This window comes from Rhodanobacter sp. OK091, assembly GCF_900142825.1.
Taxonomy (GTDB): Bacteria; Pseudomonadota; Gammaproteobacteria; order Xanthomonadales; family Rhodanobacteraceae; genus Rhodanobacter.
Genome location: NZ_FRCH01000002.1, coordinates 340754 through 453962, shown reverse-complemented (window position 1 = coordinate 453962; position 113209 = coordinate 340754). Strand labels below are relative to the sequence as shown.

Here is a 113209-nt window from a genome sequence, read left to right as displayed (position 1 = left end):
TGGACGAGGCCGCCGCCTCGATGCGCAGCACCCGCGACCGCCTGCAACCCTTGCTGCAGGCGCTCACACAGGCCCAGAGTGACCTGAACAGCGCCATGCGCGAACACATCCGGCGCGATTCGGATACATGATGGCACCCCACCCCACGCCGCCCCGGATCGTACTGGGCTCGACCTCGCGCTACCGCGGCGAACTGTTGCGCCGGCTGATCGCGGATTTCGAGCAGTCGGCCCCTGGCACCGATGAGACCCCGTTGCCGGATGAAGTACCAGCGGAACGCGCCCTGCGGCTGGCCGTCACCAAGGCCGAAGCGGTGGCCGGCCGTTCGCGCGACGCGCTGGTGATCGGTTCCGACCAGGTCGCCGAACTCGACGGCATGATTCTCGACAAGCCCGGCACCGCCGAACGCGCCCGCGCCCAGCTCGCCGCCAGCTCAGGCCGCGAAGTGCACTTTCATACCGCGCTGTGCCTGCTCGATACCCGCGACGGGCGGCGGCATACCCATGTCGATCACACCCGCGTACTTTTTCGCGAACTGGGCCTGGCGGAGATCAACCGTTATATCGAACGCGAACAGCCGCTCGACTGTGCCGGCAGTTTCAAGTGCGAGGGCCTGGGCATCAGCTTGTTCGAGTCGATCGACAACCGTGATCCCAGCGCGCTGATCGGGTTGCCGCTGATCGCGCTGGCGCGGCTGCTGCGTGAAACAGGCATCGATCTGCCGTAGGGTTCGACGCACCGAACCATCGCTACACTGCTGCAGTCGTGTCCGCGTAGCACGCATGTCCCCCGTCCCCCGATCCAGCCCACTGCAGAAGAACCATGTCCGCCATCACCCAACCACATGAAGAACCTCTGCAGCAGCGTCTGGAAGCCGCGATGGCCCAGGTCAATCGCGTGCTGCTGGGCAAGCCGCGCCAGGTAAAACTCGCGTTCACCTGCCTGATCGCCGGCGGGCATCTGCTGCTGGAGGACGTTCCAGGGGTGGGCAAGACCACACTGGCGCACGCGCTGGCGGCCACTTTCGCACTGGAGTTCCAGCGCGTGCAGTTCACCAGCGACCTGCTGCCGTCGGACATCATCGGCGTCAGCGTGTACGAGCGCGAGACCGGCCAGTTCCGCTTCCATCCCGGGCCGATCTTCACCGGCCTGCTGCTGGCCGACGAGATCAACCGCGCCAGTCCGAAAACACAAAGCGCGCTGCTGGAAGCAATGGCCGAGGATCAGGTCACCATCGATGGCCAGACGCACGCGCTGGCGCAACCGTTCTTCGTCGTCGCCACGCAGAATCCGCTGGACCTCAACGGCACCTTCCCGCTACCCGATTCGCAGCTCGACCGCTTCATGCTGCGGCTGTCGCTGGACTACCCGGATGCCACCGCCGAACGCGCCCTGCTTACCGGCACCGATCGCCGCGACCTGTTGGCGCAACTGAATCCTCAACTCGATGGCAGTGCATTGATCGCGTTGCACCGGCGGGCACAGGCGCTCACCGCCAGCGCGGCCCTGCTCGATTATCTGCAGGCCTTGCTCGCCGCCAGCCGCCGCCATCCCGACATCCGCGTGGGCTTGTCGCCGCGTGCCGGCCTGGCCCTGCTGGGCGCGGCGCGCGCCTGGGCGCTGCTGTCCGGCCGCAACCATGTGTTGCCGGAAGACATCCAGGCGCTGTTCGTGCCGTTGGCTGCGCACCGCCTGCTGCCGGCGCGCGGCGCCAACGGCGATACGCTGGCGCGACAGCTGCTAGCCGAGGTAGCGGTGGATTGATGCGAGACCCCTTGCAGCGCTTCCAGCGATGGGCCGAACAACGGCTGCCGGCACTTACCCGGTTTCGCCGCCCCGAGAGCCTGCCGATCGAATTGCATCGGCGGCGCATCTACATCGTGCCCAGCGGTTTCGGCATCGGCTTCTCGATATTGCTGCTCGTGATGCTGGTCGGCGCGCTGAACTACGCCAACAACGCCGCGTTGCTGCTCACCTGCCTGCTTGGCGCAGCCAGCGCGGCCAGCATGCTGGTGGCATTTCGCAGTCTGGACGGTTTGCGCCTGAGCCACATCCGCGCCGGTCATGCCATCGCCGGCCAAGCCATCGAACTCACCCTGGCCTTCGACTCCAGCCGCCAGCGCAATGCCATCCGCCTCGACCTGAGCGGCGACACCGTCGCCTTCGCAATCGACGCCAACACCACCGCCCAGGTAAAGCTCACCTTGCCCACCGTGCAACGCGGCTGGCAACCGCTGCCGCGGTTGCGCCTGTGGAGTACCTGGCCGCTGGGCCTGTTTCGGGTGTGGAGCTGGCTGTATCCCGATCAATCGGTACTGGTGTGGCCGCGACCGGAAGTGGCCGGACCCTCGCCGCACGCGCCTGCCGATGATGCGCGCCACATGCGCCTGCATCGCGGCGACGAGCTGGCTGCACTGCGCGACTATCGGGCGGGCGATCCGCAACGGCACATCGCCTGGAAGGCCAGTGCCCGTCACGACCATCTGCTGGTGAAGGATTTCGAGCAGCCGCAGAGCCGTCCGCAATGGCAGTTGGATTGGCGCCAACTGAGTGCGCTGGACAACGAGGCACGCATTGCCCGCCTCGCGCGCTGGTTGAACGAAGCGCAAGCCCAACGTTGCAGTTACAGCCTGTGGTTGCCCGGCAACGAAATCGCCAGCAACAGCGGCCCGCTGCATTACGCGCGCTGCATGAGCGCGCTGGCGCAGTTGCCATGACGTCGCCTACGCCGCGCAGGAAAGCGGTCGAGCCACCGATCGACTCGCGTGCATTCGATCTGCTCAGCCTCACCATGGCCCTGGTATTGGGGTTGCACGCGCCGCATCTGCCCTGGTGGCTCAGCATGGCGCTGGCGCTGACGCTTGGCGGCCGCTGGTGGCAGCGGCGTCAGCGAGCCGGTCGCGTACCGCGCTGGCTCAAGCTGCCGCTGCTGGCCTTGCTGACGCTGGCGGTGATCGTCGAATACGGCAACATCTTCGGCCGTGAGCCGGGTAGCGCGCTGGCCGTCGGTCTGCTGATCCTGAAACTGCTGGAAACCGAGACCGCCCGTGACGCCCGCGTCGGCACCAGCTTCGCCTGCTTCGGGTTGATGACGGCGCTGTTGTTCGATCAGGGGCTGGTCGCCACCGTCGTGGTCGCGCTCGGCCTGCTGCCGGCACTGGCCACTTTGCGCTCACTGGAACCGGGACAAGCCCCCACCAGCCTGGCGCGCGGCTTGTTGCCCGGGCTGGCCTTGTCGGCGGCGGCGTTGCCGTTGGCACTGGCTGCGTTCCTGCTGGTGCCGCGGCTTAGCTCGCCGTTGTGGGGCGCGCCTTCGCCGGGACCCGCGCGCACCGGTCTCAGCGACAACATGTCGCCCGGCAACTTCACCGACCTGCTCACCGACGACCATCCGGCCATGCGGGTCAGTTTCGAAGGCGCACCGCCACCGCCAGACCTGCGTTACTTCCGTGCCTATGTGATGTGGAATTTCGACGGCCGCAGCTGGCGTTATCTCGATGCCCGGTACACCGGGCCACGGGAGCCGGCAACGCTCGAAGCCGACCGCTCGATCCACTACCAGATCAGCCTGCAACCTACCCATCAGCGCGTGCTCCCCACCTTGGACGTGCCGCTGCAGGCACCGGCGCAGGCCAGCCTGCAGGCTGACCGTGAAGTGCTGGTCGACAAGCCGGTGAATGATGAAGTCAGCTATTCCGCACGCTCCGCATTGCGTTACCGGCTGCAATCCACCCTGGACGACCGTTCGCGCCGTCTCGGCCTGCGCCTGCCTGCGGGTTTCAATCCGCGCACGCAGGCGCTGGCCACGCAATGGCGGCAGCGCTACGGCAGCGACGATGCCGCGATCGTGCAAGCCGCGCTGACCTTGTTTCACGATGGCGGCTTCCGCTACACCTTGGCACCGGCACCGCTGGGGCGCGATTCGGTGGACGACTTCCTGTTCGACACCCGCGAGGGTTTCTGCGAGCACTATTCGTCGGCGTTCACCGTGCTGATGCGCGCTGCCGGGATCCCGGCGCGGGTGGTCACCGGCTATCAGGGCGGCTACTGGAACAAGCTCGGCGAGTACCTGCTGGTTCGTTACTCCGATGCGCATGCGTGGAGCGAAGTGTGGCTGGCCGGCCGTGGCTGGGTCCGGATCGATCCCACGGGAGCGGTACGGCCGGAGCGGGTCTCGCTGGGAGCCGCCGCCGCCGCGGGCGATCAATTGTCCTGGTATCGCAACGACTGGCTGCAAGGTCTGCGCAATCACTGGGACATCGTCAACCGCTGGTGGGACCAAGGCGTTATCGGTTTTGACGCCTTGCGTCAGCGTGGCCTGCTGACGCCGTTTGGCATCCGCGATACCGATACCGCGACGTTGGGCATATTGCTGGCGGTCAGCAGTGTGCTGTTCATTGCGATCGGGCTGGCGTGGGCTTTGTTGCGGCGACGGCCACGCGATCCTTTGCGTGACGCGCTGCGCGAGTTGGAACGAAAACTTGCACGCATGGGTGTCGTTCGCGGGCTCGCCGAAGGCCCACAGCACTATCTGAGTCGGGCCGCGCGTGCGCTGCCCGGCCAACGCGACGAGCTTGCGAGGTTGATGAGCTGTTACCTGGAATTGCGTTACGCCCATGACGAACCACCGCCTGAATCATTGCGCATGTTTCAACGCACCGTGCAGGATTTTCGGGTCGTCAACGTGGTCAAATAAGAGCAGACGCGACGGCGCATGCCGTAGCCCAAGACGGAGATATCCCATGTCCCTGTACCGCCCCCTCACCCTCGCTGCGGCCCTCGCCTTGCTGGCTGGTTGCGCGACGATCCCCAAACCGCTGGAAGGCACCTATACCGATGTCTCCACTACCAGCGCCCAGCAAGGCGGCGCCGGCGGCACCCGCGTACGCTGGGGTGGCGAGATCATCAAGACCGAGCCGGGTCCGCAACAGACCTGTTTCTATCTGCTGTCGCGTCCGCTGGACAGTCAGGCGCGTCCGCAAGCCGGCAACGCCGGCGAAAACCAGGGTCGCTTTGTTGCCTGCCGCGACGGCTTCTACGACCCGGAAGTCTTCGTCCGAGGACGCGAGCTGACCGTAACCGGCACGCTGCACGGCACCGTGTCGCAGAAGGTCGGCGAGTTCGACTACGCCTACCCGCGCGTGGAAGCCGACGTGGTCTACCTGTGGCCGAAACGTCCGATCGTCGTGGATTACCCGCCCGGCTTCTACGACCCGTTCTGGGGCCCTGGCTTCGGCCCGTACTGGGGCGGTCCATGGGGCCCCGGATATTGGGGAGGCCCGCGACGGGTAATCATCGTGCGGCCGCCACCACCGGCGCCGAAGTAATATCCGTACAAAAAAACGCCGGCATCACGCCGGCGTTTTTTTGTACGGGATGGCGTATTCAGCCCGGCGGCCAATGCATGCGCCGGCCGGCCAGCAGATGCACGTGCAGATGAAATACCGTCTGTCCGCCATTCTCGTTGCAGTTGATCACCGTGCGATAACCCTGCTCGGCAAAACCTTCCTGCTTCGCGTAATCCGCGGTGGCCAGCAGCAGATGGCCAAGTAATTCCGCGTCACCCGCGGTCGCTTCGTTGAGTGTTGCCAGCGATCGCTTAGGTACGAACAGCACATGCACCGGTGCCTGCGGATTCAGATCGCGAAACGCCAGTACCTCGTCGTTCTCGTAGACGATGTCTGCCGGAATCTCGCGGCGGATGACCTTGCTGAAAATGGTATCGCTCATCGCCTGTTTCCTCTGCTGTTTCAATCAAGCAACCGGTCAATCAAGCAACTGGCGGCTGCCGAACGCATGCGCCAGAGTGCTGCGGTCGACGTACTCCAGTTCGCCACCAAGCGGCACACCATGCGCCAAGCGGGTCGGCCGCACGCCGCCGGCACGGGCCAGCTGGGCCAGATAATGCGCGGTCGCTTCGCCTTCCACCGTGGGATTGGTGGCGATGATCATTTCCTCGATCTCGCCTTCGCCCAGACGCTGGGTCAGCTGTGCCAGCCCCAGTTCTTCCGGCCCCAGCCCATCCAGCGGCGACAGCCGCCCCATCAGCACGAAATACTGGCCACGATAGCCGGTGGCTTGCTCGATCGCCGCCAGATCGGTCGGCGATTCGACTACGCACAACACCTGGCGATCGCGGCTGCTGCTGGCACACAACGAGCACAACGGCTCTTCGCTGAAATTGCGGCACTGGCTGCAATGGCCGATGCGCTGCATCGCCTGTTCCAGTGCGGCAGCCAGTTTCAGGCCACGCTCCCGCTCACGCTCCAGCAAATGGAAGGCCATTCGCTGCGCACTCTTGCCGCCCACGCCGGGCAGGCAGCGCAGGGCTTCGATCAGTTCGGCGAGAAGGGGGGAGCCGGATGACATGGATGATCCGAATAGGGAGTGAAGAGGAGTGAGGAGTGAGAGAAAAGCGGGGAGCGATAAGCTGATGCCCTCTCTCACTCTTCTTCACTCACTCCTGCTTTCAGAACGGCATCTTGAAACCGGCCGGAAGATTCAGCCCGGCGGTAACGCCGCCGAGCTTGTTCTTGCTGAGCTCGGCCACCTTGTTCACTGCATCGTTGACCGCGGCGGCGACCAGATCCTCGGCCATTTCCGGATCGTCGGCGAATGTCTGCCGGTCGATCTGCACGCGGCGCACTTCATGCGCGCCGGTCATCACCACACTGACCAGGCCACCGCCAGCACTGCCGGTGACTTCCAGCTTGGCGATTTCTTCCTGCGCACGCTTCATGTCTTCCTGCATGCGCTGAGCCTGCTGCATCAGCTGACCAATCTGTCCTCTCATCACACTGCTCCGGATTCGTTGTCAAAGGGTTTGACGGATTGCGGCACGACGCGGGCGCCGAACTCGCGCTTCATCGATTGAACCACCGGATCGTCGGCTATCGATTGCTCGGCTGCAGCCTGTGCCGAGTCACGCACCTGCGCCGCACGCGCCGCCGGGGTTTCCGCCGCCGCGTCACTCTGACTGTGATTGACGAAGCGCAGGCGAATGCGCTCGCCTAGCGCCTGCCCGATCCGTTCTTCCATCTGGCTGACCATCGGCTCCACCGCCAGGCTCATGTGAGCCGGCTGCAACGCGAGCACCAGGGTTTGTCCGTCGCGCTCGCGCAATACCGCGTTCTGCGCCAGCAGGCCGAACGGGCCGCGCAGACCGGCACGCTCGATCAAGCTTTCCCAGTTCGGCAGACCACTGGCATCCCGCGCCACCGGTGCTGCGGCGATCGCGGGACTTGATGCCGGTTCCGCACGCACTGGCGGCGCCGGATCGTGTCGGCGTTCTGTCGCAACAGCCGGGCGTGCCGTTGCGGCAGCGGCCTGTCGCGGTGAGGGTGGTGCCGGCACAGGGCTGCCCGCAGCCGGACGGTCCGCACGAGCGCTTGGTGCGCCATCGCCGGGCCGGAATGCCAGCATCCGCAGCAACGCCATCTCGAAGCCGGTGCGCGCATCCGGGGCCAGTGCCAGGTCGCGGCGGCCGGACGTGGCGATCTGGTAATACAGCTGCACGTCCTCCGGCGTCATCCGTTCGGCCAGGGTAGCCAGCGCGTTGTCGTCGTCACCGTCTTCGTCCGGCCGATAACCGGGAATCAGCTGGATCAGTTGCAATCGATGCAGCACGCTGGCGATATCGTCCAGCACGCCGCCGAAGTCCGGCGAGTACGAGGCGATCTGCGTGCATTCGGTCAGCAGGCGTTCGCCATCGCCGGAAGCCAGCGCATCGAGCACACCCAGCACCTGTCCGCGCGCCACGCTGCCAAGCATGGTGCGCACATCGTCTGCATGCAGCGCACCGCCACCGTAGGCAATCGCCTGGTCGAGCAGCGACAGGCCGTCACGCAGGGAGCCGTCCGCCGCACGGGCCAGCTCGCCGATCGCGCTGTCTTCGTAGGCAATGTTCTCGGCACCGAGAATGTGCCGCATCTGGCCGGATATCTGTTCCGGCAGCAACCGCTTCAGGTTGAACTTCAGGCAGCGCGACAGCACCGTCACGGGCAGCTTCTGCGGGTCGGTGGTGGCCAGCAGGAACTTTACGTGCGGCGGCGGCTCTTCCAGCGTCTTCAGCAACGCATTGAATGCGTTCTTCGACAGCATGTGCACCTCATCGACCAGGTACACCTTGAAGCGGCCGCGCGACGGTGCGTATTGCGCGTTCTCGATCACTTCGCGCACGTCGTCCACGCCGGTGTTGCTGGCCGCATCGATTTCCAGCAAGTCGACAAAGCGGCCTTCATCCACCGCCGTGCACACCGCGCACTCGCCGCAAGGGTCAGCCGATTGCCCACGCTCGCAATTCAGCGACTTGGCGAAGATGCGCGCGATCGTGGTCTTGCCGACGCCGCGGGTGCCGGTGAACAAGTAGGCATGATGCATGCGCCCGGTATCGAGCGCATTGGTGAGCGCGCGCACGACATGCTCCTGCCCGACCAGCTCGGCGAACTTGCGTGGGCGCCACTTGCGGGCGAGTACCTGATAGGACATGACTGACTACCTTGGGGCGAAGGTCGATTGTGCCAAGTCGCGGCAGGCAAGTCAGTAAAGCACGCCCCGAAAAGGCGGCGGCCCCGCCAGCCACACCCCGGCACCCGAATCATTCGCTACCGTTGCTTCCTTCCGGACCTGGCGGAGTTTGCGAACTATCGTCGCGGGGGGACCGACGGGGCCACCATAGACGTCGAGCGATGCTGACCGCAGTCGCTTGCTGATTTTTCACCGCGCCAGCCGAGACTGTCGCGTTGTTCAGAAATTGGCGGAGAGAGCGGGATTCGAACCCGCGATACGTTTTACCGTATACACACTTTCCAGGCGTGCTCCTTCAACCACTCGGACACCTCTCCACTTGTACCTGCAACTATGCGAACGACTTGAACGTGGGGGATTGTTCAGCTCATCCTGAGCTTCACCCCTCACTGCCGTTCGGGGCCAGCCTGCGGCTGTCCAAATTCGTTCCAGACGAATTTGTCGAACCCGCGATACGTTTTACCGTATACACACTTTCCAGGCGTGCTCCTTCAACCACTCGGACACCTCTCCGCATGGGTGAAACCGCCTTTGCCGGACAAGTGACACCCGGCAAAGAAGCGGAAGGATAACTGCAGGCCCCGATACAGGCAAGCAAATGGATACGCGGTTCAGCCTGCGTCAGCCCGTGGCTTGGCAGGAACGGGTAACGCGATGCGCTCGTTTGCGCTGGCGATGCGGTAGCCGCGCGCGGCCAGCGCGGCGCCGTCAGCCGCGCTGCCATAGTGGTACAGCAGCAATCGCGAACGCAGCGCGTCGGGATATTCACGCTCGATGTCGTCGATGCCGGTATGCGACGGGTTGCCGACCAGGCTGCAATCGTGCGCGATCACTTCGCTGCCGCCGGCGTAACGGGCAAGTGTCTCGGGGATCGGGCGGGTGTCGCCGGTGTAGACAAAGCTGGCGTCCAGCGCGAGGCCGTAGGACGTGCCCGGCACATGATGCCGCGTGGCGAACACGTCGAACCACAGGCCGTCGAGCCAGAAACCGCGCGTGCATGGCAACAACCGGAATGCTTCCCAGAAATTCACGCCGCCTTCGGCCAGCGCGCCAGGATAGTCGGCCGCCCTCGCCTGCAGCCACGGCAGCAAACCGGCATGCACGAACACTTTGGTGCTGCCGCGCAGGCGCTGGTCGAACCACAGCCTGATGAACAGCTGCTCCAGCCCGGCCACGTGGTCCATGTGCGTATGCGTGATGAACAGCGCGCGCGGCAATGTGCCGTACGCGGCCACGTAACGATCCAGCGTGTCCGGCCCGCAATCGATCAACAGCAGGGGTTCGTCGCCACGCTCGATTACCACGGCGGAAGAACCGAGCTCCACCGCATGCGCGGCGCCTACGCCGAGAAAGTGCAGATGCCAGTTCATGCGTCCAAGGTCCGCTGGTAACGATAAAGCAGGGGCTGCCAGATGGTTTCCTCGAATGCCGTCTCGCCCCGGCTGGCAGCGCCGAGCTTGCACAATGAGCGGCGCAAGCGCCGCAGATTGGCCTGCTGCCACCCGGTTGCCGGCGTGCGCACGCGACCGCGATCGAAGTCGATCAGATACAACTCGTCCGACGCCACCAGCACGTTGTGCGCATTCAGGTCCGCATGCCAGACACCGGCACGATGAAAGCGCGCGACCAATGCACCGACCTCCTCCGCCAGCTCGCCGTCCAGGCGCTCTGCAGCGAGACATTCAGCCAACGTCTGCGCGTCGGCAATACGCCGTGTGATCAGGTCGGCGCTATAGACCATGCCGCGTCGGCAATAGCGTGCAGCCACCACCGCAGGCCCCGGCAGGCCAAGCCGGGTGATCTCGGCCAGCAGACGGAATTCCTTGAAGGGACGGGTCCGATCCGCACCGGTCCACAAGTAGCGGTCGCCCATCAAGGCCGCGACCAGGCCGCCGCGACGATAGTGCCGCAACACGCATTCGCCCACCGGCGCCGCAACGATAGCCACGCCGCCGCGACCACCGGCCTGAGTACGCAGCGCGCCCTGCGCGCGCCAGTAATCCGGCGCAAACCAGCCGTGCCCGACTTGTGGCGACACCGCCGCGTCGAACAGAATCGCGCCTTCGGCATCCTTGTAGGTTCGTTCCTGCATCATCATGCCCGGTGACTGTCCTCGATTCTAACCCAGACCCCATGACCCCGAACCCGATGACTGCCGCCACCTCGATCTGCCTGCTGCGCACCTCCGCCATCGGCGACGTCACCCACGTGGTGCCGCTGGTGCGTACGCTGCAGCAGGCGTGGCCGCACGTCGCGCTGACGTGGATCGTGGGCAAGCTGGAGCGCAAGCTGGTCGGCGACCTGCCCGGCGTGGAGTTCGTCACGTTCGACAAGACAGCGGGATGGGCCGGCATGCGCGCCGTGCATGCGGCGCTGCGCGGGCAACGCTTCGATGCGTTGTTGCAGATGCAGGTGGCCATGCGTTCCAACCTGCTGAGCCTGGGTATCAAGGCCGACCGACGGATCGGCTACGACCGCGCACGAGCAAAGGATCTGCACGGCCTGGTCATCAACGAGCGCATTCCGGCGCGCAGCGGCGAGCACGTGCTGGATGCGATCGGCAGCTTCTGCGAACCGCTGGGACTGAAGCAGACGCAGGTGCACTGGAACATTCCGATTCCCGAGGAAGCACGCATCTGGGCCACCCAGCAACTGCCTGGCGACGTGCCGACACTGCTCGTCAGCCCCACCTCCAGCCACGCGCTGCGCAACTGGCGGCCGGAGCGCTACGCGGCCGTGATGGATCACGTTGCCGCACGAGGCTGGCGGGTGGTGCTGATCGGCGGCCCTTCCGCGGGCGAGCGCACGATGGCCGATGCCGTGCTGGCGGCCGGCCGGCACAAACCGCTCGACCTTACCGGCAAGGACACATTGAAGAAATTGATGGCCTTGTTCGGTCGTGCGCAACTGCTGCTGACACCCGATTCGGGCCCGATGCACATGGCCAATACAGTCGGCACCAAGGTGCTGGGCCTGCACGCGGCCAGCAATCCGGATCGCTCCGGCCCCTACTCCGATCGGCGCTGGTGCGTGAACAAGTACGACGAGGCGGCACGCAAGTATCTGGGCAAGCCGGCCAGCGAAATTCCCTGGGGCAGCAAGATCGAGAAGCCCGGCGTGATGGACTTGATCGATGTCAACGAAGTGATCGAGCGCTACGAAGCCGCAGCGCGCGACATGAAACTGTTGTAGAGAATTACACCGCCCGGTAATCCTGATACGACTTTTCCTCGACCAGCTGCGAGCCGAGCTTGAGGTTGATTTCGCGCTTGAACGCCGCACGCTCGTCGTTGCGAAAATATACCGCGCGCGCCAGCTCGATGAACTCCTGGTCGAACGCCTGCGCACGTTCTTTCAGACGGATCTTGTCCTCGATATCCCACAGCAATTCGTTCACCGCCAGCAGACGCGCTCGCTCGTCGGCGATGTCGGTGTGCGACGCCGCATCGTTGGCCCAGGTCGCGTTGAGCAGGTCCAGCTCGTTGCGCACATTGGCCAGCTTGGCCTCGTCACCGATGCGTCGCGACTTGATCTCAAGGATAGTGATCTTGTCGATCAGCTCGCCGTAGGAAACCGGGGTCTGGATCAGGCTCATGAACTTGTTTCCTTCAGGAATGATGGTCAGGCAGCGGAGCGAAAGGCGCCCTGCTGCACCAGAGCGCAGATCGTGCGCACATCGCCGTCCATCGCGCGGTCGCGATGCATGAAGGCGATGTGCCGGCGCAGTACCGCATGGGCATCGCGCACGCTGGTACCGGCATGGAAATCGCCTGCACCGGCCAACGCCGCTGTCAGTTGCTGCACTTCGGCGACGAACTGCGCGTAATGCGGCTGATCCGCGCGCGGCGCATTGCTGATCTTGGCGGCCAGCGCCCGCCAGCCGCCGCGACTGGCCAGCCGGCGCGCGGCGTTCAACATCGTCTGGCGATAATCCAGCGCTTGTGCCGCGGTATACAGCTCCAGCGCCAGCACGTGACTGAGATCCTCGGTCATTTCCAGCACGTGGCGCGCCTCGTTCGCCCCCATCGATACGTGATCTTCCGCATTCGCGCTGGTCGGCACCGAATACACGCTGGCCGGATGCGCGCGCGTGGCCAGGTCGTTGACCAGGGCCGCGGCGGTGTACTGCACGATCATGAAGCCGGAGTCGGTGCCGTCCTCGTTGCCGGTGAGGAACGCCGGCAAACCGTCATTCGTCGCCGGATCGACCAGCTTGTTGAGACGACGCTCGGAGATCGAGGCCAGTACCGGGATCGCCGCCTTTACGTAGCTCATCGCCAGCGCCAGCGGCATGCCGTGGAAATGACCGGCCGAGATCACCTGCTCCTCGATGAACTGCGCGTCGTCGTTGTCCGGGAAGATCAGCGGATTGTCGGTGACCGCGTTCAGTTCGATGTCGAACACCCGGCACGCCTGCGCCCAGGCATCGCGCACCGCGCCATGTACCTGCGGCATGCAGCGCAGGCTGTAGGCGTCCTGCGGCTGATGTTTCTTGCCACCCTTGAATGGCAGGAAGCGACTGTAGAACGCCTCGCGGCCATGCCGCTGGTTGGCCGGCACCCAGTCCCAGCCGATGTCGAAGCTGAGCGCCTGATCGTCCGGCTCGCTCCACGCCTCGGCACTCCACGCCTTGAAGCGCGGCACCAGGTGGTAGGGGATGTCGATCAAGGTGGATTCGGCCAGCAACTCGCGCACGTGCGCCGCGGTTTCGACCTGGCCCGGGTGCGGACGCAGCGCATGCACATCCGGCCGCAGCGCGCCGCTGCGGCCGGCGAACGCGTCCAGCGTCATCGACGCCGCCAGGTCGGCGGTATCCAGCAACTGCTCCAATGTATCCAGCGCCAGTACGCCCGTCGCCAGCATCTGTGCGGTGCCGTTGTTGAGCGCCAGGCCTTCCTTGAACGACAGCCGGATCGGCGCGAGACCCGCGCGTTTCAGCGCTTCCGCACCCGACAGCCGTTCGCCCTGGTAGAACGCTTCGCCGCCGCCGAGCAGCACGATCGCCAGATGCGACAGCGGTGCGAGATCGCCGCTGGCTCCGACCGACCCTTTCTCCGGCACCACCGGAACCACGCCGACGTTGAGCATCGCGGTCAATGCTTCGAGCGTGCTCACGCGAATACCGGAATGACCGCGCATCAGCGTATTGATGCGGATCAGCAGCATCGCCCGCACCACGTCCTCGCCGAACGGCTTACCCACGCACACGGCGTGGGTGATGATCAGGTTGTGCTGCAATTCTTCCAGCAGCGTGCCTTCGGGATTGTGGGGATTTCCTCCCGGCAATTCGTCGCGCAGACGATGCGCGCCCAGCAGCTTGTCGGCATTGCTGCCGAAGCCGGTGGTGACGCCATAGGTGGGCTCGCCGCAGCTGACCTTCTCGGCCAAGAAGTCGGCGGCACGCTGCACGCGCTTGAGCCCTGCAGGGTCCAGTGAAACTTTGTTGCCGTTGCGTGCCACCGCCACCAGCTGGGCGCGGGTGAGGCTATTGCCGTCGAGAACGATGGTGCCGAATTTGCTCACTGCTGCCTCACTGAAGAATGTCGTCTAGTCCCTGATCGCCGAGCCGCAGGCTTTCAGCCCATCGCCGCGGCCTGCTCCAACTCCACCCGCAAGGTCTTGATCAGTTCGCTGCGCGCCACCTCGAACTGGTCCTCGCGGCGCAAGTCCTTCACCGTCACCACGCCCTTGGCGATCTCGTCCTCGCCCAGCACGATCACGAAGCGGATGCCCGCACGGTCGGCATATTTGAACTGCTTGCCGAGCTTGCTGCCTTCCAGTACCACCTCGGTGGCGATGCCGGCGCCGCGCAACTCGCCGGCCAGCGCGAGATAAGCCGGCAGCTGCGCCGCGTCCATCTGGGTGACCAGCACATCGACGGTACTGGTCGCGGTGCTGATCAGACCGGCGTCGCGCAGCTGCCAGTAGAGGCGCGTGAGCCCGATCGAGATGCCGACGCCAGGCAGCTGCGACCTGGTGTATTGGCTGGCCAGGTTTTCGTAGCGTCCGCCCGAGCAGATCGAGCCGATCTGCGGGTGATCGTTCAAGGTCGTTTCGTAGACCGTGCCGGTGTAGTAATCGAGACCGCGTGCGATCGACAGGTTCAGCGCGACATGCGTCTCCGGCACGCCGAATGCGTGGATCAGGTCCAGCACTTCCTTCAGTTCCGCACGTCCCTGCTCCATCGCCGCCGGGCCGGCGCCCAGCGCATCGAGCTTGGCGTGGGCATCCTGCAGCGACGTCGAGCGCACCTGCACGAAGGCGAGGATCTTCTGCGCCACTTCGGCGCTCAGGCCGAACGTCTCGCCGGTGAGCGTGTCACGCACATAATCGGCGCCGCGCTTGTCCAGCTTGTCCACTTCGCGCAGCACCAGCATCTGCTGCTCGCCGTCGACAATGCCCAGGCTCTCGAAATAACCGCGCATCAGCTTGCGGTTGTTGAGGTGGATGGTGAAGGCGCCGATGTTGAGTTCGCGGAACACGCTGTAGATCACCGCCGGAATCTCCGCGTCGTAACGTACCGACAGCCCGTCCTTGCCGATCACGTCGATGTCGCACTGGTAGAACTCGCGGAAACGGCCGCGCTGCGCTCGCTCGCCGCGATACACCCGCTGCATCTGGTAGCGGCGGAACGGAAAGCTCAGTTCGCGCTCATGCTCAGCAACGTAGCGCGCCAGCGGTACGGTGAGATCGAAGCGCAGCGCCAGCTCGGGCATGCCCTCGTCGATCTTGCCGGCATTCAGCGCGCCGGTGGACTGCACGAAATACACCTGCCGTTCGGTCTCGCCGCCGGTCTTGGTCAGCAGCACGTCGGAGTATTCGATCACCGGCGTCTCGATCGGCAGGAAGCCGAAACGCTCGTAGTTGCGACGGATCACGTCGAGCATGCGCTGGAACGCGATCTGGTCGAGCGGCAGCAGCTCGAGCACGCCTGGCATGGTGCGGGCCGGGGTAAGCGCCATGAAATCCTCTACTGACGATGGGGAACATTCCGTCCGACGGTTGACCGCGCGACGGCAGCCGTCAAGATTAGCAGAATGCCATGCACCCTCTGCAGTCGTGCCGGCAACGCAATCCATCGAACCTGTTGCCAAGCCCCCGCGCGACGATTAAGATACGCGGCTTCCCACGGGGTGTAGCTCAGCCTGGTAGAGCGCTACGTTCGGGACGTAGAAGTCGCAGGTTCGAATCCTGTCTCCCCGACCAAAAATTCGATGGAAAGCCGGCTTTACGCCGGCTTTTTTATGCCTGCAAAACCGACAATTGCTTTTGTAGTAGCGGATTCGACCGCGACAGAGGCGAAAAGCCTTGCCCGCCAGCGGGCTCCTACAGTGCCGCGCGGCTTTCCAGCGCCAGCGCCGCGAGCCGATCGAGTTCTTCCTCGACGAAACCCGCTTCCAGCCTGGCCGGGCGATTGAACGGACCGCGCAAGCTGACACCCATGTATTCACGCAGCAGCGCGAAGAAGGTGTCGACCGGTTGAAGTCCGTCGCGCTCACAGCAATCCAGATACCAGCGGGTACCGGCAGCGACGTGGGCGACCTCCTCGCGCAGGATCACTTCGAGGATCGCCACTGTCTCGGTGTCGCCCAGATGGCGCAGACGCTCGATCATGCCGGGGGTCACGTCCAGCCCGCGCGCTTCCAGCACGCGCGGCACCAGCGCCATGCGTGCGGTGTCGTGGTGTGCGGTTTTCTCGGCCATCGCCCACAGGCCATCGTGCGCATCGAAGTCGCCGTAGGCGTGGCCGAGCTCGGCCAGCCGCCTCTGCAGCATCGCGAAGTGGCGCGCCTCATCGTTGGCGCAGCTGGCCCAGTCGTGGTAATACGCCTGCGGTTTGCCGCGATAGCGATATACCGCGTCCCAGGCCAGATTGATCGCGTTGAATTCGATATGCGCCACGGCGTGCACCAGGGCGGCACGCCCTTCGGCGCTGCCGAGCCCGCGTTGCGGCACCTGACGTGCGTTGACCAGTTTTGGTCTGCCGGGGCGCCCGGGTGCAGCAATCGGGTCGGGCAGCGGCGATGCAGGGTCCGGATGCAATTCGCCAGCCTGAAATGCCTGCCAGGTCGCATGCGTCAGGCGCAGCTTCTCGGCAGGATCGATAGCGTCCAGGCAGCGCTTGGCGGCGGCGTGAAGATCAGTCATGGCGTTTCGGTAGGAGCCCACCAGTGGGCTCCTACAGGGGTGGGGTTACACGACCCGGCGGGCGGCCTTGGCGTCGTCCGAGCGCAGCATCTGGATCTGCTCCAGATAGCGCTGATCGAGGCCGGTGACGTATTCGCCCGAAAAGCACGACGTGTCGAACTGCTTCAGGTTTTCGTTGCCGTCCTGCACCGCCCAGATCAGGTCCTTCAGATCCTGATAGATCAGCCAGTCGGCACCGAGCATCGTCTCGACTTCCTGCTCGGTATGGCCGGCGGCGACCAGCTCCGAGGTGGAGGGCATGTCGATGCCATAGACATTCGGATAGCGCACCGGCGGCGCGGCGGAAGCGAAGTAGACGTTCTTCGCACCGGCGTCGCGGGCCATCTGGATGATCTGCTTCGAGGTCGTGCCGCGCACGATCGAGTCATCCACCAGCAGCACGTTCTTCTTGCGGAATTCCAGCTCCACCGGATTGAGCTTGCGGCGCACCGATTTCACCCGTTCGCCCTGCCCCGGCATGATGAAAGTACGGCCGATGTAGCGGTTCTTGACGAAGCCCTCGCGAAACGGCACGCCGAGCGCGCCGGCCAGCGCGCTGGCGGCGGTGCGCGCGGTATCGGGAATCGGGATCACGGCGTCGATGCCGTGATTGGGCCGTTCGCGCAGGATCTTCTCGGCCAGCTTCTCGCCCATGCGCAGGCGCGCCTTGTATACCGAGACGTCCTCGATCATGGAGTCGGGCCGCGCCAGGTAGACGTATTCGAAGATGCATGGCGTGTGCAGTACGCGCTCGGCGCAGTGGCGGCTGTGCAACTTGCCCTGGTCGGTGATGATCACCGCCTCGCCCGGCATGACGTCGCGCACGCGCTTGAAGCCGAGCACGTCGAAGGCGACCGACTCGGACGCCACCGCATACTCGCGACCTTCCGGAGTGATCCGCTCGCCCAGCACCAGCGGACGGATGCCGTGCGGATCGCGGAATGCGATCAGGCCGTAACCGAGCACCAGTGCCACGCAGGCATAACCGCCGCGGGCGCGTGCATGCACGCCGGCGACTGCCTTGAAGATATGGTCCGGGGTCAGCTCCATCCGGTCCTGGATCTGCAGCTCGTGCGCCAGCACGTTCAGCAGCACCTCGGAGTCGGAATCGGTGTTGATGTGGCGCCGGTCGTCCTCGAACATCTCGCGACGCAGCACGTCGGTGTTCACCAGGTTGCCGTTGTGCGCGAATGCGATGCCGTACGGCGAGTTCACATAGAACGGCTGCGCTTCGGCGGAGCCTTCCGAGCCGGCCGTCGGATAACGGCAATGGCCGATGCCGATGCGCCCGCGCAGGCCGCTCATCGCGGTCTGGTTGAACACGTCGCGGACCAGACCGTTGCCCTTGTGCAGGCGCAGCCGCGAGCCATCCACCGTGGCGATGCCGGCCGCATCCTGGCCGCGATGCTGCAGCACCGTCAATCCGTCATAAAGCGCCGATGCCACTTCGGTGGTACCGACGATGCCGATGATTCCGCACATGGTGTGTTGCCTGCTTCAGGATGTTGCGTTTAGAAAGTCGTGCTCAGAAACTTTTCGGTCGCCCGGCTGCACTGGTGGCAGCCGCCGGCGCCACCTTGTGTTCCGAGGTCGTTGCCGGAGCGGGCCCCGCGCCCGATATGGGGGCAGGCAGCGATCTCGGCAAGCTGGGCAGATGATCGAGCACCGCCGATGGATTCAGGTGGTCGCGCACGCTGGGTGGCACCCGCTGCTCGAGCCAGGCCGCCACGTGCTGGAACTGCGGCAGCAGCGTCGACTGCTGCCACCACGGGTCTCGCGTGAACGCGGTAAAGCCAACCAGGAATACCAGCAGCGTCACCAGCAGCACGCCACGGGCAAAACCGAAAATCATACCGAGCAGGCGATCGGTGCCGGACAAGCCGGTGCTCTGGATCAGCTTGCCGATCACGAAACGCAGCAGCGCGCCGAGTATCAGCACCGTCACGAAGCAGATGCCGTAGCCGACGATGATTCGTGCCGACGGCAACTCGATGATGTGCTCGAAATGCGCCGCGACCACCGGCCCGAAGGTCCAGGCCACCCAGAACGCGACGATCCAGATCGCCAGCGCCAGCACTTCGGAAATGAGTCCCCGCCACAGCCCGATCAGGACCGAGATGGTGAGCACACCGATGATGATGTAGTCGGTCCAGTTCATCCGCTCACCTGTCCGGTTCGTATGCTGGCGCGTGCATGATGCTCAAGGCACCGAAACAACGTTGCCTTCGATGCCCAGCTTGGCCTTGATCTGGTCGTGCACGCGAAGTGCATCGGCACGCTGCGTCTGCGGACCCGCGCGCACACGCCATAGCTGCTTGCCTGCGGACTGCACCGTATCGACGAAGCCATCGAAACCGTTCGCGCGCAACTTGTCGCGCAGCGCATTCGCATCGGCCTGGCTGCTCATCGCGGCCAGTTGCACCGCCCAACCGCCGGCCCTGGCCGTCGCATGGGCTGCGGGTGCGGGTGCGGCTGAAGTGGCGTCGTCGCCGCTGGCATCCTGCTGCAACCGCGCCGGCACACCGGGAATCGACTGGGTGATTTTCAGGCGCGCCGCTTCGGCGGCAGCGCGCGTCTCGAACGGCCCCGCGATGACCAGAGTGCGCGGCTGGCCGCCCTGGGTGATCGAATGGCCCGCCACCGGATAGCCCAGCGCGCGCACGCGGCTCTCCAGACTCGCGGCGCCGGCCGCATTGGCGTAAGCGCTGAGGTTGACCGCGTAACTGCCATGTCCGACGGCGGGAGCGGCCGCCGCTGGCGTGGTCGCCGCAGTCTTGGGCACGACAGCCGCCGGCTGCGATTTGGTCGCGGGTGCGCTGGCGGCTGGCGTGGTGCGCATCGGGATCACCGCCTGGCCCGGCGACGTGCCCGAACCGGTGGTCACCGTCGTCGTCGCCGGCTTCTTGCCGGCCTCGGGGTCGGTCTCCACGTCGCGTGGACGATTCGAGCCGATGTTCACTGTGGCCAGCTGATCGCTCGATACGGGCGTGGCCGCGGCGGTCGGTGCCTTTGGCGCGGCGGCGGCGGCGGAGGCAGCGACAGCGGGCGTGCCGACGGGCGCATCCGGGTTCAGGCTCATCGTCTTGGTCTGCAGGTCGCGATCCGGCGCCGGCGGTATCGCCAGACTCACTGCCTGGTCCCCACCGGGAGCTGGCGGCGTGCTGGAGAAGAACATCGGCACGAACAGGATCAGCAAGGCAATCAGGACGGCAGCACCCAGCAGGCGTGTATTCAAGACTTCACTCCAAGGCGGCAAACGCGGCACGCAACGACGCGATTATACCTGTCTGCGCCGGATGCCCGGTCAGATGGCTCACGTGTTGCGTTCAGCGACGATCGCGCCAGCGACGAAAAACGAGCCGAACGCCAGAATGCGCTCCCCCGGCTGAGCTGTCGCACGGGCAGCGGCCAGCGCGGTCGCCACGTCGGCATGCGCATCGAAGACCGCCTGCGGCAAGGTCTGTTGCAGGATCCCGGCCAGCGCCTTCGCCGCCAGACCGCGGGGGGTCGCCTGGTCCAGCCCGGCCAGATGCCAGTGGTCGACGCGCGCACCGAGTGCGCCGATCACCCCGGCCACGTCCTTGTCGGCCAGCGCTCCGTACACCGCATGCACGCGTACGGCGGGCTGGCTATCCAGCCATTCAGCCAGCGCGCGGGCGGCCTGCGGGTTGTGGCCCACGTCCACGATCAACGCCGGATCACCGCCCAGCGACTGCAATCGCGCCGCCACACGCACCTCATGCAAGCCCGTGCTGACCGCGGCGAAGACATCCTTCGACGCGAAGGACAGGTCATCCGCCCACAATGCATGCAGCGCCGCGATCGCCGCCGCCGCATTGGCGAACTGCACCGGGGCCGCCAGTGCAGGATCGGGCAGCTCCATCGCCGTACCGTCGCGGTGTTGCCAGCGCCAGCCGTCGGCATGGCGTTCAACGTGAAAATCGACTCCCGCGCGCTCGACCCGTGCACCGCGTGCAGCCAGCGCGTCGAGCAGCCCTGCCGGCGGATCGAGTTCGCCCACGATCGCCGGTCGCCCGGCCCGGGCGATGCCTGCCTTTTCGCGGCCGATGCTGTCGCGGTCCAGCCCCAGCCAGTCCATGTGATCCATGTCCACCGTGGTGATGATCGCCACATCGGCGTCGATGATGTTGACGGCGTCCAGCCGCCCACCGAGCCCCACCTCCAGCACCGCCACGTCCAGTCCGGCACGCGCGAACAGGTCCAGCGCCGCCAGCGTGCCAAACTCGAAATAGGTCAACGGGACGGCATCGTCCGAAGGCGCGCCGCGCGCCGCCTCGATCCGCTCGAACGAGGCAATCAGCGCAGCGTCATCGGCATTCGCGCCATCGATCCGTATGCGCTCGTTGTAATCGACCAGGTGCGGCGAGGTGAACGCGCCGACACGCAAGCCGGCAGCGGTCAGCATCGCTTCGAGCAAGGCCACGGTGGAGCCCTTGCCGTTGGTGCCGCCCACCGTGATCACCCCACGCGCGGGAGCAGGCGCCCCCATCCGTTGCCACACTTCACGCACCCGGTCGAGGCCCAGCTCGATGCTGCGCACGTTGACGCGTTCCTGATACGTCAGCCATTCGGCGAGATTGCGGGTCATGCGATGACTTTGTGCGGGCGGATCGAACGGCATCCGCACGACAGCGCGGACAGGCAGGCGCAAAGTCTAAAGCATTGCTTCAGGCGAACAGATGGTGCAGCACGATTTGTTTGGCCCCGGCCTCACCCGCCTGTATCTGCCCCTACAGCGGCGCCTTGCGCAGCCGCAGCGCGTTGCTCACCACCGAAACCGAACTGAGGCTCATCGCCAGTGCCGCAATCATCGGCGACAGCGTGATGCCGAACCACGGATACAGCACGCCGGCCGCCAGCGGTACGCCGACCGCGTTGTAGATGAAGGCGAAGAACAGGTTTTGCCGGATATTGCGCACCGTCGCCCGCGACAGCGCATGCGCCCGCATGATCGCGTCCAGCTCGCCCCGCACCAGGGTCACCTGCGCGCTCTCCATCGCCACGTCGGTGCCATTGCCCATCGCAATGCCGATATCGGCTGCCGCCAGCGCGGGGGCGTCGTTGATGCCGTCGCCGGCCATGGCTACGCGGCGACCATCGGCGCGCAAAGCGTTCACCACAGCGGCCTTGTCCGCCGGAGACACATCCGCATGCACCTCGTCGATATCCAGCTCGCGTGCCACCGCCTGAGCGGTGGTCGGGTTGTCGCCCGTCAGCATCACGATGCGCAGGCCGGCTGCGTGCAGCGCCTTGAGCGCTGCCGGTGTACCCGGCTTGATCCGGTCGGCCACCGCCAGCAAGGCAGCCAGGGTGCCATCGACGGTCAGGAACATCACTGTGGCACCCTGCCCGCGCAGTTGTTCGGCGCGTACGCTGGCGGCATCTGCCATCGCGATGTGCAACTCCGCCATCAGCTTTGCATTACCCACCGCCACGGCGCTGCCATCGACGTTTGCGCTGACTCCACGACCGGTCAGCGACCGGAAATCCGTCGCGGTCAGCGTCGTCACGCCCTCCGCTTCCGCCGCCATGACAATCGCCCGCGCCAGCGGGTGTTCGCTAGCCCGCTCAAGCGCCGCAGCCATCGCCAGCAGGCGCTCGCGCGATCGACCATCCAAGCTGACCAGTTCGATCAATGCCGGCTTGCCCATGGTCAGCGTGCCGGTCTTGTCCACCACCAGTGTGTCGATCTCGCGCATGGCTTCGATCGCGCTGGCGTCCTTGAACAGCACACCGTTCTGCGCGCCACGTCCACTGGCCACCATGATCGAGATCGGCGTGGCCAGGCCCAGCGCACACGGACAGGCGATGATCAGCACCGACACCGCCGCGATCAGCGCGTGCGTCATCCGCGGCGCCGGCCCCAGCAATGCCCAGGCCGCGAATGCCAGCAATGCGATCACCACCACCGCCGGCACGAACCACGCAGCCACCCGATCGGCCACACGCTGCAGCGGTGCCTTGCTGCGCTGCGCCTGCGCCACCAGCGCGACGATCTGCGCCAGCATCGTCGCGCCGCCGACTTTCCGTGCGCGCATGATCAGCGCGCCGTCCTGGTTCACCGTGCCGCCGGTGAGCGCATCGCCTTTCGCCTTGGCCACCGGCATCGGCTCGCCGGTCAGCATCGACTCGTCGACATGGCTCTCGCCGTCCAGCACCACGCCATCGACCGGCACCTTCTCGCCGGGACGCACGCGCAGCACGTCGCCGACATGCACTTCGTCCAGCGGCACATCGGCTTCGCTGCCGTCCGCAGCTATCCGCCATGCGGTCTTCGGCGCCAGGCCGAGCAGCGCCTTCAGTGCCGCGCCGGTGCGCCGGCGCGCACGCAGCTCCAGAAAATCGCCCAGCGTGACCAGGGTGACGATCACCGCCGCCGACTCGAAATACACCGCGACCCGGCCATGCATGTCGAGGAAGCCGGGCGGGAATATCCCAGGCAACAGGAACGCCACCGCGCTATACAGCCACGCCACGCCGGTACCCAGCGCGATCAGCGTGTACATGTTCGGACGCCATGGCGTGAGCGAGCGCCAGCCGCGTGCGAAGAACGGTGCACCGCCCCACAGCACCACGATGCTGGCCAGCACCGCCTCGACCCAGCCCGCCGCTCCATCCCATGGCGCGGGCAGATGCCAGCCGAGCAGATGCGGCCCCATCGCCAGCACGAATACCGGCACGGTCAGCGCCAGCAGGGTCCAGAAACGCCTGGTCATCGAAGACAACTCGCCGCCATCGTCCTCGTCCAGCGTCGGCATCATCGGTTCCAGCGCCATGCCGCAGATCGGGCAATGACCAGGGCCGATCTGCTGGATCTCTGGATGCATCGGGCAGGTGTAGACGGTACCGGGCGGCACCGGCGGTGGCGCCGCGCGCTCTTCCAGATAAGCGGACGGAGCGGCCACGAACTTCTCCCGGCAACGCGCGGAGCAGAAGTAATACCTGCGGCCATCGTGCTCGGCGTGATGCTTCGCGGTCAGCGGATCCACCGTCATGCCGCACACCGGATCGACCGCGATGCCGGCCACCGGTTTGCCGCTGGCAGCGCAGCAGGAACCGTGCCCGTTCATGGCTTCACCTCGGCATCGTTCAAGGCGCGCAGGATCGGACATTCCTCCGGCTTGCCATGCCCCGGACACGACGCCACCAGCTGCGCCAGTCCGTCACGCACGCGCTGCAGTTCGGCGATGCGCTGCTCGATCGCCGCCAGCCGCTGCTGCGCGCGCTGCTTCACCGCCTTCACCCCGCGCTGGCGATCCGCCGACAGCGTCAGCAGCTCGCGGATCTCCTCCAGCGTGAAGCCCAGCTCCTTGGCCCGCCGGATGAAGCGCAACTGCGCCACCGTGCTGTCGCCATAACTGCGATAGCCCGAGGCACGCCGCTGCGGCTCGGGCAGCAGGCCCTCGCGCTCGTAATAACGGATCGTGTCGATCGCCACGCCGACGCGCTTGGCGACGGCACCGATGGTCAGGGGGGAGGTTTGCATGTTCATGCCGCCTACTCTAGACCATTGATCTAGGTCCAGAGTCAAGAGCCTGCGACATGAGGCCTCTTCATGGGAGCGTTCAGCCTTGCGGGCCCGTAGAGGTGGGGTTGCCTATGCCTTTTAGGGTGCCGGAACGGCCATGCCCATCCCGCTCACTGGGCGTATAGTCCGTCCCAGCAGCACGCAGGGGGGGGCGGGCTTTATTGGGACACTACGACAGTCTCGATGCATCAACCCGCAGTTGATCTGTTTCCTTAAACGACGTTTTGCACAGATTGCATCACTGCTTTCGCTTTTGGCCGGAAGGCCGTTCGCAAGCCTGTGACGCGTGAGTTGGCGGGTCCCGCTCGTGGCCTCAAGGAGATAGCCATGTTCGATCTAGCCGGGCAGCAGCTGAACGATCTATTGGAAGCCATGCCGGATGCGATTGTCATGGCTGACTCCGGCGGCCGGATTTTGTTCGCCAACTCGCAGGCCGAGCGTGTTTTCCGCTACGCGCGCGACGAGCTTGTCGGGCAATCCGTGGATATCCTGCTGCCCGAGCGGTACCGAAGAGCACATGCCGGTCACCGCAGCGGATTTTTTGCGCAGCCGCGCACCCGCGCGATGGGAGCAGACCTGGAACTGTACGGCCGCCGCAAGGACGGCGAAGAATTTCCGGTGGAAATCAGCCTCAGCCCCATCGTGATGGACGGGAGCACGATGGTCATGAGCGCCGTGCGCGACATCACCGTGCGCAAGCGCGCCGAGGAAAAATTCAGGGACCTGCTCGAGTCGGCGCCCGATGCCATGGTGATCGTCAATCGCCATGGTCTGATCGAACTGGCGAACTCGCAGGCAGTGTCCCTGTTCGGCTGGAAGCGCGAAGAGCTGCTTGGCCGGCCGATCGAGATCCTGGTGCCGATACGTTACCGCAACCGGCATCCCGACCACCGCGCGGGTTTCTTCGCGCAGCCGCGGGCCCGCAACATGGGAACCGGACTGGAACTCTTCGGCCTGCGCAAGGACGGCACCGAATTCCCTGTCGAGATCAGCCTGAGTCCGCTGCAGACCGAGAGCGGGCTGCTGATATCCAGCGCGATTCGCGACGTCACCGAACGCAAGCAGGTCGAAGCCTCGCTGCAGGAGGCGAACCGGCTGAAAAGCCAGTTCCTGGCCAACATGTCGCACGAGCTGCGTACGCCGCTGAACGGCATCATCGGCTTTTCGCAACTGCTGGCGGACGGCAAGGCCGGTCCGCTCGGAGACAAGCAGAAGGAGTTTCTGGGCGACATCCTCAACTGCGGCCAGCATTTGCTGCAATTGGTCAACAACCTGCTCGACCTTGCCAAGATCGAGGCGGGCCGCATGGAGTTGCAGGAGGAGGATTTCCCGCTGCCGCAGGCCATCGGCGAAGTCTGCGCGGTGCTCTCGCCACAGGCCGACGAGAAGCGGATTGCGGTGACCACGACCATCGCGCCGACGCTCGACCATGTCAGCCTCGACCGTCACAAGTTCAAGCAAATCCTGCTGAACCTGCTTTCCAACGCGGTCAAGTTCACCAACTCCGGAGGGCGCGTGGATATCGGCGCTGCACACCTTCCTGGCGGGGAATTGCAACTCCAGGTAACGGACACCGGCATCGGTATGGCGACCGAAGATCTGAGCCGCCTGTTCGTCGAATTTCAGCGGATCGAGCGCGGTGCTGCGAGCCGCCTCCAGGGTACCGGGCTAGGTCTTGCATTGACCCGGAAGTTGATCGAGATCCAGCACGGCACCATCACCGTGCAAAGCGAGCTCGGACGTGGCACCACAGTCACGGTGTTGCTGCCGGCTCAGGCGCAATTGGCATGAAGCAGCGCATCCTCATCATCGACGACAACCCCACCAACCTGAAACTGGCGTTGTGCGTACTCGAACTTGAGGGCTATCGGGTGGATCAGGCGGTCGACGCCGAGCAGGCGCTGGTCTTCCTTCGCGATACTGTCCCCGACCTCATCTTTATGGACATCTCGTTGCCCGGCATGGACGGCTTGACCCTCACGCGAAAACTCAAGGCCGAGGATCGCTTCAAGCATGTACCCATCGTCGCCCTCACCGCCTACGCGATGAAAGGTGACAAGGAGAACGCGCTGGATGCCGGCTGCGATGGTTACATCGCCAAGCCGATCGACACCCGCGCGTTTCCCGCGCAGGCTGCCGTCTACCTGCAGCGAGCCGGCTCCGGATGAAAATCCTGATCGTCGACGACGGGCCGACCAACCTCAAGCTGCTGCGTCTCCAACTGGAGGAGGCGGGGCACGAGGTGCTTGAGGCCGTCAACGGCATCGAAGCGCTCAAAATACTCGAGCGCGAGACGGTCGACGGCGTGGTGTCCGACATCCTCATGCCGCGCATGGATGGCTACCTGCTCAGCCTGGAGGTGAGGAAAGACAAGCGCTTCAGCCACCTCCCGCTGGTGCTCTACACCAGCACCTACAACTCGACCACCGATCGCGAACTGGCACGAAATGCAGGTGCCGATGCCTACATCTCGAAGCCAGCCCCTACTGACGTCATCATTGCCGCGCTGCAAGCGGCCATCAATATGCCGCGCAGTGCTGCCACTTCGTCGGCACCAGGCGAGATCGAGTCACCGATCCTTCGACAGTACAGCGAGACGCTGGTGCGCAAACTCGAGGACAAGAGCACCGAGCTCGAGCGCGCATGCCAGGGTCTGGCGCAGACGGAGGCGCGCCTGTCCGGCCTGATCGAGTCGGCGCTCGACGCGATCATCGCCTTCGACGAGCAACAGAAGATCATGCTTTTCAACGCGGCCGCCGAGACCATGTTCGGATGCGAGCGTGCGACGACCCTGCACAGTCCACTCGGTGAATTCTTCCCCCCACCGCTCTGTGACGCGCTGATCGGCGAGCCCGACCCAGGGCAGAGCGGGCCGCGCCTGCTGCATGCCCGGCGGCGGGACGGCAGCGAATTCACCATCGAAGCAACCGTCTCCAGCCAGGACAGCTCGCAAGGCCGGCTCTACACGATGTTCATCCGCGACATCACCGAACGCGACCGCATCGAGCGCGCCTTGCATGAGAGCGAGGAACGCTTCCGCAGCATCATCGAGGCAAGCCAGGACTGGATCTGGGAAGTCGACCGCGAAGGCCGACTGATCTACACCAACAACGCCGTGCAACATATGCTCGGCTATTCCGCCGACGAATTGCTGGGCCACAACGTGGCGATGCTGATCCACCCCGAGGACCGCGCCAGCGTCGTCGAACGCATCCCGTCCTTTCTCGAATACCCGCGGCCATGGCGGCGGCAGCCGCTGCGCTGGCGGCACCGCGATGGCGGGGTGCACATTCTGGAGAGCACGGCGAACCCGGTACTGGACGTCGATGGCCGTGCCATCGGTTACCGCGGCGCCAACCATGACGATACCGAACGCCTCGCCCAGGAAGCCAGGATCAACCGGCTCGTCCACATCCATGCGGTACTGAGCGCCATCGGCAACATCGTGGTGCGGGCGTCGGACCGCAGCGGACTGCTGCACAACGCCTGTCGTGTCGCCGTCGACCAGGGCGGATTCAAGGCGGCATGTATCGGCGAGGGCACCGCTGCCGGCACGCTGCGCGTAGCTGGGAGCTATGGCGACACGGCCATTCTGCAATCGGTCGCGCCGGACGATCCCATGCCCGTCAACGCACCTGGCCGCTATCATCAGCACCCCGGCATTCGGGCATTCCGGGAAAAGCACAAGATCGTCATTGGCGATTTCGCCATGGCGGATGTTCCCGCCGAGCTTCGCGAGGAAATGAAACAGGCCGGCGTCATGTCGGAGGTGGCCTTGCCCTTGGGGGGCGCCGAACCCTGGGGCGTCCTGACACTGTTCTCGGAATCCGTGCGCGACTACGACGAGGAGGAAATCGGCCTGCTCGAGCGGCTGGCGGAAGAAATCGATCACGCCGGTGATTTCATCGCCAAGAGCGAGCGACTGGAATATCTCGCCTACCACAACCCGGTGACCGGCCTGCCCAACCGGAGTGCGTTTCGCGAACAGGTGCAGTCCATGCTGGCCTGCGGCCCGGTGATCGTCTGCGTGCTGGATATCCGGCGCTTTGCCTACATCAACGACTCGCGCGGCCGCGCGTTCGGCGACCACTGCCTGGAACAGGTCGGCATACGCCTGCGCCGCATATTCGCCGCTACCGGTTTCGTGGCTCACCCCGAGGGCTGCACCTTCCTGCTCGCCTATCCCATCACCGACCGACTCAGCGCGGAGATAGAGCGTCTTCACGCGCAGCTGCGCAGGTTCGAGAACCAGGCTTTCACGATCTACGGCGAAGAGATCTACATCAACCCGCAGGGCGGCGTCGCCATCGCGCCGCAGCATGGCGACAACGGCGAAATACTCGAACGCAACGGGATGTCCGCGCTGGCAGAAGCCGAGCGGCGCGACGAACTGCTCTACGTGTTCAGCGAGAACCTGCAAGGCCGCGCCACCCGCCGGCTGAAACTTGAGCATGATCTGCGCCACGCTCTCGATCAAGGTGAGTTCGAACTGTTCTACCAGCCCAAGTTCCTTGCCGTCGACAACCGGCTGCTCGGCGCCGAGGCGCTGCTGCGCTGGCGCCGTCCAGGCGAAATGGTTCAGCCTGCCGAATTCATATCCGTGCTGGAAGAGACCGGGCTCATCGTGCCAGTGGGGCAATACGTGCTGCGTGATGCGCTGGCCCACGTCGTGGATTGGCGCGCCCGCTACCAACCCGGCCTGCGGATCGCGGTCAACGTGTCCGCGCGTGAACTGCGCTACAGCGGCTTTCTCGACCAGTACCGCGCGATTCTCGAGCCTCACCGCGCCGACCAGGGCATCGACATCGAGATCACCGAGAGCCTGCTGATGGACGATATCGAACACAACGTCCCGCTGCTCGAAAAGCTGCGCGAACTCGGCTGCCACATCTCCATCGACGACTTCGGCACCGGCTACTCGTCGCTCAATTACCTGACGCGCCTGCCTGCGGACGAGATCAAGATCGACCAGTCATTCGTCGCCACGCTGACGCAGAGTCCGGAGACCATGGGCATGATCACCAACATCATCAACCTGGCTCATTCGTTGTCGCTGCGCGTGGTCGCCGAGGGCGTCGAGACCGAAGAACAGGCCAAACTGCTGCGTCTGTTGCGCTGTGACATCCTGCAAGGCTATTTCCTCGGACGGCCGATGCCGGCCGACGTGTTCGAGGAAGTGTTGGCGAATTTGTCGGCGTGACCGGGATCGACAACATGGGGTCCAAGCCACGGTGGTCATCCCATCATTTACGCGACTGGCGGCTCTACCTACAGCAGCTTGCGGTACACGACGAACCCGGACTTCTCGGCAACCTTGTCATACAGCTGCATGGCCGTTGCATTCGTCTCGTGGGTCTGCCAATAGACACGTGGCGAACCCGCCTGCTCCGCGCGCTCGTAGACGGCATTGATCAGCGCGCGACCGACGCCTTTGCCCCGGGCCGCCTCGACCGCAAACAAATCCTGCATGTAGCAACTCGGGTGGAGCTGGATGGTGCTGCGATGGAACAGGAAGTGCGCCAGGCCAAGCAACTCGCCGGCACTCTCGGCAACAATTGCATGCACGGGTTCATAAGCGTCGAAGAAGCGTGACCAGGTCGTCTGCGTGATTTCGTCCGGCAGCGCAGTTGGCCCGCTTCGGCCGTAGAAGGCGTTGTAGCCATCCCACAGAACTTTCCAGGCTGGAAAGTCCTGGCGCCGCACTGTCCGTACCACCACTTGATGATTCAAAAGGACACCTCGGGTTCGCCCCGGGCGAGAAAACAGCCGGGGCGGGGTTGGATTATCTGCCGCAAGGACTCGACACTGACGCACGACATCATCAGGCCAGATCATCACCCCAGCGCATCTTCGGCCGCCACAAAACCGCCGGTCTGCCGCTTCCACAGCCGCGCATACAAACCCTCGTGCGCGATCAGTTCCGCGTGCGTGCCGGTTTCCACAATGTGGCCCTTGTCCAACACTACCAGCCGGTCCATCCGGGCGATCGTGGACAGGCGATGGGCGATGGCGATCACGGTCTTGCCCTGCATCAAGATATCGAGACTGTCCTGGATGGCGGCCTCGGCTTCGGAATCCAGCGCCGAGGTCGCTTCATCCAGAACCAGGATAGGCGCGTCCTTCAGCAGCACGCGGGCGATCGCGATGCGCTGGCGCTGGCCACCAGAAAGTTTTACGCCGCGCTCGCCGACCAGCGCGTCGTAGCCGGTGCGGCCTTCGCCGTCCACCAGTTGCGGAATGAATTCGTCGGCGCGCGCCTTGCGAACGGCGCCGAGAATCTGCGCTTCGCTGGCGTCGGGTTGGCCGTACAGCAGGTTGTCGCGGATCGAACGATGCAGCAGCGAGGTGTCCTGGGTCACCACGCCGATCTGCGAGCGCAGGCTTTCCTGGGTGACGTTCGCGATGTCCTGGCCGTCTATCGGTATGCGGCCGCCTTCGAGGTCGTACAGCCGCAGCAGCACATTAACCAGGGTCGACTTGCCCGCACCGGACGGGCCGACCACGCCGATCTTCTCGCCCGCGCGCACGGCCAGGTCGAGCCCGGCGATCACCCCACCCTGCTTGCCATAATGGAAATGGATGTGCTCGAAACGCACCGCGCCGTTGGTGACTTCCAGCGGCATTGAACCTTCGCGATCCTGCACCGCGCGCGGTTGCGAGATCGTGGTGATGCCGTCTTGCACGGTGCCGACGTCTTCGAAGATGCCGTTGACCACCCACATGATCCAGCCCGACATGTTGTTGATGCGGATCACCAGCCCGGTCGACAGCGCGATCGCGCCCACCGTCACCCTGCCCTCGCTCCACAGCCACAGCGCCAGCGCCGAGGTGCCCACGATCAGGAAGCCGTTGAGCGTGGTGATGCTGGCATCCATCGCGGTGGTGACGCGGGTCATCCGACGCAGCTTGTCGGTCTGCTCGGCCATGGCGTCGGCGACGTAGGCTTCCTCGCGATGGGTATGCGCAAACAGCTTCAGCGTCAGCACGTTGCTGTAGCCGTCGACAATACGGCCCATCAGTTTCGAGCGCGCCTCCGAAGCCTTCCAGGAGCGCTGTTTGACGCGCGGAATGAAAAAGCCGAGCAGGCCGACATACGCGAACACCCACACGACCAGCGGAGCAGCCAGCCAGAAATCCGCCTTGGCGAACAGCACGATCGCGCTGCCGGTATAGATGGTGACGTACCAGATCGCGTCGACGATCTGCACCGCCGAGGAGCGCAGCGAGGCGCCCGTCTGCATGATGCGGTTGGCGATGCGACCGGCGTAGTCGTTCTGGAAGAAGCCCAGGCTCTGGCGTATCACGTAGCGATGGTTCTGCCAGCGGATGCGGTTGGTCAGGCTGGGCACGATCGCCTGGTTCACCAGCAAATCGTGCAGGCTGCCCAGCACCGGTCGCGCGATCAACGCCACGAAGCCCATCCACAGCAGGCTGCGCCCGTGCTCGTGGAAGAACGTCGCACTCGGCGCGCCCTTGGCCATGTCGACGATGCTGCCGATGAAGCCGAACAGCGATACCTCCACGATCGCCACCGCAAAACCCACCACGATCGCCGCGGCGAACACCGGCCACACCTGGCGCAGGTAGAACGCGTAGAAGCGCCATACCGGCTTCGGCGGCATGCTGTCGACGGGATCCTTGAACGCGTCGATGAGGGATTCGAACCAGCGAAAGATCATGGGAATCGCAAGATGCAGAAGAACCGGTAACGTGCTTGCTGGCGAGCGGTTTCGCAAGGGCCGCACGCCATGGATGCCTGAAAGGCAGTGCGGCTCGCCATGCCCGACGGTATCACTGTTGCCGTGGTGCCCGCTGCTCGTGTCCGTTCTGGTGCAGCACCAGAGCAACGATACGGCCGCTGGCATCGCGTTCAAAATCCAGCCGCGCGTCGACTACGGTATAGAAGAAATGATCCGCCGCCGTGGCATAGACCGGATACGCGGCCTGCCCGGTCAACTGGGCGTAGAGCTGACCATGCTCAACCGTGATGGCGAACTCCACGCCAAGGGCCAAGGCGTAGCGGCCCACATAGCCGTGCAACACCGCCGGATCGAGCGGAACGCTGCGAGCGCCATCCAAGGCGGTCACGGTGTCCGTGCGCCGCGCGCGGCGATCGACGCCGCCTTGATGCAGGGTCAGCGCATCGATCTTGCCGGTGGCATCGCGTTCGAAATCGATGGTGATCGCCGCGACTTTGGCGAAAAAGGCATCGGGCGCGCTGGCGAAAATCGGAAACGCACCCTGCCCGACGGCCTGGGCGAACAGCTGGTCATCGCGACGCGACACGTTCAGCGCAAGGCCCGGCGCAATCATGTACTGGCCAACATAGGCATCGAGCTGTGCAGACGGCAGGGCGATCGCCTTATGCACCACCGGCAGCGGCGCGGACGGCAGCAAGGCCGCAAAGCCCAGCTCCTGCGGTGCGCCGGTGGCATTGGTCAGGATCACCGCGCCGCGCCGACCATCGCTGGTGAAGCCGATGAAGCTGCTGTAGCCGCCGGTTTCGCCGTTGTGCCAGACCACGTCGCCTTGCGGCGTGTGGTGGATCATCCAGGCCAGTCCGATGCGATCACGGTCGCCATCTTCCTTGCCGATGTCGCGCCGCGGCGTGTGGGTCAGCGCCATCGCGGCGTTCAACGATGTCTTCCGTTGGCCCATGCTGGCCAGCAGGTAAGGCAGCATGTCGGCACCGCTGCTGAGCAACGCACCAGCACCTCCCAGTGCACCAAGTTGCCAGTGCTTCGCCAGCTGTCCTCGTTCATCGTGACCCGGGGCGAGGCGCGCACGCAACGCAGGCGTCAGTTCGACACCGCTGGAGCGCATGCCCAACGGCGTCAGCACTTCGCGCTGCAGCAATTCGCCATACGTAAGGTGCGCATGTTGCGCCAAGGCATCGCCAAGCAGGCCGAAGCCGAGGTTGGAATATTCGTAGGCTGCACCGGGATCGCGCGGCAAGGCGTAGCCGGCGAGGAACGCCTTGAGCCGGTCGCGGCCGTAATCGGCGTAGGGATCGCCCAGGTCCGCCGGCCGCAGATTGCCCGGCAGGCGCGGCAGTCCGGAGTACTGCTCGGCCAGCAGACCCAGCGTGATCGGCTTGCCGTTGCGCGAAGGCATCCTGAACTCCGGCAGCAATGTGGCCACCGGCGTGTCCAGTGTGAATTCCGCCGCCAGCACCGATTGCGCCAGCAGCAGCGCGGTGAAGGTCTTGGTCACCGAACCGATCTCGAACACCGTGTCGCCGTCGGGCGCACGACCATCGGCCAGCTTGCCGAAACCGACGACCTGGCTGCGATCGCCATCCACCATGACGATGACCATCGCCGGGTAGACCCCGGCTTCGGTGTATTGCTGCGCCACTTTGGCGATGCGCGCGGGCAGCACCGCAGGATTGGCGGCGGCAACCGTGGACAAGACCATCGACAAGGCCGCGCCCAGCATCAGTCTCGTGGAGCTCTTCATCACGCCATCTCCATCTCGAAACACTACACGGTGGCTGCGATTCGCGCATGCGGATTCCAGCAGCCTGGGACATGAGTGTGTCCTGGATTGCCGCGTACTGGTTTTCACTGCTGACCATATAACCTCGCAGAGAGGCCATACGTCTGAGCGTCATCCTGGGCGGTTCAATACTGAACGCCAGCCTCGAAACTCCAGCGGCGTGATTGACCGCCCGCGGCCACGCTCCGATCATGGCCGGATGTCTACTCTGATCCGCTATCTCCTTATTCTGTTACTGGCGGTTTGCAGCGGCGGCGTTCTGGCGCAGGACACTCCGGAGGCCGCTGCACCGGCTGCGGCAGCACCAGCCCTCACGCCGGCGCAGACGCTGACCCAGCTGCGAGCCCAGCTCGACGACATCAAGGCCGCGGTGGATTCCAAGAAGACCGACGTGCCGCTGGGCGACTTGCGCAATCGTGCGCTGGACGTGCAGCAACAGGCCGAACAATTGGCATCCACATTGTCGCCGCAGTCGGCCGGGCTGCAGACGCGGCTCGACGTACTTGGCCCGCCGCCGGCCAAGGGCGCTCCGCCCGAGTCGCCGCAACTGAGTTCGCAGCGCAAAGAGCTGACCATGGCCAAGAATGATCTGGAAGGCCAGATCAAGCAGGCCAACTCGCTGGGCACCGAGGCCACTCAGCTGGCCGCTCACGTCGCCGAACTGCGGCGCGACCAGTTCCAGACCCAGCTCAGTTCGCGCACGGCGACACCGTTCAGCCGCACATTCTGGGCGGACCCGGCCAAAGCGTTTCCCGACGACATGCGGCGAGCGGAACAGCTGGGTAGCAATGCCTTGTTGATCGTGCAGCAGGCCTGGCAACCGCCCAATCGCGCGCCGTTCGTACTGTGCCTGATCACCTCTGTACTGCTGCTCAGCGTGGGGCGTTGGCTGATCGAGCGAGTGCTGGTGCGAGTGACGACCCAACATATGCCAACGGGCCGGCTGCGGCGCAGTGCGCTTGCCGTGGCGATGACGCTCGCCTACACGCTAGCGATCGGACTGGCTGCGCGCTCCGCCTACCTCGCGCTGAGCTGGAACGACCTGCTGGCTGATGATCTGGATGATCTGGCGAAGAAGCTGGTGCGGCTGGTGACTTTCGCCGCCTTCATGACCGGCCTCGGCCGCGCGATGCTCTCCAGCAAGCGTCCTTCCTGGCGCCTGTCCACCCTGTCCGACGATGCCGCGCATCGGCTGCGCGCATTCCCGGCGCTGCTCGGTGGCGCTGCCCTGTTGCGTGGCGTGGTCGAAAGCATCAACAACGCCATCGGCGCCAGCCTGGCGATCACTGTGACGACGCGCGCGCTGCTCGCCGTGTTGATCGCACTGCTGGTGGGCAGTGCGCTGATGCGGCTGGGCCAGTCGCGGCGCGCCACGCTGGCCGCGGGCGAACTGACGGCACAGCGGCCGGTCTGGGTGGGCCTGGTGGTCGCGGCGGCATTCGTCGGTGTCGGCATCGTGCTGCTGGGCGTGATCACGGGCTACATCGCCTTTGCGTTTTTTATCGCGGGGCAAATGTTGTGGGTGGGAGTGATCCTCACCGCGCTGTACTTGCTGATGTATCTGGTCGACGACATCTTCGACACCGTTTTCGACCCCAAGGGACGTAGCGGTACGCGCCTGCAAACCAGCTTCGGGCTCGCTTCCGGCGCGCTGGAACAGACCGGCACCTTATTGTCCGGCATAGCCCGGGCCATGCTGCTGATCCTGGCAGTGGCGATCGTGCTGGCGCCGTTTGGCGCAGGCCCGCAGGAGCTCGCCGGACGTGTGGGCACGCTGCTGTCGGGCGGCACGCTGGGCTCGCTCAATGTCGTGCCCGGCAATATCTTCGACGCCGTGCTGGTATTCGCGCTGGGCTTGCTCGTCTTGCGCGTGATCAAGCGCTGGCTGAGCGACCAGCTGCTGCCCAAGACCTCGCTCGACTCCGGCATGCAGAATTCGATGCTGACCCTGCTCGGCTATGTCGGCGGCGTGCTGGTGTTCGTGCTGGCGCTGCTCGCATTGAAGGTCGACCTGCAAGGTATCGCCTGGATGGCCAGCGCGCTTTCGGTCGGTATCGGCTTCGGCTTGCAGGCGATCGTGCAGAACTTCATCTCCGGCCTGATCCTGCTGGCCGAGAGGCCCGTGAAAGTGGGCGACTGGGTCGCCATCGGCGGCGTCGAGGGCGACATCCGCCGGATCAACGTGCGCGCCACTGAGATCCAGATGGCTGATCGCTCGACCATGATCGTGCCGAACTCGCAGTTCATCACCCAGAACGTGCGCAACGTGACCCTCGCCAACGCCCAGGGCCGCGTCAATATCAAGCTGTCGATGCCACTGGAGACCGATGCGGGCAAGGCGCGCGAGCTGATCCTGGAAGTGCTGCACGCACATCCGGACATCCTGAACATGCCGACGCCCAGCGTGCAGCTGGAAAATCTCGATGCCGGCTCGATGACTTTCAACTGCATCGCCTACGTCAACAGCCCGCGCGATGTCAGTGGCGTAAAGAGCGACCTGCTGTTCCAGATTCTCGAAAGCCTGCGCAATGCCAAGCTGCCGATGACGAGTCCGCAGAGTATGGTGCTGCGCCGGCTGCCGCCGATCGCCGAGAGCCACGACGATCGGGATTGATACGGCATCAGCAACATTCGTCGCCATGAACTTCGACCATGGAGCCAGCCTCATGTCCGCATCCAGCCAAACCGGCAGCACCATCATTCCCTGCCTACGCTACCGCGACGCGCATGCCGCGATCGCCTGGCTGTGCAAGGCATTCGGCTTCGAAAAGCATGCCGTGTATGAGAACGAACAAGGCGGCGTGGAGCATGCCCAGCTCACCTTCGGCAACGGCATGGTCATGGTCGGTGAAGTCCGCGACAACGAATTCGGTCGGCACATCGCCCAGCCTGACGAGATCGGTGGCCGCGAAACACAGTGCGCCTGCGTGATCGTCGCCAACTGCAAGTCGCACTACCAGCAGGCCAAGGCCGCCGGTGCAGTGATCGTCGACGACTATGCCGAAAAGGAATACGGCGGCGCCGGCTACAGTTGCCACGACCCGGAAGGCCATCTGTGGTACTTCGGCAGCTACGACCCGTGGCAGCCGAAACCGGGTTGATCCGCGCGTTGATCAGACAACAAGAGGCCGGCTTGCGCCGGCCTCTTGCATGACCAGATTGCATCAGCTGTTATGGCGTGCAGGCCTTGCCGTGCTCGGCATGGTTGCCCTTGGCCTTGGCATCGGCCTCACTCATGTACTCGCCGTGCTTGGTCTTGCCGTACCACTTGTCGCTCGGGCAGTGGTAGACCTTGCTCTTGTCGTTGACCCAGACCATGCCAGGGCCACCACCGGGCGCTGCCGCGGCGGCTGGCGCCGGCATGGCGTGGGACTTCATGGCGCTGTTCGAGGCTGGAGCAGCTGCGGCTGCGGCGGCCGGGGCAGCTGCTGGTGCGGCAGCGGCCGCGGCTGCCGGGGCGGCGGCGGCTGCGGCAGCCGGGGCGGCGGCATACCACTCTTTCACACCCTTGTGCCCCTTGCACGCCCCCTTCTTGGTGGCCTGGCTGGAGTAGCTACCGTCCTTGCACTGGCCGGTGGAACCGGCGGGTGCGGACGCCTGTTGTGCATAGACGGCCGGGACGGCCAGCAGACAAGCCAATGCAATGGCCATCAGATTTGACGATTTCATTCAGACTCCCTCCAACGTGAATTCGCGAAGACACTCCCAGGCACGCGCAACGACCGTGCCTGCAGCGCGACTATGCCGCAAAATCATGACCGCGATATATACGTGCGGCATGACATTCATCCGCCGGACGGCTGTTTCGAATGAACTTGCGAACCTCCCTGCTGGGCCACGCCCCACAGCCCCGCTGCCATGACACTGTTCGCACCACTACGGCGCCGTCGCGACCGGTTTCAACTTCGAATCCGGCCGTGCCACCGCATACATCTCCCAGCTGAATTGCTTGAGCAAACCCTGACGGTCCTTGCCCACGACATACAAATCGAAGTGGGTCCGATCAGGCAGGAAACGGAAGTCCGCTTTGGCGTGCAGGCCGTCGAGCACCGCCTTCAGCTTGTGCGCGGCGCCGTCCAGATAGAACGTGTCGGCGGTGCCGACGACCAGGTGAATCTTGCCGTCCAGGTCGGGTTTCAGCTGCGGCCATTCATGCTGCAGACGCCACGCGATGTCGTAATGGTCGCGCCAGTAATTGACTACCGCCGGGTCGACGGCACCGGTGGCACGGTCGAACATCGGCTCAGGCCGGCCATCCTCGCCACGCGGCGAGAACACCCATTCGAACGAGGCCAGCTGGCCGCCATACGGACCGAGCACGCGCTCCATCCTGGCAAACTGCTCGAACGTACCGAGCACCTTAGCGTGATCGCGCACCAGCGGATAAGCCGAGCCATCCGCCCGGCGATAGACGTTGGCGTTCGGCGCATACAGGTCGACGCCGGTGAAATCATGGAAGTCGCTGGGATCGGGCGAGGTCGACCAAGTGCCTCCGAAGATTTTCGGATAACGCGTCTGCAGCCACAGCGTGGCCCAGCCGCCCGAGGAATGGCCGTTGAGGAAACGGCCGTTGACCGTACCGTCCATGCGGTATTGGGATTCCAGGTGCGGAATCAGCTCGGTGGTGAGTGCCTGCCCCCACGGACCGTTGTTGACCGAGTCGGCGAACTCGTGCGTACCGGTCGGACTCGACTCGTCGAGAAACACCCAGATCATCGGCGGCATCTGCTGTTCCGCCATCGCGGCGTAAACCACCGTCGCGTTGGCGCTCAGTATCGTCGCATCGCCGCCGTAGCCGTGCGTGACATAGACCGTGGGATAACGCTGCGTGCTGTTCTCATAGCCAGGCGGCGTGAGCACCCAGCCGCGCATGGTGATCGGCCGGCCCCAGAACGCCCCAAGCCCGGGGCTGTTGAAGTCGATCGACTGCGCGTGTGCACGAGCCTCGTCAAGGTGGCGCATCGACAGCTCACTCATCGCTCCCTTGGGGAATTGCCACGGCTGGCGTGCAGGCACGGTGTCGACCAGCTCGAAGGTTGCCGGCGATGTCGTCGGCAGATGCACCGCCACCACCTTGCTCCGCAGGTCGCCGCCGCTGCGGCCGTGATAGTTGTAGTCGTGATTGACGTCGAGCACCGCCTGCAGCAGATAGTCGCCCGGCGGCAGCCGCGAAAAGGCGGACGGGAATACCATCTGGTCGGCATCGATGGCGACGGTCTGTCCCGGCGCCCAATCGTTGATCTCGCGTGCTGCCACGCTGGTTTCGGTGGCGCGGAACGGGTTGGCGTCCACCTCCTCCACCACGGCGCTCTTGCCGCCGGACGCAGCCTTGGCTGCCGCTTCGGCGGTCTTGGCGTCGATCGCGAACAGCAGCAGCCGGCCCGAGGTGGGTCGTGCCGCCGCCGTCGTACTCAGGCGCACATGAAAGAACTGATGGGTGATGCCGGGATCGGTGCGTGCCTGTGCCGCGCCGGCGAACAGTCCCAACGAGAGCAGAACAATGGCTGTGTGAAAGCGGTTGCGCATGATGACTCTCCCCTTGCCTCGGTCATGGCTGATATGGTGAGCCGCGCAGGAAATGCCCTGATGCGCGGCGGTGTATCAATCGTCCTGGGTGCCGCTCTTGTCGCCTTTCACCGGCGCAAGTCGCAAGTCCTGGAAGTCGAAACTGAAATCGGTCAGTGGCGAGATCGGCTCCATGCGCGCCTCGGTGATATGGCCGTCCATGTCCAGCGCGAACGTCACGAACGCATCGGCATTGAGCGAGCGGTCGTCCCAGCGCACGGTGAAGGTGTCGTTCTGCCACGGCGTCATGCTGCCGACCAGCTGCGCCGTCTTGGAGAAGCGCAGACGCAGCTTGCCGTTCTCGTGGCTGACGATGACGTCGCCGTACCACGGGTCGCGGTAGGTACCCGCGTATTTCGCCAGCGGCAATGAAGGTTTGCTGTTCTTGTTGCGTGCTGCCGCGTGCCTGGCATAGCTGTCGTCGGATTTCGCCTCGGCTTTCTTCACCGCCTTGTCGTAGATCGCGACCCAGTCTGTCTTCTGCGCCGGGTTGAGGTAGGCGTCCAGCGCGCGATAGGTCACCGCGTTGAACGCGGCGCCGGATTCGGCATTGGTCAGCACCACCACGCCCAGGTGCAGCTCCGGCACCAGGGTTACCCGCGAGACCATGCCCGGCCAGCCGCCGGTATGCCAGACCAGCCGCTGGTTGCGGTAGTCGGACAGGAACCAGCTCTCGCCGTAGCCGTAGAAGTGCGGCATCAGCGGAGCCAGTTCGGGAATCGGCGGTTTGCCGATCTTGATCGGCGTCAGCATGCTCCACATCTGGCTCTGGCTGTCCTCGGAGAACAGCCGCGCAGGCTTGCCGTCCACGCCGTTCACGGACAAGGCGCCACCGGCCAGCTGCACGTTCATCCACTTGGCGAGGTCATGCACGCTGGCGTAGATACCGCCGGCGCCTGGATCGTTGACCCAGGCCATCGGCGGCACCGGCTTGAGATCCTTGAAGTCCGACTTGGCGTGGCCCGTCGCCACGTCCATGCCAGGCTTGAGGTAGGTCATGTCGATCAGCGACTCGTCCATGCCGACCGGCTTGAAGATATGGTCGCGCACGTAGTCGGCGTAGCTCTGGCCGGAGGCCTGCTCGATAACCAGCGTGGCCACCGCGAACAAGATGTTGTCGTAGGCATAGCCGCTGCGGAAGCCGTTCTTGATCGGCACATTACGCAGCCGCTGCACGACCTCTTTCGTGGTGTAAGAGGTCGGTGGCCAGTACAGCAGGTCACCGGCGCCCAGCGAGAGGCCGCTGCGATGCGCCAGCAGGTCGCGGATGCGCATCTCATGCGTCACGTATGGATCGGACATGCGGAACCACGGCAGATGGTCGATCACCCGATCGTCCATTTTCAGTTTGCCCTGCTCGGCCAGCTGCTGCAGCGCCGCGGCGGTGAATGCCTTGGTGTTGGAGGCGATCGCGAACAGCGTGCGCGCATCGACCGGATCCGGTTTGCCGATCTCGCGCAAGCCGAAACCCTGCTCCATCACCACCTTGCCGTCCTTGACGATCGCCACCGCGATGCCCGGCACGTCGAAGGTCTTGCGCACGCTGTCGACGTAGGCGCCGAAATCCTGCAGCTGCGCCGGCAGCATCGGTTGCGCGGTGTCATGCGTCGACACTGGCGGCGGCGCGGCAGGTGTCTGCGCCAAGGCGGCGGAGGCGACCACGAACAAGGCGCAACAACCCGCCAGACGCGGAAAGAAGAATCGCTGGAACATCGCAGGCTCCCCAGTGGCAATTCCTCAACTATCGCGGCAAACCCGGCGCAAGACCAGCGCTGGAAGTCACGGGTTACCGCTCATCTGCATGGCTCGCCACAGCGAGCCGGGTCGGCAACGGCACCCGGCGCGGCTAACATGCATGGAACGACGCTCACCTGCACCGACTCATGGCTCATACACCTTCCGACCTGTTTGCCAGCACCGCAGGCGCCGACCAGGGCCCGGCCATCCGGGTCGGCATCGGCGGCTGGAACTACGCGCCATGGCGCAACAACTTCTATCCGGGCGGGCTGGTGCAGCGACGCGAGCTGGAATTCGCCAGCCGCCAGCTGCGCGCGATCGAGATCAACGGCACCTACTACGGCGCGCAGAAGGCAGCCACGTATGCAAAGTGGGCAGCGGAAACGCCGGAGGGTTTCGTGTTCTCGCTGAAAGCGCCGCGTTACATCACCGAAGGCAAGCGGCTGGCCGAGGTCGGCAAGGGCATCCAGGGTTTCGTGCAAGGCGGCCTTGCCGAAATGGACGACAGGCTTGGGCCTATCCTGTGGCAGCTGCCGCCGTCGCGGCCCTTCGATGCCGACGATCTCGCCGCCTTTCTCGAAGCGCTGCCGCGCACATTGAACGGCCAGCCGCTGCGCCACGTGCTGGAAGTGCGCCACCCCAGCTTCCTGAGCCCACGCTACGTGGAACTGGCGCGCGGGCATAGCGTGCCCACCGTGTTCACCGACTCACCCGACTATCCGTCGCTGGCCGACCTCACCGGCGACTTCACCTATGCGCGGTTGATGCGCAGCGCCGACGGGATCTCCACCGGCTATGCGCCGGATGAACTGGACCGCTGGGCCGCGCACGCGCGTAGCTGGGCATCGGGCAACGACATCGGCGGCCTGCCGCATGCCGCTGCGCTACAGCCTCAAGGTCAGCCGCGCGACGTGTTCGTCTTCTTCATCAGCGCCGCCAAACACCGCAACCCGGCGGCAGCGATGGCGCTGCAATCGCGGGTCGACAGCAACCACTGATCACCAGTCGCAGTTGTCATTCAACGGTTTATCGGCCGGCGCCGCAGCACTAAGCTCACTCCACCCGAACTCAGCGAGCCCACATGCGCCGACTCAATCCATTGATCCTGCTCGCTGCATTGGTGTTCGCCGTAGTGCTGTGGCAACAGCACACCACCGCGCCGACCAACACGACCGGCCCCACCACAGCGACCCAGGACGGAACGACCGCGTTGCCTGGATTCCTGCCGATGGAGGCACGCGCCACACTGGAGGCGATCGCCCGCGGCGGCCCGTTCGAACACAGCCAGGACGGTGTGGTGTTTGGCAACTACGAAGGCCTGCTGCCACAGCAGCCGCGCGGTTACTACCACGAGTACACGGTGGAAACGCCCGGTGCGCGAACCCGCGGCGCTCGACGCATCATCACCGGCGGTATGCCTCCGGTGGTCTGGTATTACACCGACGATCACTACCGCAGCTTTCGCCGCTTCGAGATGAACCGATGAGCGCGCACGGTTTCGACCTGGACCTGACCAAGCCGACGCAGAGTGGCGTGTATTTCGTCGGCGTCGATGATCTCGACCGCCTCGCCAGAGCCGCCGCCCGCGACGAACTGCGCGTATGCCGCATCGATCTGGCCGGCTGCCACGACAAGAACGAACTGCTGCGGCGACTCGCGGTGTCGTTGCAGTTGCCGCCCACGTTCGGGCACAACTGGGACGCGCTGGCCGACTGCCTGCGCGATCTCGGCTGGATGCCCGCTTGGGGCTACGTGCTGCTGTTCGAACACGTCGGCGAGTTGCGTCTGACCGCCGAAGCGGACTTCAATATCCTGCTCGGCATCCTCGACGACGCAGCCACCTTTGGCAACGATAACGACAGGCCGTGGTTTGCTTTTCTCGCGCTGCCCGACAGCGCATTCGACGACGGCCACGTGGCCGCCTGAAAAGCGTGTCACGCTTGGCTTCACTTTCTTTCACGGATTCCCATGCAAACCATCGATTTTGAACTGGAAGGCACTTACGTCGAACTCAACATGCTGTTGAAGCTGACCGGCCTGTGCGACAGCGGCGGCGCCGGCAAGGCCATCGTCGCCACCGGCGCGGTGAAAGTCGACGCCGTCACCGAGTTGCGCAAGACCTGCAAGATCCACGCGGGCCAGACGGTCACCATCGACGACGTGGAAATCCACGTGCTGGCGGATCCGGAAGCCTAGGCGCCGCCTAGGTCGGAAATTTGTCCGGCAGGTTGTCCAGCCGCTGATCGAGCTGCGGATGCGCTGGCAGCTCGAGGAGGAATTCCTGCTCGAGCACGCGACGTACCTCGGCGCCGTCACGCAGCACGTGCCGCTCGGGTTCGTGCCCCATGCGCCGTACGGTGAACTCGCGATTGCGCAAACTCAGTCGGCTATCCGATAGCGTGCGCGCGACATTCAGATGATTCACGAATTTCGAGTCCGGATGCGTCGACACATAGTGGTTGGCCACGACGTAATCGATCAGCGGCACCGGGCGCAGGTCGAAGCGATACAGCGACAGCCATTGTCCACGCACCAGCGATTGCATGCGCCAGTCGCCCTCCACCCGTACCAGCCGGAACGGTTCCAGTTGGGTCGCCTGTTCTATATCAGCCTGCAGCCACAACACTCCGACCAGGGTCTGTCCGCCGAAACCGACGTCGACCAGCCAGCTTTCGCCCGCCATCTCGACGCGCAGCAGCATGTGGCTCTGCGCCGTGATCGCGTCCTCGGGCTGTGTCCACAGCACGCGTGCGATCAGGCCCGACACGTCGAAACCGATCTCCCGCAACACGGCTTGCAGCAGCAGGTTCTGCTCGAAGCAGTAGCCGCCGCGCCCCTCGCGCACCAGCTTGCGCTCGAGTGCGGCCAGCTCCAGGCTTACCGGCAGGCCGAGCAGCGGATTGAGATTTTCGAACGGGATCGCCGCCACATGGGCGGTGACGATGGCCTGCAGAGTCGACATGTCGGGCACGAGCGCGCCCTCCCAGCCGATGCGCCGGAGATAGGCTTGCAGGTCGATGCTGTCGTGCATGGGCAGGTCTCGTCGAAATCAGGCGGATGATCTTAGCCGGCCGCGAACCCGGTTGCAGGTAACCGTTGCCGGCCCGACAGCGAAATATCGGATGGGAATGCCCGAATCGGTTGCGCTTGCATCCGCCACGATCGCTCCCACGTACGACACAAGCCCTATATCGCTTCACGCGTCCCCATCGCCAGCGAGGCCCGCCATGATCCGTCGCACCGTATTCCAAGCCCTTCCCCTCGCCGCTGCCCTGATGCTGGCTGGGTTGACCGCATGCAGACCGGCCGCTGCCGCGAGCGATGTCGTGAGGTTGCCTGCGCCAACCGTGGATGCCATGAAAGCCGCGCAAGGAGACGAGACTGCGGTCCTTGCCGGTGGCTGCTTCTGGGGTATCGAGGCCGTGTTCGAGCACGTCAAGGGCGTGCACAAGGTGGTCTCGGGCTATTCCGGCGGTAATGCGGACACGGCGAGCTATGAGCAGGTCAGCGATGGCGGCACCGGTCATGCCGAATCCGTGCGTATCCAGTTCGATCCGAAACAGGTCAGCTACGGCACTTTGCTGCAGGTGTTCTTCTCGGTCGCGCTCGACCCCACCGAACTCAATCGGCAAGGTCCGGACAGCGGCACGCAGTACCGCTCGGTGATCTTCTACGGCAACGACGATCAGAAGAAGATCGCCACCAGCTACATCGCGCAGCTGACCGGCGCGAAATCCTTCCCGGCACCGATCGTGACCCAGGTAGTGCCGCTGAGGGCGTTCTATCCGGCCGAGGCGTACCACCAGCATTACTTCAGCGAGCATCCGGACAACCCGTACATCGTCTACAACGACGCGCCGAAGGTGGCACACCTCAAACAGCTGTTTCCAGCCCTGTACCAGCCGGATCAGCAAGCCGTCGAGGTGCAGTTGCATTGAGTCGGGCCACTGCTTGACTTGCGTGCAGCGGCACGGCCCCCATCTCGGGACTTCCGCGCCGGTTGCGCGCTTGCCCTGACGATCTGCCCACGTGCCACCCCACGCCTCTCCACCCCACGGCTCGCCGCCACCCGCTGAATCGACCGAACTCACGCGTAGTTTCCTGGGCGTGTTCCGCTACAGCGGACGCGCGCTGGAGCTGGTGTGGAGCACCAGTCGCGCGCTGACGATCGCGCTGGCGCTGCTGACGCTCACCGCCGGCCTGCTGCCGGCCGGCGTGGCTTATGTCGGCGCACATATCGTCGATGCGGTGGTGAATGCCAGCCGGACCTGGACGGCCAGCGGCCATCCGTCGCTGCGACCGGTGTTCGAGTGGGTGGCTCTGGAAGGCCTGCTGGTGGCGGCGCTGGCCGGTACCCAGCGCGGGCTGTCGCTGTGCCAGTCGCTGCTGCGCGCGCAACTGGGGCAGCGCGTCAACGTAATGATCCTGGAGAAGGCGCTGACGCTGGAGCTGGCGCACTTCGAGGATTCCGAGTTTTACGACAAGCTCACCCGCGCCCGACGCGAAGCGTCGAGCCGGCCGCTGTCGCTGGTCACGCGCACGTTCGGGCTGGGCCAGAACGCGATCTCACTGATCAGCTACGGCACCTTGCTGTTCCATTTTTCGCCATGGGCGGTGGTCGTGCTGCTGCTGGCCGGGCTGCCATCGTTCCTTTCCGAGACCAAGTTCTCCGGCGATGCGTTCCGGCTGTTCCGCTGGCGTTCGCCGGAAACGCGCATGCAGCTGTATCTGGAAACCGTGCTGGCGCGCGAGGACCACGCCAAGGAAGTGAAGCTCTACGGCCTCGGCCCATTGCTGCTGGATCGCTATCGGGACATCTTCGACAAGCTCTACAGCGACGACCGCGACCTCACCGTCCGCCGCGAGAGCTGGGGCTTCGGGCTGGGTCTGCTCGGCACGATCACGCTGTACGGCGCCTATGCCTGGATCGCCGCGACCACAGTAGTTGGCCGCATCACGCTGGGCCAGATGACGATGTACCTGATGCTGTTCCGCCAGGGCCAGTCGGCAGTCTCGGCCATGCTGTCGGCAATCGGCGGCATGTACGAAGACAATCTCTATCTGTCGACCTTGTACGAATATCTGGAAACCCCGGTGCCGCCATCCAGCGGCATCGCGCAGCGCGGCGCGATGCCGGACGACGGCATCCGTTTCGAACAAGTCAGCTTCACCTACCCGGGCGCCGGCGAGCCGGCACTGCACGACATCAACCTGCATATCCGCCCCGGCGAATCGCTGGCCATGGTCGGCCAGAACGGTTCGGGCAAGACCACCTTGATCAAGCTGCTGACGCGGCTGTACTCGCCCGACAGCGGCCGCATCCTGCTCGACGGCACCGACTTGCGCGACTGGGACGAAAGCACCTTGCTGCAACGCATTGGCGTGATCTTCCAGGATTTCGCGCGCTACCAGATGCGTGTGGGCGAAAACGTCGGCGCCGGCGACGTCAGCCATTTCGAGGACGAAGCGCGCTGGCGCGAAGCCAGCGACAAGGGCATGGCCAGCGAGTTCATCGACGGCCTGCCGTCCGGCTTCAACACCCAGTTGGGCAAGTGGTTCCGCGAGGGGCGCGAACTGTCCGGCGGACAGTGGCAGAAGATCGCGCTCGCGCGCGCCTTCATGCGCTCGCGCGCAGATATCCTGGTACTGGACGAACCGACCGCCGCGATGGACGCCCAGGCCGAGGCGGACATCTTCGCGCACTTCCGCGAACTGGCCGGCAACCGCATCGCGATCCTCATCTCGCACCGCTTCTCCACTGTGCGCATGGCCGACCAGATCATCGTGATCCAGGACGGCCGCATCATCGAACACGGCAGCCACAGCCAGCTGATGGCGCTGGACGGCCACTATGCGCACCTGTTCTCGTTGCAGGCGCAGGGATACCGCTGATCGGCTTGACCCTGCCTGCCCGCGCGCCCCATGCTTCGCCGTCTTGAACCATCCGAAACACACGCATGAGCAGTCGCTACAACGCCGCCGATATTGAAGTCCTCTCCGGCCTGGATCCGGTCAAACGCCGCCCCGGCATGTACACCGACACCACCCGTCCGAACCATCTGGTACAGGAAGTGGTGGACAACTCGGTGGACGAGGCGCTGGCCGGTCACGCGAAAACCATCGAAGTGGTGCTGCACGACGACGGCTCGGTGGAAGTGAGCGATGACGGCCGCGGCATGCCGGTGGACATCCATCCGGAAGAAGGCGTCTCCGGCGTCGAGCTGATCATGACCCGGCTGCACGCGGGCGGAAAATTCAGCGGCAAGAACTACAACTTCTCCGGTGGCCTGCATGGCGTAGGCGTCTCGGTGGTCAATGCGTTGTCCGACCGCGTCGAGGTGACGATCCGCCGCGACGGATCCGAATATCAGATGGTATTCGCGCACGGCGACAAGATCAGTCCGCTGGAAGTGATCGGCAGCGTGCCGAAGAAGCGCAGCGGCACCACCTTGCGCTTCTGGCCGGAAGCCAAGTATTTCGATTCGCCGAAGATCTCGCTGCCGAAGCTCAAGCACCTGCTGCGCGCCAAGGCCGTGCTGTGCGCCGGCTTGAACGTGAAGCTCACCGACGAAGCCAGCGGCGAAATCTGCGAGTGGCATTACGAGGACGGCCTGCGCGACTACCTGCGCGGCGAACTCGACGGTACCGAAGCCTTGCCGAACGACTTGTTCGTGCACCACATGGCACGCGACGTGGAAGGTCTGGAAGTGGCGCTGGCCTGGTTGCCGGAGGGCGAACTGGTGCAGGAAAGCTACGTCAACCTGATTCCCACCGCGCAAGGCGGCACCCACGTCAACGGCTTGCGCACCGGCCTGACCACCGCGATCCGCGAGTTCTGCGAGATCCGCAACCTGCTGCCGCGCGGCGTCAAGCTGGCACCGGAAGATGTGTGGGAACGGCTGGCCTTCGTGCTGTCGGCCAAGCTGCAGGATCCGCAGTTCGCCGGCCAGACCAAGGAGCGGTTGTCCTCGCGCCAGACCGCCGGCATGGTCGAGAACGTCATCCACGATGCCTTCAGCCTGTGGCTCAACCAGAACGTGGACATGGGCGAGCGCATCGCCCAGCTGGCGATCGAACGGGCCAGCGCGCGCCTGAAGGCGGCCAAGCAGATCGTCCGCAAGAAGATCACCCAGGGCCCGCAACTGCCCGGCAAACTGGCCGATTGCACCGCCACCGACCTCACCCGCACCGAGCTGTTCCTGGTCGAGGGCGACTCTGCCGGCGGTAGCGCCAAGCAGGCGCGCGACAAGGAGTTCCAGGCGATCCTGCCGCTGCGCGGCAAGATCCTCAACACCTGGGAAGTCGAATCGACGTCGGTGCTGGCTTCGGAAGAAGTGCACAACCTCGCCGTCGCGATCGGTTGCGATCCCGGCAAGGACGATCTCTCCAGTCTGCGCTACGGCAAGGTCATCATCCTGGCCGACGCCGACTCCGACGGCCTGCACATCGCCACCTTGCTGGCGGCACTGTTCCTGCGGCATTTCCCGAAGCTGGTCAGCGAAGGCCATGTGTTCGTGGCGATGCCGCCGCTGTTCCGCGTCGACGTGGGCAAGCAGGTGTTCTACTGCCTCGACGAAAGCGAGAAGCAGGCGATGCTGCAGCGCATCGAGCGCGAGAAAATGAAAGGCGCGGTCAGCACCACCCGCTTCAAGGGCCTAGGCGAAATGAACCCGCCGCAGCTGCGCGAATCGACCATCCACCCGGATACGCGCCGGCTGGTGCAACTGACCATCGGCGACAATGACGGCACCGCCAGGCTGATGGACATGCTGCTGGCAAAGAAACGCGCCGGCGACCGCAAGGCATGGCTGGAAGAGAAAGGCGACCTGGCCACGCTGGAAGTCTGATCGCGCGCCGGCGGCTGTTTTTGTCGGGAACGCGGCGTTATGGTGTCCACTGGTTTTTCGAGAGCAACTCGCATGGCCTTGCTACCGCCGCTCGACCTCCAGCGCTGGATCGACGAACACCGCCATCTGCTGAAGCCGCCGGTCGGCAACAAATGCATCGTCGACGGCGACTTCATCATCATGATCGTCGGCGGCCCCAATGCACGCACCGACTACCACTACGACGAAGGCCCGGAGTTCTTCTACCAGCTCGAAGGCGAGATGGTGCTGAAGGTGCAGGACGACGGACAGGCACGCGACATCCCGATCCGGGCCGGCGAGATCTTCTACCTGCCGCCAGGGGTGCCGCATTCGCCGCAACGCATGCCGGCATCGATCGGGCTGGTCATCGAGCGCCGCCGCATGGCCGGCGAGAAGGATGGCTTGCTGTGGTTCTGCGAACGCTGCAACCACAAATTGTTCGAACAATATTTCGTGCTCGACAGCATCGAGCACGATTTCCCGCCGGTGTTCGATCGCTTCTACGGTTCGCGCGAGGCGCGTACATGCGACGCCTGCGGCCACCTCAATCCGGCGCCGGCGAAATACGGGTAGGAGCGCACCCCGTGCGCGATTGCTTTTTCCCGCATGCCATCAAGAGCATCGCGCACAGGGTGCGCTGCTATCCGTGCGAGAGCCACTTGCGCGCCATCCGACGCAGCGAGGGATCGAAGGCGGCGCCATCGGCAACTTCAGCCACCGAGCGCCATGCCAGTGCCTGGGATTCCTCGTTGATCGTGAAGCGGTCGTCCGCCCCGGCACGCACCACATAGCGCACGTCGTAGTGCCAATGCTCCGGCTCGTTGGCACGTGCCGGTATGCGATGCCGATCGATATCGAAAATGTCGCCTTCGACGCACAGATCGATCACGCCGGTTTCCTCCCGCGCCTCGCGCAACGCCACCCGCGCCAGATCGGTATCGCCATCGGCATGACCACCGGGCTGCAGCCAGCGGTCCAGCTTGCGGTGATGCATCAGCAGCACCCTTTCACCGTCTGCGCTGACCAGCCACGCCGAGCCGGTGAAATGCCCCGCCGAATGTGCGCGCTCGAACGCCGCCGGATGAGTATTCAGGAAATCGGTGAACACCGAAGCCACGTCGGCCTCTTCCGGAAGCTGGGTTACATAGGCCCGTAGACTGGCCAATACTCGCGAAACATCTGATTGCATGACTTGTGGCAGGGTGGCTTGGAAATGCCCATGATAGCTGCGTCGCAGCTTGTTCCCCTTCCCCCGCTCCGTTATGGTTGCGCGTCACCTCGACGCATGGCGTCGTACTCGCAGCAGTTTCAGGCGAGTGTGGCATTTGTTTTCAAGGGGAGTCACCAATGCTTTTCAAGCGCGTCAAGTCACTCGATCAGATTCTCGCCACCGCCGAAAAAAAGAGCCTCACGCGACAGCTCGGCCCCATCCAGCTCACCTTGCTCGGCATCGGAGCCATCATCGGCACCGGCATCTTCGTGCTGACCGCCGAAGCGGGCCAGAAAGCAGGCCCGGGCATGATGATTGCCTTCGTGATCGCCGCAGTGATCTGCGCGCTGGCCGCGCTGTCCTACGCCGAACTGGCCTCGATGGTGCCGGTCGCCGGCTCCGCCTATACCTATACCTACGGCGTGCTCGGCGAGGGCCTGGCCTGGGTTGTCGGTTGGGCGCTGGTACTGGAATACACGATCGCCGCCAGTACCGTCTGCGTCGGCTGGTCAGGCTATGTGAACGGCCTTCTTGCCCATGGCGGATTCGGGCTTCCTGAATTCCTGCGCACCGGCCCGATGGACGGCGGTACGTTCAACCTGCTCGCCTTCATGATCGGACTGGCGATCACCTTCCTGCTGGTGATCGGCACCTCGAAGTCGGCCAAGGTCAACGCTTTCCTGGTGCTGATCAAGGTCGCGGCACTGACCATATTCATTTTCGTGGCATTGCCCGCCGTGAAGGATCCGAACTTCAAGCCCTTCGTGCCCAATGGCTGGGGCAGTCCGATGGGTGGTATCGGCGTACTTGGCGCTGCTGCCTCGATCTTCTTCGCGTACGTCGGCTTCGATGCCGTGTCGACGGCAGCCGAGGAAACCAAAAATCCGAACCGCAACATCCCTATCGGCCTGATCGGGTCGCTGGGCGTTTGCACCATCTACTACCTGCTGGTGAGCTATGCCGCGGTTGGCTCAGTGGGCGCCCAGCCGATGCTCGGTGCGGACGGTCTTGCGCTGCAGCCGGGTACGCCCGCCATGGCCGCAGCCTGCCATGCCTCGCAGGCACTGGTCTGCAGCAAGGAAGCACTGGCTCACGTCATGCGCCTGCTCAATCACAACCAGTTGGGCAACCTGATCGGTTTCGCGGCGAGCATCGCCTTGCCTTCAGTCATCCTGACGATGACCTACGGTCAGACCCGAATCTTCTTCACCATGGCCCGCGACGGCCTGCTGCCGGCCTCGCTCGCGAAGATCCATCCGCGTTTCCACACGCCGCACGTGATCACGATCATCACCGGCACCTTCGTATCCCTGTTCGGCGCCATGTTTCCGGTGGGCGCGCTGGCCGACGTCACCAATTCAGGCACCCTTTTTGCCTTCATGATGGTGTCGCTCGGCGTGCTGATTCTTCGCGTGAAGCAGCCTGACCGTCCCCGCTCGTTCCGCACACCCTTCGCCTGGGTGATTTGCCCGCTCGCCATGCTTGGTTGCCTGCTGCTGTTCTTCAACCTCTCGCTCAAGACGATCGTCATCTTCTTCGCCTGGGCGGCCGTGGGCCTGGTGATCTACTACCTGTACGGCTACCGCAAGAGCCATCTGGCCAACGGCACCGAGCCAGACTGATCCAGCACTCATAGATAAACCGCAACATTGCCGGCACGGTGTCCACCGTGCCGGTGTCATATCCGGAATGCCCATGCTCAAGCAGTTGCTCGCCCGCAAGACCGATTTCTCGAACGTCGACGACGTGGACGGCCCGGGCCTGAAGCGAACGCTAGGCCCCTGGGGGCTTACGGCGCTGGGGATCGGTGCGGTGATCGGCGGCGGCATCTTTGTGATCACGGGCCAGGCGGCGGCCGAGCACGCGGGGCCGGCGATCATCCTTGCCTTCGTGATCGCGGCCATCTGCTGCAGTTTCACCGCCTTGTGCTATGCCGAATTCGCCACCTTGATCCCGATGTCGGGCAGTTCGTATTCCTACGCGTATGCGACGCTGGGCGAGCTGATGGCCTGGTTCATCGGCTGGAACATGGTGCTCGAATACGGCGTGTCCGCATCGGCGGTCGCGGTCAGCTGGACCGGCTATTTCGTCAGTCTGCTGGATCACGTCGGCATCCATCTGCCAACGGTGCTGACCAACGCACCGCTTGCCTATACCGACGGCCACCTGGTGACTACCGGCGCACTGTTCAACCTGCCCGCCGTCGGCATCGTGCTGGCGCTGACCTGGCTTTGCTACGTCGGCATCAGGGAGTCCAGCGGTGCGAATCTCGCCATGGTGATCCTCAAAGTCAGCCTGATCCTGATCGTGATCGTCGCCGGCTGGCACTACGTGAATCCGGATTACTGGCACCCGTTCATTCCGCCGAGCCAGGGGCCGGAGAAATACGGCTGGTCGGGCATCATGCGCGCGGCCACATTGGTGTTTTTTGCCTACATCGGGTTCGAAGCGACCTCGACCGCCGCACAGGAAGCCAAGAATCCCCAGCGCGACCTGCCGGTCGCCACGTTGGCCTCGTTGGCCATTTGCACCGTTCTGTACATCGGCATCGCCGCGGTCATCACGGGGCTGCTGCCTTTCGATCAGCTCGGTACGAGCGAGCCGGTCGTGACTGCCGTCAGGGCGCATCCCGAGCTCGGCTGGCTGCGCTGGGTAGTGGAAGTGGGCGCGCTGATCGGATTGTCGTCGGTAATCCTGGTCATGGTCATCGCACAACCGCGTATCTTCATGATCATGGGTCGCGACGGTCTGTTGCCCCCGGTATTTGCCAAAATTCATCCGCGCTATCACACGCCGCACATCAATACCGTCATCACCGGTGTGGGCATCGCGTTACTGGCGGCGGTGTTTCCGCTGGACGTACTCGGCGATCTCGTCTCGATGGGAACCTTGATCGCCTTCGTTGCCGTCTGCGCAGGCGTGTTGATCCTGCGCAAGACGCGGCCCGAGTTGCCGCGCACGTTCCGCGTACCCTGGGCACCGGTCACTTGCGTGCTCGGCGTACTCTGTTGCCTGGCGCTGTTGTATTGGGAGAACTGGTACCAGTGGCTGCTGCTCGGCGTCTGGACCGTGATCGGCATGACTATTTATTTTGGCTACGGACGTCGGCACAGCCGCCTGCGCCTGCTGGATGGATCAACCGCGACCCACTGAATTTCCGGCATATTCGTCGATACCCGTCGAATATCGGTAAATTTCCGCATTTACCGTCAAACAGCTCACATCTTCGGCAAATGGAACGCGGGTGACACTGCTCGCAATAAACTCGTTAAGTTGAACAGTAACTAATTGATATTACTTGACTTAACGAGTTTTTTGCGAGAGAAAATTGGCAGTCCATCATCCATTCGTCGATCTCGGGAGTATTATCCTCAGTCCGCGGGTTGATCACTTGGCAGTGGGCCCCGGATCGTGGCTCGGCGTGTCAGGTGGGTAAGCTCCTCAGCCTGATACGCCGGGCCGCACTTTTATCCGCCGTTCGCGCGGGCAACCCCTCCCTTTTGCAAGCACGCCGACACGCCGCCTCGGATACAGCGATTGCGCGCAACAAAAAGGCCGGCGATGCGCCGACCTTCTTGTTGCGCAAGCCGCGAATGTGGTTAGGCTTTCTTCGGCGTATGCGACACGCACCAGCCTTTCGCATTCACCGACTTGCCCGGGAACAGCTGGCATGGGCCTCGACCGGTCGGACCGCCGGTATAGAACTGGCAATTGACGCAATTGTCGCCGGCCTTGTGCTTCGCATCGGCCGTCTTGCTGGCATCTTCCACATAACCCAGAGCCTTGGCCGTCGGATCCGCTTCGGTCACCGGTGGCAGATCGGCCGCACGTGCAAAACGCGGCAGACCGCCAATGACGACAGCAGCCACTGTTGTGCCAGCAGCCACTTTGAGGAATCGGCGACGCGATTCGATATCTTGTTCGTTCGACATGGGCAAGCCTCCATCGGTATCTATCCAACGCACCTAGCGCCGGATTCGGGCCGATGGTACGCCTGTGAATGTACTTTTACCTGACTGGCGAGAATGGCTCTCATTCCAGCCAGGTACGCGTCCGCCGCATGATATAGTTGATGCTCATTTGGACGTCCAAACACCATGAGTCAAACTCTACCCGCCACGATTCCCGCCAGCCTGTTCGAGGCATGCGCTGACAGCATCGCGCACACGGCCCGTGAGCTGGCTGCCCTCGGCTGGACGCCGGCCACCAGCAGCAACTTCTCGATGCGGGTCGATGCAGAGCATGCGGCGATCACGGTCTCCGGCCGGCACAAGGGCCGCCTCGATCGCAACGACATCATGCTGGTCGACCTGGACGGGCATGCCGTCGGCACCGAGGCCAGACCCAGTGCCGAGACGGCGCTGCATACGCAGATCTATCGGCGCCGGCCGGAAGTGCGCGCCGTGCTTCACACCCATTCACGCACGCAAAGCGTAGCCTCGCGCTTGTTCGCCGGCGATGGCGTCATCCGCCTGCAGGGCTGGGAGTTGCAGAAGGCGATCACCGGATACCACACACACGAGAGCACACTGGAGATCCCGGTGTTTCCGAATACCCAGCACATGCCTGAACTGGTCGCCCAGGTCGATGCCTGGCTGGACGCGGGCAAGCCATTGCATGCGTATCTGATCGACGGCCATGGCATCTATACCTGGGGTCGCGACATGGCCGAGGCCCAGCGTCATCTGGAAGCGCTTGAGTTTCTGCTCGGTTGCGAGCTGGATCTGAAAAAACTGAGGGCATCATGAGCCGCCTGCGCATCTTCGACGAAACCCAGCCGCAATCGCCGCTGACGGAACATCACGAACACGCCGCGATTGCCCGTGAACTGGGTCAGGTTGGCGTACGCTTCGAGCAATGGGAAGCCAGCCAAGCTATCGTGCCCGGCGCCGGCCAGGACGAGGTGATCGCCGCTTACCGCAGCGACATCGACCGGCTGAAGAAAGAGAAAGGCTATCAGGCGGTCGACGTGATCAGCTTGACGCCCGATCATCCCGAGCGCGCCGCGCTGCGCCAGAAATTCCTCAGCGAACATACGCACAGCGAAGACGAAGTGCGCTTCTTTGTCGCCGGCTCCGGCCAGTTCACCCTGCACATCGCCGACAAGGTCTACGACATCTTGTGCGAACAAGGCGACCTGATCGGCGTGCCCGACGGTACCCGCCACTGGTTCGACATGAGCGAATCGCCCTATTTCGTGGCGATCCGGTTGTTCACCAACAAGGACGGCTGGGTCGCGCAATTCACCGGCGACGACATCGCCTTGCGCTTTCCCCGGATGCAGCCACGCCAGACCGCGACGCCATGATCGAAATCCGCGCCATCGTCACCGATATCGAGGGCACCACCAGCTCGATCAGCTTCGTCCGCGACGTGTTGTTTCCCTATGCCCGCAAGCGGCTGCCGGCTTTCATCGAAACCCATGGCGACCGGCCCGAAGTGCAGCACTGGCTGCATGAAACAGCCAAGGAGGCCGGCCTGGTCGAAGCCAGCCGCCAGGACATCGTCGAGTTGCTGCTGCAGTGGATCGATGAAGACCGCAAATCCACCGCGCTGAAAGCATTGCAGGGGATGATCTGGAAAGACGGCTACGCCGCCGGCGACTACCGCGCCCACCTGTACCCCGAAGTCGCTGCGCGGTTGCGCGACTGGCGCGCCGACGGACTGCGACTGTACGTCTACTCCTCGGGTTCGGTGCCGGCGCAGCAACTGTTCTTCCGCTACAGCGAGGCCGGCGATCTGACCCCGTTGTTTGCCGGCTACTTCGACACCGAAACCGGCCCCAAGCGCGAAACCGAATCCTACCGGCGTATCGCCGCGGCAATCGACGAGCAGCCGCGGCATATCCTTTTCCTGTCCGATATCGTGGAAGAGCTCGATGCGGCGCGGGCCGCCGGTTTCCATACTGGCTGGCTGATCCGGGAACCGTTGGCATGGCCGGTCGAGCCGCGTCACCGCGCCTTTCGCGATTTCGACGCGATCACCCTCTGAACGCAGGCGCGAATCCTCCATGCGCACCATCCTGACTGTCCTGCTCGCCTTTGCCGCCGGCATACTGACGATGCTGTTGTTGCCCGGCCGTGCCGGACTACCTTCGATCGCCAGCCAGCCCACGTCCTCCGCCCCTGCCCCGTCCGGCAGCAGCGTACCGAACGAAGCATCGACCGAAGCCCCTGCCAACAGCGGCGACGACTGGCCGAACGCCGGTCCGACCCCGGAGCAAGTGCTCTACGCACAGCCGCGGATGATCCGCGATGCACTGGCGCAGCTCACCCCTCGCGTCGCTGGCAAGCCGAACCTCTACCTGTTGGCGTTCGCCGGCGACAGCAGCGAGGACGTGTTCCGCAACGAAGCCGAGTACGCCGCGCAGCTGTTCGGTAAACGCTTCGGTGCCACTGCCCACAGCTTGGTGCTGGAAAACAATCCTGCCAGCCTCTCCAGCCACCCGCTGGCCAGCTGGAGCAATCTGGACGCCGCGCTCGAGGGCCTGGGCAAGGTGATGCAGCCGGATCAGGACATCTTGCTGCTCTACATCACCAGTCACGGCAGTGAGGATCACACCTTGCTGGTCGACATGGACCCGCTGCCGCTGGATCAGCTCGGCGCCGACGATCTCGCCGGTATCCTGGCCTTGCACAAATTCAAATGGAAAGTACTGGTGGTCAACGCCTGCTACTCCGGCGGCTTTGTGCCGCCGCTGCGCGGCCCCGGCACGCTGGTGCTCACCGCCGCCCGCGCCGACCGCAGCTCGTTCGGTTGCGGCAGCGATTCAGACATCACGTACTTCGGCAAGGCATGGCTGCTCGATGCACTGAACCGCACGCCGGATTTCATCGACGCGTTCAAGCAGGCCAGCGGCGAGATCAGCCAGTGGGAGCAGAAGGACAAGCTGACCTCGTCCGAACCGCAGATCGACATGGGCAGCGGCATCGCCGAGCAGCTCGCCTTGTGGCGCAAGGGGTTCACACCTGGGCCAAGAGTGGCATTCAAGCCGGCGGCACCGGCATCCGCCAGCAGTTCGGCGGTAACGCAGTGGTCGGGCCAAACGACGCGATAGCCGCGCCCGTGATGGCCCGTCGGCCATCCACCCAGCCCGTTGTGCGAAGCGATCCGGGCTCAACCAGGCTCGCTGTGTTTGATGTGGCGCTGGGCCAGCAATGTCGACACATCGCCCAACGACAAGCCACGCGCATGCAACACCACGGTGAGATGGAAGATCAGGTCCGCAGCCTCGCCCAGAAGTTGGGTATCGTTCTGCGTCACGGCAGCCAGCGCCGTCTCGACTCCCTCCTCGCCGACTTTCTGCGCCATCCGGCGCATCCCGCCGTCGAACAGCTTGGTGGTGTAGCTGCCCTCCGGGCGTTCGGCATGCCGCTGCGAGACCAGGGCATTGAGTACGGCGAGGAAACCGAGCGGCGGGTGCACGGATTCGCCGAAGCAGCTGGACGTGCCCAGATGGCAGGTCGGTCCACGTGGTTCGGCCTGCACCAGCAAGGTATCGGCATCGCAGTCGATGCGAATCGACTTCAGCGCCAGCACGTGGCCCGAGCTTTCGCCCTTGGTCCACAGTCGTTGCTTGCTGCGGCTGTAGAACGTCACCTGGCCGCTGGCCTGGGTCTGCGCCAGCGCTTCGGCATTCATGAAGCCGAGCATCAGCACCTCGCCGCTCCGCCAGTGCTGCACGATCGCCGGCAGCAGGCCGTCGCCCTTGGCCCAATCGAGGCGGCTGACATCGGTATTGGAATGGCTCATCGCGGGTTGTCCTTCGATACTCACAGGCGGATCGCTATGTCCTGTCCGCGCAGATAGTGTTTGAGGTCGGGAATGGAAATCGCGCCGGAGTGGAACACGCTGGCCGCCAGCGCACCATCGACATCGGCCTCGATGAATGCATCGCGGAAATGCTCCGGCGCTCCGGCGCCGCCGGAGGCGATCAGCGGCACCCGGCAAAGCGCGCGCGCCGCCGACAACTGCTCCAGATCGTAGCCGCGACGCACGCCATCGCTACCCATGCAGTTGAGCACGATCTCGCCGGCGCCGCGCTGCTGCGCCTCGACCATCCAGTCCAGCGCTCTGCGCGCCAGTGCCTGCGTCTTGCCGGGATCGCCGGTGTACTGACGCACGCGCCATTCGCCGTCCGCATCGCGCAGCGAGTCGATGCCGACCACGACGCATTGCACGCCGAAAGCACCGGCGAGCTCGTCGATCAATGCGGGCCGCTCCAGCGCCGGCGAGTTTACCGAGATCTTGTCCGCGCCCGCGTACAGCACGGCGCGCGCCTCGTCCACCGAACGGATGCCACCGGCGACGCAGAACGGAATGTCGATCACCCGCGCCACCCGCTCGACCCAGCCGCGATCCACGCTGCGCCCTTCCGGGCTGGCCGTGATGTCGTAGAACACCAGTTCGTCGGCGCCTTCGTCGCGGTAGCGCAGTGCGAGCTCGACGATCTCGCCCATCACCACGTGATCGCGGAAACGCACACCCTTGACCACCTTGCCGTCGCGTACGTCCAGGCAGGGGATGATTCGGCGGCTCAGCATGTCAGCGCCTCCTGCAGCGTGAAGCGCTCTTCCAGGAGCGCACGGCCGAGTATCACGCCCTGCGCACCGGCATCGCGCGCGGCACGAATATCGTCCAGCGAACGCACACCGCCGGAGGCCTGCACCGCCAGCTGCGGTACCTGCTCGGCGAGATGGCGATACAGCTCCAGATTGAAACCGGCCAGCATGCCGTCTCGGTCGATGTCGGTGCACAGCAGATGACGGGCACCTTGTGCGGCGTACCATGGCGCCAGTTCGTCCAGCGTGCGCGCCTCGACTTCGGTCCAGCCCGCACTGGGCAAGGCCCAGCGGCCGTCGATACGGCGCGTGTCGAGCGCGATGGTCAGCCGCTCGGCGCCGTACTTGGCCAGCCAGCCGGCGACCAGCTCGGGATCGCGGATCGCCACGCTGCCCAGCACCACGCGACGCACGCCTGCATCGAACAGACGCTGCAGATCAGCCTCCTCGCGCACGCCGCCGCCGGCCTGAATGTGCATGCCATCGGCCGCAATGGCGCGGATGACGGCCAGATTGTCGAGGTTGCCGGAACGGGCACCGTCCAGATCGACCAGATGCAGCCAGCGTGCGCCGGCAGCGGCATAGCGCTGCGCGAGTTCACGCGGCTCGGCGGCATAGGTGGTCTGCTGCGCGTAGTCGCCCTGCTTCAGGCGCACCACCTGGCCGCCGCGCAGATCGATCGCGGGAATCACTTCACAGTTCATAGCGCGAGAAAGTTCTGCAGGAGCTTCGCGCCGACGGCGGCGGAACGCTCGGGATGGAATTGCATGCCGTGGAAGTTGTCGCGGGCGATCACCGCCGAGAACGCCTCGCCGTAGTTGCTGGTGGCCAGGGTCCAGTCGCCCACCGGCACCGCATAGCTGTGCACGAAGTAGGCCTGGTCGTCATCGCCAAGCCCGGTCAGCAAGGGGTGCGGTTGTTTTGCGATCAGCCGATTCCAGCCCATGTGTGGTACGCGCAGGCCGGGCGCCTCGACGAAGCGATGCACCGGCGCCGGAATCAGCCCGAGGCATGTGGTATCAGCTTCCTCCGAGTGCGCACACAACAGCTGCATGCCCAGGCATACGCCGAGCACCGGTTGGGTCAGCGAACGCATCAGTTCGACCAGCCCCAGCTCGCGCAGCCGCGCCATGCCGGGACCGGCGGCGCCGACGCCGGGCAGGATCACCTTGTCCGCGGCACGAATCGTGGCGGCATCCGCGGTCAGTGCGGCATCCACGCCAAGCCGTTGCAGCGCGTAGCGCACCGAACCGATATTGGTGCCGCCGGCATCGACCAGTACGACGCTCATTACAGTGTTCCCTTGGTGCTGGGAAGCTCGCTGCCTTCGCGGCGAATCGCCTGGCGCAAGGTGCGCGCCACGACCTTGAAGCAAGCCTCGACCATATGGTGCGCGTTGTCGCCCTGCACGGTCAGCTGGAGATTCGCGCCCAGCGTCTCGCACAGCGAACGGAAGAAGTGCGGCACCAGTTCGGTCGGCACTTCGCCCACCCGCTCGCGCGGAAAGCTGCCCTCAAAAACGAAGTACGGGCGCCCGGACAGATCCAGCGCCGCGCTGGCCTGCGCTTCATCCATCGGCAAGGTGAAACCATAGCGGCCGATGCCGCGCTTGTCGCCTAGCGCCTGCTTCAACGCCTGCCCCAGCGCCAGCGCGCAGTCCTCGATGGTGTGGTGCTCGTCGATATGCGTGTCGCCATCGCAATTCAGCTCCAGCGCGAAACCGCCGTGCTTGCCGATCTGCTCCAGCATGTGATCGAAGAAACCCAGCCCGGTGTGCGCCTTCGGCTCGGCCACCTTGTCCAGATCCACGCTGACAGTGATGCGGGTTTCCTTGGTGTTGCGCACCACGGTTGCCGTACGCGGCGCATCCAGCAGCTGGTGTGCCAGTTCGTCCCAGCCGATGCCGAGCGGGCCGACGCGGCAACCGCGCACGCCGATGTTCGCGGCGAACTGCAGATCGGTCTCGCGGTCACCGACCATCGCCGATGCGGCACGGCTCCAGCTGTCGTCGGCGAGGTAATGACGCAACATGCCCACACCCGGCTTGCGCGTGTCTTTGCCCTCATGCGGGAAACTTCGATCGATCAGCACCTCGCGAAAGCGCACGCCCTGCGAGGCGAGAATGCGCATCAGCAATTCATGCGGACCGCTGAAGTGCAGCTCGGGGAAACTGTCGGTGCCAAGGCCATCCTGGTTCGTCACCATCACCAGCTCATAGCCGGCGGCGACGAAGCGCTGCAGTGCGGCGATCACGCCTGGCAACAACGCCAGCTTCTCGTAGCTGTCGATCTGCTCGTCGGCCGGCTCTTCGATCAGGCAGCCATCACGATCGACGAAGAGAATCTTGCGGCTCACTGCGACCTCCGGATCAATATATCTGTGGGAGCGACTTCAGTCGCGAATGGCATTGCCTCAACGCACGGCTTTCGCGACTGAAGTCGCTCCCACAACAACGCGTTCAGGCGCATGTGGCGGCCTCCTGCAGTACGGCGAGCACACGAGCATTCTCCTCCGGTGTACCGATGGTGATGCGCAGCGCGTCGCCGAGATGGGGGTAGCGGCGTATATCGCGCACCACGATGCCGGCGGCGAGCAGCTGTCGGTAAACCGCCGTCGCATCGTCGAAACGCACCGCAAGGAAATTCGCCTGCGACGGCAGCACCTCGCGCACGCCGGGCAGCCGGCGCAATGCGCCCTGCATCCGCTGCCGCTGCTCACGCACAATGGCGACGTGCTCGCGCGCGTTCGCCTGCCCCCAACCGGACAAGCCGATCAATGCCGCGTCCACGCACGGCAGCGGCAGCGGGTATGGCGGCATGATCCGTTTGAGCAGTGAAATCACCTCGGCATTCGCCAGCAAGCTGCCGATGCGCGCGCCGGCCAGAGCCCAGGCTTTCGACAAGGTGCGCAGTACGGCGAGGTTGTCATAACGGTCGATCAGATCAGTCACGCTGGCATCGCCAGCATCCGTGAATTCGACATAGGCTTCGTCCACCACCAGCAACGCGCGGCCGGCCAGCGCCTGCGCGAGTCGTTCGACACTCGCACGCGGTACCAGCTGGCCGGTGGGATTGTTCGGCGTGCAGATGAAGACCAGCTTCACCGCCGGCGTGACGGCGGCGAGTATGGCGTTCACGTCCAGCGTGAAATCAGACTTCAGCGCCACCTCGATCACGCCCGCATTCTGGATCCGTGCGCAGACCGCGTACATGCCGAAAGTCGGCGGCTGGATCAGGATCGCATCTTCGCCGGCGCGGCAGAACGCGCGCACCAGCAGATCGATCGCTTCGTCGCTGCCGCGGCCCACCAGCAGCTGCTCGCGGCGCACGCCATAGAGCGCGGCCAGCGCGTCGATCAAGGCCGCCGGCTGCGGGTCGGGATAGCGGTTGCAGCCGAGGCCGTCGTCGCCCACCGGCGCCCACGCCGACTCATTCGCATTGAGGAATACCTGGCCGCCGCTGGCCTCCATGCGCGCGGACGAATACGGCTGCATCGCGCGGATTTCCGGCCGGGCCAGATCGAGCACGCTCATGATTGTGTCTCCAATGCCGCCAGCCGCAAGGTCACGGCACGGCGATGGGCTTCCAGTTGTTCCGCCGCCGCCAGCGTCGCCGTGCACGGACCGATATGGCGCAGGCCCTCGGCGCTGACCTCCTGCACGGTGATCTGTTTCTGGTAGCTCGCTACCGATACGCCGCTATAGCTGCGCGCATAGCCGTAGGTGGGCAGCACATGATTGCTGCCGCTGCAGTAGTCGCCCACCGATTCGGGCGTCCATTGACCGAGGAAGACCGAACCGGCGCTGTCGATGCCATCCAGCAACGCTCGTGGCTCGGCTACCTGAAGGATCAGATGCTCGGGCGCGTAGCGATTGCTCACCGCGATCGCCTGGCTCAGCGAATCGACGGCGATCAACCGGCTTTGCGCCAGCGCCTTCTGCGCGATGGCCGCACGCGGCAGCTTGGCGCATTGCCGATCGACCTCGCGGGCCACCTGGTCCAGCAGTCCGGTGGACGAGCTCAACAGGATCACTTGCGAATCCGGCCCGTGCTCGGCCTGTGACAGCAGATCGGCCGCGACGAACACCGGGTTGGCATCGGCATCGGCGATCACCAGCACTTCGGACGGGCCAGCCGGCATGTCGATCGCTGCGCCATCCGGATCGGTGGACACTTGCAGCTTCGCCTCGGTGACCCAGGAGTTGCCGGGGCCGAACAGCTTGTCGCAGCGGGGCACGCTGGCCGTGCCATAAGCCATCGCCGCGATCGCCTGCGCGCCACCCAGCTTGAATACCTTGTGCACGCCGGTGAGGCGCGCGGCATACAGCACCGCTTCGTCGCAGCGGCCATCCGCGCGTGCCGGCGAACACAGCACCACCTCGCGGCAACCGGCGATCTGCGCCGGGACACCGAGCATCAGCGCGGTCGATGGCAGCGGTGCGCTGCCGGCCGGCACGTACAGGCCGACCCGGCTGATCGGCCGCAGCATCCGCTCCACCCGCACACCGGGCGCGGTGTCCACGCCTACCGGCTGCGGCGCGGCAGCGCGGTGGAACAACGCGATGCGTGCAGCCGCTTCGTGGATGGCCGCCTTAAGGACAGGATCTAGCGACACTTCGGCCGCAGCGAATTCGGCCTCATCCACCTCGATCACATCCAGCGTGCAGCGATCGTACTTCGCACTGAGCTCCCGCAGTGCGGTATCACCCCGTTCGCGCACGGCGGCGATGATTTGTCCGACACCATGACGAAGCTCCTCGGCACGCGACTGCGTGGGGCGCGCCAAGGCATCGCGCTGTGCGGTCTCGTCCAGTGCATTCCAGTCGATACGGTTCATGCGAATGTGCTCATGCCAACCTGCTCAAGCCAACATCTTCTCTACCGGCAACACGTACATCTCGCGTGCGCCGGCCTTCTTGATTTCTTCCAGTTGCCGCCAGCTCACCTCGCCGGCGCATAGCGCCTGCAGCATCAGCTGATCCGGTTGCCCAGCCACCGCCAGCAGCGTCGGCTGCGGCCCGCCCGGCAGCAGTCGGGTGACCGCCTCAAGCGTGGTCCGCGAGGTCTGCAGCAGCAGCAGGCGCGACTCGCGCACCTGGATCACACCGTCCAGCCGCTTCATCAGCAGCTCCAGCATGTCGCCGCGCTCATCCACCGGCAGGGTCAGCGGGCCTGCCAGCACCGCTTCGCTCTCCAGCAATACGTCGGTCTCGCGCAACTGATTCGCCACCAGCGTGCCGCCGCTCTGCACCAGATCGCAGATCGCGTCGGCCGTGCCCAGCTTCGGCGCAATCTCGACCGATCCGGCCAGCGTCACCACACCCGCGTTCACGCCATGCGTGCGCAGCCACTCGCCCAGCAGGCCGGGATAAGTGGTGGCTATGCGTCGGCCTTCCAGATGTTGCGGCAGCTGGTAATCCAGCTCCTGCGGCACCGCGATCGACAGCCGGCAACGGCCAAACCCGAGCGGACGCAGTTCGCTGAGTGGCGCAAGTTCACGCCCGGCGGTGAGCTGGAACTCGCTCAGCACGTTGCGTCCGACAATGCCGAGATCGCATACGCCTTGCGCGATGAGCCCGGGAATGTCGTCGTCACGCACCAGCAGCAGGTCGACCGGCTCGCCCTCACCGAAGCAGAACAGCTTGTCGCGGCTTTGCCGGAAGGTGAGGCCGCAACGGGTAAGCAGCTCCAGCGCCGGCTCGGTGAGCCGGCCGGATTTCTGCATCGCTATGCGCAAACGGTCGCGCGTCTTCATGCCTTCGCCTTCTTTGCTGCCTGCGACTGCCGACGCGCCGCCCGTGCTGCGGCGGCCAGGTAGCCGCCGTTGCCCTGATTGAGGTAGCGCGCCACGCGCCCAATGGTGGTGATGCTGACCGCGGTGCGCTCGTGGATTTCCCGATAGGCAATGCCCTCCAGCAGATATGGCACCACCCGCCAGCGATCCACCAGCACTTCCAGTTCGGCAGGCGTGCACAAGTCGCCCAGGAAGGCGCCCATCTCGTCGGCGTTCTTCAACGACAGCAAGGCCTCGCAAAGGCTCAGCTTGGCTGACTCGACGGGAGTTTCGGGATCCAGCGATCGACGCTTCATAATGTACTAATGCGTTAACACGATGGATCGAATCATACACAGCATCCGGGAGCGCCGCAAACCTGCAATAAAAAAAACCCCGCCGAAGCGGGGTTCTTGTCAGTCCAGCCTGGGCCGGAACCTGCTCAGGCCGATTTCTTCTTCGGCGCGGCTTTCTTGGCGGCAGCCGGCTTGGTCACGGTCGGCTTGGCGCCAACGACAGCCGGCGACACGGTATGCGCACGGGTATTGCCGTAGCTGCCGCGATAGGTCTTGCCGCGACGGGTCTTGCGATCGCCCTTACCCATGGGAACTCCTTGATTCGTGAGATGAATGATCGGACATCATAGCAGGTCGGCCTCTACCGCCATAGTCAGCCGTGATTGTGCCCGGCACAGCTCTTGGACTGATCCAGGCACTCGCCCGGATCGACCTGCACGGTCACGTGCTGGATGTCGAAGCGTTCCAGCAACATCTGCTTGATCGCCTGCAGCGCCCGTGCGCTATCGGCCGACTCATTCAGCTCGGCATGCAAAGTGGCCATGCGCGAACCTGAAGCCAGCTGCCACACATGCAGATGATGGATGTCGCGGATCGAGGCGTCGGCGCCACGAAGCGATGCCTCGACCTCGGCGCTGTCCATGCCGTCGGGCACGCCTTCCAGCAGGATGTGGGCGGACAGTCGCAGCAATCGCCATGCGCTGTTCAGGATCAGCAGCGCCACCAGCATCGACAGCACCGGATCAGCCCACAACCAACCGAACCAGTGAATCGCCAGCGCGGCCAACACCGCTCCCAGCGAGCCCAGCAGATCGCCCAGCACATGCAGGCTCGCACCGGCCAGATTGACGTCGTCGTGCGCATGTCCATGCAAGATACGCAGCACCAGCAGGTTCACCAGCAGGCCGATGACCGCCACTATCAGCATCACGCCGGACAGGATGGCCCCCGGATGCAGCAAGCGCATGACGGCTTCGTAGATGATCCAGCCGACCAGTACGAACTGGCTCAGCGCGTTGACGAAACCGATCAACACCTCGATCCGGCCATAGCCGTAGCTGCGTCGCGCGTCGGCCGGCCGGATCGCCATCCATGCGCCGACTAGCGCCAGCAGCAGGGCCAGCGCATCGACCATCATGTGGCCGGCATCCGCCAGCAAGGCCAGCGAGCCGGACCACGCGCCACCGACCACCTCGGCCACCATCATCACGGCGGTCAACACGAACGCGAACAGCAGCTTGCGACTACGCCTGCCGCTGGGACCGGCATGATCGTGTGCGTGAGGATGGTCGTGCTGATGGGTGTGGGCGATGCTCATGCGTACATGCTAGAAACAGCGGCTGCCGTTACACAATCACCGGCGGTCCGAACATGCCGCCCAGCGTGCGTCGCTCAGTGCGCGCATTGCGGACCATGTACATGGTCGTCCTGGTGGCGGCTGTCCCGGCGCAGGTTGACGAAATGCGCGCTGGCCAGCAGCAAGCCGCCGCAGGTCACCAACACGCTATGCAGGATGATCGAATAGTTTTCGGCGAAGGTGACACCGAGCAGCAGCAACGCCAGTCCCGGGCCCGCCAGCAACAACGGCAGCGGCTCCTGATGCCGGCGAAAGCCACGAACCAGGGCAAACAGCGCCAGCGTGCAGGCAAACAGCACGAAGCCGCGTTCGAAGCGGTGGTCGGCCAGAAACTCCAGACCCACGAGCGGCAACAGCACCAACACGAACGGCAGCAGCGCGCAGTGGATCGCGCACAGGAACGACGCCACCGCGCCGACGCGATCGGCAATACGCCACCAGCGGGTTTTGTTCGCCTGCTCGGAATCCATCAACCTGCCCTGGCGCCACCAAATGCGGTGACTCTGTACCCAGTGGCCGTCATGTTACTTTATAACACTGGCAGGCGCCACACCCGGAAAACCGGGACTCACGCCTTGCGGCAGTGCTTGCAGGTGCCGTGCACTTCCAGCGTCTGCGCTTGCGGTTTGAAGCCAAGCGCCCTGGCCTGCGCTTCGATCAGCTCGGCCACTCTCTCATCGCAGACTTCCTGCGCGCTGGAGCAGGTATCGCAGATCAGGAACGGCACCTGATGCGCTTCTGTCGGGTGATGGCAGGAGACGAAGGCATTGATCGATTCCAGCTTGTGGATGAAACCGTTCTCCAGCAGGAAGTCGAGTGCCCGGTAGACTGTCGGGGGCGCTGCATTGCCGTGCTTCTCGCGTAGTTGATCGAGCAGGTCATACGCCTTGACCGGTTTGTGCGCGGCCGCGATCAGTTCCAGCACCTCCTTGCGCAGCGGGGTCAGGCGCAGGCCGCGTTGCTCGCTGGCATGCTCCACCGCACGCACGAATCCCTTCGCATCATGATGATGCGGGTGATGCGCGTGCGGGCTGTGTGCGGCGTCGTTGCTCAAGGTGTCACCTCTACTGAAGATCATACACCGCCGCTTTGTGTCGACCCGGAAAGGCTCAATGTCGAAGCGGCGGCGGCTCGGCACGCGGCTTGGGCCGGGGCCTGGCAAGTATCACAATCCAGCCGATGGGTCCCAGTACGAGCGCCCAGACGATGCCTTCGCCCGTTCGACCACGCCACCAGCCAAGCAGCGCGCCGACGGCGATGAACAGCAGGTTCCACCAGAACATGGCGGCCCACGGCAGCATATTCAACAGGTTGACGAAGATCTGCCAGAACGCGCCCGGCGCATCGGGATCGACGCCCTGGGTGGCCCTGGCGATCAGTTCGTCCATGTCGAGCTCAGCACGTCATCGACATGGTAGGAGTATCAACCCTGCGCGAGGACGATCGCGGCATCGACACGCCTGAGCGCCTCGGCACGACCCGCCAGGTAGATCGTGTGCTCGATGGACGGCGACACTTGGGTGCCAGTCATCGCCACCCGCAGCGGCTGGGCGATCTTGCCCATGCCGAGTTCCAGCTTGGCGGCAACCTGCTCGATCACCTGATGGATAGCTTCAGGGTTCCACTCGCAGTCGGCCAGCAACGACTTGGCCGCATCGAGCACCGCCACCGCACTGTCGTTCTTCAGATGCTTGGCGACCGCCTTGTCGTCCCATTCGGTAATCGGCCCGTACCAGATCTTCGCGCGCTCGGCCATTTCCTTCAGCGTATGCACGCGGTCGCGCAGCGCCACGATCACGTCGACCGGAGCCGGGCCATGCGTGGTATCGATGCCTGCCCGTGCCAGATGCCATTCGAACTCCGCCGCCAACGATTGTGGTTCATCGGTCTTCAGATAATGCTGGTTGAGCCACGCCAGCTTCTCGGTGTCGAAGCGCGAGGCTGCCTTGTTCACGTCGGCGATGTCGAACAGCGCAATCATCTGCTCGCGCGAGAAGATCTCCTGATCGCCATGCGACCAGCCCAGCCGGACCAGGTAGTTCAGCAGCGCGTGCGGTACGAAGCCGTCGGCACGGTAGTCCATCACGCTTACCGCACTGGTGCGCTTGGACAGCTTCTTGCCTTCCTTGTCGAGGATCATCGGCAGATGCGCGAACTCCGGCACCTCGGCACCCAGCGCGTGATAGATGTTGATCTGCCGCGGCGTGTTGTTGACGTGGTCGTCGCCGCGGATCACCTCGGTGATGCCCATGTCGATGTCGTCGACCACCACCGCAAAGTTGTAGGTCGGCCAGCCGTCGGAGCGGAAGATCACCAGATCGTCCAGCTCGGCGTTCGCCCACTCGATCCGGCCCTTCACCTTGTCGTCGAACACCACTGAGCCTTCGCTTGGATTGCGGAAACGGATCACGCGATTCGGATCGTCGCGCAAGGGCTCGTTGCGATCGCGGTAGTAGCCGTTGTAGCGCGGCTTCTCGCCCTTCGCCATCGCAGCCTCGCGCATCGCTTCGATCTCGTCCTTGCTTTCATAGGCGTAATACGCCTTGCCGGCGGCAACCAGTTCGTCGGCTACCTGCTTGTATCGCTGCAGCCGCTGAGTCTGGTAGAACGGGCCTTCGTCGGCGTCGAGGCCGAGCCAGTGCATCGCATCGATGATGGCTTTCACCGCCTCGTCGGTCGAACGCTCGCGATCGGTATCCTCGATGCGCAAGATAAACTCGCCGCCGCGACGACGCGATTCCAGCCAGCAGTACAGCGCGGTGCGCGCGCCGCCGATGTGCAGGAAACCGGTAGGGCTGGGGGCAAAGCGGGTGCGGACAGTCATGGGAACTCAAAGGATGCGAAACGAAGCGATGGATTTTAGCCGATACAGGGACCCAAACCGCTGCCGCAGTCCGCACGTGCCTCGAAACATGCGCCGGGTGATGTTCGCCACGCTCATGCTGGGCATTGCTTTGCCCGCGCTGGCCGACAACCCGGGCTACGACCGTCCCGGCTATGGGTTCACGCCTGTCGTGCTCGGCGCCGGCAACATCACCTTCGAACAAGGACTACCGGACTGGAGCCGTAATCGGCAGGACGGCATCACCAGTTCGCAATACAGCGCCGACAGCTTGCTGCGTATCGGCATCGGCGGCCCGCTGGAGCTGCAGCTGGCCAGCTCGCCGTGGAACTCGCTGCGACAAAGCGGCGCCGGTAGCACCTTCAGCAGCCAGGGCCATGGCGACACCGTGCTGGGATTGAAGCTGGCGCTGCCTTCCTCGAACCAGGCCTTCAGCTGGGGTTTGCTGGGCAGCGTGGAATTCACCGATGGTGCGAAGGCATTCCGAGGTGCCCGGCGCCAATACCTGCTTGGTTCGCAGTTCAACCTGCTGGCAAGCGAGCGCAACTCGCTAGGTCTTTATCTCCAGGACGTACGCAGCGGCGGCGCCGATAGCACCCTCGTGGCGGTCAGCGACAACTACGCACTGAGCAAGACACTGACGCTGTATGCCGAAACCGCACGACTGCACGCGCCGGATCAGGGCAGCGGCACGTTGGCCGGTGCCGGGCTGGCGTGGATGATCACTCCGCGCGTGCAGTTGGACGCCGGCTTCGACCATCGACTGGGAGGAGCCGCTCCGCAATGGCAGGCCAACCTGGGCGCATCGGTTTATTTCGGGCGCTGAACGACGCGGACGTGACCCGAGGGCCGGCGATCACCTACCGCCGCCGCCCTGGGCGACGCTTGAGCTCACAAGGTATCCCCTGCACGCCCAGCCACTGCATACATCCGCATTAGGATTTATGTAGCCCGGATTCAGGGACAGGACGTGCGAACCCCATTCTTGCATCGACCCGCGTTGCATCGATCCGAGCTGCATGGGGCCGGCAGAAGAACGGTTTTCGCCAAATTCGATAGGTGGGGTCTGGTCCTGCTCCGCCGGCGCCTGTCGCAGCACGAATTTCACATCGATCAGCGGGTGATGACCTGCTTCAGCAGCTTGCCCGCGGTCGACCTGCGCCTGCTGCTGGGCCGGCGCAAAGGCGGCGTCAGCGGCCGAGGCACACAGCACGCTCAACGCAAGCAAATACAGAAAGTACTTCATAACCGCACTCCTGAATGAACCGTTTCCGCCACGGTCTACTTGACGTGGATGGTAATCCTCTTCGAGACCAAGGGGGGATCGAACGGCACATGATTCTCGTCGCCAAGCTCCAGCTGCAACGTATGCGTGCCGGGTTTCAGCTTCAACGTGGTTTCGGTCTGGCCACCACCGAAGTGCAGATGGTTGTCGTCCTTCGGAATCGGCTGACCGGCAGGCGGCAGCTCCTTCACGTCGACCAGCAGATGGTGGTGGCCCGTGTGTTCCTTGGCGACGCCGGCCGGCGCCACGCCCATGCCCTTGAGGCCGAAGCGCACGGTGAACTGCTGGCCGACGCTGGCGCCGTCGCTGGGCGAGATGATGTAGACCGCTGCATCGCTGGAGGCCTTGGTCGTCGGCAGAGCCGGCGCATCCGCAGCCATCACGGTGCCGACCAGTCCGGTCAGGACAAGCGCAAGCAGAATGCGTTTCATCGTTGACTCTCCATGGGGATGGAAGGCCAGTGTAAGCCGGTCTGCCCGGACAGGACACTCTTCAAGGCATCCCCTCGCGGACGACATCGTCACCGCGACGTCATCCACTCGCCACACCGGCGCAACGCCGACGGTCGAAGCTGTGCCAAGCCAGCACAGGTATCGTCATGCGCATCGGCATCATCAGCGAAACCTATCCTCCGGAAATCAACGGCGTCGCACTGACCGTGCACAGCCTTGCCACCGGCCTGGCCGCCCGCGGCCATCAGGTGGATCTGATCCGGCCACGTCAGCCGCAGCCACATCAGGACGAACCCGGCATCGACGTACTCAGCGTGCGCGGCGGTGCGTTGCCCCGCTATCCCGGTCTGCGTTTCGGCCTACCCGCCGGCCGCACGCTGCGTCAGCACTGGCGGCAGCAGCGCCCCGATGCGATCTACGTCGCTACCGAGGGACCGCTGGGCTGGTCAGCGGTGCGCACGGCTGCCCGACTGGGTATTCCGGTCAGCAGCGGCTTCCACACCCGTTTCGACAGCTACGCCGATCATTACGGCCTGGGCCTGCTCACGCCGCTGGTGCGCGGCTATCTGCGCCGCTTTCACCAGCGCGGTGCAGCCACGCTGGTGCCAACCGACGCTCTCGCACGCGAATTGCAGGCCATGGGCATCTGCAACGCTCGCCTGCTGCGCCGAGCGGTGGATACACAACTGTTCCACCCGAACCAGCGCGATGACAACCTGCGCGACGCCTGGGGCGTCGATACCGCCACCCCAGTGGTGCTGTATGTGGGACGCATCGCGCCGGAAAAGAATCTCGAACTGGCGGTACAAGCGTTCCGTGCGATTCAGCAACGGATCCCGAAGGCGCGTTACGTCTGGGTCGGCGATGGCCCGGCGCGTGCCGCGCTCGAAGCGGCCAATCCGGACTTCATCTTCGCCGGCATGCAGCGCGATGAAGCCCTGGCGCGGCACTACGCCAGCGCCGACCTGTTTCCGTTCCCCAGCCTCAGCGAAACCTTCGGCAATGTGATTCTCGAGGCGCTGGCCGCCGGCCTGCCGGTAGTGGCGTATGCCGAAGGTGCCGCACGCGAGCACCTGGTCGACGGCGTCAACGGATACTGCATCGAGTCGGGCAACGCACCGGCCTTCATCGACGCGGCCACCAGGCTGGCCAGCAACCCCGCCCTGATCCGGCACATGGGCCGTGCTGCCCATGTCGGTGTTGCGGGACTCTCCCCGGACGCAGTGATCCGCGATTTCGAAACCCTGTTGCGCGAAATGGCTGAGGAGAATCAACATGAACACCTTGCCACCGCTGCACACGCCTGAGCTGTCGATCGGTTCGCCACGTTTCGCGCTGGATCGCCGCGTCTGCCTGGCGGCAAACCGCTGGGGTGCGCGACGCGCCGTGGGTTTGTTCTTCGGCGCGATCAGCCGGCTCGGCGATGGCATGTTCTGGTATGCACTGATGGCCGTGCTGGCCGTCGTAGGTGGCCAGCACGGACTCGCTGCAGCTCTGCACATGGCGGCCACCGGACTCGTCGCACTGACGCTGTATCGCAGGCTGAAGCACTGGACGCATCGACCGCGTCCGTTCCGGGCCTGCCCCGGCGTGGTCGCCCACGTGCCGGCGCTGGACGAGTTCAGCTTTCCGTCCGGGCATACCTTGCAGGCGGTGAGCTTCACCATCGTCGCACTGGCGTGGTATCCGCAGCTCGCGCCGTTGCTGCTCAGTTTCACCGCGCTGGTGGCGGCCTCGCGGGTGATCCTGGGCCTGCATTATCCCAGCGATGTACTCGCCGCGATCCTCATCGGCAGCGGGCTGGGCGTCTCGTCGTTGTGGCTGCTGTCGCTGGTCAGCAGACTCGCATGAACCGGCGCAGTCGCTGAGCAGCATTTGCGCACGCCGTCACAAGCGCCTTTGCGGTCAGGCAGATAGCTTAGTTGTCCACAGGCTTTACCGCTTACGTTCCACAAACGCTGTGGATTACTTCGCGTCGGGCCGGCACACACTGCGCAAAATGTCGGCACGCCGTGCCAAGTGTCTGTCGACAAAAGGACTGAGCCGCGTTGTCCACAGGCTTTCATCGTGAACGTGCACAGATGCGGTGGACAACTCATGTCGCCGGAACAGACGACACCGATCCGGAGTGCGTCGTTGCCGACAAAAAAGCACCCATTTTTACGCCCGACTCGCCAACTCGCGCGTCAACCAATCGATAAATACGCGTACGCGCGGCGAGAGTTGCCGGCTATGGGGATAGAGCAGGGAAACAGGTGTTGGTGAGGGTGGAAATTCGGGGAGCACGTTGACAAGCGTGCCTGCGGCAAGATCGGCATCGACGTGATAGCGCGGCACCTGAATCAAACCAAGTCCCAGCCGTGCTGCCGCGACATAGGTTTCGGCGGATGCCACCGTGAGCGTCGCGGGCAGAACGACGTTTCGCAGCTCACCGTTGATCGAAAACTCAAGCGGCAACGTCATCCCGGTCGCTGATGACAGGAAACCAATCACATGGTGGGCTTGGAGATCGTCAACGCTGACGGGCATACCGTGGCGGGCGAGATAGTCCGGGCTCGCGCAGGTCACTTCTTCAAGTACCGCGACACGCCGTCCGACCATCGCGCTGTCTTTCAGATCACCCACACGCAGCACGCAATCCACGCCCTCGCGCACCAGATCGACGAGACGATCTCCCTCCCCCATATAAAGTTGCAGGTCCGGGTATTCCGTCAGAAACGCGGGCAGCCCCGGCAGCAAGAAATGGCGGGCCAACGTGCCATGGACATCCACACGCAGTTGCCCACGCGGTTTGGCGTTGCTGAAAACGGCCTCGGCGTCTTCGACCTCACCAAGAATGACGACGCAACGTTTGTAGAACGCTTCACCGTCCAGCGTGGATCGGACATGGCGCGTGGTCCGCTGCAACAGCCGCACGCCCAGCCGTTTCTCCAACTCCTTGATCGCCTGTGTGGCGGTCGAACGAGGCAGTTCGAGATCCTGGGCTGCCAGAGTAAAACTCTGCCGCTCCACGATTCGCGTGAATAGCCGCATGACATCCAGACGGTCCATCTGCGCCCGCCGATTGTTCGTTTATACAGAATAGAATTGGCAATTTTACACAGATTATTTACCGAAAACGAAATCATAGAGTTTCTCCACCCCGGCATGGTGCCGGCCCTGGAGACATTCCATGAGCACGCAGAATCAGAAAGTCGCCCTGGTCACAGGCGCATCCCGCGGTATCGGGGCTGCCATTGCGCAGCGACTGGCCCGCGACGGTTTTACCGTTATCGTCAACTACGCGGAAAGTGCGGAACCGGCCGAAGCCCTGGTCCGATCGATCCAGCAAGCCGGCGGCCAAGCATTGGCAGCGAAGGCGGACGTGAGCGACCCGACCGATGTCCGCCGCCTCTTCGATGCCGCGGAAACCGCCTTCGGCGGCGTGGATGTACTGGTTAACAACGCCGGCATCATGCAACTGGCGAACATGGCGGACGCGGAGGACGCCTCGTTCGATCGTCAGATCGCGGTGAACCTGAAAGGCACCTTCAACACGCTGCGCGAAGCCGCCACACGTCTGCGCAATGGCGGCCGCATCGTGAATTTCTCATCAAGCGTTGTCGGCCTGCTTCAACCCGGCTATGGCGTCTATGCCGCCACCAAAGCCGGCGTCGAGGCGATAACGGGTGTGTTCGCCAAGGAGCTGCGCGGACGCAGCATCACGGTCAACGCGATTGCGCCAGGCCCCACTGCCACGAATCTCTTCCTCAAGGGCAAGCCACAGGAAGTCGTTGATCGCCTCGCCAAGCTCGCTCCGCTGGAGCGTCTGGGCCAGCCCGAAGACATTGCCGACGCAGTCGCCTTCCTTGCCGGCCCCGACGCTGGCTGGATCAACGGCCAGGTGCTGCGCGCCAACGGCGGAATCATCTGAACCCCTCGTGCCGTGTCACCCATGCGGCGCTCACTTTTGAGAAAAGGAATCCCATCATGAAACAGGTCATCGTTGTCACCGGCGCCTCCAGTGGCTTTGGCGCCCTCACCGCCCGCGCGCTCGCCCAAGCCGGACATACGGTCTACGCCAGCATGCGTGAAACCACCGGCCGCAACGCGCCGCAAGTCGAAGAAGTGAAGAAGTACGCCAGAGAGCATGGTGTCGATCTGCGTGCCGTCGAGCTGGACGTTGCCAGCGAAGCATCGGCTGAAACGGGCATCCAGAAGATCCTTGCCGACAGCGGCCGTCTGGACGTCGTCATTCACAACGCCGGCCACATGTCGTTCGGACCCGCCGAGGCATTCACACCGGAGCAGTTTGCCCAGCTCTACGACATCAACGTGCTCAGCACGCAACGCGTCAACCGCGCTGCCTTGCCGCATATGCGCAAGCAGGGTCGTGGCTTGGTGGTGTGGGTATCGAGCAGCAGTGCACGTGGCGGTACGCCGCCTTATCTCTCGCCGTACTTCGCAGCGAAGGCGGCGATGGATTCGCTGGCCGTCAGCTACGCCAGCGAGCTTTCGCGCTGGGGTATCGAAACCTCGATCATCGTGCCGGGCGCCTTCACCAAGGGCACCAATCACTTCGCGCATTCGGGCTCACCAGCGGACAAGAATCGTGCCGCTGAATACGACAACGGCCCCTATGCCGGTATCCCGGAACAAGCCCTGAAAGGTCTCGCCGCGCTCGAACCCGCGGATGCCGACGCCACAACCGTTGCCGATGCTATCGTGAAGGTGGTCGGCATGCCGTTCCGCAAACGTCCATTCCGTACACATATCGATCCTTCCCAGGATGGCTGCGAAGTCGTCAATGGTGTCGCCGATCGTGTACGCGCGGAGATGTTCCGTCGCATCGGCCTGGAGGATCTGTTGCTGCCACAGCTGAGGCCGCAGCCTGCAAGCTGAAGCAATGCGATGCTTGTCGGATGTGGGGCGGCAAGGAGACCTTGCCGCCTTTTCATTCCAAAGAATGCATATCGGTATCAGCGCTGCGCAAAATGTCAGCACGCCGTGCCAAGTACCTGTCGACAAAAGGCCTGAGCGACGTTGTCCACAGGCTTTCATCGGACACGTGCACAACCGCTGTGGATAAAAGCCGGGATCGCGTTCCCATTGCACGCCGCCTACCCGCAACCTCTGGATGCCTGGTCACGGGAACCTCGACTGGCTTTAGCCTCGAACCTCAGACGAGCACTTGCCTCGTGCGCGCAAGAAACTGATGAATCTCCTGCTCCGTTTTTGTGTCGATCATGTACACAGGCCGCCGGCCATTGGGGCACGGTAGATGCGGCGTTGTACCGAAGAGGCGGCAGATAAGAGGACGTTCCCCGTAGACCTCGCAACCGTGCTGGCCCAGATGCGGACAGCTCAGCTCGGCCAGCGCGCTCGCGTGTTCGGCCTCGGTCTTGACGGGCAGCCTCGCCATTTCTTCCGACGACGCCGTCACCGGTCCGCAGCAATCGTGGCAACCGACGATGCAGGTGAAAGACGGGATGCGTCGGCGCAATTCATCAATTTTACGGTCATTGCGAGTCATGGCACTTCCGTACGAGCGTGGCGTAGTGGCAAGTCCCGAGGTCAGGGACGTGGGCGATCGAGGTGTCGCGTGATGTATACAAGACCGCGCAGGATGGCCAGCGGGCTGGGGGGACAACCGTTGACCACGGCATCGACAGGAATCACTTCGCTGATCGGACCGCGCACGGCATAGTTGGTATTGAATACCCCCCCGCACGCGCCGCAGTCCCCCACCGCGAGCACCCACTTGGGCTCGGGCATCGCTTCATAAGTCTGCCTGAGTGCGTCTTCCATGTTGACCGACACCGGCCCGGTGACCAGCAGCAGATCGGCATGCCGGGGACTGGCGACGAACCGGATGCCCGCACCTTCGAGGTTGTAGTACGGATTGCTCAGCGCGTGGATTTCGAGCTCGCAGCCGTTGCAGGAGCCGGCGTCGACATGGCGTATGCACAAGGCCCGCCCGAACACGGCATGCAGCTCGCGCTGGATCGCGGTCAGTTCGGTGTCCGTGTCCGGTGACGGCAGAGGTTCGCTCAAGCTGCCAACGCGGCGGATGCGTGAAAGGATATCGAACATGCCCGCTTACCCGTCGTGTCCGCTGTAGGAAAGATTGAATGACTTGTTGATGAGAGGAAAGTCGGGAACGATGTTGCCCAGAAGCGCGACTTCGATCAGCGGCCAGTTCTGCCACGAAGGGTCGTGCGGGTGGCAACGCCGGATGCGACCTTCCGGACCAGTCTCCAACGCCACCATCACCGGGCCGCGCCATCCTTCGATCAGACCGAGCCCCAGCTGACCGGCCGGCGCCATCGGTGGTTCGGCGCAGAGCTCGCCCTGCGGCAGCGTGTCCAGCAGTTGCCTACACAACCGCAGCGATTCCAGCGTTTCGTCAAAGCGCAGCTGGACGCGTGCTGCCACATCGCCTTCCGTGCGCGTCGCCAGCACGGGCGCCAGGTTGTCGTAGGGTGTCCACGGCTGATCGACACGAAGATCGCGGGCGATACCTGAGGCGCGTGCGGCCAGGCCGATAGCGCCCAGTGTCTGGGCCTGATCGGGCGTCAGACGGCCGGCGCCGAGAAAACGATCCTGCAAGCCCTCGTGGTTGGCATAGATGGAACGCAGTTCATGCACGGCCCGTTCGAGCATCGCGATTTTGTCGAGCAGGGTCGGTATCGCCCGCACCGACAGGTCGCAGGCCACTCCTCCGGGCACCACGAAATCGAACAGGTAGCGCTGACCAAACACCTCCGAGTTATGGCGAAGCAGCTGTTCTTTCAGGCTCGAGAACTGGGTCAGCCCGAATCCGAAGCCGGCGTCGTTGCCGATGGCGCCAAGATCGCCCAGATGATTGGCGATGCGTTCGCGTTCGAGCGCCAGGGCGCGCAATGCGACGGCACGCGGCGACAAGGTTGTGGCGGTGATGGACTCCAGCGCCGCGCAATAAGCCCAGCCAAAGGCTACCGTCGAATCCCCGCTGACCCGTGCCGCGAGACGATGCCCGTCGCGTTGGGCGAAGCTCTCAAAACGCTTGGCAACACCTTTGTGCGTGTAGCCCAGACGTTCTTCCAGGCGCAGTGCCTTCTCGCCTACCACGGAGATATGGAAACGCCCCGGCTCGATGACGCCGGCATGGACGGGGCCCACCGCCACCTCGTGCACGCCTTCGCCGATGACCGGCACGAACGGATACGGCACACTGACGATCGGGTAGGTTTGCGCCGAGCTGACATCGCGGCGCAGGGGAAACACTTTCTCCGGCCAGCCACCATGACGCAACCAGGGGCGCGTGTCGCCGCCGTCGGCCCGAATGCCGAGCAAGTCGTGGACCGCACGTTGCATGCGATCGGCCACCGGAAAACCCGGCACCAAAGAGGGGTATACCGCGCGCTCGGCGGGCATCGCGTGTTCGATCACGAGAACGCGATCAGGCAGTAGATAGGCCGCACGAATGCGAAAGCACCGGTCGACGTCACGATCGTCGCTGCCCCATAGCGACAACAGACTGGCGCCCGCCTCGCGCAGCGCGTCGGCCGCCGCCGTCCAGTGGTGGGCGTCGGCCAGCACGCGGCAGCCCGCCACGTTGGAGCGCAGCGGTACGGATTCAGAGTCGAGGAAGTCCGGCCACATACGATTCATCCGATCAGGTGTGCCGCCACGCGATACCATTCGGCGAGTGCGGGTGGCATGTACACGCCGAGCATCAGCACGATCGACAAATGGACAAACACAGGCACCAGCGCAGGCGAATGAGGCAACGGCCGCGCGTCGGTCTCGCCAAATACCATCGGCTGCACGTGGCCGAAGATTGCGGCGAACGCTACACCCAGGGCGGCCAGCAGGACTGGCGTGGCCCATGGGTGATCGCGCATCGCCGTGGTCAGAATCAGGTACTCGCTGGTGAACACGCCGAACGGCGGCATGCCGAGTATCGCCAGCGATCCCAGCATCAGCCCCCAGCCCACGGTGGGACTGACCACCAGCAAGCCGCGAATGCCCGCGATACGCTGCGTGCCCGCGATCTGCGATGCATGACCCGCGGCGAAAAAGATCGCCGACTTGGTCAACGAGTGCACGGTCATGTGCAGCAGCGCCGCAAAATTCGCCAGCGGACCACCCATGCCGAACGCGAACGTGATGATGCCCATGTGCTCGATCGAGGAATAGCCGAACAGACGCTTGATGTCGCGCTGGCGCCACAGGAAAAACGCGGCCAGCAACGTCGAGAGCAGGCCGAAACCCATCAGCATGCGTCCAGGCACCGCCGAATGCATCGCGCCGACGGCGAGAATCTTGCAGCGAACCACCGCATACATCGCCACGTTGAGCAGCAGCCCCGACAACACCGCCGAAACCGGCGTCGGGCCCTCGGCATGGGCATCGGGCAGCCAGTTGTGCAGAGGCGCGAGGCCCACCTTGGTGCCGTAGCCGACCAGCAGAAACACAAAAGCCAGTCCGATCACGGTGGGATCGAGCTGCTCCTTCACGGCATCGAGATGCGTCCACAGCAGGGCGCTCATCCCTGCCCCGCCCAGCAGATGCTCCGCCGCGAAATACAGCAGGATGGTGCCGAACAAGGCCAACGCGATACCGACGCCGCACAGGATGAAGTACTTCCACGCCGCCTCGATACTGGCGCGGGTGCGGTACAGCGACACCAGCAGCACCGTCGACAACGTCGCCGCTTCCATCGCGACCCACAGCAGTCCCATGTTGTTGGTCGACAATGCCACCAGCATGGCGGTCATGAACAGCTGGTACATGCTGTGATACAGCCGCAGGCGACGCGCGTTGAGGCGACCGTGATCTTCCTCGATGCGCATGTAGGGTCGGGAGAACACCGCCGTGGTGAAGCCGACCAGCGCGGTCAACGCGATCAGGAAAACATTGAACGGGTCGACGAAGAACTGCTCGTGGGCCACCGTCATCGGCCCTTCGCCGATGATCCGAAGAACCAGCGCGCCAGCAGCGATCAGCGTGGCGAAGCTGATGACGACGTTGAGTTCCGCGGCACGCTGTTGTGCGCCGACGAGCGCGAGCAGGATCGCGCCAACCGCGGGGATAGCCAGTACCAGCACGAGCTCCACGTCAGTCCTCCTTGAGTGCTTCGAGCTGATGCAGATCGAGGCTGTCGAACTGCTCGCGGATCTGGAAGAAGAAGATGCCGAAAATGAACACGCCGACCAGCAGATCCAGCGCGATGCCCAGTTCGATCACCATCGGCATGCCGTAGGTCGTGCTGGTGGCAGCGAAGAACAGGCCGTTTTCCATCGCCAGGAAGCCGATCACCTGGGTGACCGCCTTGTGCCGCGCGATCATCATCAGGAAGGCCAGCAGGATGACGGCCATGGCGATGCCCAGGGTCTGCCGGGTCACCGTGGTGGCCAGCGAACTGATCGGCTGGGCCAACCCGAACGCGAAGATCACCAGCCCCAGCCCCACCAGCATCAGGGTCGGAATATTCACCAGCGGATCGCTGTCGCCCTCGATACCCAGGCGACGCATGAGCCGCATCAGGATCCACGGCATCAGCCAGACTTTTTCCACCAGAGTCAACGCGGCGGAGTAGTACAGGTCCGGCAAGTGCGCACTGATCGCCACCAGCAGCGTCGATGCGGTCAGCACCGCGCCCTGCCACGCCAGCAGCACGATGAGGCTGCGCGTGCGCCGCTGCGCCAGCATGCCGAACGAGATCATCAGCAGGCCGGCGGCGAGGACATGCAGGAACTGGGTGGCGAGGGTCAGCGTAGGCATGATTCAGGACTGCAGCAGCAGATGGACGAGCAGACCCAGCACGGCGAGCAGGAATGCCATGCTCAGGAACTCCGGCGCGCGGAATATGCGCAACTTGGCGGAAACCGTCTCGATCACCGCCAGTACCGCGCCGGCGACGACCAGCTTGGCCGCCAGCCATGCAACGGCGAACAGCAACGCCAGCGGCCCGTTCGCATGCAACGCGATGCCCCACGGCACAAACAGCGCGAAACCGATGCAGGCGTAGTTGAACAGCTTCAGCCAGGACGCCCATTCCATGAGCGCCAGGTGGCGCGCCGAATACTCGAGCAGCATCGCCTCGTGGATCATCGTCACTTCGAGATGCGTCGCCGGATTGTCGATCGGTATGCGGGCGTTCTCCGCCAGCAGCACCATCACGAAAGCCACCCCGGCGAAGGCCAGACTCGGCTGCAGCATCAGCCCCTTGGTGTTCAAGATGTCTTCCACCACCGTCGGCAGCGCCGTGCTGCCGAACATCAGGAAGGCATTGAAAAGCACCATCAGCAACGCCGGCTCGGCGAGAAAGCCGATCATCATCTCGCGCCGCGCGCCCATGCTGCCGAACACCGTGCCGATATCCATCGCCGCCAGCGCCATGAACACGCGCGCCGTCGCAAACAGGCCGACCAGGGCGATCGCATCGGCCACGCGCGCCATCGGCAGATCCGTGGTCACCGAGGGAATGATCGCCGCCGCCATGGCCATCGTGCCGAACACGACGTAAGGCGTGGCGCGAAACAAGGGCGAGGCATACGTGGCCAGTGCCGCATCCTTGCGGAACAGCTTGCGCAGGCTGCGGTAGGGCTGTAGCAAGGGGGGCGCCGACCGATTCTGCAACCAGGCCCGGCATTGCGCGACCCAGCCCGCCAGTACGGGAGCCAGCGCAACGGCAAGCACCGCGCCACCCAACTGGCTGAGTAGCGCGAGCGCGTTCACAGGACGAATACCAGCAAGACCAGCAAGGTAAGAAAGCTGTACATCAAATAGACGGCCAGACGGCCACGCTGCAGCACGGAAACCGCATCGGCCAGCCAGCCGACGGCACGGGCCAGCGGCAGATAAAGCCCGTGCCAGCATCGGTCGTCGATCTGGATGCGGTAGCGGGGAGCGCGGTCATCCGGCGCAGGCAGTTCGCGCGCGATACGGAAGAACGGCCCGAACATGTGCCGGATCGGCTGGCCGAACCCTTCGGCGGTGTCCTGCATGCGCGGAGTCAGCGCGGGGTAGCCGCAATTCCATGGCGGCGTGCGGCGCACACGACCGTGATACATCCGCCGTACCAGCACGAACATCACCGCGATCGTGCCGGCCATGCCAAGCAGCAGCCACAAGCCGCTATAGGAAGCCTGCTCCCGTGCCACCGGGGCGATCCACCAGGGAGCGGGTCCGCGCTGGATCACTGTACCCACCAGCACCCGTGTCACGGCGGCAATGGCATTCAGCGCGACTTGCGGAAATACGCCGATGAGGATGCAGCCCAGAGCCAGCCAGCCCAGCCCCACGCGTTCGAGCCAGCCGGCATCATGAGCCTGCATCAATGACGGTTCGCGCGGCTGGCCCAGAAAGATCACGCCGTAGAACTTGACCATCACGTAGCCGGCCAGCGCGGCGGTCAACGCCACCACGGCGGCCCCTACCGGCACGATCATGTTGACGAACGCATGCGGAATAGATGGCGTCGACAGGAAGGCCTGCAGCAGCAGCCATTCGGAAACGAAACCGTTGAGTGGCGGCAACCCGGCGAGGGCCAGGGTGCCGATCAAGGCCAGGGTGGCAACCCAGGGCATCCGGCGGATCAGGCCGCCCAATTTGCCCAGACTGCGCTCGTGGGTGGCGTGGAGCACGGATCCCGTGGCGAGAAAGAGCAGGCTCTTGAACAGCGCGTGGTTCAACGCATGCAGCAACGCCGCCGTCAACGCCAGCGCTGCCAGCAAACGCATATCGAATGCATAGCTCAACAAGGCCAGACCGATGGCAGCGGCGATCAAGCCGATGTTCTCGATGGAAGAATAAGCCAGCAGCCGCTTCATGTCGGTCTGCACGGCGGCGAACACCGCGCCGAACAAGGCCGTGCCCAACCCCAGCACCAAGGTCAGCATGCCCCACCACCACGGGCCGCCATGGAGCAGATCGAAACTGACGCGCAGCAGGCCGTAGATCGCCACCTTCAGCATCAGGCCGCTCATCATGGCGGACACCGGCGATGGCGCCGCCGGATGAGCTTCGGGCAGCCACACATGCAAGGGCACCAGCCCCGCCTTGGCACCGAAACCGAACAACGCCAGCCCGAAGGCCACGCCGGCCCACACCGGGGAGAGCGTGGCGCCGCGCATCGCATCGAACGTCATCAGCCAGCTGCCGCCTTGCAACACGCCGAAACACAACAACAGCGCCAGCGCTCCCACATGCGCCATCAACAGATACAGAAAGCCGGCGCGCTGGATCTCAGGGATGCGGTGCTGCGTGGTCACCAGGAAATACGAGCTGAGCGCCATCGTCTCCCAAGCCACCATGAACAGGTAGGCATCGTCGGCCAGGATGACCATCGCCATGCTCGCCAGAAACGTGTGGTACTGCAGGCAGAGCAGGCCCGGCGAGGCGCCTTCGCCCGCACGGAAATAGCCGGCCGCGAACACCGAAATGCCGGCGCTGACGCTGCCAAGCAGCAGCAGGAAAAAACCGGAGAGCGCATCGAGGCGAATGTGAAACGGCAAGTCCGGCAATCCGAGCGGAAGGATCACCTGTTCCGCCACGAACCCGTCGGCGAGTGCGGAAAAACCCACGGCGGCGATGCCCATGGCGACAAGCGCACCGAGCGGAAACAAGGTGTACGCCACCCAGGTGATGCGGTGCGAGCGCACCAATCCGGCGAGGCCCAGCACCAGCCAGGCAAACACCAGACCGAGCAGGACCGGCACGTGCGTAGCGAAAAACGGATTCACCCCCGGCTCTCCACCACCTCGCTCGCCACCACGCTGATAGGGATAGCGGGAGGCGACGAAAGGCGGAGAGATGCGTCATTCATGATAATGTAATTACCATTGGAAACATCTTCAGTGTAAGACTGATGGAACTCGAATGTCACTAGAAAGTCGTACTGCGGATCAGGCCAGCCGTGGTGGCCCGATGGGCCTCCCTATGAAAGAAGAGCGCCTTTCGGAGGCGAAAGCTCATGACCACACTCGATAAGGTCGTGGAAGCTGGCAAGAAACAACCAGCGAAGGCCAGCCTGGCGGCGCCCGGCGCGACCAGCCCTCGCGGATCCCACGTCGCCAAGCGCGCGGTGAAAAAATCCCTTGCATCGGCCACGGCGGCAGCGACGGCCCTGAAACCCGAACAGATCGCTTTCCTTGGCGAGCATGCCGCTCACCACAAGGCCACGTCGGCGAAGGCATTTGTGCAGGTTCTGTTCTGGCCGACGCTCCCGGATGCGTGGTCACGCCTCACCAGCAGCTGTACGGCGCTGGTCGCGTTGCGTAAGGAAATGTTCTCGACTGGAGCGGCACCGGTTGCCCGATCATGGGTGCACGATGTGGCGCCCCAGTTGAACCTACCTTTCAGCCGCGACGCGAGCGCCGAAGAGAGCACGCTGGCAACCTTGATCACGCGGCTGCCCGCGCGCTTCATCGCTGCAGTCGTGGAACCCGATCGCGAAAAAAGCATGGCGTCGGATCTTGTCCTGTATCGACGATCCCTTTCCGGCTGCCTGTCGGCCTATGAAGCGTTTTTGAAGGACGCCCATGAACGTGCACGCGGCGTCTTGATTGCGGCTTCCCGCAAGGAAGATCAAGGCAAAAACCTGCTCGATGCCTTCAAGGACACGCGGGGCCGTCTTGACGATGACTCCCGCCTCGCCAACTTCGAGTTGCGGCTTTGGTCGGAGCACGTGCTTCCGCTGCCGCTGGAAATCGCCAACCTGGCCGCGGCCGCAATCAGCCGCTACCTGGAAGCGCCCAGTCAGGCCAATCCCATCTTCGACGCCGTAGCCTCCAAACTGGTGAATCCGCCTTCCTGCCTGGAGCCGCGCAAGCGCCGCTGAGGGTGACGGATATGCTGCCGAACATTTCCCTCCTTCGAGTCGAACCTGCATCAGGCCTTCAGCATCAGGCGTTCAGGAGCGGCGAAGGAAAACCGGCACATGAATAGTCTTTCCTATTAACCACGGAAGTCGCTTCCAGTGAAAAACGAATCCAAGCGCATGCCCATCGAGAATCGAACCGCCCGCCTGACCATCCTGATCGACCCCCGGAAGAAGGCGGTATTCGAACGCTTGTGCGCAGGAGAGGACGCGACGTCCTCACAAGTCGTACGCCGGCTGATCCGGGAATACATCGAACGCAAACAGGGACGTCCATGGCATCCGGAGGACGACCCCGAAGAAACAGCGACTCCGGGAATCACCCGCAGCCGTCCACGCTGATTTAGCCGGCACCCGCCCCAATCTGCGCCACTGCAAGATTCGGGTGGGACACGTTCACCGAATCAGCACCTGGTCTTCGTCGCCCAGCCGCACCGACCAGGCGCGCACGGAGTGCTCGGGCACCTCGATGCATTCGCCGGTGCGCAGATCGAAATGCTGCTTGTGGATCGGCGAGGCGACCACGATGCGCTCGCCCAGGCTGCCGATCAGCCCGCGCGAAAGTACCGCTGCACTTGCGATGGGATCGAAGTTGTCGATCGCGTAGAGGTCGCGCTGGCCGATCCGGAACACCGCCACTTGCTCGCCGTGGACAAGCGCACACACTCCGGTGTCGGGCACGATGTCCGCGAGTGAGCATACCCGGACCCAGCCTTGCTTCGCTGCGCGGTAACTCATGGCATCACTCCATTTCGACGGTCATCGGAATCCGCCCCAGACGAGTGCGTTTTTCCTCGATCGTGGCCGGACGGATCTGCTTGCGCTCGGGTACGAATGCGACGTTGCCGTCGGCCGCATCGCTGTTGATGAAGTGATGGAACCGGCGGCGTGTATGGGGGTCGCCGACCGCCTTTTTCCATTCGCATTCGTAGCTGTCCACCACCTGCTGCATCTCCGCTTCCAGTTCGGCAGCGATCCCCAGCGTGTCGTGCACGATCACGTCCTTGAGGTAATCCATGCCTCCTTCGAGGTTGTCGCGCCATACGCTGGTGCGTTGCAGACGATCGGCCGTGCGGATGTAGAACATCAGGAAGCGGTCGATGTACCTGATCAGGGTGGGCGTATCCAGATCGACGGCCAGCAACTCGGCGTGGCGCGGTTTCATGCCGCCGTTGCCGCACACGTAGAGGTTCCAGCCCTTCTCGGTGGCGATCACGCCGACGTCCTTGCTCTGCGCCTCCGCGCATTCGCGAGTGCAGCCGGATACCGCGAACTTCAACTTGTGCGGTGAGCGCAGGCCTTTGTAGCGGTCATCCAGGTCGACCGCCGCGCCTACCGAATCCTGCACGCCATAGCGGCACCAGGTGGATCCCACGCAGGATTTCACGGTGCGCACCGATTTGCCGTAGGCGTGACCCGATTCGAAACCGGCCGCGATCAATTCCTCCCAGATCGACGGAAGCTGTTCCAGCCGCGCGCCGAACATGTCCACCCGCTGGCCGCCGGTGATCTTGGTATACAAGCCGTACTTCCTGGCGATCTGGCCCACCGCGATCAGGCCTTCCGGAGTCACTTCGCCAGCGGGCATGCGTGGCACCACGGAATAGCTGCCGTCCTTCTGGATGTTCGCGAGGAAATAATCGTTCGAATCCTGCAGCGAGGCATGCTCCGCCTGCAGCACGAACTCGTTCCAGCACGAAGCGAAGATGCTCGCCGCCACAGGCTTGCAGATGTCGCAGCCCAGACCGCTACCGTGGCGCGCCAGCAGTTCGCCGAAGTGGCGGATACGCCCTACCCTGACCAGGTGATAGAGCTCCTGCCGCGTATAGGCGAAGTGCTCGCACAGATGGTTGTTCACTGCCAGGCCCTGGCGCTTCATCTCCGACTTCATGATCTGCGTGACCAGCGGCACGCAGCCGCCGCAACTGGTACCGGCTCTGGTGGCTGTTTTCAGCGCTACGATCGAGGTGGCACCGGCGCCTACTGCCTCGCACAGCTGGCTCTTGGACACATTGTTGCAGGAGCAGATCTGCGCCGAAGCGGGCAAGGCATCGACGCCCAGGCCCGGTTTGGGCTTGCCATCTGAAGAAGGCAGGATCAGGAACTCCGGCGCCTCGGGCAACTCGATGCCGTTGAGCATCATCTGCAGCAAGGTGCCGTATTCGGCGGCGTCGCCGACCAGCACGCCACCCAGCAGCTGCTTGCCGTCCCCGGACACCACCAGCTTCTTGTAGACCTGCCGGCGCTCGTCGCTGAACTGGTAGACGCGGCTGCCCGGCGTGTCGCCGTGGGCGTCGCCGATGCTCGCCACGTCCACGCCCATCAGCTTGAGCTTGGTGGACATGTCGGCGCCGGAGAACTCGGAAAGTCTGGACGTCTGTTTGCGCTCGAGCAGCGCACCGAGATGGGCCGCCACGATGCGCGCCATTTCGTAACCTGGGGCTACCAGGCCGAAAATCTTGCCGCGCCACAATGCGCATTCGCCGATCGCGTAGACGTCCCAGTCGCGGGTGCGGCAGTAATTGTCGATGCGGATGCCGCCGCGTTCGCCCACACCCAGTTCGCTTTGCCGGGCCAGTTCGTCGCGCGGGCGGATGCCTGCGGAGAACACGATGAGATCCGCTTCCAGGTGATCGCCATCGGCGAATTTCATGCGATGGCGCGCTGCCTCGCCGTCGACGATCTCCAGGGTGTTCTTCTGTGTGTGCACGACGACGCCGAGTTCCTCGATCTTCCGCCGCAGCATGCGTCCGCCGCCGTCGTCGACCTGCACTGTCATCAACCGCGGGGCAAATTCAACCACGTGCGTTTCCAGCCCCAGGTCATGCAGCGCCTTGGCACATTCCAGACCCAGCAAGCCACCGCCGACCACCACGCCGATTCTGGACTCCCTACCCCAGCGGGTCATCGCCTGCAGATCCTCGATCGTCCGATAGACCAGGCAAGCGGGCCGATCGTTGCCGGGGATGGCCGGCACGAACGGCGTGGAACCGGTAGCCAGCACCAGTTTGTCGTAAGAGATGATTTCGCCGTCAGCGCAGGTTATCTGCTTGAGCACGCGGTCGATGCGTGTGGCACGGACATCGAGTCGCAGCTGCAGGCCCGGTTGCTCGAAGAAACCGGGCGTCGCCAGCGAGAGGTCTTCCGCGCTCTTGCCGGCGAAGAATTCCGACAAGTGCACGCGGTCATAAGCCGGCCGCGGTTCTTCGCAGAGTACGGTGATCTCCAGGTCTGCATGCCGGGTGGCCATCAGCTCTTCCAGCAGCTTGTGGCCCACCATGCCGTTGCCGATTACAACAAGCTTCATAGCTGCCTCCCGTAGGTTCGCCGGTTCAATCGACCGCCAGCACGGCGGGCACGACGGGCATGCCGCGCGCGCCATGGTTTTGCCGCAAGGCTTCCTGATAGAGCTGCTCTTCGCGCGCCATATGCTCGCTGCTGAAGCGCACGGCCAGTGCGCATAGCGAACCGACGATGACGAAGCCGCCGAGCAGCATGAAGGTGTGTTGCACAGAGCCGGTGCTCTTCAGTACGAAGCCGGCCGCCACCGCACCCACATTGCCGCCCGCGCCGATGATGCCGGCCACCCCGCCCAGTGCCTGGCGATCGATGAACGGCACCAGCGCATAGGTGGCGCCGCAAGCCATGTGGATGAAAAGGCCGAAGGTGAGCATGGCGACCACCGCCAGCCCGGCACTCTGCATGCCGGAGAACCACAGCAATCCCAGTCCTTCGCCCAGCATCAGAATGCACAGCAGCCGCGTACGGGCGATCAGCCCGCGCCGCCGCGCCAGACGATCCGACACGATGCCGCCAAGCGCACGCGCGAACAACGCCAGCAGGCCGAAGCTTCCGGCCGCCAGCCCCGCGCTGCGCAAGTCCAGGCCGAAGCGATCCACGTAATAGCTGGCGGCCACTCCATGCACAAAGAGCTCGATGCCGAAACAACCGGCATAGGTCACGAACAGCAACCACACGCGGTAGTTGAGCATTGCCATGCGAAACACCGCCCAGCCGCCGCGCTTGCCGTTCTCGGGAGTGATGCCGCGCGCGCGCAGTTCGCGATAGTCGCCTTGCGGACAGTCCTGGGTGAACCTCCAGTACAAGCCACCCACGATCACCATCAACGTCCCTGGCACCAGCATCGCCACCCGCCAACTGGCAGCCTGCGACACTCCCACCGCCACCACCGCCACACATACCCAGGGCATCACCGACTGGGTAACCCCGCCGCCCGCGTTGCCCCAGCCGGCGCTGGCCGCGTTGGCCGTGCCAACCACGTTGGGGGCGAACATCACCGAGGTGTGGTACTGGGTAATCACGAAGCTGGCGCCGATCACGCCGATCGCCAGACGAAAGAACAGGAAGGCTTGGTAGCTATGGGCGAAGGCGATACCGAACACCGGAATCGATCCCGCCAACAACAACGCTGTATAGGTGCGGCGAGGACCATAGCGGTCGCACATCGGGCCGATCAGCAGGCGCCCCAGCACGGTGACGGCAACCGCAGCGATATTGATGTTGGCCAGCTGATCCTTGCTCAGGCCAAATTCGCCTTTGACCATCGGCATCAAGGGCGCCAACGCGAACCACCCAAAAAAGCAGACAAAGAAGGCCATCCAGCTCAAGTGGAAAGCACGCATCTGCGGCGTGCGGAGATTGAACAGATCGATCCGGGTGGCCTTGCCTTGCACGCACACCTCCAACACGCTTCGATGGGTCGCGGGGCATGCCGGCCGCAGGTAGCGCACGCCGGTATCGCGACATGTTGTGCAGTGCAAAACACATGCCACGAAGGCAAACGTATGGATTTCGGGCATCCAGCGAAAGCAGCCCGCACGTGACGCACTCGTTTACGCTCCGCAAGCGCTCAAGCCCGCGCGCATTAGCACCATTGCGGTGCACAAAATGGATCGAGCAGGTAGCGGAGCTGGTGGCGTCGACTCATACGGGCTCCGCACCGAACCACGACAAGCGCTGCGCGAGCGCAGCGACGTCGCCAAGGATCAACAAGGCCGGCGAGCGCACGGCATGCTGCGCGGCGCTCGCGACCAGGTTGGCCAGCGTTCCAGTGATGACGCGCTGATCCGCGCGCGAGCCATTTTCGATCAGCGCAAACGGCGTTTCCGGCGCACGACCGTGCTCGATCAAACCGGCCTGCAAGGTTCCCAGTTCGCCCACACCCATGTAGACCGCCAGCGTCTGACGCTCCTGTGCCATCGCAGCCCAATCCAGCGCATCCAGTGAATCGCGGCAGTGCGCCGTCATCAAACGCACCGCCTGCGCGTGCCGGCGATGCGTCAGCGGGATGCCCGCATAGGCCGCGCAAGCGAGCGCCGCGGTGATGCCCGGCACCACTTCGTAGGCGATCCCGTGCTGGCGAAGAAATTCCAGTTCCTCACCGCCGCGGCCGAACACGAAGGGGTCGCCGCCTTTCAGGCGCACGACCCGCTTGCCGCTTCCCGCGTACTCGAGCATCAGCCGGTGGATGTCGTCCTGCACGGTGTGATGACGACCGGACTCTTTGCCCACCGCGACGCGTACGGCATCGCGGCGCGCCAGTTCGAGCACCTCGTCGCTGACCAGGCGGTCATGCAGGATCACGTCGGCTTCGTTCAAGGCGCGCAAACCCCGCAGCGTGAGCAGCCCCGGATCGCCGGGGCCGGCACCCACCAGCACCACGGAGCCGCTGGCCATCTGCGACGGTTCGGCGAGCGCCCGTGCCGTCGCCTGTTCGGCCTGCCCGGATCGGCCTCGACGCAAGAGCGCGGCCACCGGTCCGGTGAACAGGGTTTCGTAGAAGCGCCGGCGCTGGCCCAGATCGGGATGGCGTGCCCGAATACGCTCACGCCAGCGTGCAGCGAGAGCGGTCAGCGGGCCCAGCGACGGGTCGAGCAATGCTTCCAGTCGTTCGCGTATCAAGCGCGCCAGCATCGGCGCGGCGCCGCCGCTGGAAATCGCGATGGTGAGCGGCGCACGATCGACCACCGCCGGCACGTGGAAACTCGACAACGTCGCGTCGTCGACGACATTCACGAAGATCCGTCGCTGTTCCGCCAGCATCGCCAGGCGCCGATTGAGCGCCTGATCGGACGTGGCAGCCACCAGCAACCAGATCGTGTCGAGCCAGCTCGCATCGAACTCGTCCTGCCGCAGCTCGATCCTTCCCTGCGCCGCCAGACTCTGCAACGCAGGCGTCGACGCATTCGCGGCCACGATCACCTGTGCTCCAGCCGCCAGCAGTGCGGCGACCTTGCGTTCGGCCACCACCCCGCCACCGACCACCAGGATGCGACGGCTCCCGAGATCGGCGAACATCGGATAGAGCTTCATGACTTTGCCGCCTTCATCGATGCATCGACGATAGCGGCGAAAATCAGGCGGTCATCACGGCTGCGTAACGCGCGTGCCGACCCTGCCATTACGGTTTGCTTGCTACGATGCCAGCACGGCACAGCCTTCGTGCGCATACCCGCTTTGACCGAAACGTTCCGATGCCCAAGCCTGTTGAAGTCATGCCTGCTGAGATCGGCTCCAGCCTCCGCGGCCGCCGCATTGCGGTGCCCGAGTCGCGCGAGCTCGATGTGTTCGCTACGCTGCTCGAACGTCGCGGCGCCGAAGTGTTGCGTTGCCCGTTGATCGATATCCGCGATGCGCCGGATCCGGCGCCGGTGCTGGACTGGCTGCGTCGTTTCTGCACGGAAGGCTGCGACGACCTGATCCTGTTCACCGGCGAAGGCTTGCGCCGCCTGCTCGATGCGCTCGAACGGCATGCACCCGAATTGCGCGCGGCATTCGTGAAGCGTCTCGGCGAAGTGCGCACGATCGCACGCGGCCCCAAGCCGGGCCGCGTGCTGCGCGAGCTGGGACTGAAGCCGGAGCTGATCGCCGAGCCGGCGACGACCGCTGGCGTGATCGCCCTGCTGCGAACATACCCGCTGCGCGGCCGCCGCATCGGTGTGCAGTTGTACGGCAGCGAACCGAATCTGCCGCTGATGGATTTCCTCGTCGCCGCCGGCGCGCACCCGCTGCCGGTGGCGCCCTACGTCTACGTCGATGGCGCAGCCGATGGCGAGGTGCTGGGGTTGATCGAACGCATGTTCCATGGCGATATCGATGCGATCGCCTTCACCAGCATGCAGCAGGTGACGCGGCTGTTCCGCGTGGCCACCGAACATGGTCGGGACGACCAGTTGCGCCAGGCATTGATGCGCACCATGGTGGCAGTGGTGGGCCCGTTGGTGGCCGAGCTTCTCGTGGCGCACGGCGTCGAGCCGCAGGTGATTCCGGGCGTCAGCTACTACTTGAAGCCGCTCACCCAGGCGCTGATCCGCCATCTTGGCGCCGCGCAGGATGAGCGACTCCGCTGAGAGGCGCCGGGGAAGATGCCGGTTCATGCGTTGGCCGCCGCGTGCACTTCGGTGATCAACTGCTTCAACTCCGGCACACAGGAACCGCAATTGCCACCGGCGTGCAGGCTTGCGGTGATCTGTGCCGGCGTCGTGAAACCTTGTGTGCGGATCGCCTCGCAAAGGGTGTTGCGTCCTACGCCGAAGCACGAACACACGATAGGGCCGGTATCGGCACCCGCTTCCAGCGGTTCGCCGACCAGCAGGCCGACGCGGTCGATGTCTTCCAGCCGTTCCTTGACGAACAGCCCGGACAACCACGCGCGCGACGGCAGATCCGGACGCGGCGAGAAAAACACGCAAGCTTCGACGCGGCCATCCACGACGTGTGCCGCACGATAAATCCTCGCCGACGGATCTTCGTATTCGAGCCAGTCCGCGTCGGCGTCGCCGGCGCCGAGACAGGCACGCGCCCATGCGCCGCACCCCGACGGCAACTCGCGAGCGGCGATCTCGTAGCGCAGGAAGCATTGGCCCTGGACAGACGTCCAGTAGGTCAGATCATCCGTCGCCAGTGGCCGGCGACTGAGCACAAAGCCATGCCAGCGAACCGGAAACGGTTCGACCCGTATCGGCGTGTGCTTGAACTCGGGTTCGCCGGAAATCGGATCAACCACAGGATTCACCACACTGCCGACCCGTGCATCCGACGCGAACTGATCGTTCCAGTGAATTGGCACGAACGCGTTGCCGGCCAGGATGCCTCCGCCGTGCTGCACGCGGGCCACCATCGTGCCCCAGCGCGAACTTATCCGCGCCAGTTCGCCGTCGCGCACGCCGCACAGCAAGGCGTCGCGTGGGTGCATGTCGATGAACGGCTCAGGAGTATGGACAGCGAGCCGGGGCGACTTGCCGGTGCGCGTCATGGTGTGCCATTGGTCGCGCACGCGTCCGGTATTGAGGATCAACGGATACTCGCGATCCGGCGCATGCACGGGCGCGCGAGCGGCGGTGGCGACGAAACGGGCGCGTCCGTCGGCATGCGCAAAGCGCGCTTCGGCGAACAGTCGGGCGGTCCCCTCACCTGCCGCGTGCACCGGCCATTGCACGGGTGCCAGCGCGTCGTAGGCCTGACGCTCCAGTCCGACCAGTCCACCGAGATCGAGTACGCGGCAGGCGGCCATCGGCGTGTCGTCACGTGGAGCGTGATTGCGGAACGCGGTGAGCCGCGCATGCTCGTCGAAAATTTCGTGCGGAGCCTCGAACGCGAAGCCACGGTCGAACCCCATGCGCTGCGCCACGTCGCACACGATGCGCCAGTCGGCGCGCGCCTCGCCCGGTGCCGGCAGAAAGGCGCGCTGGCGCGAAAGCCGCCGTTCGGAATTGGTGACCATGCCGTCCTTTTCGCCCCAGCCCAGCGCGGGCAGCAGTACGTGGGCGAAAGCGCCGGTGTCGGTTTGCGCGACGATGTCGGAGCTCACCACCAGCTCGCAGCGGGCCAGCGCGCGTTTGACCTGATCGGCATCGGGCAGGCTCACCACCGGATTGGTGGCCATGATCCATACCGCCTTCACCTTGCCCTGCTCGATCGCTTCGAACAAATCCACTGCTTTCAGCCCCGCACGCGCGGCGATATGCGGCGACTGCCAGAACGTCTGCACGATGTCGCGATGCACGGGATGGTCCAGTTCCATATGCGCCGCCAGCATGTTGGCCATGCCGCCCACCTCGCGCCCGCCCATCGCATTGGGTTGGCCGGTGATCGAGAACGGTCCCATGCCGGGCCTGCCGATGCGTCCGGTGAGCAGGTGGCAGTTGATAATGCTGTTGACCTTGTCGGTGCCGCTGGAAGCCTGGTTCACGCCTTGCGAAAACACGCTGACGGTTTTCTCGTGGCGGGCGAACAAGCGATAGAAGCTCAGCAGATCCGCCAGCTGCAGGCCGCAGATGCGCGCCACTTCGGCCGGATCGCCGGCATCCGATTCAGCCGTCGCCAGCGCTGCTTCGAAACCCTGGGTATGCCCGTCGACGAAGCCGGCATGCATTGCGCCGTGCCGGAACAGGAAGGCCAGCAAGCCGTTGAACAACCACACGTCGGTGCCAGACTTCAGCGGCAGATGCAGGTCGGCCAGTTCGCAGGTGGCAGTGTGGCGTGGATCGATCACCACGACCTGCAGCGAAGGCCGCGCCTCCTTGGCCCTGGCGATGCGCTGGTACACGATCGGATGGCACCACGCGGTGTTGGAGCCGATCAGCACGACCAGTTCGGCCTGCTCCAGATCCTCGTAACAGCCGGGTACCAGATCCTCGCCGAACGCACGCTTGTGCCCGGCTACCGCCGAAGACATGCACAGGCGCGAATTGGTGTCGATGTTGGCCGTGCCCAGCCAACCTTTGGCGAGCTTGTTGACGACGTAGTAGTCCTCGGTGAGCAACTGGCCGGATACATAGAAGGCCACCGCATCGGGGCCATGCGCATCGATCACGCGACGGAAGCCCTTAGCCACACGGTTCAGCGCTTCGTCCCAGCTCGCGCGACGCGGTGCGGCACCGGACTCGCGCAGCAGCGGATGCAGCAGGCGGCCATGCAGGTCGACGGTTTCGCCCAGCGCGGCGCCTTTCACGCACAGCCGGCCCAGATTGGAGCCATGCTGTGGATCGCCCTCCACATGGGTTGCACCAGCCGCATCGACGCGTGCCAGCACGCCGCAGCCTACGCCGCAATACGGGCAGGTGGTGGCCGTCGCGCTCATGCCACGGCCCGGGTTCGCCGCTCGTCCAGCGCCTGGCAATAGCTCTTGCCGAACAGCAGGCGGCTGCGAAATAGCGTGATGTCGGTGGCGTCGCAGATCAGCTCGAAGTACCAGGCGCCGTCCTGCACGTCGCCGTACAGCACTGCACCGATCACCCGGTTGTCCTTCAGCACCAGCCGCTTGTAGACGCCGCTTCGCGGATCGCGCAACACCAGATCCTCGGTACCCGCGCCACCCAGAAAATCGCCGGCCGAATACAGATCGATGCCGGTGACCTTGAGCTTCGTGGCAGTCTGCGTGGAGCGGTAGCGACGATGGCCGAAGCGGGCCAGATGCGATGCGCACACCCGCGCCTGTTCCCACACCGGCGCGACCAGGCCGAACGTGGCCCGACGGTGTTGCACGCACTCGCCGACCGCATAGACGCGGGGATCGAAGGTTTGCAGCGTGTCATCCACCACGATGCCGCGTTCGCAGTGCAGCCCGGCCGATCGGGCCAGCGCCGTGTCCGGGTGAACACCTACCGCCATCACCACCAGATCGGCATCGATGCGGTCGCCATCGGCCAGCACGACACCTTCGACCCGCTCGTTGCCATACAGCGCGACCGTTTCCGCATCCAGCCGCAAGGCCAGCCCGCGCGCGCGCAGGTTGCGCTCAAGCAGCCCGGCGGCATCGGCGTCGACCTGCTGGTTGAGCAGCACACGGCTGCGGTGAATCAGGGTCACCTGCATGCCTTGCCGCGACAGCCCGTTGGCCGCTTCGATACCCAGCAGTCCGCCGCCGATCACGACAGCGCGGTGATGCGAGCGGGCAGCGGCGAGCATCCGCTCGACATCATCGATGCCACGGAATCCGACAACGCCCGGTAACTCCTTCCCAGGCAGCGGCAGCACGATCGGCTGCGAGCCGGTGGCGATCAACAGCCGGTCGTAAGGCAGCTCGATACCGTGCCGCGAACGTACGCGCTTGCGGCGGCGATCGATCGCCACCACCGGATCGCCCGCGTGCAGCGCGATGCCATGTTCGGCATACCACGCCGGCGTGTTGAGCATGATCTCGTCGGCGCCCTTCTCGCCGCTGAGCAATTGCGACAGCAGGATGCGGTTGTAATTGCCGTAGGGCTCGGCGCCGAACACCGCGATGTCGTACAGATCCGGGGTGAGCTGCAACAGCTCTTCCACCGTGCGCATTCCCGCCATGCCATTGCCGATCACCACCAGCTTAGGCTTGCCGCGGGGCACCGCGCGTGCGCCGGCCACGCTCATCGAACCGGCACTTGGACGCCATCGCCCCACTGCGCAGAGTGCCCGAGCATCTCGATGCATTCGCCGATGCACAAGATCCCCCTATCCGCATGCCGTGCGGCCATCAGCTCCTTCCGCAGCTTGTGGCCCACCATGCCGTTGCCCATCACAACGAGCTTCATAGCCACCTCGACGCTTCAACATTGCCAAGACGCGCAGCCAGGTCTGCCGACAACAGGCAGCCTGGGTTGTGGTCTCCTCGCTATGGTGCGGAGCAATACTTGTGCCACTGCAGGAAACGGCCACAACCAGCCACTTGAACTGGAAAATCCCCTATTGCGAGGCCTTCCCTGCCCCAATAGAGAGCGAGCACGACCGCGTTAGCACCATTGCGGCGCACGATTGGATGGCCGCGGTGCGGCTTGATCTAGCTGGATCTGTAACGCTTCAGCAGTTTCGGGCTGAGCGCCAAACAACGGCAACCACGCGGCGCTGCCAGAGCCGCAGTGCCAGCAAACTCATACCGCCAAATTTGCTGCGCCGTGCTGGCAGCTGGCTTCTAAGGAGCCGTGTCACCGAAATACTCGTGTGCTCAGGACGGTACGACGTGAGGGAAATCCTCACTACTTCCAGTAGCGCACGTAGGCTCTCTTCAAGAGATAAAGCAGATGACCAGAGAAACCTCCGTCCTGTGCTTTGCGCATCGCGGTATTTTCGGCGTACATCATTCTGATGTGGCTGTCTCGCACCTCCAGGAGATGCTTGAGCTCAGCGACGTGGCTACGAGTCAGCGTCAATCCTTCCTGGTAGCAATCAGGAAGTTGTCGGTTCACGTAGTACGTGGTGTGGCGTGGTGCCGTGTCATCGGCCGGACGGTCTTTCGTATAGAAGTACAACGCGATCGAGCGGCGTGAGATATCTGCATGTTCGTCGGGTAGCCGGATCGCATCGAAGCCATGCCAGGATTTTTCGGATGTCTCGAAAATGACACAACGATTGAAGGCCGGGCCCACCGCGCGCGACGGCCGATTGTCGGCATAAGGATCCCGGAAGATTTCCAGACAACCGCCCCACGAATCATCCCATGTCGGATTCAGGTAGATGATGAGGTTGAGGCGCCGGTGCCATTTTTCGCTGGGGTGATAATTGAAGTCGACGTGAGGATCCAGGCTCATGCCGTTGCGGTTTTCATGCGTACCGCCGCCCAGATACCACGGATCGTAGATCAAGCCTTCGATGCCGGTGAGCTCACCAACGGCCTTGAGGAATTCGGGGCTCTTGATCGCGTCGTCTAGGCGCTCGTAAGCGGGACCACATTGACGGATTTTAGCCAGAGTGGATTTGCCACCTGGTTCACCATCGTCGCCGATAAAGTTGCCGCGCTCGAAGGATGGAAATGCGTCGAATAACGACTGGGCGAACGTGTTATCGAGGAAGTCCTCGATAACTATGTGCGGGAAGGGTGGAGTCGTAGTGAATTCATTGCGGTACTGCTCAGCATGGGCCAGTACCGCGGGATTGATGATCTTGAGACCTGAGGCGCTATCCATGAGGGGTCGTGTTCGGTGGCGAAAGTCGATTGTACCGAGTTTGGTTCAAGCTGACCCCGGCGCGGGAATGATGCGCCCTACGCTGCACTGCTTGGGTCGCCACTGCTGCTATAACTGCCGCGGACGATTCTTTTCATGTTCGAAGCTAAACGGACCATCGTTTGCGCGGTAGCTGGTGCAGGTATCGCGACAGGTTGTAAATCAGAAGAACTCATACTCCACCTGGGCCAGCCACGTCCGCCGGGGTGCCGCGGCATTGATGCCTAGCACCACGCCGAAACGGTATTCGAGGCTGCTGGTGGTGCCGGGGACATGCCATTCGCCGGCGACAATGGGACCGGCTTGATACGCACGATCGGCGGGCCGCGCGTAGGCCTCGATGCCGGGGCGGAAAGCAGCGGAAACCGCATAGGTGCCCGAGTAGCTGTAGCGAAACTCGTACTTGCCGCCGGCACCCGCGCCAACCTCTTTTTCCCAGATGGCGTTCAAGCGGTGGGTGAACCGTCCCGCTGTTTTCTCGACCAGTGGGCCAAACTCGACGGCGTCGGGTTTGTCGGCGACGATCTGGTGCTCGTACGAGGCCAGAAAACCGAAGTCGGCCCAATATTCACCCGGCTGGGTGAATTGGAATGTGTTCTCGAATTCGTAGCCCAGCAGGCGCCCGCTGCCTCCGGGTTCCTTCTCGTGCCGCGCGAGATATATCTCCGGTTTCCACCAATCGGTGAATGTGTGGGAAACCGATAGTTCGGCTGCGTTGCCGCCGTTGAAGTCGGCGCGTGGATCGCCATAGCTGTAACCGCGCAGTTCGATCTCCGACTGGGTGGCGAGAACGTGCGGCGAGTAAACGATGAAGTCGTCGGCATGGACCATGCTCGTGACGAGCAGGAGGATCGCTCCCACACCCAGGGCGAGTGAAGGAAATTTTCGAGAGGATGGATACACCGGATGATTCCTGGGGTGATGATTCAACACACACGCTCCCGTCCCGCGGCGACTGTCGGGGATACGCGCGAGCAACAACAGAGATGGGTTAGCGCAACGACTCGGAAGCTGGATCCGTGGGTAGCGAACGTGTCCTTGCTGACGGTGATGGCGATGTTCGGCCCAGTCGCTGCATGCCGACTATCAGCAGCAGCAACGTGGTCGCGTAGAAAACCAACTGGATGCCCGCCGGGCTGGCGTCATAGCCGATGAGGATGCCCAGCGTCTGGCCCGCCAGCGAGCCGTTGGACAATAGCCAGGAGGTGTCCCAAAGCTGAGCGCCCCAGGAAGGCAGCAGATCGCCCTGCACCAGGAAACGGGCGGCAGTGGAAGCCAGTCCCGATGCCAGCAACACCAGCATTCCGTTGGTGACGGTGAAGAAATGTTTCATCGGGATGCGCAGCAGACCGAAATACAGCGCGAAGCCGAGCAGTGCACCGCTGCCGACGCCCAGCGCGATACCACCCGCCAGCCCGACCGCGCCGATACCGCCGATGGCCATGCCATAGAGGAACAACACGATCTCGGAACCTTCGCGCAGCACCGCGATCGCCACTACCGCCAGCAATAGCGTCAGCGAACTGGCGCCTGTCCTGACGGCACTGCCGACGGCGCCCATGTGCTGCGCCAGTTCGCGACCGTGTTTGGACATCCACACCACGTGCCAACCGATCATCACGACTGCGGACAGCAGTACGCAGGCGTTGAAGATCTCCTGGCCGGAGCCGCTGGCAAGGCGAGCGATAAGAGAGGCGCCCATCGCCACCAGCAAGGCGCCGGCGATACCGAGTCCGATGCCGGCAGTGACGAACCATCCCCGTCGCGTCACACCGCGTGTGGCAGCACAGACAATGGAGACGATCAATGCCGCCTCCATCACTTCACGAAACACCAGCAAGGCTACGCCAAGCATCGCGTCACTCCACGATCAGCCGGCCCTTGGCCGTGGCTTGGTGAAAGTCGCCGAAAAATCCGTAGTTGCCGGCGCGCAACGGGCCGACGTAAACGGTGATGCTGCTGTTCGGCAGCACGATTTTTTCGCGATTGAAATCCGTGCTCTCAAACTCTTCCGGCGTGGCGTCTTCGTTGCGCACGATGATCTTGAACTTGGTGCCCGCCGGCACTTTGAGCTCGCTGGGCTGATAGACGTGATTCTTGACGACCAGCGTGAACTCCGGCAGATCATTGGCGATCGCAGGGCTGCCGGCGAGAGCCAGCAATATCGGGGCGGCGACGAAGAAAGGCTTCTTCATGGGAAGGATCTCGCAAAGAGTGAGTAAATGATAACTATTACCATTTGACGTGTCAAAGCGTGCCTTTGACCGGGAGCCAGATCGCTGCGGCAAGTAGAGACTCTCGTCCGCGCTCGGCGACTCCCTAATTCCTGCAACGCCCACTTCACGGTATCCGACATCTTGCTGCCGTACGCCGGCAACACCGCTGCTGCACGCGAAAAGGCACATCGGCACGCGCTCATCCAGATGGCTTCAGCTGTGCAGAAGCCATACCCCCTGCGACAACGTGTCATCCGCTTACTTCATCGCGCCTGATCCAGATCAGCCGGGTCGCACGACAAGTGCCTAGCATCTGCCGCGCCCCCTTTAACCAGGAATGATCATGAGTGCGACCACTCTCCCTACAGGCCTGGTTGGCCCGCAGGATCGAACCAGCAAGGTACTTATCTGGGTACTTCTCTTCGTTACTGCAGCCTGCTTGCTGGGAATGGCCGTAGCAACCCGCAGCACCTACCAGCAAGTCGCTCCGCTGCCTCGACAGATGGCCACCGGCGATGGTGCGCCGGTCATGGAATACGCCGATATCGTGGAAGGCAAGTCGGGCTTCCAGAAAGCCGACCTGATGGATTACGGCAGCCTGTACGGCATGGGCTCCGCCTTCGGCGAAGACTATACCGCCGAGTACCTGGTGCAGCTGGCGAAGGAGGTGCAGAACAACCTCGCCACCGCGCGCTATGGCAGACCATTCGATGCCATCGACGCCGATCAGCAGGCTGGCATCACTCAGGAGATGCGCCGGCAGTTGCAAGGCATCGACCTGAGCCAGCAGCGGGTCGTCCTTCCGGATGCGGTGGCCAAAGCCATCGGTACACTGCGTCCACGCATCGCCGCATCGCTGCTCACCGATGACTTCAGCAAGGGCTACACGGGCGCGCGGGCGCTGAACCCGGCCAGCGCCCGCCAGACGGCGAGTTTTCTGCTCTATTCATCGTTGACCACGGTCGCGCGTCGTCCTGGCAAAGACTATTCATGGACGACCAACTGGCCCGCCGAGCCACTGGTCGGCAATGCCCCCACCTCGGCGACTTTCGTATGGACATGGGCCTCCTTCACGATGGTGTTCTTCGCCATCGGCGCGGTGCTGGTGATCTTTCGCCTATGGATCGAGCCCAAGGCAGCCAACGAGACCTTCGAACCGACCTTGCACAACTTCGCCGCACCCACGCCGAGCCAGAAGGCGCTTTGGAAATACTTTCTGGTCGTCGCAGGCGTGTTGTTGATACAGATCCTGGTCGGCTCGGTCATGGCGCACTACTACACCGATCGCGTCAGCTTCTACGGCTTCAATGTCGGCAAATGGCTGCCGTACGCGTTCCTGCGCAGCGTGCATCTGCAAGCCCCGATCATCTGGATCGGGGTCAGCTGGATCGGCGCCGGATTGTTTCTGGCGCCGCTGATCGGCAAGCGCGAGCCCAAGGGACAGCGGCTTCTGGTCAACCTGATCTTCTGGGTGCTGGTAACGATCGTGGGAGGAGCGCTGGTCGGCGACTATCTCGGCATCATGGGTCTGGTGGACGAGCACTGGTTCTGGTTCGGCAATCAAGGCCTGTCCTACCTGGAGCTGGGCCGTTTCTGGCAGATACTGTTCTTCGTCGGCCTGGCCGTGTGGTGCATCGTATTGCTGCGCGCTTTCTTGCCCACTCTGAAATCGTTGTCCAGGCAAAGCGGCGGCTCGCTATACGGGCTGTTCCGCATCGAACACCTGCTGTGGATCAGCACGCTGACAGTCGCGCTGTTCTATGTATTCGGCATGATCCCGCTGGGCTCACCCAACCCCTCGTTCTCGATCACCGATTTCTGGCGCTGGTGGGTGGTGCATTTGTGGGTTGAACTCGCCTTCGAGCTGTTCACCGCTGCGGTCACCGGCTACTTCCTGATGGCACTGGGCCTGGTGTCGCGGCAGATGGTGGAGCGTGCGGTGCTGTTCGAATGGATACTCATCGTCGTCGGCGGCGTGCTCGGCACCGGTCATCATCTGTACTGGGCTGGTGAACCCGGGCTATGGGTCGGCGTGGGCAGCATGTTCTCTTTCATCGAAGTGTTGCCACTGGTTCTGCTGGTGCTGGAAGCGGTCGATCAACAACGTCACATCCAGCAGAAAAAGGACTTCCCGTACAAGCTCGCCTACCTTTACATCCTGGGTGCGGCCTTCTGGAACTTCGTCGGCGCCGGCGTATTTGGTGGCGGCACGTTGAATGCCCCACTGGTGAACTATTACGAGCATGGCACTTTCCTCACCCTCAACCATGCGCATACCTCGATGTTCGGCGCTTTCGGGCTACTGGCCATCGGCCTGCTTTACATGGTCCTGCGCTACCTCAACGGCGACCGGCCGTGGAGCGATCGGGCCGGGGTGTGGGCGTTCTGGCTCTACAACATCGGCGTGGTGATGTGGATCGCGCTGAACTTCTATCCGATCGGCTGGCCCCAGCTGGAGGCGGTCTACACTCACGGCTACGCCTATGCGCGCAGCATGCAGTTCTACAACACCACGACGTTCTGGCAGTGGATGCGCATGCCGGGTGACGTCGTGTTCGCGCTTGGCGCACTGTTGATGGCTTGGGATTTTGTGGCCAAGATGTGGATGCAAAGAATCACTTCGACGACTGCCGCCGCACGCGGCTCGAAAAGGCATCGCTAGGGACGCTCTGATTAACCTCTATTTTCGTCATTCCCGCGAAAGCGGGAACCCCGTGTCTTTCATGTAACGTTGATACACAAAGGCACTGGGTCCCGGATATCGCTTCGCGATTCCGGGATGACGAGCAAAATCAGAGCATCGCTAGTTCCGTCGGAAAATGGTGCATAAAGAAGAGCCCGCAACGGCGGGCTCTTCTTTTCTGGCCACCCGCGACGGGAGGGCTCAGCCGCTATCAGAGGGACTGCAGGTAGGTCGCCACGTTCTTCATCTCTTCCGGCGTGAGGTTCTTGATGATGCCGTGCATGACCGGGGAATTGCGCAGGTTGCGCTGGATCACCGTCAGCTGGCGCACGATGTAGGCTTCGTGCTGATCGGCCAGCCGCGGAAAGATGCCGTTGCCCTCGGCATGCGCGCCATGGCAGGTGGCACACGCCACCACTTGCCCGGGAATGCCCTGCTCGAAGATTTTCTTGCCGGCCGCCATCGCCGCCGGATCGCCCGGAATGCCCTTGGGATGTGGCTGACTGGCAAAGTATCGCGCCAGCGATTCGGCGGTGGCGTCATCGATCAGGGTGGTCATGCCCAGCATGTAATCGTGCGCTTCCTGTTCGTTGCGCGCGCCGCTCTTGAACGCCTTGATCTGAGCCGACACGTACGCTTGCTGTTGTCCGGCCAGTCGCGGAAAGGTAGGCGACTGGCTGTCGCCGCCAGGTCCGTGACAACTGGAACAGACCTGGGTGGCCAGCTTGATCGCCGCGTCGTCGCTGGCGGACGTGGCGCCGCTGGCCGCGAAGGCCGTGCCGTCCAGTGCGGCGAACAGGCAGGCGAGTGTGGCAAGACCGACTCTGATGCGCTTCATGTGGCGTCCTCCCGAGGACGGTGATGGTGCGGTGACGAACATCTCAGTACACCAGCCAGATGTTGGCAAACAGCGTGTTGTTGTCGCTCGCCGGGCGCCCCGACCCATCGTAGTTGCGCCGCGATCCGTTGAACTTGCTGTAGCCGTAGTACTGCAGCATCAGGCGCACGTTCTGTTGCGGCAGATAATCCAGCTCAAGGATGTAGCCCTGGGTGTCCGGGCGGCCGTTGACACTGCCACCCACCGAGCCGGGGGCGTAGAGGCCCGCGTCCGCGGTGCCGTGGGTCCTGACCACCGACAAGGTGGCGCCGTACTTGCGGTCGAAATAATAAGTGCCCTTCAGCTTGTCGGTGATCAGCGTGTCGTGCGCGTTGGCCGGCGCGGGACCCGCACCGATCGGCGCTCCGGCCAAGGTGGCTGGATAGCTCGCCCGATAGTCCTGATTCTCGTGAATATGGGTGTACTGGAAGGTGTAGGTGTGGTCCTGGCTGATGTGCTGGAACTGCGCGTCGACCGCAATGTCGGTGAAGCGATCGGTATCGGTATACGGCAGCGTGTTGTCCGGATACACCCGGAAGTGGCCGCCATAGGCACCCACCATCAGCGAGTCGGCGCCCCACTCGCGGTTCCAGGCCACCCGCCAGTAGGGATCGACCCCGCTGAGCCGATGGACACCGCCGGGCGTCTGGGTGTCGGTGCCGGCGCGCAGCGGTGCGAAGAAACCGTCGGCGGTCTGGTAACCGGACAGCTCGACGTAGACGGTGCGATTCCAGTACACATAGCCGCCCACCCCTGCCACTTGCTGGCCGAGCTGGCCGTCGAGCATGGTGGCTGCCGCGGCGCCAATGCCATTCGGTGGCGTAGTAAACGGGAAGCCGAACGCCGGCGTGCTGTTCCACACGTCCTGCACGGTCGGGTTGTTGTTGACGGTGAGCCCATACAGCCAGCGCATGTCGGTGTTGTCGGTGTTTTCCGAACGGCCCACCACACGCAGATCGGTGTTGTCGATGCCGCTGTGACCGACATCGCCGTTGCCGGCCAGGTTGTTGTAGGTCCACTGGATCCAGCCGCCGATGTTGTCGGTGATCTTGCCGCCGGCAAACACGCTGGCGGCGGAGAGCACCGGCTTGTCGGTCTTGGGCACGATCTTCTGGCCCTGGTCGTCGCGGTTGTTGCGCACGTGGGTAACCCCGAACTGCGCCATCAGAGCCAGCGGCAGCGCCTGCCGCGTGCCGATGGTGTAGCCGCTCAACTTGAACATGCGCCCGTACGGTGTCAGTTCGGGAAAGCTCACGTGGCAAGCCACGCAGGCCTGGCCGGTCTGCCGGGCGAACGCCGGGATGGCGCGCGCAGGGTTGATCAGACCGAACCAGCCCAATACGCCCAGGCAGACCAGCAAGCGACCGACGCCCATGGATTTGATGTTCATTCTTTTGTCCCCTTGAGTAACGACAACGGTCCGGCCTGCCCTGTGTCACCCGCGGCCGCATCGGGCCGTCGCACCGCCGCAGCGCTATCCGCGCGTGCGACCACTTCCTGCCAGGCTCTCATCTGCCACTCCCCTACTGGATGCCGACGTGGTCAGCTTTGCGCCAACCGCCCCGCGCCGAATTGATCACGATCAATCCGGCGGCAGATCCCGCCGCACCGAGGGCGCAAAATCCAGGACGTGCGCCTGCCGCCGGTGACTCCTTTTCGCCACCTCATCCGTCTTGGCTCTCACACAGCAACGGAGCGAACCGGATGAGAGACAAGAATGTACTGGTGACAGGAGCCAATCGCGGCATAGGACGGGCACTGGTCGAGGAAGCTCTGAAGAGAGGCGCGAAGCGGGTCTACGCCTGCACGCGCCAGCCCTTGGTCCACGCAGATAAACGCGTCACGCCCCTGATCCTGGACGTGACCAATGCGGCACATATCCAGCGCGCTGTCGAGAGCGTCGAATCTCTCGATATCCTCATCAATAACGCCGGCTTGGCGCTTTATGACGACTTGAGCGATCGCGCCGTGCTCGAGCAGCACCTCGCCGTCAATCTCTTCGGCACGTATGGCGTGACCCAGGCGTTCCTGCCATTGCTGACGCGTTCCCGGGGAACCATCGTCAACATTCTTTCGGTAGCGACTTTTGCCGCCTTGCCGATCATTCCGTCCTACTCGATCTCGAAGGCGGCCGCGTTCTCTCTATCGCAATCGCTGCGCGCTCTTCTGGCCGGACGCGGCGTGAGAGTCCATGCCGTCCTGGCGGGCCCGGTGGACACGGACATGTCCCGAGACCTCGACATACCGAAGGCCTCTCCGCAGTCCGTTGCGCGCGGCATCTTCGACGGGGTCGGCAAAGGGGAGGAGGACATCTTTCCGGATCCCGTGTCGGAATCCATGGCGGAGAGCTGGCGCAGCGGCGCGGCCAAGGCACTCGAACGCCAGTTCGCCATGCTCGTACAGGCAGCGCCTGCCGAGGCCTGAGCGAAAAGCCCGAGGCGCGGCAGATAAGTGTCAGGTCGCACCATGAACTGACTCCTTTCCCGCGCCCCAATCGTCTTGGCTATAACCTTAAAGACACCGGAGAAGCACCGATGAGCCTCAAAGATAAGCATGTCGTCGTTACCGGCGGAAGCCGCGGCCTTGGCCTGGGACTGGTCGAGGCGCTGGTGGCGCATGGCGCCAAGGTGACAGTCGTCGCCCGCGGCGCCGATGCGCTCGAGTCCGTCCGCGCCCGGCTGGGCGTCGCCACGATATCCGCCGACGTCACCGACGAGAGCGCCGCCCACCGCATCTTGACCCAGGTCCACCCGGACATCCTGGTGCTCAATGCCGGCGCAAAACCGCCGATGGGCCGATTGGACCAAGTGAGCTGGGCGGACTTCACTGTGCCCTGGGAGCACGACGTCAAGGCCGGGTTGTATTGGTTGCAGGCCGCGCTCAATCTGCCGCTCAAGCCGGGAAGCCGCGTGCTCGTGGTATCGAGCGGCGCGGCCGTCAGCGGATCGCCCATGTCGGGCGGTTATGGCGGCGCCAAGCGTATGCTCTGGTTCATGGCCAAGTATGCCAACGGCATTGCCGCACAGAAGAACCTCGGGATCAGCTTCCAGGCGGTCGCACCGCTGCAGATGGTCGCCGGCACCGGGATCGGTGACATGGCCTCCAGCGCCTACGCGAGCGCCATGGGCATCACGCCCGAAGCGTTCCTGACCCGCTTCGGCACACCGATGCCGCCTCGGGAGTTCGGCGAGAAGGTGGTTTCCGTGCTGGACGATCCGACATATGCCGACGGCCTCGCCTTCGGACTCAATGGCGACGCAGGCGTCACCATCCTGGAGGAAGCAGCGGCTTGAGCACCGGGCACCCCACGCCGGAAAGCGATCGCCGGGCAGCACTCCTCGCCGTGGCCGATCAGCTGCGGCCCGAGCTGCACCGCTATTGCGCGCGTCTCATGGGATCGGTCATCGAGGGCGAGGACGTCGTGCAGGACACGCTGGTCCGGGCTCTCATGGCCTTGCAAGATATGGAGGAGACGCCGCCGCTGCGCCCCTGGCTGTTCCGCATCGCCCACAACCGCGCCCTCGATCTGCTGCGCAACCGGGCGGTGCGCATGGCCGAACCGATCGACGCTGTGCCGGACGCCGGCGACCCAGCAAACCCCGACCCCGCGGAGATGCTGATGCGCCAACAAGCGGTGAACACCGCGGTGTCGCGCTTTGTGGAGCTCCCCGTCCTCCAGCGCAGCGTCGTCATCCTGAAAGACGTGCTCGACGAATCGCTGATCGAGATCGGCACCCTGCTCGACCTCACCGTCGATGCCGTGAAAGGTCACCTGGCGCGTGGCCGCGCACGTCTTCGGGATATCAATGCGCAAGCCGGCCCACTCCCTGACGCGCGGCCGGCATCCGCCGCGGTGGCGCGTTATGTCGCGCTCTTCAACCAGCGAAACTGGGATGGCCTGCGGGCGCTACTCGCTGACGACGTGAAACTCGTTCAGTCCAATTACCCGCTTCGCACCGGCTCCGCGGACGTCGGTTTGTTCTTCACCCTCTATGCCACGATGGATGGCGTATGGCTGGCCCCAGCCTGGCTCGAAGGGCGGGAAGTGATCGCGGTCTTCGAAGACCGCGCCGATACCAAGCCCAGCTACGTGATGTGGCTCGAGTGGCGCGACGGCCGGATCAGCTTCATCCGCGATTACCGTTATGTCCGCTACGTCACCGGCGAGGCTGAGCTGCTGCTGACGCCGGACGTCACGCTTTCGGTCGACGACGCCACGCACTGACGACGACCACCGCTTCCACGTCGCCGAGCTTCGATCAGCGGAGGAAACCTGCGTGCTGGTCCGCGCGCCCTCAAGGGGCCAAGGGGCCTCGAAAAACTGGCTATTACTCGTCATCCCAGCGAAAGCTGGGATCCAGCGTCCTTGGGGTTTCAAGGAATTAGAGTCACTGGGTCCCAGCTTTCGCTGGGATGACGGTCCAAAATCACCGGTTTTTCGAGCCCCCCCCTTAAGGGAAACTCACCACATCATTCCCGTCTGGCCACTCGCCCACGCGTGTCGCGCCCTTGCCATCGACCATAGGCACCCATGGGGAGCCGAGTTTCGAGATGTCGTCGTAATGGCCCAGCTTCCGATAGCTGCGAATCTCGAACGGCCGGCCCTCTGCGCCTAGCGGCGTACTGCCGTCGGCCACATGAAAATGCAGGTGAGGCCCGGTGGATTCGCCGGAGAAACCCAGCGCGCCGATGACCTCGCCCGTCCTGACCTTGTCGCCCGCAGCCACACGCACGCTGCCTTTCTTCAGGTGTTCGTAGAAGGCATAGCGGCCGTCGGGAAGCCGCAGGGCGACGTAGTTGCCGGCATCCTCGTCCGCTGGAGGCGTCGTTCGCGCCGAGATGCGCGAAGCCTCGTCCATGCCGTCATGTACCGCCGCGACGGTCGCGTCGGCCACCGCCAGCACATCATCCCCATAGCCGAAAGCATCGCCGACAAGGTCGGGGTCGCCCGCGGTCATGCGGCCCTTGTCGTCCACCTTGACGAAGTCGATGGCAAACCGGCCCGGCAATCTGGCATGACCTGACCGGGTGTAGAACACACGTCGGTGTCCGCGCGGCCAGGCAGGGCTATGTATGGCCACCCACGGTCCACCGCGCAACGGCGGCGCGATCAGCGAGGGCTTCGTGCTGTCCACCGCGAGCTCATCGCTCCACTGCGTCAGCGCCTTGTTGTTGCCTGCGGTTGTGTAACTGAAGCGATGCCGGAACTCGTGCGGAACCTGCGGCTCAGGCACGACGATGTCCAGAAACAGCACCGCTTGCTGACCCGGCGCGATCAAGACGGGATCGGCTTTGGTGTGCCCGATGGTATTCACCGGGGCCAGATCGGCGGCCAGCACCGCTCCGGAGAGATCGGCAAGTGGGGTCTCGTTCGGTCCGCCAAGCACCGTGGCACGCGTGAGCCTGAGCTCGCTACGGGACGTGTTGGTGAAGTGCAGCTCGTAGCTGACCTGCCAGCGGCCATCAACGCGCACGGCCATCGGCTGGACCGGTGCATCGATGGCGAAATCGTGGCGAGCCGGAGCCTCCCTGGCATATGAACTACCGATCATCAGGAGGGCAACGCAGAAGGCGGGTATGGCGAGTCGTCGGATCAAGGCAGGGGTCCCATGGGCTGGATTCGGATTACAACCGGATCGCACCGCGTTGGCTAGCGATGCAACTGGCCTTACAATGCGTTTCCCGCGGAGGGATGGCCGAGCGGTTTAAGGCAACAGTCTTGAAAACTGTCGTACGTTAACGCGTACCGTGGGTTCGAATCCCACTCCCTCCGCCACCTTCCCTACGAACAGTGCGGTCCAGCCAGTTCGTCCCCCCTGTTTAAGGAACGACCTGGCCCCCAGCGATCACTGCTGTACTACAACGAGTGATGCACCAGGAAAGGACCACGGACTAGACTAGTTGCCCGTCTTCGAATGAAGCCTGCGGCCTATGGCGTCGACATTGTTGGGGCTGGAACTTGCTGAGGTGGCGTCCAGGCAGGCGCACGAAGTGCGTCGGGCGCTGGAAAAGAAGCGGGATCGTCACGTGGCCGTGCACGAGGCCCGCAAGGCGATACGAAGGCTTCGGGGTACGCTGGATTTGGGCCGGGAGGTTTTCGGCGCGAAGTTCGACGCGATCGATAGATCGCTGGATCGATTGGCCGACGGCCTGTCTCCGCTTCGTGACGCTCAGGTGGTGGCGGAGACGGCGTCCAAGCTGGCTAACGACCACCAGCCGTACTGGAAAAAAGTAGCCGATCAGCTGAGGCATCGCCGCGACCTTTTGCTTGACGCTGCGTTGTCCCGCGATCCGGATTTTTCGAAACGGCGCGCCAGGATGAGCCGGATGACATTGGCGATAACAGACCTTCCGTGGGCGGACCTGACGAAGAAGGTGGTGCACCACTCCGTCCTGAGCAGCTTGAAGCGCCTGGAGAAGGCGAAAGCGGCGGCGCAGGCAGAAGGTTCGTCAGCTCGCCTTCATCGTTGGCGCAAGCGCGTACGCCGTCTTCGGCTACAACTGGAAACGTTGAATGGGGTTGAGGCGTCGGCTGGCTGGAAAAGTCTCGAAGCCGTCAAGCGCAAAGTGAAGTCAACGCGTTCGCTGCGTCGTCTGGGGGACAAACTCGGCTGGCGACAGGATTTGCAGGTGCTTCGCTCAAGCATCCGCCGCATCGGAAACCCGGCGCTGGCGAAACAGCTTCGCCGCGGAATCGATCATGAGATCGGGCGCATAAAATGGTGAGTTCGTCCGCCCATTTGCGCTGACGGCGCAGCGGGTCCGTCGGTCAGGAACCCTGCGGCGGACGAACGTCGGCGCTCTTCTTCGACAGCGCGACCAGGCAGCCCACCAGGATCGCGATCGGGATCAATGCACCGATCAGCGGAAATAGCAGCACGGGTTCGCGTATCACCATGGGCACGATCTGGGTGGCGGTGGCGAAGCCGATCACCCACAGGCGCCAGCGGCGGCTGTGGCGGCCGAACCAGAAGCTGGCGAGAACCAACAGCACGGCGACGATGGAGAGCACAAGGTCGATGGTCGGCAGTTGCCACACGGTGGCGAAGCCTAATCGGGTGCCGATGAAGGAGATCAACACCAGCAGCAGGAAGTAGCTGGTGTAGAACTCCACCTTGTCCCATCTCCCGCGAACGGGCGCCGGCGCGTTCATGCGATGCGGTCCAGCCCAGCCATGTACGGACGCAGCGCTTCGGGCACGGTGATCGAGCCGTCGGCGTTCTGGTAGTTCTCCATCACCGCGATCAGCGTGCGGCCGATGGCGAGGCCGGAGCCGTTCAAGGTGTGCACCAGTTCGGGCTTGCCGGTGTCGGCGTTGCGCACGCGGGCCTGCAGGCGGCGCGCCTGGAAGTCCTCGCAATTGGAGCAGCTGGAGATTTCGCGGTAGGTCTGCTGACTGGGCAGCCACACTTCCAGATCGTAGGTTTTGGCTGCACTGAAGCCCATGTCGCCGGTGCACAGCAGCAGCTTGCGGTACGGCAGGCCGAGTTTCTGCAGCACCTTCTCGGCGTGGCCGACCATTTCTTCGAGCTGGGCGTAGGAGTCGGCGGCGCGCGCGACCTGCACCATCTCGACCTTCTCGAACTGGTGCTGGCGGATCATGCCGCGCGTGTCGCGGCCGTAGCTGCCGGCCTCGGCGCGGAAGCACAGCGAGTGCGCGGTGAAGCGCAGCGGCAGCGCGTCGGCTTCCTGGATGGTGTCGCGCACCAGGTTGGTCAGCGAGACTTCGGCCGTGGGAATCAGGTAGCGCTTCGTGTCGCCGACCTGGGTGGCGAACAGGTCTTCTTCGAACTTCGGCAGCTGGCCGGTGCCCTGCATGCTGTCGGCGTTGACGATCACCGGCACATTGTATTCGAGGTAGCCGTGCTCGCCGGTGTGCAAGTCGAGCATGAACTGGCCGAGCGCGCGATGCAGGCGTGCGAGTTGGCCACGCAACACGGTGAAACGTGCACCGGACAGCTTGGCGCCGGCGTCGCCGTCGAGCCAGCCGTGACGCTCGCCCAGCTCGACGTGATCCTTGACCTCGAACTCGAACGTAGGCGGCGTGCCCCAGCGGCTGATCTCGACGTTGTCGCTTTCGTCCTTGCCGATCGGCACCGACTCGTGCGGGATGTTCGGAATCAGCAGCGCGATGTCGGAAAGCTTCGCCTGCGTCTCGGCCAGTGCCTGCTCGTTGGCCTTGAGCTTGTCGCCGATGCCGGCGACTTCGGCCATCAGCGCGGCGACGTCTTCGCCCTTCGCCTTGGCCTGCCCGATCGACTTGGAGCGCGTGTTGCGCAGGTTCTGCAGCTCCTGCGTCTCCATCGCCAGCTGCTTGCGCGAACTTTCCAGCGCCTCCATCGCGGAGACGTCGAGTGCGTGGCCCCGGGTTTCCTTGAGGCGCGCAGCAGTTTCGGTCAGGCGCGAACGCAGCAGTGCGGGATCCAGCATGATCGAGTCCAGAGAAGGCTTGAACCCTGAATTATCGCTGCCCGGTGGCAATCGTCGCAATGCGAATCACATTTCGCATGGGGACTTCGCCCATCCCCAGCCCTCTCCTGCTGTACGCAGGAGAGGGAGCATGAAGCATCAGCTCGCCAGCTTGCGCTCGCTGCGGCCCAACCACCAGGCCATCGCGGCGCCGGCGATCAGCCAGCCGATCAGTTGCTCGATCAGCGCAGCCCAGGTGAAGTCGAGCGGAAAGCGGTACCAGTTCCAGTACGGCACCATGGTGCCCAGCCAGGCGAATGCCACGGCCGCGGCCGCCACGGCGAGGCGGCGCCGGAAGCCCAGCCCGGCCAGCCCCATCACAAAGGCCAGCGCCAGCCCGCTCAAGGTATCCGACGCCCATTGACGTCCGATCTGCGGTCCCATCCTGGTCATGTCCTCGCCCTGCGGCAGGTAGACCACCCAGGCGTAAGGCGACCGTATGGCTTTTTGCCGGTAGGCGATGACCTCTGCCGCATCGCCCATTTTCTTCGGATCCAGCGACGGCAGGATGTAGACGCCCGGCTGTTCGCCCAGACCCTCATGCAGGCTGCTGAGCACCACATTTTCATTGGCCGGCGGCTTGATGCCGACATTGCCCAGTCCCAGCGCCATATGGGCCAGGACACCCCACACGAACATCAGGATGCCGCCGATGAGACCCGCTACCAGTACGCGCATGATTCGCCCTCCCCGGTTGGTGACCCGAATCTATGCCCGATGCGCCGGCCTCGGCAAGGTTATGCGCAGCAGCGCGATGTCACCCGACACCTTGTCTGTGCCGACTCACGGCCGTCGCGAGGATGACGGCAGAGGCGAGCCAAAGGAGCACGAGGCTAGCCGGACTCATGGTCATTCCCAGCACGCGCGATTGGTGCGCGGGTGATCTGTGCGGAAACCACCTTCCACTCATCGTCGCTGCGGACATAGACGTCGATGTAGCGACTGATGCCGCGCATGCCGGTCTTCTTCGTCCACGAACCCAGTGCGCGTACCAGTGCGACGTCTCCGTAGAACTTCACGTCGACATCGACCAGCTTGTACTCCTCAAGGTCCGAGCAGCCTCGGGCGGTCAGCCGCAGGAACGCATTCTTGTCGAGCATCGAGGCATCCGATTCGATGCAGACGAACTCATCGGCGAGATGCATCCGATACCAGTCGACGTCGCCAGCCAGCGAGGCTGCCACGTATTTCTCGTTCATTCGTTGCAAGTGTTGTTCGTGATGCATGGCCATGGCTTTCCCCGCTGGCGCTGATGGCGATGCCCATCCGTTGCGGATAGGCATCGCCGCACTGCCGCGATTATTTGACGGCGCCGAAATCGGACGCCTTCAGGCCTATGCGCTGCAGGAGTTTCGTCCGCAGCTTCGCCGGCAACGGAACGCCCTGGATGGCAGCATTAGTACTTGCTGCAACATTCCTGCTCAGGCCATAGCCGGGGGTCGCCACGAAACTGAGAACCTCACCGGAAGCGTCGA

Annotated in this window: 107 protein-coding genes, 3 tRNA genes and 1 other RNA gene (2 of these 111 cut by a window edge); 41 read left to right on the top strand and 70 right to left on the bottom strand. The window is 64.1% G+C overall.

Annotation, left to right across the window (positions count from 1 at the left end):
- From BUA26_RS11615 to BUA26_RS11590, 6 genes are all read left to right on the top strand, one after another.
- On the top strand, positions 1–131 hold the 3' portion of the coding sequence (locus tag BUA26_RS11615) for a hypothetical protein (protein ID WP_072760888.1). 325 nt of this gene lie to the left of the window's left edge; only the last 131 of its 456 coding nucleotides appear in the window; the start codon falls outside the window, past its left edge; its stop codon occupies positions 129–131.
- Positions 128–727 (top strand): Maf family protein, encoded by a 600-nt coding sequence (locus BUA26_RS11610; protein ID WP_072760886.1) that lies wholly within the window; start codon positions 128–130, stop codon positions 725–727. Before BUA26_RS11615 ends, BUA26_RS11610 begins: the two co-directional genes overlap by 4 nt.
- 95 nt (positions 728–822) lie before the next feature.
- Entirely contained in the window at positions 823–1764 is a 942-nt protein-coding gene (locus tag BUA26_RS11605) for an AAA family ATPase (RefSeq protein WP_072760883.1), read from the top strand.
- Positions 1764–2717: a DUF58 domain-containing protein gene (locus tag BUA26_RS11600; protein WP_072760881.1), complete on the top strand. Its 954-nt coding sequence runs from the start codon at positions 1764–1766 to the stop codon at positions 2715–2717. The genes BUA26_RS11605 and BUA26_RS11600 overlap by 1 nt, the downstream gene beginning before the upstream one ends.
- Positions 2714–4696 carry a transglutaminase TgpA family protein gene (locus BUA26_RS11595; protein ID WP_072760879.1) on the top strand — a complete coding sequence of 661 codons (1983 nt, stop codon included), beginning with the start codon at positions 2714–2716 and terminating at the stop codon, positions 4694–4696. Before BUA26_RS11600 ends, BUA26_RS11595 begins: the two co-directional genes overlap by 4 nt.
- A gap of 46 nt (positions 4697–4742) precedes the next feature.
- Positions 4743–5327, top strand: a complete 585-nt coding sequence (locus BUA26_RS11590; protein WP_072760877.1) for a Slp family lipoprotein — start codon at positions 4743–4745, stop codon at positions 5325–5327.
- A gap of 58 nt (positions 5328–5385) precedes the next feature.
- Here BUA26_RS11590 and BUA26_RS11585 read toward each other — a convergent pair whose 3' ends face one another.
- The 8 genes from BUA26_RS11585 to BUA26_RS11550 form a co-directional block, all read right to left on the bottom strand.
- Positions 5386–5730: a histidine triad nucleotide-binding protein gene (locus BUA26_RS11585; protein WP_072760875.1), complete on the bottom strand. Its 345-nt coding sequence runs from the start codon at positions 5728–5730 to the stop codon at positions 5386–5388.
- A gap of 36 nt (positions 5731–5766) precedes the next feature.
- Positions 5767–6369: a recombination mediator RecR gene (gene recR, locus BUA26_RS11580; protein ID WP_072760873.1), complete on the bottom strand. Its 603-nt coding sequence runs from the start codon at positions 6367–6369 to the stop codon at positions 5767–5769.
- Positions 6370–6469: 100 nt separating this feature from the next.
- Positions 6470–6793: a YbaB/EbfC family nucleoid-associated protein gene (locus tag BUA26_RS11575; RefSeq protein WP_072760871.1), complete on the bottom strand. Its 324-nt coding sequence runs from the start codon at positions 6791–6793 to the stop codon at positions 6470–6472.
- The gene (gene dnaX / locus BUA26_RS11570) at positions 6793–8487 is read right to left on the bottom strand and encodes a DNA polymerase III subunit gamma/tau (RefSeq protein ID WP_072760869.1); all 1695 of its coding nucleotides are present in this window, start codon (positions 8485–8487) and stop codon (positions 6793–6795) included. Before dnaX ends, BUA26_RS11575 begins: the two co-directional genes overlap by 1 nt.
- Positions 8488–8568: 81 nt before the next feature.
- Positions 8569–8665: signal recognition particle sRNA small type (gene ffs, locus BUA26_RS11565), an RNA gene on the bottom strand.
- 88 nt (positions 8666–8753) lie between these two features.
- Positions 8754–8843, bottom strand: a tRNA-Ser gene (locus tag BUA26_RS11560).
- Between the two features lie 294 nt (positions 8844–9137).
- Positions 9138–9896 (bottom strand): MBL fold metallo-hydrolase, encoded by a 759-nt coding sequence (locus BUA26_RS11555; RefSeq protein WP_072760867.1) that lies wholly within the window; start codon positions 9894–9896, stop codon positions 9138–9140.
- Positions 9893–10624 carry a 3-deoxy-D-manno-octulosonic acid kinase gene (locus BUA26_RS11550; RefSeq protein WP_072760865.1) on the bottom strand — a complete coding sequence of 244 codons (732 nt, stop codon included), beginning with the start codon at positions 10622–10624 and terminating at the stop codon, positions 9893–9895. Before BUA26_RS11550 ends, BUA26_RS11555 begins: the two co-directional genes overlap by 4 nt.
- A 50-nt stretch (positions 10625–10674) precedes the next feature.
- On the opposite strand from BUA26_RS11550, the gene BUA26_RS11545 reads away from it, so the two are divergent.
- Entirely contained in the window at positions 10675–11718 is a 1044-nt protein-coding gene (locus tag BUA26_RS11545) for a glycosyltransferase family 9 protein (RefSeq protein WP_072761555.1), read from the top strand.
- A 4-nt stretch (positions 11719–11722) separates the two neighbouring features.
- On the opposite strand, the gene BUA26_RS11540 is transcribed toward BUA26_RS11545, so the two are convergent.
- The 3 genes from BUA26_RS11540 to hisS are packed head-to-tail and all read right to left on the bottom strand — an operon-like array spanning position 11723 to position 15488.
- The gene (locus BUA26_RS11540; RefSeq protein ID WP_072760863.1) at positions 11723–12121 is read right to left on the bottom strand and encodes a DUF6165 family protein; all 399 of its coding nucleotides are present in this window, start codon (positions 12119–12121) and stop codon (positions 11723–11725) included.
- 26 nt (positions 12122–12147) lie between these two features.
- Positions 12148–14049, bottom strand: a complete 1902-nt coding sequence (locus BUA26_RS11535; RefSeq protein ID WP_072760861.1) for an HAL/PAL/TAL family ammonia-lyase — start codon at positions 14047–14049, stop codon at positions 12148–12150.
- A 53-nt stretch (positions 14050–14102) separates the two neighbouring features.
- Complete coding sequence (hisS, locus tag BUA26_RS11530; RefSeq protein ID WP_072760859.1) at positions 14103–15488, bottom strand: histidine--tRNA ligase; 1386 nt, start codon at positions 15486–15488, stop codon at positions 14103–14105.
- A gap of 167 nt (positions 15489–15655) precedes the next feature.
- On the opposite strand from hisS, the gene BUA26_RS11525 reads away from it, so the two are divergent.
- Positions 15656–15732 (top strand) — tRNA-Pro (locus BUA26_RS11525).
- Positions 15733–15852: 120 nt separating this feature from the next.
- On the opposite strand, the gene BUA26_RS11520 is transcribed toward BUA26_RS11525, so the two are convergent.
- The 7 genes from BUA26_RS11520 to BUA26_RS11490 form a co-directional block, all read right to left on the bottom strand.
- On the bottom strand, positions 15853–16674 hold the full coding sequence (locus BUA26_RS11520) for a ferritin-like domain-containing protein (protein ID WP_072760857.1): 822 nt from the start codon (positions 16672–16674) through the stop codon (positions 15853–15855).
- Positions 16675–16719: 45 nt separating this feature from the next.
- Entirely contained in the window at positions 16720–18195 is a 1476-nt protein-coding gene (gene purF, locus BUA26_RS11515) for an amidophosphoribosyltransferase (protein ID WP_072760855.1), read from the bottom strand.
- A gap of 43 nt (positions 18196–18238) precedes the next feature.
- The gene (locus BUA26_RS11510; RefSeq protein ID WP_072760854.1) at positions 18239–18871 is read right to left on the bottom strand and encodes a CvpA family protein; all 633 of its coding nucleotides are present in this window, start codon (positions 18869–18871) and stop codon (positions 18239–18241) included.
- A gap of 42 nt (positions 18872–18913) precedes the next feature.
- On the bottom strand, positions 18914–19948 hold the full coding sequence (locus BUA26_RS11505; protein WP_072760852.1) for an SPOR domain-containing protein: 1035 nt from the start codon (positions 19946–19948) through the stop codon (positions 18914–18916).
- A 78-nt stretch (positions 19949–20026) separates the two neighbouring features.
- Positions 20027–21322 (bottom strand): bifunctional tetrahydrofolate synthase/dihydrofolate synthase, encoded by a 1296-nt coding sequence (gene folC, locus BUA26_RS11500; RefSeq protein WP_072761554.1) that lies wholly within the window; start codon positions 21320–21322, stop codon positions 20027–20029.
- Positions 21323–21464: 142 nt separating this feature from the next.
- Positions 21465–23804: a heavy metal translocating P-type ATPase gene (locus tag BUA26_RS11495; protein WP_218587811.1), complete on the bottom strand. Its 2340-nt coding sequence runs from the start codon at positions 23802–23804 to the stop codon at positions 21465–21467.
- Entirely contained in the window at positions 23801–24226 is a 426-nt protein-coding gene (locus tag BUA26_RS11490; protein WP_072760850.1) for a heavy metal-responsive transcriptional regulator, read from the bottom strand. The genes BUA26_RS11495 and BUA26_RS11490 overlap by 4 nt, the downstream gene beginning before the upstream one ends.
- 363 nt (positions 24227–24589) lie before the next feature.
- On the opposite strand from BUA26_RS11490, the gene BUA26_RS11485 reads away from it, so the two are divergent.
- The 3 genes from BUA26_RS11485 to BUA26_RS11475 are packed head-to-tail and all read left to right on the top strand — an operon-like array spanning position 24590 to position 29462.
- Entirely contained in the window at positions 24590–26053 is a 1464-nt protein-coding gene (locus BUA26_RS11485) for a PAS domain-containing sensor histidine kinase (protein ID WP_072760848.1), read from the top strand.
- Positions 26050–26430: a response regulator gene (locus tag BUA26_RS11480; RefSeq protein ID WP_072760846.1), complete on the top strand. Its 381-nt coding sequence runs from the start codon at positions 26050–26052 to the stop codon at positions 26428–26430. The genes BUA26_RS11485 and BUA26_RS11480 overlap by 4 nt, the downstream gene beginning before the upstream one ends.
- Positions 26427–29462 carry a GGDEF/EAL domain-containing response regulator gene (locus tag BUA26_RS11475; protein WP_072760844.1) on the top strand — a complete coding sequence of 1012 codons (3036 nt, stop codon included), beginning with the start codon at positions 26427–26429 and terminating at the stop codon, positions 29460–29462. Before BUA26_RS11480 ends, BUA26_RS11475 begins: the two co-directional genes overlap by 4 nt.
- 68 nt (positions 29463–29530) lie before the next feature.
- Here BUA26_RS11475 and BUA26_RS11470 read toward each other — a convergent pair whose 3' ends face one another.
- The 3 genes from BUA26_RS11470 to BUA26_RS11460 all read right to left on the bottom strand — a co-directional run bounded on the left by BUA26_RS11470 (position 29531) and on the right by BUA26_RS11460 (position 33721).
- On the bottom strand, positions 29531–30097 hold the full coding sequence (locus BUA26_RS11470; RefSeq protein ID WP_083572983.1) for a GNAT family N-acetyltransferase: 567 nt from the start codon (positions 30095–30097) through the stop codon (positions 29531–29533).
- A complete protein-coding gene (locus BUA26_RS11465) occupies positions 30097–31938 on the bottom strand; it encodes an ABC transporter ATP-binding protein (RefSeq protein ID WP_072761552.1) in 1842 nt (613 codons plus the stop codon). Before BUA26_RS11465 ends, BUA26_RS11470 begins: the two co-directional genes overlap by 1 nt.
- A gap of 115 nt (positions 31939–32053) precedes the next feature.
- Positions 32054–33721: a serine hydrolase gene (locus tag BUA26_RS11460; protein WP_083572981.1), complete on the bottom strand. Its 1668-nt coding sequence runs from the start codon at positions 33719–33721 to the stop codon at positions 32054–32056.
- 238 nt (positions 33722–33959) lie between these two features.
- On the opposite strand from BUA26_RS11460, the gene BUA26_RS11455 reads away from it, so the two are divergent.
- Both BUA26_RS11455 and BUA26_RS11450 read left to right on the top strand, forming a co-directional pair.
- Entirely contained in the window at positions 33960–36374 is a 2415-nt protein-coding gene (locus BUA26_RS11455) for a DUF3772 domain-containing protein (RefSeq protein WP_072760838.1), read from the top strand.
- A 52-nt stretch (positions 36375–36426) separates the two neighbouring features.
- Positions 36427–36861 (top strand): VOC family protein, encoded by a 435-nt coding sequence (locus tag BUA26_RS11450; protein WP_072761551.1) that lies wholly within the window; start codon positions 36427–36429, stop codon positions 36859–36861.
- A 70-nt stretch (positions 36862–36931) separates the two neighbouring features.
- Here the strand turns inward: BUA26_RS11450 and BUA26_RS11445 are convergent, their stop codons facing one another.
- The 3 genes from BUA26_RS11445 to BUA26_RS11435 all read right to left on the bottom strand — a co-directional run bounded on the left by BUA26_RS11445 (position 36932) and on the right by BUA26_RS11435 (position 41038).
- Complete coding sequence (locus BUA26_RS11445) at positions 36932–37429, bottom strand: DUF3761 domain-containing protein (protein ID WP_072760836.1); 498 nt, start codon at positions 37427–37429, stop codon at positions 36932–36934.
- Between the two features lie 207 nt (positions 37430–37636).
- Complete coding sequence (locus BUA26_RS11440; RefSeq protein WP_072760834.1) at positions 37637–39286, bottom strand: alpha/beta hydrolase; 1650 nt, start codon at positions 39284–39286, stop codon at positions 37637–37639.
- Positions 39287–39361: 75 nt separating this feature from the next.
- A complete protein-coding gene (locus BUA26_RS11435; RefSeq protein ID WP_072760832.1) occupies positions 39362–41038 on the bottom strand; it encodes a serine hydrolase in 1677 nt (558 codons plus the stop codon).
- A gap of 170 nt (positions 41039–41208) precedes the next feature.
- On the opposite strand from BUA26_RS11435, the gene BUA26_RS11430 reads away from it, so the two are divergent.
- The 4 genes from BUA26_RS11430 (at position 41209) to BUA26_RS11415 (ending at position 43258) form a co-directional block, all read left to right on the top strand.
- Positions 41209–42060, top strand: coding sequence for a DUF72 domain-containing protein (locus BUA26_RS11430; protein WP_072760830.1), 852 nt, complete (start codon positions 41209–41211; stop codon positions 42058–42060).
- A gap of 83 nt (positions 42061–42143) precedes the next feature.
- Entirely contained in the window at positions 42144–42548 is a 405-nt protein-coding gene (locus tag BUA26_RS11425) for a guanyl-specific ribonuclease (RefSeq protein ID WP_072760828.1), read from the top strand.
- Positions 42545–42988, top strand: coding sequence for a barstar family protein (locus BUA26_RS11420; protein WP_072760826.1), 444 nt, complete (start codon positions 42545–42547; stop codon positions 42986–42988). The genes BUA26_RS11425 and BUA26_RS11420 overlap by 4 nt, the downstream gene beginning before the upstream one ends.
- 42 nt (positions 42989–43030) lie before the next feature.
- Entirely contained in the window at positions 43031–43258 is a 228-nt protein-coding gene (locus tag BUA26_RS11415) for an RNA-binding S4 domain-containing protein (protein WP_072760824.1), read from the top strand.
- 7 nt (positions 43259–43265) lie between these two features.
- Here BUA26_RS11415 and BUA26_RS11410 read toward each other — a convergent pair whose 3' ends face one another.
- Entirely contained in the window at positions 43266–44093 is an 828-nt protein-coding gene (locus BUA26_RS11410; RefSeq protein WP_072760822.1) for an arylamine N-acetyltransferase family protein, read from the bottom strand.
- A 196-nt stretch (positions 44094–44289) separates the two neighbouring features.
- Here BUA26_RS11410 and msrA point away from each other — a divergent pair, with 196 nt between their 5' ends.
- From msrA to BUA26_RS11390, 4 genes are all read left to right on the top strand, one after another.
- Positions 44290–45000 (top strand): peptide-methionine (S)-S-oxide reductase MsrA, encoded by a 711-nt coding sequence (msrA, locus tag BUA26_RS11405; RefSeq protein WP_072760820.1) that lies wholly within the window; start codon positions 44290–44292, stop codon positions 44998–45000.
- A gap of 91 nt (positions 45001–45091) precedes the next feature.
- Positions 45092–46954, top strand: a complete 1863-nt coding sequence (locus BUA26_RS11400; RefSeq protein ID WP_255368289.1) for an ABC transporter ATP-binding protein — start codon at positions 45092–45094, stop codon at positions 46952–46954.
- A gap of 65 nt (positions 46955–47019) precedes the next feature.
- Positions 47020–48909, top strand: a complete 1890-nt coding sequence (parE, locus tag BUA26_RS11395; protein WP_072760816.1) for a DNA topoisomerase IV subunit B — start codon at positions 47020–47022, stop codon at positions 48907–48909.
- A gap of 72 nt (positions 48910–48981) precedes the next feature.
- The gene (locus BUA26_RS11390; protein WP_072760814.1) at positions 48982–49503 is read left to right on the top strand and encodes a 3-hydroxyanthranilate 3,4-dioxygenase; all 522 of its coding nucleotides are present in this window, start codon (positions 48982–48984) and stop codon (positions 49501–49503) included.
- Between the two features lie 67 nt (positions 49504–49570).
- Here the strand turns inward: BUA26_RS11390 and BUA26_RS11385 are convergent, their stop codons facing one another.
- The gene (locus tag BUA26_RS11385) at positions 49571–50119 is read right to left on the bottom strand and encodes an NUDIX hydrolase (protein ID WP_072760812.1); all 549 of its coding nucleotides are present in this window, start codon (positions 50117–50119) and stop codon (positions 49571–49573) included.
- A 158-nt stretch (positions 50120–50277) separates the two neighbouring features.
- On the opposite strand from BUA26_RS11385, the gene BUA26_RS11380 reads away from it, so the two are divergent.
- Positions 50278–51762: an amino acid permease gene (locus BUA26_RS11380; protein ID WP_072760810.1), complete on the top strand. Its 1485-nt coding sequence runs from the start codon at positions 50278–50280 to the stop codon at positions 51760–51762.
- Between the two features lie 73 nt (positions 51763–51835).
- Positions 51836–53293, top strand: a complete 1458-nt coding sequence (locus BUA26_RS11375; protein WP_072761550.1) for an amino acid permease — start codon at positions 51836–51838, stop codon at positions 53291–53293.
- Between the two features lie 446 nt (positions 53294–53739).
- Here the strand turns inward: BUA26_RS11375 and BUA26_RS11370 are convergent, their stop codons facing one another.
- Complete coding sequence (locus BUA26_RS11370; protein WP_072760808.1) at positions 53740–54072, bottom strand: high-potential iron-sulfur protein; 333 nt, start codon at positions 54070–54072, stop codon at positions 53740–53742.
- Between the two features lie 165 nt (positions 54073–54237).
- On the opposite strand from BUA26_RS11370, the gene BUA26_RS11365 reads away from it, so the two are divergent.
- Genes BUA26_RS11365 through BUA26_RS11350 form a run of 4 tightly spaced genes read left to right on the top strand, consistent with a single transcriptional unit; the run spans position 54238 to position 57197 of the window.
- The gene (locus BUA26_RS11365) at positions 54238–54888 is read left to right on the top strand and encodes a methylthioribulose 1-phosphate dehydratase (protein ID WP_072760805.1); all 651 of its coding nucleotides are present in this window, start codon (positions 54238–54240) and stop codon (positions 54886–54888) included.
- Complete coding sequence (locus tag BUA26_RS11360) at positions 54885–55448, top strand: 1,2-dihydroxy-3-keto-5-methylthiopentene dioxygenase (protein ID WP_072760803.1); 564 nt, start codon at positions 54885–54887, stop codon at positions 55446–55448. The genes BUA26_RS11365 and BUA26_RS11360 overlap by 4 nt, the downstream gene beginning before the upstream one ends.
- Positions 55445–56131: an acireductone synthase gene (gene mtnC, locus BUA26_RS11355; RefSeq protein ID WP_072760801.1), complete on the top strand. Its 687-nt coding sequence runs from the start codon at positions 55445–55447 to the stop codon at positions 56129–56131. Before BUA26_RS11360 ends, mtnC begins: the two co-directional genes overlap by 4 nt.
- A 19-nt stretch (positions 56132–56150) precedes the next feature.
- The gene (locus BUA26_RS11350) at positions 56151–57197 is read left to right on the top strand and encodes a C13 family peptidase (RefSeq protein ID WP_072760799.1); all 1047 of its coding nucleotides are present in this window, start codon (positions 56151–56153) and stop codon (positions 57195–57197) included.
- A gap of 59 nt (positions 57198–57256) precedes the next feature.
- On the opposite strand, the gene hisIE is transcribed toward BUA26_RS11350, so the two are convergent.
- The 15 genes from hisIE to gltX all read right to left on the bottom strand — a co-directional run bounded on the left by hisIE (position 57257) and on the right by gltX (position 68950).
- Positions 57257–57892, bottom strand: coding sequence for a bifunctional phosphoribosyl-AMP cyclohydrolase/phosphoribosyl-ATP diphosphatase HisIE (gene hisIE, locus BUA26_RS11345; protein WP_072760797.1), 636 nt, complete (start codon positions 57890–57892; stop codon positions 57257–57259).
- 20 nt (positions 57893–57912) lie between these two features.
- A complete protein-coding gene (gene hisF, locus BUA26_RS11340) occupies positions 57913–58683 on the bottom strand; it encodes an imidazole glycerol phosphate synthase subunit HisF (RefSeq protein WP_072760796.1) in 771 nt (256 codons plus the stop codon).
- Positions 58677–59405: a 1-(5-phosphoribosyl)-5-[(5-phosphoribosylamino)methylideneamino]imidazole-4-carboxamide isomerase gene (gene hisA / locus BUA26_RS11335; RefSeq protein ID WP_072760794.1), complete on the bottom strand. Its 729-nt coding sequence runs from the start codon at positions 59403–59405 to the stop codon at positions 58677–58679. The genes hisF and hisA overlap by 7 nt, the downstream gene beginning before the upstream one ends.
- Complete coding sequence (gene hisH, locus BUA26_RS11330) at positions 59402–59992, bottom strand: imidazole glycerol phosphate synthase subunit HisH (protein ID WP_072760792.1); 591 nt, start codon at positions 59990–59992, stop codon at positions 59402–59404. Before hisH ends, hisA begins: the two co-directional genes overlap by 4 nt.
- The gene (gene hisB, locus BUA26_RS11325; RefSeq protein WP_072760791.1) at positions 59992–61056 is read right to left on the bottom strand and encodes a bifunctional histidinol-phosphatase/imidazoleglycerol-phosphate dehydratase HisB; all 1065 of its coding nucleotides are present in this window, start codon (positions 61054–61056) and stop codon (positions 59992–59994) included. The genes hisH and hisB overlap by 1 nt, the downstream gene beginning before the upstream one ends.
- A gap of 103 nt (positions 61057–61159) precedes the next feature.
- The gene (gene hisC, locus BUA26_RS11320) at positions 61160–62233 is read right to left on the bottom strand and encodes a histidinol-phosphate transaminase (protein ID WP_072760789.1); all 1074 of its coding nucleotides are present in this window, start codon (positions 62231–62233) and stop codon (positions 61160–61162) included.
- Positions 62230–63537: a histidinol dehydrogenase gene (hisD, locus tag BUA26_RS11315; RefSeq protein ID WP_072760787.1), complete on the bottom strand. Its 1308-nt coding sequence runs from the start codon at positions 63535–63537 to the stop codon at positions 62230–62232. Before hisD ends, hisC begins: the two co-directional genes overlap by 4 nt.
- Before the next feature lie 24 nt (positions 63538–63561).
- Positions 63562–64455 (bottom strand): ATP phosphoribosyltransferase, encoded by an 894-nt coding sequence (hisG, locus tag BUA26_RS11310; RefSeq protein WP_072760786.1) that lies wholly within the window; start codon positions 64453–64455, stop codon positions 63562–63564.
- On the bottom strand, positions 64452–64790 hold the full coding sequence (locus BUA26_RS11305) for a YerC/YecD family TrpR-related protein (RefSeq protein ID WP_072760784.1): 339 nt from the start codon (positions 64788–64790) through the stop codon (positions 64452–64454). The genes hisG and BUA26_RS11305 overlap by 4 nt, the downstream gene beginning before the upstream one ends.
- Before the next feature lie 125 nt (positions 64791–64915).
- A complete protein-coding gene (locus tag BUA26_RS11300; RefSeq protein WP_072760782.1) occupies positions 64916–65077 on the bottom strand; it encodes a 30S ribosomal protein THX in 162 nt (53 codons plus the stop codon).
- A gap of 65 nt (positions 65078–65142) precedes the next feature.
- Positions 65143–66087, bottom strand: a complete 945-nt coding sequence (locus tag BUA26_RS11295) for a cation diffusion facilitator family transporter (RefSeq protein WP_072760780.1) — start codon at positions 66085–66087, stop codon at positions 65143–65145.
- 74 nt (positions 66088–66161) lie between these two features.
- Positions 66162–66596 (bottom strand): MerC domain-containing protein, encoded by a 435-nt coding sequence (locus tag BUA26_RS11290; protein ID WP_072760778.1) that lies wholly within the window; start codon positions 66594–66596, stop codon positions 66162–66164.
- A gap of 98 nt (positions 66597–66694) precedes the next feature.
- Positions 66695–67204 carry a transcriptional repressor gene (locus tag BUA26_RS11285; protein ID WP_072760776.1) on the bottom strand — a complete coding sequence of 170 codons (510 nt, stop codon included), beginning with the start codon at positions 67202–67204 and terminating at the stop codon, positions 66695–66697.
- Positions 67205–67235: 31 nt separating this feature from the next.
- A complete protein-coding gene (locus tag BUA26_RS11280; protein ID WP_072760774.1) occupies positions 67236–67514 on the bottom strand; it encodes a hypothetical protein in 279 nt (92 codons plus the stop codon).
- Positions 67515–67549: 35 nt separating this feature from the next.
- A complete protein-coding gene (gltX, locus tag BUA26_RS11275; RefSeq protein WP_072760772.1) occupies positions 67550–68950 on the bottom strand; it encodes a glutamate--tRNA ligase in 1401 nt (466 codons plus the stop codon).
- Between the two features lie 76 nt (positions 68951–69026).
- Between gltX and BUA26_RS11270 the strand changes: the two genes are divergently transcribed.
- Positions 69027–69794 carry a transporter gene (locus BUA26_RS11270; protein WP_255368287.1) on the top strand — a complete coding sequence of 256 codons (768 nt, stop codon included), beginning with the start codon at positions 69027–69029 and terminating at the stop codon, positions 69792–69794.
- Between the two features lie 30 nt (positions 69795–69824).
- Here the strand turns inward: BUA26_RS11270 and BUA26_RS11265 are convergent, their stop codons facing one another.
- Positions 69825–70214, bottom strand: coding sequence for a hypothetical protein (locus tag BUA26_RS11265; RefSeq protein ID WP_072760770.1), 390 nt, complete (start codon positions 70212–70214; stop codon positions 69825–69827).
- A gap of 35 nt (positions 70215–70249) precedes the next feature.
- A complete protein-coding gene (locus tag BUA26_RS11260; RefSeq protein ID WP_072760768.1) occupies positions 70250–70684 on the bottom strand; it encodes a DUF4399 domain-containing protein in 435 nt (144 codons plus the stop codon).
- Between the two features lie 167 nt (positions 70685–70851).
- On the opposite strand from BUA26_RS11260, the gene BUA26_RS11255 reads away from it, so the two are divergent.
- Together BUA26_RS11255 and BUA26_RS11250 are read left to right on the top strand one after the other, a co-directional pair.
- Positions 70852–72012 (top strand): glycosyltransferase family 4 protein, encoded by a 1161-nt coding sequence (locus tag BUA26_RS11255; protein ID WP_072760766.1) that lies wholly within the window; start codon positions 70852–70854, stop codon positions 72010–72012.
- Positions 71981–72556, top strand: coding sequence for a phosphatase PAP2 family protein (locus tag BUA26_RS11250; protein WP_072760765.1), 576 nt, complete (start codon positions 71981–71983; stop codon positions 72554–72556). Before BUA26_RS11255 ends, BUA26_RS11250 begins: the two co-directional genes overlap by 32 nt.
- 309 nt (positions 72557–72865) lie before the next feature.
- Here the strand turns inward: BUA26_RS11250 and BUA26_RS11245 are convergent, their stop codons facing one another.
- Complete coding sequence (locus BUA26_RS11245) at positions 72866–73756, bottom strand: LysR family transcriptional regulator (protein ID WP_072760764.1); 891 nt, start codon at positions 73754–73756, stop codon at positions 72866–72868.
- Between the two features lie 121 nt (positions 73757–73877).
- Here BUA26_RS11245 and BUA26_RS11240 point away from each other — a divergent pair, with 121 nt between their 5' ends.
- Positions 73878–74618 (top strand): SDR family oxidoreductase, encoded by a 741-nt coding sequence (locus BUA26_RS11240; protein ID WP_072760763.1) that lies wholly within the window; start codon positions 73878–73880, stop codon positions 74616–74618.
- A gap of 56 nt (positions 74619–74674) precedes the next feature.
- Positions 74675–75586, top strand: a complete 912-nt coding sequence (locus BUA26_RS11235; RefSeq protein ID WP_072760762.1) for an SDR family oxidoreductase — start codon at positions 74675–74677, stop codon at positions 75584–75586.
- A gap of 277 nt (positions 75587–75863) precedes the next feature.
- Here BUA26_RS11235 and BUA26_RS11230 read toward each other — a convergent pair whose 3' ends face one another.
- The 7 genes from BUA26_RS11230 to hyfB are packed head-to-tail and all read right to left on the bottom strand — an operon-like array spanning position 75864 to position 83415.
- Complete coding sequence (locus BUA26_RS11230; protein ID WP_072760761.1) at positions 75864–76217, bottom strand: YkgJ family cysteine cluster protein; 354 nt, start codon at positions 76215–76217, stop codon at positions 75864–75866.
- A gap of 41 nt (positions 76218–76258) precedes the next feature.
- Positions 76259–76777 (bottom strand): NADH-quinone oxidoreductase subunit B family protein, encoded by a 519-nt coding sequence (nuoB, locus tag BUA26_RS11225; protein ID WP_072760760.1) that lies wholly within the window; start codon positions 76775–76777, stop codon positions 76259–76261.
- 6 nt (positions 76778–76783) lie between these two features.
- Positions 76784–78337 carry a hydrogenase large subunit gene (locus BUA26_RS11220; protein WP_072760758.1) on the bottom strand — a complete coding sequence of 518 codons (1554 nt, stop codon included), beginning with the start codon at positions 78335–78337 and terminating at the stop codon, positions 76784–76786.
- Positions 78334–79785, bottom strand: coding sequence for a hydrogenase 4 subunit F (locus BUA26_RS11215; RefSeq protein WP_072760757.1), 1452 nt, complete (start codon positions 79783–79785; stop codon positions 78334–78336). The genes BUA26_RS11220 and BUA26_RS11215 overlap by 4 nt, the downstream gene beginning before the upstream one ends.
- A 1-nt stretch (position 79786) precedes the next feature.
- Complete coding sequence (locus BUA26_RS11210; protein ID WP_255368286.1) at positions 79787–80452, bottom strand: formate hydrogenlyase; 666 nt, start codon at positions 80450–80452, stop codon at positions 79787–79789.
- A gap of 3 nt (positions 80453–80455) precedes the next feature.
- Entirely contained in the window at positions 80456–81409 is a 954-nt protein-coding gene (locus BUA26_RS11205; protein WP_072760753.1) for a respiratory chain complex I subunit 1 family protein, read from the bottom strand.
- Positions 81406–83415, bottom strand: coding sequence for a hydrogenase 4 subunit B (gene hyfB / locus BUA26_RS11200; protein WP_072760751.1), 2010 nt, complete (start codon positions 83413–83415; stop codon positions 81406–81408). The genes BUA26_RS11205 and hyfB overlap by 4 nt, the downstream gene beginning before the upstream one ends.
- A gap of 230 nt (positions 83416–83645) precedes the next feature.
- On the opposite strand from hyfB, the gene BUA26_RS11195 reads away from it, so the two are divergent.
- Positions 83646–84512 (top strand): hypothetical protein, encoded by an 867-nt coding sequence (locus BUA26_RS11195; protein ID WP_072760750.1) that lies wholly within the window; start codon positions 83646–83648, stop codon positions 84510–84512.
- Between the two features lie 138 nt (positions 84513–84650).
- Entirely contained in the window at positions 84651–84893 is a 243-nt protein-coding gene (locus tag BUA26_RS11190; protein ID WP_255368285.1) for a ribbon-helix-helix protein, CopG family, read from the top strand.
- A 54-nt stretch (positions 84894–84947) separates the two neighbouring features.
- Here the strand turns inward: BUA26_RS11190 and nirD are convergent, their stop codons facing one another.
- The 4 genes from nirD to cysG form a co-directional block, all read right to left on the bottom strand.
- Positions 84948–85289, bottom strand: coding sequence for a nitrite reductase small subunit NirD (nirD, locus tag BUA26_RS11185; protein WP_072760749.1), 342 nt, complete (start codon positions 85287–85289; stop codon positions 84948–84950).
- A 4-nt stretch (positions 85290–85293) separates the two neighbouring features.
- Positions 85294–87858, bottom strand: a complete 2565-nt coding sequence (gene nirB / locus BUA26_RS11180; RefSeq protein ID WP_072760748.1) for a nitrite reductase large subunit NirB — start codon at positions 87856–87858, stop codon at positions 85294–85296.
- Between the two features lie 25 nt (positions 87859–87883).
- Positions 87884–89245, bottom strand: a complete 1362-nt coding sequence (locus BUA26_RS11175; RefSeq protein ID WP_072761547.1) for an MFS transporter — start codon at positions 89243–89245, stop codon at positions 87884–87886.
- Between the two features lie 250 nt (positions 89246–89495).
- The gene (gene cysG / locus BUA26_RS11170; RefSeq protein WP_072760747.1) at positions 89496–90884 is read right to left on the bottom strand and encodes a siroheme synthase CysG; all 1389 of its coding nucleotides are present in this window, start codon (positions 90882–90884) and stop codon (positions 89496–89498) included.
- A gap of 161 nt (positions 90885–91045) precedes the next feature.
- Between cysG and BUA26_RS11165 the strand changes: the two genes are divergently transcribed.
- Positions 91046–91921 (top strand): uroporphyrinogen-III synthase, encoded by an 876-nt coding sequence (locus BUA26_RS11165; RefSeq protein ID WP_072760746.1) that lies wholly within the window; start codon positions 91046–91048, stop codon positions 91919–91921.
- Positions 91922–91944: 23 nt separating this feature from the next.
- Here the strand turns inward: BUA26_RS11165 and BUA26_RS11160 are convergent, their stop codons facing one another.
- The 6 genes from BUA26_RS11160 to BUA26_RS11135 all read right to left on the bottom strand — a co-directional run bounded on the left by BUA26_RS11160 (position 91945) and on the right by BUA26_RS11135 (position 99684).
- Entirely contained in the window at positions 91945–94653 is a 2709-nt protein-coding gene (locus BUA26_RS11160; protein WP_072760745.1) for a nitrate reductase, read from the bottom strand.
- Positions 94650–95921, bottom strand: coding sequence for an NAD(P)/FAD-dependent oxidoreductase (locus BUA26_RS11155; protein ID WP_072760744.1), 1272 nt, complete (start codon positions 95919–95921; stop codon positions 94650–94652). The genes BUA26_RS11160 and BUA26_RS11155 overlap by 4 nt, the downstream gene beginning before the upstream one ends.
- Positions 95922–96523: 602 nt before the next feature.
- Positions 96524–97450 (bottom strand): 2OG-Fe(II) oxygenase, encoded by a 927-nt coding sequence (locus tag BUA26_RS11150; protein WP_072760743.1) that lies wholly within the window; start codon positions 97448–97450, stop codon positions 96524–96526.
- Positions 97451–97651: 201 nt separating this feature from the next.
- On the bottom strand, positions 97652–98467 hold the full coding sequence (locus BUA26_RS11145) for a hypothetical protein (protein WP_255368282.1): 816 nt from the start codon (positions 98465–98467) through the stop codon (positions 97652–97654).
- Positions 98468–98480: 13 nt separating this feature from the next.
- Positions 98481–99344, bottom strand: coding sequence for an FTR1 family iron permease (locus BUA26_RS11140; RefSeq protein WP_072760741.1), 864 nt, complete (start codon positions 99342–99344; stop codon positions 98481–98483).
- A 4-nt stretch (positions 99345–99348) separates the two neighbouring features.
- Positions 99349–99684: a cupredoxin domain-containing protein gene (locus BUA26_RS11135; RefSeq protein WP_072760740.1), complete on the bottom strand. Its 336-nt coding sequence runs from the start codon at positions 99682–99684 to the stop codon at positions 99349–99351.
- 364 nt (positions 99685–100048) lie between these two features.
- Between BUA26_RS11135 and BUA26_RS11130 the strand changes: the two genes are divergently transcribed.
- Positions 100049–102367, top strand: coding sequence for a nitric-oxide reductase large subunit (locus tag BUA26_RS11130; protein ID WP_072761546.1), 2319 nt, complete (start codon positions 100049–100051; stop codon positions 102365–102367).
- Between the two features lie 232 nt (positions 102368–102599).
- Here BUA26_RS11130 and BUA26_RS11125 read toward each other — a convergent pair whose 3' ends face one another.
- Both BUA26_RS11125 and BUA26_RS11120 read right to left on the bottom strand, forming a co-directional pair.
- Positions 102600–103226: a c-type cytochrome gene (locus BUA26_RS11125; RefSeq protein ID WP_072760738.1), complete on the bottom strand. Its 627-nt coding sequence runs from the start codon at positions 103224–103226 to the stop codon at positions 102600–102602.
- A 43-nt stretch (positions 103227–103269) separates the two neighbouring features.
- Positions 103270–104655: a hypothetical protein gene (locus BUA26_RS11120; protein WP_218587809.1), complete on the bottom strand. Its 1386-nt coding sequence runs from the start codon at positions 104653–104655 to the stop codon at positions 103270–103272.
- A 314-nt stretch (positions 104656–104969) separates the two neighbouring features.
- On the opposite strand from BUA26_RS11120, the gene BUA26_RS11115 reads away from it, so the two are divergent.
- From BUA26_RS11115 to BUA26_RS11105, 3 genes are all read left to right on the top strand, one after another.
- Positions 104970–105689, top strand: coding sequence for an SDR family NAD(P)-dependent oxidoreductase (locus BUA26_RS11115; protein WP_072760736.1), 720 nt, complete (start codon positions 104970–104972; stop codon positions 105687–105689).
- Positions 105690–105799: 110 nt separating this feature from the next.
- A complete protein-coding gene (locus tag BUA26_RS11110; protein ID WP_072760734.1) occupies positions 105800–106558 on the top strand; it encodes an SDR family NAD(P)-dependent oxidoreductase in 759 nt (252 codons plus the stop codon).
- Positions 106555–107490, top strand: coding sequence for a sigma-70 family RNA polymerase sigma factor (locus BUA26_RS11105; RefSeq protein ID WP_072760732.1), 936 nt, complete (start codon positions 106555–106557; stop codon positions 107488–107490). Before BUA26_RS11110 ends, BUA26_RS11105 begins: the two co-directional genes overlap by 4 nt.
- 226 nt (positions 107491–107716) lie before the next feature.
- On the opposite strand, the gene BUA26_RS11100 is transcribed toward BUA26_RS11105, so the two are convergent.
- Positions 107717–108745: a M23 family metallopeptidase gene (locus BUA26_RS11100; protein WP_218587808.1), complete on the bottom strand. Its 1029-nt coding sequence runs from the start codon at positions 108743–108745 to the stop codon at positions 107717–107719.
- 206 nt (positions 108746–108951) lie between these two features.
- Here BUA26_RS11100 and BUA26_RS11095 point away from each other — a divergent pair.
- A tRNA-Ser gene (locus BUA26_RS11095) sits at positions 108952–109041 on the top strand.
- Between the two features lie 155 nt (positions 109042–109196).
- Positions 109197–109991 carry a CHAD domain-containing protein gene (locus tag BUA26_RS11090; RefSeq protein WP_072760727.1) on the top strand — a complete coding sequence of 265 codons (795 nt, stop codon included), beginning with the start codon at positions 109197–109199 and terminating at the stop codon, positions 109989–109991.
- Between the two features lie 43 nt (positions 109992–110034).
- Here the strand turns inward: BUA26_RS11090 and BUA26_RS11085 are convergent, their stop codons facing one another.
- The 5 genes from BUA26_RS11085 to BUA26_RS11065 form a co-directional block, all read right to left on the bottom strand.
- A complete protein-coding gene (locus BUA26_RS11085; RefSeq protein WP_072760726.1) occupies positions 110035–110418 on the bottom strand; it encodes an LrgA in 384 nt (127 codons plus the stop codon).
- Positions 110415–111695, bottom strand: a complete 1281-nt coding sequence (serS, locus tag BUA26_RS11080) for a serine--tRNA ligase (protein ID WP_072760725.1) — start codon at positions 111693–111695, stop codon at positions 110415–110417. The genes BUA26_RS11085 and serS overlap by 4 nt, the downstream gene beginning before the upstream one ends.
- Positions 111696–111833: 138 nt before the next feature.
- Positions 111834–112412 carry a hypothetical protein gene (locus tag BUA26_RS11075; RefSeq protein ID WP_072760724.1) on the bottom strand — a complete coding sequence of 193 codons (579 nt, stop codon included), beginning with the start codon at positions 112410–112412 and terminating at the stop codon, positions 111834–111836.
- A 155-nt stretch (positions 112413–112567) separates the two neighbouring features.
- Entirely contained in the window at positions 112568–112960 is a 393-nt protein-coding gene (locus BUA26_RS11070; protein ID WP_218587807.1) for a nuclear transport factor 2 family protein, read from the bottom strand.
- A gap of 73 nt (positions 112961–113033) precedes the next feature.
- Positions 113034–113209: the end of a DUF3466 family protein gene (locus BUA26_RS11065; protein WP_072760722.1), read on the bottom strand. It continues 1144 nt past the right edge of the window; 176 of the gene's 1320 nt are visible here — the last part of the coding sequence; the start codon falls outside the window, past its right edge; its stop codon occupies positions 113034–113036.

What these genes read in the sequence shown, in the direction of transcription:
- BUA26_RS11610 (WP_072760886.1), top strand. Translation starts at nt 128, where the DNA reads ATGATGGCACCCCACCCCACGCCGCCCCGGATCGTACTGGGCTCGACC.
- BUA26_RS11605 (WP_072760883.1), top strand. Translation starts at nt 823, where the DNA reads ATGTCCGCCATCACCCAACCACATGAAGAACCTCTGCAGCAGCGTCTG.
- BUA26_RS11600 (WP_072760881.1), top strand. Translation starts at nt 1,764, where the DNA reads ATGCGAGACCCCTTGCAGCGCTTCCAGCGATGGGCCGAACAACGGCTG.
- BUA26_RS11595 (WP_072760879.1), top strand. Translation starts at nt 2,714, where the DNA reads ATGACGTCGCCTACGCCGCGCAGGAAAGCGGTCGAGCCACCGATCGAC.
- BUA26_RS11590 (WP_072760877.1), top strand. Translation starts at nt 4,743, where the DNA reads ATGTCCCTGTACCGCCCCCTCACCCTCGCTGCGGCCCTCGCCTTGCTG.
- BUA26_RS11585 (WP_072760875.1), bottom strand. Translation starts at nt 5,730, where the DNA reads ATGAGCGATACCATTTTCAGCAAGGTCATCCGCCGCGAGATTCCGGCA.
- recR (WP_072760873.1), bottom strand. Translation starts at nt 6,369, where the DNA reads ATGTCATCCGGCTCCCCCCTTCTCGCCGAACTGATCGAAGCCCTGCGC.
- BUA26_RS11575 (WP_072760871.1), bottom strand. Translation starts at nt 6,793, where the DNA reads ATGAGAGGACAGATTGGTCAGCTGATGCAGCAGGCTCAGCGCATGCAG.
- dnaX (WP_072760869.1), bottom strand. Translation starts at nt 8,487, where the DNA reads ATGTCCTATCAGGTACTCGCCCGCAAGTGGCGCCCACGCAAGTTCGCC.
- BUA26_RS11555 (WP_072760867.1), bottom strand. Translation starts at nt 9,896, where the DNA reads ATGAACTGGCATCTGCACTTTCTCGGCGTAGGCGCCGCGCATGCGGTG.
- BUA26_RS11550 (WP_072760865.1), bottom strand. Translation starts at nt 10,624, where the DNA reads ATGATGATGCAGGAACGAACCTACAAGGATGCCGAAGGCGCGATTCTG.
- BUA26_RS11545 (WP_072761555.1), top strand. Translation starts at nt 10,675, where the DNA reads ATGACTGCCGCCACCTCGATCTGCCTGCTGCGCACCTCCGCCATCGGC.
- BUA26_RS11540 (WP_072760863.1), bottom strand. Translation starts at nt 12,121, where the DNA reads ATGAGCCTGATCCAGACCCCGGTTTCCTACGGCGAGCTGATCGACAAG.
- hisS (WP_072760859.1), bottom strand. Translation starts at nt 15,488, where the DNA reads ATGGCGCTTACCCCGGCCCGCACCATGCCAGGCGTGCTCGAGCTGCTG.
- BUA26_RS11520 (WP_072760857.1), bottom strand. Translation starts at nt 16,674, where the DNA reads ATGACTGATCTTCACGCCGCCGCCAAGCGCTGCCTGGACGCTATCGAT.
- purF (WP_072760855.1), bottom strand. Translation starts at nt 18,195, where the DNA reads ATGTGCGGAATCATCGGCATCGTCGGTACCACCGAAGTGGCATCGGCG.
- BUA26_RS11510 (WP_072760854.1), bottom strand. Translation starts at nt 18,871, where the DNA reads ATGAACTGGACCGACTACATCATCATCGGTGTGCTCACCATCTCGGTC.
- folC (WP_072761554.1), bottom strand. Translation starts at nt 21,322, where the DNA reads ATGACCCGCAATCTCGCCGAATGGCTGACGTATCAGGAACGCGTCAAC.
- BUA26_RS11495 (WP_218587811.1), bottom strand. Translation starts at nt 23,804, where the DNA reads ATGAACGGGCACGGTTCCTGCTGCGCTGCCAGCGGCAAACCGGTGGCC.
- BUA26_RS11490 (WP_072760850.1), bottom strand. Translation starts at nt 24,226, where the DNA reads ATGAACATGCAAACCTCCCCCCTGACCATCGGTGCCGTCGCCAAGCGC.
- BUA26_RS11485 (WP_072760848.1), top strand. Translation starts at nt 24,590, where the DNA reads ATGTTCGATCTAGCCGGGCAGCAGCTGAACGATCTATTGGAAGCCATG.
- BUA26_RS11480 (WP_072760846.1), top strand. Translation starts at nt 26,050, where the DNA reads ATGAAGCAGCGCATCCTCATCATCGACGACAACCCCACCAACCTGAAA.
- BUA26_RS11475 (WP_072760844.1), top strand. Translation starts at nt 26,427, where the DNA reads ATGAAAATCCTGATCGTCGACGACGGGCCGACCAACCTCAAGCTGCTG.
- BUA26_RS11470 (WP_083572983.1), bottom strand. Translation starts at nt 30,097, where the DNA reads ATGATCTGGCCTGATGATGTCGTGCGTCAGTGTCGAGTCCTTGCGGCA.
- BUA26_RS11460 (WP_083572981.1), bottom strand. Translation starts at nt 33,721, where the DNA reads ATGAAGAGCTCCACGAGACTGATGCTGGGCGCGGCCTTGTCGATGGTC.
- BUA26_RS11455 (WP_072760838.1), top strand. Translation starts at nt 33,960, where the DNA reads ATGTCTACTCTGATCCGCTATCTCCTTATTCTGTTACTGGCGGTTTGC.
- BUA26_RS11450 (WP_072761551.1), top strand. Translation starts at nt 36,427, where the DNA reads ATGTCCGCATCCAGCCAAACCGGCAGCACCATCATTCCCTGCCTACGC.
- BUA26_RS11445 (WP_072760836.1), bottom strand. Translation starts at nt 37,429, where the DNA reads ATGAAATCGTCAAATCTGATGGCCATTGCATTGGCTTGTCTGCTGGCC.
- BUA26_RS11440 (WP_072760834.1), bottom strand. Translation starts at nt 39,286, where the DNA reads ATGCGCAACCGCTTTCACACAGCCATTGTTCTGCTCTCGTTGGGACTG.
- BUA26_RS11435 (WP_072760832.1), bottom strand. Translation starts at nt 41,038, where the DNA reads ATGTTCCAGCGATTCTTCTTTCCGCGTCTGGCGGGTTGTTGCGCCTTG.
- BUA26_RS11430 (WP_072760830.1), top strand. Translation starts at nt 41,209, where the DNA reads ATGGCTCATACACCTTCCGACCTGTTTGCCAGCACCGCAGGCGCCGAC.
- BUA26_RS11425 (WP_072760828.1), top strand. Translation starts at nt 42,144, where the DNA reads ATGCGCCGACTCAATCCATTGATCCTGCTCGCTGCATTGGTGTTCGCC.
- BUA26_RS11420 (WP_072760826.1), top strand. Translation starts at nt 42,545, where the DNA reads ATGAGCGCGCACGGTTTCGACCTGGACCTGACCAAGCCGACGCAGAGT.
- BUA26_RS11415 (WP_072760824.1), top strand. Translation starts at nt 43,031, where the DNA reads ATGCAAACCATCGATTTTGAACTGGAAGGCACTTACGTCGAACTCAAC.
- BUA26_RS11410 (WP_072760822.1), bottom strand. Translation starts at nt 44,093, where the DNA reads ATGCACGACAGCATCGACCTGCAAGCCTATCTCCGGCGCATCGGCTGG.
- msrA (WP_072760820.1), top strand. Translation starts at nt 44,290, where the DNA reads ATGATCCGTCGCACCGTATTCCAAGCCCTTCCCCTCGCCGCTGCCCTG.
- parE (WP_072760816.1), top strand. Translation starts at nt 47,020, where the DNA reads ATGAGCAGTCGCTACAACGCCGCCGATATTGAAGTCCTCTCCGGCCTG.
- BUA26_RS11390 (WP_072760814.1), top strand. Translation starts at nt 48,982, where the DNA reads ATGGCCTTGCTACCGCCGCTCGACCTCCAGCGCTGGATCGACGAACAC.
- BUA26_RS11385 (WP_072760812.1), bottom strand. Translation starts at nt 50,119, where the DNA reads ATGCAATCAGATGTTTCGCGAGTATTGGCCAGTCTACGGGCCTATGTA.
- BUA26_RS11380 (WP_072760810.1), top strand. Translation starts at nt 50,278, where the DNA reads ATGCTTTTCAAGCGCGTCAAGTCACTCGATCAGATTCTCGCCACCGCC.
- BUA26_RS11375 (WP_072761550.1), top strand. Translation starts at nt 51,836, where the DNA reads ATGCTCAAGCAGTTGCTCGCCCGCAAGACCGATTTCTCGAACGTCGAC.
- BUA26_RS11370 (WP_072760808.1), bottom strand. Translation starts at nt 54,072, where the DNA reads ATGTCGAACGAACAAGATATCGAATCGCGTCGCCGATTCCTCAAAGTG.
- BUA26_RS11365 (WP_072760805.1), top strand. Translation starts at nt 54,238, where the DNA reads ATGAGTCAAACTCTACCCGCCACGATTCCCGCCAGCCTGTTCGAGGCA.
- BUA26_RS11360 (WP_072760803.1), top strand. Translation starts at nt 54,885, where the DNA reads ATGAGCCGCCTGCGCATCTTCGACGAAACCCAGCCGCAATCGCCGCTG.
- mtnC (WP_072760801.1), top strand. Translation starts at nt 55,445, where the DNA reads ATGATCGAAATCCGCGCCATCGTCACCGATATCGAGGGCACCACCAGC.
- BUA26_RS11350 (WP_072760799.1), top strand. Translation starts at nt 56,151, where the DNA reads ATGCGCACCATCCTGACTGTCCTGCTCGCCTTTGCCGCCGGCATACTG.
- hisIE (WP_072760797.1), bottom strand. Translation starts at nt 57,892, where the DNA reads ATGAGCCATTCCAATACCGATGTCAGCCGCCTCGATTGGGCCAAGGGC.
- hisF (WP_072760796.1), bottom strand. Translation starts at nt 58,683, where the DNA reads ATGCTGAGCCGCCGAATCATCCCCTGCCTGGACGTACGCGACGGCAAG.
- hisA (WP_072760794.1), bottom strand. Translation starts at nt 59,405, where the DNA reads ATGAACTGTGAAGTGATTCCCGCGATCGATCTGCGCGGCGGCCAGGTG.
- hisH (WP_072760792.1), bottom strand. Translation starts at nt 59,992, where the DNA reads ATGAGCGTCGTACTGGTCGATGCCGGCGGCACCAATATCGGTTCGGTG.
- hisC (WP_072760789.1), bottom strand. Translation starts at nt 62,233, where the DNA reads ATGAGCGTGCTCGATCTGGCCCGGCCGGAAATCCGCGCGATGCAGCCG.
- hisD (WP_072760787.1), bottom strand. Translation starts at nt 63,537, where the DNA reads ATGAACCGTATCGACTGGAATGCACTGGACGAGACCGCACAGCGCGAT.
- hisG (WP_072760786.1), bottom strand. Translation starts at nt 64,455, where the DNA reads ATGAAGACGCGCGACCGTTTGCGCATAGCGATGCAGAAATCCGGCCGG.
- BUA26_RS11305 (WP_072760784.1), bottom strand. Translation starts at nt 64,790, where the DNA reads ATGAAGCGTCGATCGCTGGATCCCGAAACTCCCGTCGAGTCAGCCAAG.
- BUA26_RS11300 (WP_072760782.1), bottom strand. Translation starts at nt 65,077, where the DNA reads ATGGGTAAGGGCGATCGCAAGACCCGTCGCGGCAAGACCTATCGCGGC.
- BUA26_RS11295 (WP_072760780.1), bottom strand. Translation starts at nt 66,087, where the DNA reads ATGAGCATCGCCCACACCCATCAGCACGACCATCCTCACGCACACGAT.
- BUA26_RS11290 (WP_072760778.1), bottom strand. Translation starts at nt 66,596, where the DNA reads ATGGATTCCGAGCAGGCGAACAAAACCCGCTGGTGGCGTATTGCCGAT.
- BUA26_RS11285 (WP_072760776.1), bottom strand. Translation starts at nt 67,204, where the DNA reads ATGATCTTCAGTAGAGGTGACACCTTGAGCAACGACGCCGCACACAGC.
- BUA26_RS11280 (WP_072760774.1), bottom strand. Translation starts at nt 67,514, where the DNA reads ATGGACGAACTGATCGCCAGGGCCACCCAGGGCGTCGATCCCGATGCG.
- gltX (WP_072760772.1), bottom strand. Translation starts at nt 68,950, where the DNA reads ATGACTGTCCGCACCCGCTTTGCCCCCAGCCCTACCGGTTTCCTGCAC.
- BUA26_RS11265 (WP_072760770.1), bottom strand. Translation starts at nt 70,214, where the DNA reads ATGAAGTACTTTCTGTATTTGCTTGCGTTGAGCGTGCTGTGTGCCTCG.
- BUA26_RS11260 (WP_072760768.1), bottom strand. Translation starts at nt 70,684, where the DNA reads ATGAAACGCATTCTGCTTGCGCTTGTCCTGACCGGACTGGTCGGCACC.
- BUA26_RS11255 (WP_072760766.1), top strand. Translation starts at nt 70,852, where the DNA reads ATGCGCATCGGCATCATCAGCGAAACCTATCCTCCGGAAATCAACGGC.
- BUA26_RS11250 (WP_072760765.1), top strand. Translation starts at nt 71,981, where the DNA reads ATGAACACCTTGCCACCGCTGCACACGCCTGAGCTGTCGATCGGTTCG.
- BUA26_RS11245 (WP_072760764.1), bottom strand. Translation starts at nt 73,756, where the DNA reads ATGGACCGTCTGGATGTCATGCGGCTATTCACGCGAATCGTGGAGCGG.
- BUA26_RS11240 (WP_072760763.1), top strand. Translation starts at nt 73,878, where the DNA reads ATGAGCACGCAGAATCAGAAAGTCGCCCTGGTCACAGGCGCATCCCGC.
- BUA26_RS11235 (WP_072760762.1), top strand. Translation starts at nt 74,675, where the DNA reads ATGAAACAGGTCATCGTTGTCACCGGCGCCTCCAGTGGCTTTGGCGCC.
- BUA26_RS11230 (WP_072760761.1), bottom strand. Translation starts at nt 76,217, where the DNA reads ATGACTCGCAATGACCGTAAAATTGATGAATTGCGCCGACGCATCCCG.
- nuoB (WP_072760760.1), bottom strand. Translation starts at nt 76,777, where the DNA reads ATGTTCGATATCCTTTCACGCATCCGCCGCGTTGGCAGCTTGAGCGAA.
- BUA26_RS11220 (WP_072760758.1), bottom strand. Translation starts at nt 78,337, where the DNA reads ATGAATCGTATGTGGCCGGACTTCCTCGACTCTGAATCCGTACCGCTG.
- BUA26_RS11210 (WP_255368286.1), bottom strand. Translation starts at nt 80,452, where the DNA reads ATGCCTACGCTGACCCTCGCCACCCAGTTCCTGCATGTCCTCGCCGCC.
- BUA26_RS11195 (WP_072760750.1), top strand. Translation starts at nt 83,646, where the DNA reads ATGACCACACTCGATAAGGTCGTGGAAGCTGGCAAGAAACAACCAGCG.
- nirD (WP_072760749.1), bottom strand. Translation starts at nt 85,289, where the DNA reads ATGAGTTACCGCGCAGCGAAGCAAGGCTGGGTCCGGGTATGCTCACTC.
- nirB (WP_072760748.1), bottom strand. Translation starts at nt 87,858, where the DNA reads ATGAAGCTTGTTGTAATCGGCAACGGCATGGTGGGCCACAAGCTGCTG.
- cysG (WP_072760747.1), bottom strand. Translation starts at nt 90,884, where the DNA reads ATGAAGCTCTATCCGATGTTCGCCGATCTCGGGAGCCGTCGCATCCTG.
- BUA26_RS11165 (WP_072760746.1), top strand. Translation starts at nt 91,046, where the DNA reads ATGCCCAAGCCTGTTGAAGTCATGCCTGCTGAGATCGGCTCCAGCCTC.
- BUA26_RS11160 (WP_072760745.1), bottom strand. Translation starts at nt 94,653, where the DNA reads ATGAGCGCGACGGCCACCACCTGCCCGTATTGCGGCGTAGGCTGCGGC.
- BUA26_RS11155 (WP_072760744.1), bottom strand. Translation starts at nt 95,921, where the DNA reads ATGAGCGTGGCCGGCGCACGCGCGGTGCCCCGCGGCAAGCCTAAGCTG.
- BUA26_RS11150 (WP_072760743.1), bottom strand. Translation starts at nt 97,450, where the DNA reads ATGGATAGCGCCTCAGGTCTCAAGATCATCAATCCCGCGGTACTGGCC.
- BUA26_RS11140 (WP_072760741.1), bottom strand. Translation starts at nt 99,344, where the DNA reads ATGCTTGGCGTAGCCTTGCTGGTGTTTCGTGAAGTGATGGAGGCGGCA.
- BUA26_RS11135 (WP_072760740.1), bottom strand. Translation starts at nt 99,684, where the DNA reads ATGAAGAAGCCTTTCTTCGTCGCCGCCCCGATATTGCTGGCTCTCGCC.
- BUA26_RS11130 (WP_072761546.1), top strand. Translation starts at nt 100,049, where the DNA reads ATGAGTGCGACCACTCTCCCTACAGGCCTGGTTGGCCCGCAGGATCGA.
- BUA26_RS11125 (WP_072760738.1), bottom strand. Translation starts at nt 103,226, where the DNA reads ATGAAGCGCATCAGAGTCGGTCTTGCCACACTCGCCTGCCTGTTCGCC.
- BUA26_RS11120 (WP_218587809.1), bottom strand. Translation starts at nt 104,655, where the DNA reads ATGAACATCAAATCCATGGGCGTCGGTCGCTTGCTGGTCTGCCTGGGC.
- BUA26_RS11115 (WP_072760736.1), top strand. Translation starts at nt 104,970, where the DNA reads ATGAGAGACAAGAATGTACTGGTGACAGGAGCCAATCGCGGCATAGGA.
- BUA26_RS11110 (WP_072760734.1), top strand. Translation starts at nt 105,800, where the DNA reads ATGAGCCTCAAAGATAAGCATGTCGTCGTTACCGGCGGAAGCCGCGGC.
- BUA26_RS11100 (WP_218587808.1), bottom strand. Translation starts at nt 108,745, where the DNA reads ATGGCCGTGCGCGTTGATGGCCGCTGGCAGGTCAGCTACGAGCTGCAC.
- BUA26_RS11090 (WP_072760727.1), top strand. Translation starts at nt 109,197, where the DNA reads ATGGCGTCGACATTGTTGGGGCTGGAACTTGCTGAGGTGGCGTCCAGG.
- BUA26_RS11085 (WP_072760726.1), bottom strand. Translation starts at nt 110,418, where the DNA reads ATGAACGCGCCGGCGCCCGTTCGCGGGAGATGGGACAAGGTGGAGTTC.
- serS (WP_072760725.1), bottom strand. Translation starts at nt 111,695, where the DNA reads ATGCTGGATCCCGCACTGCTGCGTTCGCGCCTGACCGAAACTGCTGCG.
- BUA26_RS11075 (WP_072760724.1), bottom strand. Translation starts at nt 112,412, where the DNA reads ATGCGCGTACTGGTAGCGGGTCTCATCGGCGGCATCCTGATGTTCGTG.
- BUA26_RS11070 (WP_218587807.1), bottom strand. Translation starts at nt 112,960, where the DNA reads ATGCATCACGAACAACACTTGCAACGAATGAACGAGAAATACGTGGCA.